The 115,343-nt window shown below is 31.8% G+C and carries 112 protein-coding genes (2 of these 112 cut by a window edge); 40 read left to right on the top strand and 72 right to left on the bottom strand.

Translation table 11 applies throughout. From position 1 onward, the window contains the following. The 6 genes from G4D72_RS03685 to G4D72_RS03660 all read right to left on the bottom strand — a co-directional run. Positions 1-1,119, bottom strand: the 5' portion of a protein-coding gene (locus G4D72_RS03685; RefSeq protein ID WP_166076265.1) for a family 16 glycosylhydrolase. It extends 531 nt beyond the left edge of the window; only the first 1,119 of its 1,650 coding nucleotides appear in the window; it begins with the start codon at positions 1,117-1,119; its stop codon lies beyond the left edge, outside the window. A gap of 12 nt (positions 1,120-1,131) precedes the next feature. Further along, on the bottom strand, positions 1,132-2,682 hold the full coding sequence (locus G4D72_RS03680; protein WP_166076264.1) for a carbohydrate binding domain-containing protein: 1,551 nt from the start codon (positions 2,680-2,682) through the stop codon (positions 1,132-1,134). Between the two features lie 12 nt (positions 2,683-2,694). Then, positions 2,695-4,164: a RagB/SusD family nutrient uptake outer membrane protein gene (locus G4D72_RS03675; RefSeq protein WP_166076263.1), complete on the bottom strand. Its 1,470-nt coding sequence runs from the start codon at positions 4,162-4,164 to the stop codon at positions 2,695-2,697. 10 nt (positions 4,165-4,174) lie between these two features. Next, positions 4,175-7,213: a SusC/RagA family TonB-linked outer membrane protein gene (locus G4D72_RS03670; protein ID WP_166076262.1), complete on the bottom strand. Its 3,039-nt coding sequence runs from the start codon at positions 7,211-7,213 to the stop codon at positions 4,175-4,177. Between the two features lie 254 nt (positions 7,214-7,467). Then, complete coding sequence (locus G4D72_RS03665) at positions 7,468-10,275, bottom strand: triple tyrosine motif-containing protein (RefSeq protein WP_166076261.1); 2,808 nt, start codon at positions 10,273-10,275, stop codon at positions 7,468-7,470. Between the two features lie 121 nt (positions 10,276-10,396). Beyond that, the gene (locus G4D72_RS03660) at positions 10,397-11,761 is read right to left on the bottom strand and encodes a T9SS type A sorting domain-containing protein (RefSeq protein WP_166076260.1); all 1,365 of its coding nucleotides are present in this window, start codon (positions 11,759-11,761) and stop codon (positions 10,397-10,399) included. Between the two features lie 347 nt (positions 11,762-12,108). Here G4D72_RS03660 and uvrA point away from each other — a divergent pair, with 347 nt between their 5' ends. The 21 genes from uvrA (at position 12,109) to G4D72_RS03555 (ending at position 32,630) form a co-directional block, all read left to right on the top strand. Beyond that, a complete protein-coding gene (gene uvrA, locus G4D72_RS03655) occupies positions 12,109-14,916 on the top strand; it encodes an excinuclease ABC subunit UvrA (protein ID WP_166076259.1) in 2,808 nt (935 codons plus the stop codon). 3 nt (positions 14,917-14,919) lie between these two features. Next, positions 14,920-16,128, top strand: coding sequence for an acyloxyacyl hydrolase (locus tag G4D72_RS03650; protein WP_166076258.1), 1,209 nt, complete (start codon positions 14,920-14,922; stop codon positions 16,126-16,128). A gap of 135 nt (positions 16,129-16,263) precedes the next feature. Continuing rightward, positions 16,264-16,626, top strand: coding sequence for a four helix bundle protein (locus G4D72_RS03645; RefSeq protein WP_166076257.1), 363 nt, complete (start codon positions 16,264-16,266; stop codon positions 16,624-16,626). Between the two features lie 90 nt (positions 16,627-16,716). Next, complete coding sequence (uvrB, locus tag G4D72_RS03640) at positions 16,717-18,705, top strand: excinuclease ABC subunit UvrB (protein WP_207784853.1); 1,989 nt, start codon at positions 16,717-16,719, stop codon at positions 18,703-18,705. Between the two features lie 380 nt (positions 18,706-19,085). Further along, entirely contained in the window at positions 19,086-19,937 is an 852-nt protein-coding gene (locus tag G4D72_RS03635) for a helix-turn-helix domain-containing protein (RefSeq protein WP_166076256.1), read from the top strand. 88 nt (positions 19,938-20,025) lie between these two features. After that, on the top strand, positions 20,026-20,574 hold the full coding sequence (locus tag G4D72_RS03630) for a YbhB/YbcL family Raf kinase inhibitor-like protein (RefSeq protein ID WP_166076255.1): 549 nt from the start codon (positions 20,026-20,028) through the stop codon (positions 20,572-20,574). Positions 20,575-20,687: 113 nt separating this feature from the next. After that, the gene (ahr, locus tag G4D72_RS03625; RefSeq protein ID WP_235922444.1) at positions 20,688-21,710 is read left to right on the top strand and encodes an NADPH-dependent aldehyde reductase Ahr; all 1,023 of its coding nucleotides are present in this window, start codon (positions 20,688-20,690) and stop codon (positions 21,708-21,710) included. Between the two features lie 102 nt (positions 21,711-21,812). After that, complete coding sequence (locus G4D72_RS03620; RefSeq protein WP_166076254.1) at positions 21,813-22,256, top strand: OsmC family protein; 444 nt, start codon at positions 21,813-21,815, stop codon at positions 22,254-22,256. Positions 22,257-22,272: 16 nt separating this feature from the next. Further along, entirely contained in the window at positions 22,273-22,674 is a 402-nt protein-coding gene (locus G4D72_RS03615) for a GlcG/HbpS family heme-binding protein (protein ID WP_166076253.1), read from the top strand. A gap of 143 nt (positions 22,675-22,817) precedes the next feature. After that, positions 22,818-23,168 carry a DUF2200 domain-containing protein gene (locus G4D72_RS03610; protein ID WP_166076252.1) on the top strand — a complete coding sequence of 117 codons (351 nt, stop codon included), beginning with the start codon at positions 22,818-22,820 and terminating at the stop codon, positions 23,166-23,168. Positions 23,169-23,179: 11 nt separating this feature from the next. After that, on the top strand, positions 23,180-23,494 hold the full coding sequence (locus G4D72_RS03605) for a hypothetical protein (RefSeq protein ID WP_166076251.1): 315 nt from the start codon (positions 23,180-23,182) through the stop codon (positions 23,492-23,494). Between the two features lie 111 nt (positions 23,495-23,605). After that, a complete protein-coding gene (locus tag G4D72_RS03600) occupies positions 23,606-23,875 on the top strand; it encodes a hypothetical protein (RefSeq protein WP_166076250.1) in 270 nt (89 codons plus the stop codon). 35 nt (positions 23,876-23,910) lie between these two features. Then, on the top strand, positions 23,911-24,366 hold the full coding sequence (locus G4D72_RS03595) for a DMP19 family protein (protein WP_166076249.1): 456 nt from the start codon (positions 23,911-23,913) through the stop codon (positions 24,364-24,366). 56 nt (positions 24,367-24,422) lie between these two features. Continuing rightward, entirely contained in the window at positions 24,423-25,316 is an 894-nt protein-coding gene (locus G4D72_RS03590; protein WP_166076248.1) for an ABC transporter ATP-binding protein, read from the top strand. Positions 25,317-25,499: 183 nt separating this feature from the next. Then, positions 25,500-26,348, top strand: a complete 849-nt coding sequence (locus G4D72_RS03585; protein WP_166076247.1) for an ABC transporter permease — start codon at positions 25,500-25,502, stop codon at positions 26,346-26,348. Between the two features lie 16 nt (positions 26,349-26,364). Then, positions 26,365-28,356: a T9SS type B sorting domain-containing protein gene (locus G4D72_RS03580; RefSeq protein ID WP_166076246.1), complete on the top strand. Its 1,992-nt coding sequence runs from the start codon at positions 26,365-26,367 to the stop codon at positions 28,354-28,356. After that, positions 28,353-28,724: a fluoride efflux transporter CrcB gene (gene crcB, locus G4D72_RS03575; RefSeq protein WP_207784852.1), complete on the top strand. Its 372-nt coding sequence runs from the start codon at positions 28,353-28,355 to the stop codon at positions 28,722-28,724. The genes G4D72_RS03580 and crcB overlap by 4 nt, the downstream gene beginning before the upstream one ends. Continuing rightward, entirely contained in the window at positions 28,724-29,746 is a 1,023-nt protein-coding gene (locus tag G4D72_RS03570) for a DHH family phosphoesterase (RefSeq protein WP_166076245.1), read from the top strand. The genes crcB and G4D72_RS03570 overlap by 1 nt, the downstream gene beginning before the upstream one ends. Before the next feature lie 11 nt (positions 29,747-29,757). Beyond that, a complete protein-coding gene (gldI, locus tag G4D72_RS03565) occupies positions 29,758-30,306 on the top strand; it encodes a gliding motility-associated peptidyl-prolyl isomerase GldI (RefSeq protein WP_166076243.1) in 549 nt (182 codons plus the stop codon). Positions 30,307-30,317: 11 nt separating this feature from the next. Next, positions 30,318-31,394 (top strand): peptidylprolyl isomerase, encoded by a 1,077-nt coding sequence (locus G4D72_RS03560; RefSeq protein ID WP_166076242.1) that lies wholly within the window; start codon positions 30,318-30,320, stop codon positions 31,392-31,394. 24 nt (positions 31,395-31,418) lie between these two features. Then, a complete protein-coding gene (locus tag G4D72_RS03555; RefSeq protein WP_166076241.1) occupies positions 31,419-32,630 on the top strand; it encodes a peptidylprolyl isomerase in 1,212 nt (403 codons plus the stop codon). A 108-nt stretch (positions 32,631-32,738) separates the two neighbouring features. Here the strand turns inward: G4D72_RS03555 and G4D72_RS03550 are convergent, their stop codons facing one another. After that, positions 32,739-33,182: a gliding motility lipoprotein GldH gene (locus tag G4D72_RS03550; protein ID WP_166076240.1), complete on the bottom strand. Its 444-nt coding sequence runs from the start codon at positions 33,180-33,182 to the stop codon at positions 32,739-32,741. Positions 33,183-33,258: 76 nt separating this feature from the next. On the opposite strand from G4D72_RS03550, the gene ruvX reads away from it, so the two are divergent. Continuing rightward, positions 33,259-33,672 (top strand): Holliday junction resolvase RuvX, encoded by a 414-nt coding sequence (ruvX, locus tag G4D72_RS03545; RefSeq protein ID WP_166076239.1) that lies wholly within the window; start codon positions 33,259-33,261, stop codon positions 33,670-33,672. A gap of 80 nt (positions 33,673-33,752) precedes the next feature. After that, positions 33,753-34,145, top strand: coding sequence for an SRPBCC family protein (locus G4D72_RS03540; protein ID WP_166076238.1), 393 nt, complete (start codon positions 33,753-33,755; stop codon positions 34,143-34,145). 63 nt (positions 34,146-34,208) lie between these two features. Here G4D72_RS03540 and G4D72_RS03535 read toward each other — a convergent pair whose 3' ends face one another. The 8 genes from G4D72_RS03535 to G4D72_RS03500 all read right to left on the bottom strand — a co-directional run bounded on the left by G4D72_RS03535 (position 34,209) and on the right by G4D72_RS03500 (position 40,839). Next, positions 34,209-34,736 (bottom strand): CIA30 family protein, encoded by a 528-nt coding sequence (locus G4D72_RS03535; RefSeq protein ID WP_235922443.1) that lies wholly within the window; start codon positions 34,734-34,736, stop codon positions 34,209-34,211. A 156-nt stretch (positions 34,737-34,892) separates the two neighbouring features. Then, positions 34,893-35,930: an o-succinylbenzoate synthase gene (locus G4D72_RS03530; protein WP_166076237.1), complete on the bottom strand. Its 1,038-nt coding sequence runs from the start codon at positions 35,928-35,930 to the stop codon at positions 34,893-34,895. 48 nt (positions 35,931-35,978) lie between these two features. Then, positions 35,979-37,169: a tetratricopeptide repeat protein gene (locus G4D72_RS03525; protein WP_166076236.1), complete on the bottom strand. Its 1,191-nt coding sequence runs from the start codon at positions 37,167-37,169 to the stop codon at positions 35,979-35,981. A gap of 215 nt (positions 37,170-37,384) precedes the next feature. Next, positions 37,385-38,062, bottom strand: a complete 678-nt coding sequence (locus G4D72_RS03520; protein WP_166076235.1) for a metal-dependent hydrolase — start codon at positions 38,060-38,062, stop codon at positions 37,385-37,387. Between the two features lie 25 nt (positions 38,063-38,087). Further along, positions 38,088-38,993, bottom strand: coding sequence for a 1,4-dihydroxy-2-naphthoate octaprenyltransferase (gene menA / locus G4D72_RS03515; protein WP_166076234.1), 906 nt, complete (start codon positions 38,991-38,993; stop codon positions 38,088-38,090). 1 nt (position 38,994) lies between these two features. Continuing rightward, a complete protein-coding gene (locus tag G4D72_RS03510; protein ID WP_166076233.1) occupies positions 38,995-39,381 on the bottom strand; it encodes a hypothetical protein in 387 nt (128 codons plus the stop codon). A 5-nt stretch (positions 39,382-39,386) separates the two neighbouring features. Next, positions 39,387-39,998 (bottom strand): outer membrane beta-barrel protein, encoded by a 612-nt coding sequence (locus tag G4D72_RS03505; RefSeq protein ID WP_166076232.1) that lies wholly within the window; start codon positions 39,996-39,998, stop codon positions 39,387-39,389. Position 39,999: 1 nt separating this feature from the next. Next, a complete protein-coding gene (locus tag G4D72_RS03500; RefSeq protein ID WP_166076231.1) occupies positions 40,000-40,839 on the bottom strand; it encodes a 1,4-dihydroxy-2-naphthoyl-CoA synthase in 840 nt (279 codons plus the stop codon). Between the two features lie 66 nt (positions 40,840-40,905). Between G4D72_RS03500 and G4D72_RS03495 the strand changes: the two genes are divergently transcribed. The 7 genes from G4D72_RS03495 to G4D72_RS03465 all read left to right on the top strand — a co-directional run bounded on the left by G4D72_RS03495 (position 40,906) and on the right by G4D72_RS03465 (position 46,725). Then, complete coding sequence (locus tag G4D72_RS03495) at positions 40,906-41,334, top strand: PH domain-containing protein (protein ID WP_166076230.1); 429 nt, start codon at positions 40,906-40,908, stop codon at positions 41,332-41,334. After that, positions 41,334-42,521: a serine hydrolase domain-containing protein gene (locus G4D72_RS03490; protein ID WP_166076229.1), complete on the top strand. Its 1,188-nt coding sequence runs from the start codon at positions 41,334-41,336 to the stop codon at positions 42,519-42,521. Before G4D72_RS03495 ends, G4D72_RS03490 begins: the two co-directional genes overlap by 1 nt. Positions 42,522-42,651: 130 nt before the next feature. Beyond that, positions 42,652-43,308 (top strand): hypothetical protein, encoded by a 657-nt coding sequence (locus G4D72_RS03485; protein WP_166076228.1) that lies wholly within the window; start codon positions 42,652-42,654, stop codon positions 43,306-43,308. 58 nt (positions 43,309-43,366) lie between these two features. Then, positions 43,367-43,954, top strand: a complete 588-nt coding sequence (def, locus tag G4D72_RS03480) for a peptide deformylase (protein ID WP_166076227.1) — start codon at positions 43,367-43,369, stop codon at positions 43,952-43,954. A gap of 73 nt (positions 43,955-44,027) precedes the next feature. Further along, complete coding sequence (locus G4D72_RS03475) at positions 44,028-44,453, top strand: DUF5606 family protein (RefSeq protein WP_166076226.1); 426 nt, start codon at positions 44,028-44,030, stop codon at positions 44,451-44,453. 266 nt (positions 44,454-44,719) lie between these two features. Next, complete coding sequence (gene mazG / locus G4D72_RS03470; protein ID WP_166076225.1) at positions 44,720-45,493, top strand: nucleoside triphosphate pyrophosphohydrolase; 774 nt, start codon at positions 44,720-44,722, stop codon at positions 45,491-45,493. 164 nt (positions 45,494-45,657) lie between these two features. Next, complete coding sequence (locus G4D72_RS03465) at positions 45,658-46,725, top strand: serine hydrolase domain-containing protein (RefSeq protein ID WP_166076224.1); 1,068 nt, start codon at positions 45,658-45,660, stop codon at positions 46,723-46,725. Between the two features lie 44 nt (positions 46,726-46,769). Here the strand turns inward: G4D72_RS03465 and G4D72_RS03460 are convergent, their stop codons facing one another. The 7 genes from G4D72_RS03460 to hisS all read right to left on the bottom strand — a co-directional run bounded on the left by G4D72_RS03460 (position 46,770) and on the right by hisS (position 53,958). Next, the gene (locus tag G4D72_RS03460; protein ID WP_166076223.1) at positions 46,770-47,324 is read right to left on the bottom strand and encodes a DUF4494 domain-containing protein; all 555 of its coding nucleotides are present in this window, start codon (positions 47,322-47,324) and stop codon (positions 46,770-46,772) included. A 187-nt stretch (positions 47,325-47,511) separates the two neighbouring features. Further along, positions 47,512-48,666, bottom strand: coding sequence for an FtsX-like permease family protein (locus tag G4D72_RS03455; RefSeq protein WP_166076222.1), 1,155 nt, complete (start codon positions 48,664-48,666; stop codon positions 47,512-47,514). Beyond that, positions 48,666-49,316, bottom strand: a complete 651-nt coding sequence (locus G4D72_RS03450; protein ID WP_166076221.1) for an ATP-binding cassette domain-containing protein — start codon at positions 49,314-49,316, stop codon at positions 48,666-48,668. Before G4D72_RS03450 ends, G4D72_RS03455 begins: the two co-directional genes overlap by 1 nt. After that, on the bottom strand, positions 49,309-50,793 hold the full coding sequence (locus G4D72_RS03445) for a hypothetical protein (RefSeq protein ID WP_166076220.1): 1,485 nt from the start codon (positions 50,791-50,793) through the stop codon (positions 49,309-49,311). The genes G4D72_RS03450 and G4D72_RS03445 overlap by 8 nt, the downstream gene beginning before the upstream one ends. A 52-nt stretch (positions 50,794-50,845) precedes the next feature. Then, positions 50,846-51,076 (bottom strand): hypothetical protein, encoded by a 231-nt coding sequence (locus tag G4D72_RS03440; protein WP_166076219.1) that lies wholly within the window; start codon positions 51,074-51,076, stop codon positions 50,846-50,848. A 58-nt stretch (positions 51,077-51,134) separates the two neighbouring features. Further along, on the bottom strand, positions 51,135-52,493 hold the full coding sequence (locus tag G4D72_RS03435; protein ID WP_166076218.1) for an MATE family efflux transporter: 1,359 nt from the start codon (positions 52,491-52,493) through the stop codon (positions 51,135-51,137). 94 nt (positions 52,494-52,587) lie between these two features. Beyond that, a complete protein-coding gene (gene hisS, locus G4D72_RS03430) occupies positions 52,588-53,958 on the bottom strand; it encodes a histidine--tRNA ligase (RefSeq protein WP_166076217.1) in 1,371 nt (456 codons plus the stop codon). Positions 53,959-54,197: 239 nt separating this feature from the next. On the opposite strand from hisS, the gene G4D72_RS03425 reads away from it, so the two are divergent. Both G4D72_RS03425 and G4D72_RS03420 read left to right on the top strand, forming a co-directional pair. Beyond that, on the top strand, positions 54,198-55,439 hold the full coding sequence (locus G4D72_RS03425; protein ID WP_166076215.1) for an ABC transporter permease: 1,242 nt from the start codon (positions 54,198-54,200) through the stop codon (positions 55,437-55,439). A 105-nt stretch (positions 55,440-55,544) separates the two neighbouring features. Further along, entirely contained in the window at positions 55,545-56,234 is a 690-nt protein-coding gene (locus G4D72_RS03420) for a DUF3667 domain-containing protein (protein WP_166076214.1), read from the top strand. 3 nt (positions 56,235-56,237) lie between these two features. Here G4D72_RS03420 and prmC read toward each other — a convergent pair whose 3' ends face one another. Both prmC and G4D72_RS03410 read right to left on the bottom strand, forming a co-directional pair. After that, entirely contained in the window at positions 56,238-57,119 is an 882-nt protein-coding gene (gene prmC / locus G4D72_RS03415; RefSeq protein ID WP_166076212.1) for a peptide chain release factor N(5)-glutamine methyltransferase, read from the bottom strand. Beyond that, positions 57,119-57,601: a GNAT family N-acetyltransferase gene (locus tag G4D72_RS03410; RefSeq protein ID WP_166076211.1), complete on the bottom strand. Its 483-nt coding sequence runs from the start codon at positions 57,599-57,601 to the stop codon at positions 57,119-57,121. Before G4D72_RS03410 ends, prmC begins: the two co-directional genes overlap by 1 nt. A gap of 37 nt (positions 57,602-57,638) precedes the next feature. Between G4D72_RS03410 and ribD the strand changes: the two genes are divergently transcribed. Genes ribD through G4D72_RS03395 form a run of 3 tightly spaced genes read left to right on the top strand, consistent with a single transcriptional unit; the run spans position 57,639 to position 59,903 of the window. Further along, a complete protein-coding gene (gene ribD, locus G4D72_RS03405; RefSeq protein WP_166076210.1) occupies positions 57,639-58,682 on the top strand; it encodes a bifunctional diaminohydroxyphosphoribosylaminopyrimidine deaminase/5-amino-6-(5-phosphoribosylamino)uracil reductase RibD in 1,044 nt (347 codons plus the stop codon). Further along, the gene (locus G4D72_RS03400; protein WP_166076209.1) at positions 58,675-59,277 is read left to right on the top strand and encodes an HAD family hydrolase; all 603 of its coding nucleotides are present in this window, start codon (positions 58,675-58,677) and stop codon (positions 59,275-59,277) included. Before ribD ends, G4D72_RS03400 begins: the two co-directional genes overlap by 8 nt. 2 nt (positions 59,278-59,279) lie before the next feature. After that, positions 59,280-59,903 (top strand): IMPACT family protein, encoded by a 624-nt coding sequence (locus G4D72_RS03395; protein WP_166076208.1) that lies wholly within the window; start codon positions 59,280-59,282, stop codon positions 59,901-59,903. Between the two features lie 16 nt (positions 59,904-59,919). On the opposite strand, the gene G4D72_RS03390 is transcribed toward G4D72_RS03395, so the two are convergent. Then, entirely contained in the window at positions 59,920-60,324 is a 405-nt protein-coding gene (locus G4D72_RS03390; RefSeq protein ID WP_166076207.1) for an acyl-CoA thioesterase, read from the bottom strand. A gap of 227 nt (positions 60,325-60,551) precedes the next feature. Here G4D72_RS03390 and dnaA point away from each other — a divergent pair, with 227 nt between their 5' ends. The 3 genes from dnaA to G4D72_RS03375 are packed head-to-tail and all read left to right on the top strand — an operon-like array spanning position 60,552 to position 63,196. Further along, complete coding sequence (gene dnaA, locus G4D72_RS03385; RefSeq protein WP_166076206.1) at positions 60,552-61,982, top strand: chromosomal replication initiator protein DnaA; 1,431 nt, start codon at positions 60,552-60,554, stop codon at positions 61,980-61,982. A gap of 2 nt (positions 61,983-61,984) precedes the next feature. Next, on the top strand, positions 61,985-62,440 hold the full coding sequence (locus tag G4D72_RS03380) for a low molecular weight protein-tyrosine-phosphatase (RefSeq protein WP_166076204.1): 456 nt from the start codon (positions 61,985-61,987) through the stop codon (positions 62,438-62,440). Between the two features lie 18 nt (positions 62,441-62,458). Next, positions 62,459-63,196 carry an SAM-dependent methyltransferase gene (locus G4D72_RS03375; protein WP_166076203.1) on the top strand — a complete coding sequence of 246 codons (738 nt, stop codon included), beginning with the start codon at positions 62,459-62,461 and terminating at the stop codon, positions 63,194-63,196. On the opposite strand, the gene G4D72_RS03370 is transcribed toward G4D72_RS03375, so the two are convergent. The 35 genes from G4D72_RS03370 to G4D72_RS03200 form a co-directional block, all read right to left on the bottom strand. Further along, positions 63,193-63,831 (bottom strand): peptidoglycan-binding protein LysM, encoded by a 639-nt coding sequence (locus G4D72_RS03370; protein ID WP_166076202.1) that lies wholly within the window; start codon positions 63,829-63,831, stop codon positions 63,193-63,195. The genes G4D72_RS03375 and G4D72_RS03370 overlap by 4 nt on opposite strands. A 287-nt stretch (positions 63,832-64,118) precedes the next feature. Continuing rightward, positions 64,119-65,501, bottom strand: coding sequence for a sugar transferase (locus G4D72_RS03365; RefSeq protein WP_166076201.1), 1,383 nt, complete (start codon positions 65,499-65,501; stop codon positions 64,119-64,121). A 62-nt stretch (positions 65,502-65,563) separates the two neighbouring features. Then, the gene (locus G4D72_RS03360; RefSeq protein WP_166076200.1) at positions 65,564-66,568 is read right to left on the bottom strand and encodes a glycosyltransferase family 4 protein; all 1,005 of its coding nucleotides are present in this window, start codon (positions 66,566-66,568) and stop codon (positions 65,564-65,566) included. Further along, on the bottom strand, positions 66,543-67,904 hold the full coding sequence (locus G4D72_RS03355; protein WP_166076199.1) for an O-antigen ligase family protein: 1,362 nt from the start codon (positions 67,902-67,904) through the stop codon (positions 66,543-66,545). Before G4D72_RS03355 ends, G4D72_RS03360 begins: the two co-directional genes overlap by 26 nt. Beyond that, positions 67,905-68,966, bottom strand: coding sequence for a glycosyltransferase (locus G4D72_RS03350; RefSeq protein ID WP_166076198.1), 1,062 nt, complete (start codon positions 68,964-68,966; stop codon positions 67,905-67,907). It abuts the gene before it with no gap. A gap of 2 nt (positions 68,967-68,968) precedes the next feature. Continuing rightward, complete coding sequence (locus tag G4D72_RS03345) at positions 68,969-70,084, bottom strand: glycosyltransferase family 4 protein (protein ID WP_166076197.1); 1,116 nt, start codon at positions 70,082-70,084, stop codon at positions 68,969-68,971. Positions 70,085-70,105: 21 nt separating this feature from the next. Further along, positions 70,106-71,107: a glycosyltransferase family 2 protein gene (locus G4D72_RS03340; protein WP_166076196.1), complete on the bottom strand. Its 1,002-nt coding sequence runs from the start codon at positions 71,105-71,107 to the stop codon at positions 70,106-70,108. Then, positions 71,097-72,116, bottom strand: a complete 1,020-nt coding sequence (locus G4D72_RS03335) for an exostosin domain-containing protein (RefSeq protein WP_166076195.1) — start codon at positions 72,114-72,116, stop codon at positions 71,097-71,099. The genes G4D72_RS03340 and G4D72_RS03335 overlap by 11 nt, the downstream gene beginning before the upstream one ends. Further along, on the bottom strand, positions 72,116-73,279 hold the full coding sequence (locus G4D72_RS03330) for a DegT/DnrJ/EryC1/StrS family aminotransferase (protein WP_166076194.1): 1,164 nt from the start codon (positions 73,277-73,279) through the stop codon (positions 72,116-72,118). Before G4D72_RS03330 ends, G4D72_RS03335 begins: the two co-directional genes overlap by 1 nt. Beyond that, a complete protein-coding gene (locus G4D72_RS03325; RefSeq protein WP_166076193.1) occupies positions 73,272-74,198 on the bottom strand; it encodes a GDP-L-fucose synthase family protein in 927 nt (308 codons plus the stop codon). The genes G4D72_RS03330 and G4D72_RS03325 overlap by 8 nt, the downstream gene beginning before the upstream one ends. A gap of 3 nt (positions 74,199-74,201) precedes the next feature. Next, on the bottom strand, positions 74,202-75,287 hold the full coding sequence (gene gmd, locus G4D72_RS03320; protein ID WP_207784851.1) for a GDP-mannose 4,6-dehydratase: 1,086 nt from the start codon (positions 75,285-75,287) through the stop codon (positions 74,202-74,204). 57 nt (positions 75,288-75,344) lie between these two features. After that, entirely contained in the window at positions 75,345-76,865 is a 1,521-nt protein-coding gene (locus tag G4D72_RS03315) for a glycosyltransferase family 2 protein (protein WP_166076192.1), read from the bottom strand. 2 nt (positions 76,866-76,867) lie between these two features. Next, complete coding sequence (locus G4D72_RS03310) at positions 76,868-77,791, bottom strand: hypothetical protein (protein WP_166076191.1); 924 nt, start codon at positions 77,789-77,791, stop codon at positions 76,868-76,870. A 7-nt stretch (positions 77,792-77,798) separates the two neighbouring features. Then, positions 77,799-78,956, bottom strand: coding sequence for a glycosyltransferase family 4 protein (locus G4D72_RS03305; RefSeq protein ID WP_166076736.1), 1,158 nt, complete (start codon positions 78,954-78,956; stop codon positions 77,799-77,801). Beyond that, positions 78,956-79,831 (bottom strand): hypothetical protein, encoded by an 876-nt coding sequence (locus G4D72_RS03300; RefSeq protein WP_166076190.1) that lies wholly within the window; start codon positions 79,829-79,831, stop codon positions 78,956-78,958. The genes G4D72_RS03305 and G4D72_RS03300 overlap by 1 nt, the downstream gene beginning before the upstream one ends. After that, positions 79,832-80,617, bottom strand: coding sequence for a hypothetical protein (locus G4D72_RS03295; RefSeq protein ID WP_166076189.1), 786 nt, complete (start codon positions 80,615-80,617; stop codon positions 79,832-79,834). Positions 80,618-80,719: 102 nt separating this feature from the next. Beyond that, a complete protein-coding gene (locus G4D72_RS03290) occupies positions 80,720-82,153 on the bottom strand; it encodes an MBOAT family O-acyltransferase (protein ID WP_166076188.1) in 1,434 nt (477 codons plus the stop codon). Between the two features lie 3 nt (positions 82,154-82,156). Beyond that, on the bottom strand, positions 82,157-83,551 hold the full coding sequence (locus G4D72_RS03285) for a glycosyltransferase family protein (RefSeq protein ID WP_166076187.1): 1,395 nt from the start codon (positions 83,549-83,551) through the stop codon (positions 82,157-82,159). Between the two features lie 143 nt (positions 83,552-83,694). Then, positions 83,695-84,570: an N-acetylneuraminate synthase family protein gene (locus G4D72_RS03280; protein ID WP_166076186.1), complete on the bottom strand. Its 876-nt coding sequence runs from the start codon at positions 84,568-84,570 to the stop codon at positions 83,695-83,697. Positions 84,571-84,704: 134 nt separating this feature from the next. Further along, positions 84,705-85,874 carry an acylneuraminate cytidylyltransferase gene (locus G4D72_RS03275; RefSeq protein ID WP_166076185.1) on the bottom strand — a complete coding sequence of 390 codons (1,170 nt, stop codon included), beginning with the start codon at positions 85,872-85,874 and terminating at the stop codon, positions 84,705-84,707. Positions 85,875-85,893: 19 nt separating this feature from the next. Beyond that, positions 85,894-86,775: a glycosyltransferase family 2 protein gene (locus tag G4D72_RS03270; protein ID WP_166076184.1), complete on the bottom strand. Its 882-nt coding sequence runs from the start codon at positions 86,773-86,775 to the stop codon at positions 85,894-85,896. Between the two features lie 4 nt (positions 86,776-86,779). Continuing rightward, positions 86,780-87,919, bottom strand: a complete 1,140-nt coding sequence (locus G4D72_RS03265; RefSeq protein WP_166076183.1) for a glycosyltransferase — start codon at positions 87,917-87,919, stop codon at positions 86,780-86,782. Positions 87,920-87,922: 3 nt separating this feature from the next. Beyond that, entirely contained in the window at positions 87,923-88,870 is a 948-nt protein-coding gene (locus G4D72_RS03260; protein WP_166076182.1) for a glycosyltransferase family 2 protein, read from the bottom strand. Continuing rightward, positions 88,870-89,760 carry an FkbM family methyltransferase gene (locus tag G4D72_RS03255; protein ID WP_166076181.1) on the bottom strand — a complete coding sequence of 297 codons (891 nt, stop codon included), beginning with the start codon at positions 89,758-89,760 and terminating at the stop codon, positions 88,870-88,872. The genes G4D72_RS03260 and G4D72_RS03255 overlap by 1 nt, the downstream gene beginning before the upstream one ends. 4 nt (positions 89,761-89,764) lie before the next feature. Further along, positions 89,765-90,790 (bottom strand): glycosyltransferase family protein, encoded by a 1,026-nt coding sequence (locus G4D72_RS03250; RefSeq protein ID WP_166076180.1) that lies wholly within the window; start codon positions 90,788-90,790, stop codon positions 89,765-89,767. Positions 90,791-90,800: 10 nt separating this feature from the next. Further along, positions 90,801-91,460: an FkbM family methyltransferase gene (locus G4D72_RS03245; RefSeq protein ID WP_166076179.1), complete on the bottom strand. Its 660-nt coding sequence runs from the start codon at positions 91,458-91,460 to the stop codon at positions 90,801-90,803. Between the two features lie 32 nt (positions 91,461-91,492). Further along, positions 91,493-92,278 (bottom strand): glycosyltransferase, encoded by a 786-nt coding sequence (locus G4D72_RS03240; RefSeq protein ID WP_166076178.1) that lies wholly within the window; start codon positions 92,276-92,278, stop codon positions 91,493-91,495. Beyond that, positions 92,275-93,078: a glycosyltransferase family 2 protein gene (locus tag G4D72_RS03235; RefSeq protein WP_166076177.1), complete on the bottom strand. Its 804-nt coding sequence runs from the start codon at positions 93,076-93,078 to the stop codon at positions 92,275-92,277. Before G4D72_RS03235 ends, G4D72_RS03240 begins: the two co-directional genes overlap by 4 nt. 10 nt (positions 93,079-93,088) lie before the next feature. Continuing rightward, positions 93,089-93,928, bottom strand: coding sequence for a glycosyltransferase family 2 protein (locus G4D72_RS03230; protein ID WP_166076176.1), 840 nt, complete (start codon positions 93,926-93,928; stop codon positions 93,089-93,091). 5 nt (positions 93,929-93,933) lie between these two features. Further along, positions 93,934-94,920: a glycosyltransferase family 2 protein gene (locus tag G4D72_RS03225; protein WP_207784870.1), complete on the bottom strand. Its 987-nt coding sequence runs from the start codon at positions 94,918-94,920 to the stop codon at positions 93,934-93,936. 8 nt (positions 94,921-94,928) lie between these two features. After that, positions 94,929-95,750 carry an alpha-1,2-fucosyltransferase gene (locus tag G4D72_RS03220; protein WP_166076174.1) on the bottom strand — a complete coding sequence of 274 codons (822 nt, stop codon included), beginning with the start codon at positions 95,748-95,750 and terminating at the stop codon, positions 94,929-94,931. Between the two features lie 6 nt (positions 95,751-95,756). After that, positions 95,757-96,440: an FkbM family methyltransferase gene (locus G4D72_RS03215; RefSeq protein WP_166076173.1), complete on the bottom strand. Its 684-nt coding sequence runs from the start codon at positions 96,438-96,440 to the stop codon at positions 95,757-95,759. After that, on the bottom strand, positions 96,437-97,390 hold the full coding sequence (locus tag G4D72_RS03210; protein WP_166076172.1) for a glycosyltransferase family 10 domain-containing protein: 954 nt from the start codon (positions 97,388-97,390) through the stop codon (positions 96,437-96,439). The genes G4D72_RS03215 and G4D72_RS03210 overlap by 4 nt, the downstream gene beginning before the upstream one ends. Positions 97,391-97,393: 3 nt before the next feature. After that, complete coding sequence (locus G4D72_RS03205) at positions 97,394-98,680, bottom strand: ABC transporter ATP-binding protein (protein ID WP_166076170.1); 1,287 nt, start codon at positions 98,678-98,680, stop codon at positions 97,394-97,396. Positions 98,681-98,736: 56 nt separating this feature from the next. After that, on the bottom strand, positions 98,737-99,606 hold the full coding sequence (locus G4D72_RS03200; protein WP_166076169.1) for an ABC transporter permease: 870 nt from the start codon (positions 99,604-99,606) through the stop codon (positions 98,737-98,739). Positions 99,607-100,363: 757 nt separating this feature from the next. Here G4D72_RS03200 and G4D72_RS03195 point away from each other — a divergent pair. Together G4D72_RS03195 and G4D72_RS03190 are read left to right on the top strand one after the other, a co-directional pair. After that, positions 100,364-101,137 carry a hypothetical protein gene (locus tag G4D72_RS03195; protein ID WP_166076168.1) on the top strand — a complete coding sequence of 258 codons (774 nt, stop codon included), beginning with the start codon at positions 100,364-100,366 and terminating at the stop codon, positions 101,135-101,137. Positions 101,138-101,204: 67 nt separating this feature from the next. Continuing rightward, positions 101,205-101,939, top strand: coding sequence for a tyrosine-protein phosphatase (locus tag G4D72_RS03190; RefSeq protein WP_166076166.1), 735 nt, complete (start codon positions 101,205-101,207; stop codon positions 101,937-101,939). 24 nt (positions 101,940-101,963) lie between these two features. On the opposite strand, the gene G4D72_RS03185 is transcribed toward G4D72_RS03190, so the two are convergent. The 12 genes from G4D72_RS03185 to G4D72_RS03130 all read right to left on the bottom strand — a co-directional run. Beyond that, positions 101,964-104,333 (bottom strand): GumC family protein, encoded by a 2,370-nt coding sequence (locus G4D72_RS03185; protein ID WP_166076165.1) that lies wholly within the window; start codon positions 104,331-104,333, stop codon positions 101,964-101,966. Positions 104,334-104,336: 3 nt separating this feature from the next. Further along, the gene (locus G4D72_RS03180; RefSeq protein WP_166076164.1) at positions 104,337-105,098 is read right to left on the bottom strand and encodes a polysaccharide biosynthesis/export family protein; all 762 of its coding nucleotides are present in this window, start codon (positions 105,096-105,098) and stop codon (positions 104,337-104,339) included. Between the two features lie 53 nt (positions 105,099-105,151). Then, positions 105,152-107,095, bottom strand: a complete 1,944-nt coding sequence (locus G4D72_RS03175) for a polysaccharide biosynthesis protein (protein WP_166076163.1) — start codon at positions 107,093-107,095, stop codon at positions 105,152-105,154. Between the two features lie 50 nt (positions 107,096-107,145). Then, positions 107,146-108,276, bottom strand: coding sequence for a DegT/DnrJ/EryC1/StrS family aminotransferase (locus tag G4D72_RS03170; protein ID WP_166076162.1), 1,131 nt, complete (start codon positions 108,274-108,276; stop codon positions 107,146-107,148). After that, positions 108,276-108,920 (bottom strand): acetyltransferase, encoded by a 645-nt coding sequence (locus G4D72_RS03165; protein WP_166076161.1) that lies wholly within the window; start codon positions 108,918-108,920, stop codon positions 108,276-108,278. Before G4D72_RS03165 ends, G4D72_RS03170 begins: the two co-directional genes overlap by 1 nt. Positions 108,921-108,929: 9 nt before the next feature. Beyond that, positions 108,930-109,535 carry a sugar transferase gene (locus G4D72_RS03160; RefSeq protein ID WP_166076160.1) on the bottom strand — a complete coding sequence of 202 codons (606 nt, stop codon included), beginning with the start codon at positions 109,533-109,535 and terminating at the stop codon, positions 108,930-108,932. 203 nt (positions 109,536-109,738) lie between these two features. After that, entirely contained in the window at positions 109,739-110,956 is a 1,218-nt protein-coding gene (locus tag G4D72_RS03155) for a glycosyltransferase family 4 protein (RefSeq protein WP_166076158.1), read from the bottom strand. 110 nt (positions 110,957-111,066) lie between these two features. Further along, positions 111,067-111,510, bottom strand: coding sequence for a four helix bundle protein (locus G4D72_RS03150; RefSeq protein WP_317165223.1), 444 nt, complete (start codon positions 111,508-111,510; stop codon positions 111,067-111,069). Positions 111,511-111,608: 98 nt separating this feature from the next. After that, positions 111,609-112,745 carry a non-hydrolyzing UDP-N-acetylglucosamine 2-epimerase gene (gene wecB / locus G4D72_RS03145; RefSeq protein WP_166076157.1) on the bottom strand — a complete coding sequence of 379 codons (1,137 nt, stop codon included), beginning with the start codon at positions 112,743-112,745 and terminating at the stop codon, positions 111,609-111,611. Positions 112,746-113,045: 300 nt separating this feature from the next. Continuing rightward, a complete protein-coding gene (locus tag G4D72_RS03140) occupies positions 113,046-114,164 on the bottom strand; it encodes a polysaccharide biosynthesis C-terminal domain-containing protein (RefSeq protein WP_166076734.1) in 1,119 nt (372 codons plus the stop codon). A 65-nt stretch (positions 114,165-114,229) separates the two neighbouring features. Beyond that, the gene (locus tag G4D72_RS03135; RefSeq protein WP_166076156.1) at positions 114,230-114,577 is read right to left on the bottom strand and encodes a four helix bundle protein; all 348 of its coding nucleotides are present in this window, start codon (positions 114,575-114,577) and stop codon (positions 114,230-114,232) included. Between the two features lie 222 nt (positions 114,578-114,799). Next, positions 114,800-115,343, bottom strand: partial view of a polysaccharide biosynthesis protein gene (locus tag G4D72_RS03130; protein ID WP_166076155.1) — the 3' portion only. 500 nt of this gene lie beyond the right edge of the window; only the last 544 of its 1,044 coding nucleotides appear in the window; the start codon falls outside the window, past its right edge; it ends in the stop codon at positions 114,800-114,802.

Raw genomic sequence — 115,343 nt, 5'->3', positions numbered from 1 at the left:
TTTTAAATTTCCACCTTGAACGATAACATTATTAGCACTGTTAGTATAATGTTGTGCTTCACCATTTCCCCAGCCGCCAGCACCTAAATCGTAACCCCATTTTGAAGAATCTGGAGCACCATCAGTGTTAAATTCATCAGACCAAACCAAGTTAGTATAATCTGTTACTGGATCTTGAACAGGTTGAACTGTGGTAAATGTATGATACCAAGCTAATGCTGGATTGCCACCCATAACTGCTCTAACTACCATACGATTTGCAGTAATTGAGATTATTTCATAAGAACTTTGACCGATATAATATCCCATGAATCCATTGTCAGAGAAATTTAACATGGTTCCACGAGTTTGATTTGGTACATTATTAGCAACTACAACAGATTCTGAAGGAGAAAGCGTAACAGTTTTTATTCCAGAAGTATCATAAGCATAACATCCATCACTTGAAGAAGTAGCACCTACCACACTATTAAAAGCGGCGTTAAAAAATGTATTTCCACCATTATTTAACTGATATTTTAGCTGTCCGCCATCTAAAGAGAATTTTAAAACATTGTTGTACAAACAACTACTATCTGGACTTCCTGCCTTTTCAAAAGGTGCTGCTTGGTAATAAAAACCGTAATAATTTTGAGTGGCATCTGAACTGTTTGGACCTACTCCAAGATGTCCTGGTTCAGATGCTGCCCAATACCAGTTCTTTTGAGTACCATTTGTTAAAAACTGAACTGCTTCATCATCAGTAAAATCACTTCTCACCTCTATATTTAAAGTTGTAGTTGTACTCACTCCTCCTTTTCCTGAAGCCGTAACGGTAACCGTGTATTCATTAATTCCAGGCTGAGTAAAACGTTTTTGATATACTCCTGATGGGGCATTGGCAGAAGTTCCATCGCTAAATACATACTTATAAGAGATGGCGTTGGTAGCTTTTGCTTCAAAATTTACAATTCCTGAACCATCTCCATTAGGATTTGTAGGATTTTGCCCCTGAATAATAGCTTCAACTGTTAAATTTGTGGGTGCCGATAAATCGCCAAATAAATTATCTTCTTCCTGACAACTCGATACTAACAATAATGTTAGCATGATTAGTAAATTTTTCAATATTGTTTTCATGTTAAAGTATTTTTAGTTAGATAATAAAATATCATCAAAATAATAGTTTGCTCCTGTTCCTGGGTTTCCAAAATCGAAAAATACTACTACTCTTTGATAATTATTTGCATTATTTATTCCTGTAAAATTATAAGTTAATTCTTCCCATCCATTTGCTACAGTGGTGGTTGCATCTAACTCTGTATTAATATTGTTATTGGCTAAATTTTCTAATTTTAATTTCACAACAATTCCTGCTTGAGGCGACCAAACTTTCATTTTAATTTTTTGCATGGTTGCGAAATTAATTGGACTTCCTAATTCAATAAAAGAACCCGCCCAAATTTGTGAACCATTTGTTTTTGTTAATCGTCCTACTTTTGATGATGTATTGATTCCGCCAGAAACTGGATTGTCAATTACTGTTGTATCAGAACCACCAAAATTAGTAAATGAATACGTTAAAGTACTTGATTGAAAATTAAGAGGTAAGCTTACAGTTGGTGCACCAGAAGTAAGTTCAATATCGTCAAAATAGTAATTTAATCCCGTACCACTGTTTCCGAAGTTAAAAAATATAACTACACGTTGGTAATTATTTCCGTTGTTAACGCCTGTAAAATCAAACGTTAATTCTTCCCAAGCATTAGCGGTTGTATTCGTAACATCAACCTCGGTATTGATATTTGGATTCGCTAAATTTTCTAATTTCATTTTTACCACTATTCCTGCTTGAGGAGACCATGCTTTAATTCTTATTTTCTGTAAAGTTGAGAAATCAATTGGTGCGCCTAGCTCGATGAAAGAACCTGCCCAAACTTCAGAACCGTTATTTTTAGTTAAACGTGCTACTTTTGAACTTCCATTTCCAGCACTAACATTCGGATTAGCCACTACAGTGGTATTAGCTCCACCAAAATTAGTAAACGCATAATTTAATGTAGTAGATTCAAAATTAACTGGCATTAAAACTGGGTTAGAAATCGTTACATTTTGCTCTGACTGAGTAGTTGCTACTCCACCACTTAAAGCAACTACTTTAACAGTGTACGTTCCAACGTTTGCATAGGTGTGAGTGATAGATTGACCTTCCATAAAATTTTCTGGAACTTGGTTTGGATCTTCTCCCCAATATACTTGAAAGAAAGTTTCTAAATCCGCTGTTGCTTGTACAGAAATTGCCATATTGTTACCCGGAACCGGAGCAATTGAAGCCACTAAATTAGTAGGTGCCAAAAAAGAAACCGTTAAAGGTTGAATAGATTCTGTTTTTTGACCATCAATACCCATTGCGACAATTCGAACTGGGAAAGTTCCTTCTGGGTACACATGCTGAACAGAACCACCAGGATTTGCAAATGCCGGAGAAACAGTTCCATCTCCAAAATAAACTTCAAACTGTGTCACACCTTCACCTTTAGGAATAATGGTTACTTTTCCTGAGTTATCTTGTTTAATTGTCATTAAAGCCGATACATTAGCCGGCTTGTCTACACCTTCCAAAGTAGTTGTACTTTCATCGTCTGAACAACCTATAAATAAGGTTAGTATCAGCATGCTAAAAATTAATTTTATCTTTTTCATTTTGAATAATTATTAGTAGTTAGGATTTTGTTGCCAATTACCATTTGAAAATTGAATTTCCTCAAGAGGAATTGGAAAGACTTCGTGTTTTCCTGTGATGAATCCAGTAATTGTACTTGCGGCACGATTAGTTCTTACTAAATCGAAGAAACGATGACCTTCACCAATTAATTCTAATTTTCTTTCAGCCCAAATAAAATCTGTTAGAGCTGCTCCAGAAGCTGAAATATCATGGTTAGTATCTCCGAAAGCTCTTCTTCTTACTAAATTTAAATATTCTCTTCCTTTAGCATCGTTTCCACTTCTATTAAATGCTTCTGCGGCCATTAATAATACATCTGCATAACGTATCGCTCTGTAATTATTTGGATTCGTTAAATTCTGATCTCCTGTATTTAAATCACCTTTTCTCGGTAAATATTTTCTATTGAAAAAACCGGTATGTTTGTAACCTGTTCCATAAGTTGCATTATTTGCAGCCGCCCAAGTTACAATGTTTAAAATAGCCACATCGCGTCTATTGTCTCCCACTTCATAAGCATCGTAAGAAGCTTGTGTTGGAATATTAAAACTGAACCCAGAATCGAAAGCTGGACCGCTATAATTTCTAATACCATTGAAACCTACTGCTACATTTCCTTCACTACATTGTAAACAATCGAAACCAGCACCTTGCGCATCAGAGTATTGAACTTCAAAAACAGATTCGATATTATTTTCATTTGTGTTTTCAAAAATATTATTATAATTGGTTACTAAATTATAACCTCCAGTAGTAATAACTTGTTCTAAAACAGTAGCTGCTTGCGTAAATTTATTTTGATACAAATAGGCTTTACCCAAAAGCGCTTGAGCTGCTCCTTTAGTTGCTCTTCCGGTTTGAGAAGCTGTAGGACTCAAATTATCAATTGCGAAAAGTAAATCTGCTTCAATAGAGGCATAAACATCTGCAACTGGAGATCTTGGAATTGTTTTCTCATCTCCTACTTTAAATCTCTTATCTCCATTTAAAGGAATTCCACCAAACCACTTAACTAATTCAAAATGATAATAAGCTCTTAAGAAACGAGTTTCTGCAATAACCTGATTTTTATTAGGAAAATCGGTTTTATCTTTAAATTCTAAAATGTAATTACAACGTTGTACTCCTGCAAACATCCAATCCCAAATGTTTTTAAGATTTGTATTTACGGGTGAATGATTCATTTCATCAATTTGTTGAATTCCTACTACATCGTTAGCACTTTCTCCGCCAGAAAGTGTGTTATCGGAAGCAATTTCTCCGACTAAAACATTCATAAAACTGGCGTGAAGTAAATCGTAAGCTCCAACCAAGGCATCTTGATAATCTTGTTCCGAATTAAAATAATTTTCAGAATCGATTGAATATTGTGCTTCTCTATCCACAAAATCATCTGAACAAGATAAAATTGCAAAGACACTTAGCAAAAATACGGATGATACTACTATATATTTTTTCATGATAATAAAATTAAAAATTAAGATTTAAACCAAACATGTAAATTCTTGGTGTAGGATAAAAACCATAGTCAATTCCACCTCCAATTGGTGCACCGTTTGTAGCAGCTGGATCAAAACCTCTGTATTTAGTAAACGTATAAACATTATTTACAGCGGCATAAAATCGCAAGCGTGTAATACCAAAGTTTTTAATTACTTTCTCTCCTAAAGAATAACCCAACTGAATATTTTGAATTCTAAAGAAAGAAGCATCTTCTACAAAATAGCTTGAAAATAAATTATTATTTGTAGCGCCAGTAGTAACTCTTGGAACCGTATTACTCGTGCCTTCACCTGTCCAACGATCTAAAACATAATCTAACTTATTTAAGTCTGATAATGTTCTCTCGTAATTTCTTACCATATCATTTCCTATTGACGCATAAGAATAAGCTGCAAAATCAACATTTTTGTATTTAATATTGGTATTGAAACCTAAAGTAAATTCTGGTAATGGGCTTCCAATTTTAGTTCTATCATTTAAATTGATAATACCGTCACCATTTACATCTTTAAAACGAATGTCTCCAGGAGCAGAGGCCGCGCCTAAAGCAGCTTGTGAGGGATGTGCATCAACTTCAGCTTGATTTTGGAAAATTCCATCAGCTTGTAAACCATAGAAATACCCTATAGATTGACCTCGTTCCATTCTTGCAATTAATGGCTGTCCCACTCCGAAATTACCTCCTTCAATAATACCTCTACTATCACTAACTTCTGTAACTACATTATCAATGGTAGTTAAATTAGAATTAACACTAAAAGATAAATTGTCGTTAATTTTTTTATTATATCCGATTGAAAATTCAAAACCTTTGTTTTCTGTAGAACCTGCATTTACTGTTGGCGCACCACCACCAGGAGCGGCAGCACCAACAATACCAGTTACTGGTAAACCTGGAATTAATAAGTTACTTCTTGTTTCGATAAAATAATCTGTAGTAATATCTAATTGGTTTTTAAATAATTTTAAATCTAAACCAACATCAAATTTTCTGGCAGTTTCCCACTGTAAACCAGGATTAGCTAGCTGTCCGATTGTAACTCCATTAACTAAAGCATTATCAAAAACATAAGTAGCTTCACCATTTAAAAAACCAACATACCCATTACTTGGAATTTTATCGTTACCCAAAGTTCCGTAACTTGCTCTAAATTTCATTAAATTGATACTTTCTACATTCGATAAAAAACTTTCTTTTGAAACTACCCATCCTGCAGTTGCAGAATAAAAATAAGCTACAGAATTATCAGGACCAAAACGTGTAGAAGAATCTCTACGTGCTAAACCAGAAAGTAAATATTTTCCATCATAATCATACTGCAAGCGTGCGAAATACGAATTCAATCTATCATCATAAACATAAGAGCCTACATTTTTAGAAGTTGGTAAACCGTTAGCTAAACTAATATCAGCAAAATCCCATGAATTATTTGGCACATCAAATCCAGTTGCGAATAAACCATTACCCCAATCTTTAGTATTAGAAGTTCCTATTGTACCTGTGAAAGTATGATTGTTAAAAGCTTTTTTGTAATTCAAATACAAATCGAATACATAATTATTGAAGTTTTGTCCGTCTTGAGAAACACTACTTCTTTGTACATCAAACACTTTTCCTCCATAATTAACAATTTTTGAAAAAGATTTTCCTTCAGAATTTGCAGTATTAAATCCTACTTTAGAAGACAAGACTAAATCTGGCAGAATAGAATAATCCAAACCGAAAGCACCACTAAGTCTTTTGATGTTATAATCATTATATGTATTATTTATTTGCGCCAGTGGATTAATTACTTCAATTCCGAATCCAGGTGTACTTGGAATTAAACTATAATCACCATTAGAAGCAAAAGGAGAAATAGTTGAGGGTGTATTAATGGCATTAAACAATACCGAACCCAAACCGTTTTCACTTAAAGATCTTCTTGTTAAGAACGTATAATTTAAATTAGTTTGAAATTTTAATTTTTTAGTTAAATCTACACCAAGAGAAATGGCTGCAGTATTTCTTCTAAAATCAGATTTACCCAAACCAACAATTCCTTCTTGTTCTAAATGAGAACCACTTACGGCATAAGTAATTTTATCTGAACCTCCAGAAACATTGATATCATGACTAATAATTGATGCATTATCACTAAATACTTCATTTTGCCAATCAGTACCTCTTCCTAAATTTGATACATTCGGATAAGGCAATGCTTGACCTCCATTAGCATAACTTTCATTTAGAAGTAATGCATATTCCGTAGCATTTAATAAATTTAGTTTTTTAGTGGTTTCTTGTTGCCCAAGATATGAATTATATGAAAAGGTAGTTTTTGTATTCTTTTTACCTGTTTTTGTTTTAATAATAACTACCCCGTTTGCACCACGAACACCATAAATGGCTGCTTGCGCATCTTTTAAAACAGTAAACGATTCGATATCACTTGGATTTAAGATACTTGGATCAGAAATATTTCCATCTACAATGTATAAAGGTGCATTATCACCATTACTTTGAATACCTCTTATCAAAACACTAAAGCCAGAACCCGGTGCTCCTGAACCTGAAGTTACGGTAACACCCGCAACAGTTCCTTGCAAGGCTTGTTCAATTTTAATGGGCTTAAGTTGTTCAATAGTTTTGCTTCCTACATATCCAACTGCTCCCGTTACATCTTTTTTCTTTTGTGTACCATAACCAATTACTACAACTTCCTCAATGGCTTTGTTGTCTTGAGTTAATGAAATAGAAACAGTTTCTTCTTTAGTTACTTCAAAATCCTTTGAAAAATATCCATAAAAAGAAATGGTAAGCGTTGTACCTACTTTGATGTTAGATACTGTAAAACTTCCATCTGAAGTTGTTGTTGCGAGTCCAGCATTTTTAACAGAAACAGTTGCTCCATTTAAAGGAGAATTTGTACTGGAATCAAAAACTTTTCCTGATACAGTAACAGATTGAGAAAAACCAATTGCTGTAAATAAAAGAAAAGCTAATTGCCATAATTTAGATTTCATAAATAGTTTGTTTTTTAGTTACTCGTAAAATTAACCTTAACTTTAAATAAAAATCATTTTACAACCACTACAAAAAACATACACTTTAAAAAAAAGGTTTATTTTTTACATTATCCTTAAAAAAAGGCTTGTATTTTAAGCACATTAAGACTTTTTTCAATTTGTTAATTTTATGAAATTTTTAAAAAAAAAGAGCTTTCGAAAACGTTATTGTTGTGGTTTTGTATAGGTAAAAACACTAAATTGATGTAGTACTAGAAAGATAGAATATACTCGACCAATCCTTTTTCGTGTGGTAAATCCATTTTTTTACGCAAACGATATCTTTTGATTTCTACGCTTCGAACAGAGATGTTTAATAAAGGAGCAATTTCTTTAGAAGAAAGGTTTAATCTTAGGTAAGCACATAACCTTAAATCGTTAGGAGTTAATGAAGCGTGTGCTTGTTTTACTTTCTTTAAGAAGTTGTTATCGGCATTATCAAAAGCTTCCTTAAAAACCGTCCAGGTATCTTCTTCGTTAATATTTTTATTAATAGTTGAAATTACCGATTTAATACTTTTACTGCCTTCATCGGTATTGTTTTTCAAATCTTCTTTAATTAAAGACAATAATTCATTCTTTTTCAATAAACTCATTGTAGAAACCGCTAATTCTTTATTCTTACTGTCTACATCTTGAGACAATTGTTCATTTTTCAAACGCATTAACTGCTGATTGTTTTCCAAAGCCGCTATTTCTAATAACAAATTATTTTCTTCAATAAGTTTTTGTTCTTTTTCTCTGTAATATTTTTTATACGTTTTATGAATATAAATGGCAGAAATACATCCTAAAACACAATATAAAAAAACTGCTAAATTGGTTGCATACCATGGTTTGTTAATCGTAAACGTGTAAACAGCAATATTTTCTGGTTTTGAATTGGCAATTTTTGCTCGAACTTTAAACACATAAGTTCCTGATGGTAAATTTTTAAAATTTGTTGATGTTTTGGCACTCCATTCACTCCATTGATCCTGTAGCCCTTCTAAAACATATTGGTACTCGGCATTAATATACTTGTTATATTCAGGAACGGTATAGCTAAACGTAACATTATTTTCACTGTGACTAAAATCTCCTTCCAAACTAATCGGATGATTTGAAATTTTCTCATCTAATTTATTTACCGAAACGGCAGTAATTGAAACCCGATAATTTTTAAAACGCAAATCATTTAAATTAATCGTGTAAAATCCGTCTGTTGTTCCAATCAAATAAGTTGCGTTAGAAAGTTGTGTTATGTTTTCATAACCAAGCATAGAGTTAGTTAAAGAAGCCGGAATTGGAATGATGTTTTCCTTCAACTGATTGCTTAGCTTACTTAATGAAAAATAATGAATATAGTTTTTAGAAAACAACCACAATTTATTCGAATTATCTACAATTAACTTTCCAGAAGTGTATTCGTCCTTTTCGAAAACTGCGCTTAATGTTTTGTCTTTTTCAAATTGTTTTGTCTTAATATTTAACTTAAAGATGCCTTCTTTATTCGCATAATAAATATCCGAATTAAACTTAGTCAAACTTGCATTTTTACCTTTTGTTGGTGTTTTATAAGCAAAAATTTGCATAGCTTTGGAGAAAGAGTTATCCAGTTGAAATCGAAAAACACCTTTATATTCGTGACTTACATATACTTCAGATGAAGTATTAATTTCAAAATATTTAGAGGAATAATCAAAACCCGATATTTTATTTTTAAACTGCCATTGATTGCCTATTTTCTGTAACACTGATATTCCATAATAGTTTCCTTGTAATAACAAATTTGGCTGATTTGGAATGGTTTCAAACTTCCAAGTTCCAGAATTTGAAAAAATAAGCTGAGCGGTGGTATTAGTAATGACAAAAGTTCCAGAATCATGACCACAGAATAAAGTAGCATCATGTTCGAAAATAGACCAAACTTGACCTTTTGTACCTTTTATAAACTGAAAAGGATTTTCACTTGATGCTTTTTTAAAAAACAACCCTTGATTAGTTCCTACATATAAATTATCTTTGTACAACAAAGAAGTATAAACAGTCCCAAGCATTCCAGTATCATCTGAAAAACTTTTAATAGGCGATTGTAAATTGATACAATTAATACCATTATCTAAACCAATCCATAAATTTTCATCTACATCTTCAAATAAAGATAAAGCTGTATTGTTACTCAATCCTTTATTTTGAGTAAGGTGATATTTCTTCTTACCGTCTTCAGAAAGTATGAAAACTCCATTAGAAACGGTACCAATAGCAAAACCTCGATTAGAAAGTCGAATACTACTATACACACTACTTGAAGCAATTTCAGCATCAACTTCAGTGGTAAACTTACTTAAATTCCCTGAACTCAACTTATAGAATCCATTGAATTGTGTTTGCAGCAACAATCCTTCATCAGTAGAAAAAACTGAAACAATCTTATTGGTTTTAAATACAGGATGATTAGATATTAGTTTTTGTTTTCCATTTTCAATTTCAAATAATCCTTCATTAACCAGCTGAAAATAAATAGAATTGTTAGCCTCAAAAGCTTTTAATATTCCGTTTTTAGAAGGGATTATTCTAATTTTTTGGGTTTTAGAATCGTAAATATATATTTGATGAAGCGATTGAAAAATGACCCATTGCTCGTACTGCAAAATATTCCAAAATTGTTCGTCATCAATAATTTGATTTTTTATCTTGGCACTTAAAGAAGTATATTTTAAACTTTTATTAGCTTCTCTCGTCCAAAAACCAAACTCCATATAACAACCGGTATAAATCTTATCACCAACCACTTTAACTGAACGTATAATGGTTTCATTTGGAGATTTATACAACGTCCAATTCGAACCGTTAAATTCTAACAAACCATCATTATTTGCAAAAAACAAAAATTGATTTTTATCTTGAGAAATCATCCAGTTTTGGTTCCCAGCATTATAAATACTGGAAGAATACTTAACTATCGGTGGCAATTGTTGAGCAGTACTAAAAAAAGATATTATGAAGATGAAGAAGATAAGTGTTACGTTTCTATGCATTAACATTGGAAATATTTTTTTTGGTTCATAAATGTATAGATAATATTCAGAAAAATAAAATGTATCATCATAAAAAAAGCACGCCTCTAAAGAAACGTGCTTTTGATTACAACTAACTAATTTACTCTTTTATAAACTTCGAAGAACTAATTTTACCTGCAGAAATTGTTTTTACGATATACAAACCCTTTTGAAAACTTGAAACATCAAGTACTGCATTTGAATCGTTTACTTTTAAATTCATAACTTCTTGACCAATTACATTATAAATGGAAATAGCTTCTATATTTTCTAATGAACTTATAAACAATGTTGATGTGGCTGGATTAGGATACATACTTATTTTTGCTTCTTCAAAACTTTGATTAGACAAAGGAGCTGCATAACTTACACTGTCAAAATAATACGTTTTTTCACCTGCAGTAGCACCATCTGTACCAAAATTAAAAAATATCGACATTAAGTTAAAATTGAATGCCGGATTAAATACCGCCGTTCCTGAGGCTTGATTATTAAAATCAAATTCCATCATTTGCCAACCTACAACAGTAGTATTGGTTTGTGTTTCACAAGATTGAGTTGGAGTTCCCACTACTTCAACTTTTAATCGTACCGGAATTCCGGCATCTGGTGACCAAACTCTAACATAAACTTTTCTATTTGACGCCGTAAACGGAATGGCTGAACTAAATCCTGATGGAGTACTCATCGTTGTTCCAGCCCATAATGCTGCACCAGTAGTCTTAATAGTTCTAATTACAGTATTTGAAGGATTGGTAGGATCTGCTAATAAAGTAGATGCTGTACCACCAAAATCGGTTACCGTGTAATTTGTAGTGGTGCCCTCAAAGTTAATTGGCAAATTTATTTGAGCTAAACAAGCTGAACAAGAACCTCCACAATCTACTCCAGTTTCTGTCCCATTTTGAATCCCATCTGTACATGTTGGTGCAACACCTTGTTTCGCTAAAATATAGCGCCACCAACCACCATTAATTTGTATGTCTAAAGTCATCAAACTTGTGGTTAATGAAGTAATTTTGTAAGTTATACTAGCAGGCGCTGCAGTTGGAGTACTTAATTCACCCCCATTATATGCTTTAGCTAAACCTAAATATGCACCCACACCTGTTAGTGTAAGCGTATTGTTTGTGGTGTTCTGCGACCAAGTAGCAGCATTTGTTCCATTATGAGGAGCAACTGGAGTACCGCAAGCATCTGAACCACCTTGCCAGCCTTCAATCCAACTTTGAGCACCTAAAACATTACTAAATGAACCATCAGCATTAAATACATACAAATCATCAAAGAAACAAGCTCTTGTTGTAACGTCTGCCAAACTATTCGCAAACCATGACGTATCGCCTTGGTTAGGACCTACCCCAAATGCTCCAGCTTGTGGACTCATTTTCCAGGTTCCCGTTAAAGATTGTGCATTTCCAATGGAAATTAACAAAAGAAGAATAAAAAAGGTAATTTTTTTCATATTATTTATTTTTTTGGGTTAATAATTATTAAATGTAAATTTATACGATACTTTTATTAAATAATTGATTTTATTGCTATACAAACTATACAACATTTACTTTTTAAAAATTGCAGCAAAATCCAATAAATCAAAGGGAAAAAGAGTTAAATCAAAGAATCTTTTCATCGAATAAGAAATACTTTACTTAAAATTGTATAGCTTATGTATAGTTATTTTAGACTGTTTTGAGTTACGAAAACGTTACCTTAAAAACTTATTTTGACAAAAAAACGCTAAAAATCAAACTAACTATCAAATTAGGATAACAATTCATATCTTTGCAAATCTTAAATAAAAACACAACGATGCAACCTGATTTTTCTACTTTAGAACCCAAAAAATTCATATTGATAAAAGGTGCGCAATTGCACAATTTAAAAAATATAGATGTTGCCATTCCGAGAAATCAAATGGTGGTCATAACAGGGCTTTCTGGTTCTGGAAAATCGAGTTTAGCCTTTGACACCTTATATGCCGAAGGACAACGTCGATATGTAGAAAGTTTATCTTCGTATGCCCGTCAATTTTTAGGAAAATTAGACAAACCGAAAGTGGAATACATCAAAGGAATTGCTCCTGCGATAGCCATCGAACAAAAAGTAAACACAACAAACGCACGTTCTACCGTAGGAACTTCAACAGAAATTTACGATTACTTAAAATTATTATATGCCAGAATCGGAAGAACATTTTCTCCAATATCAGGTGAAGAAGTAAAAAAACATACGGTTTCAGATGTCGTTAAACACATTCAATCACTAGAATTAGAATCTAAATGGCTATTGTTGGCGCCAATTCTTTTAGAAGAAGGCAGAAAACTTCACGACAAACTAAAAGTATTATTACAACAAGGTTTCGCTCGTGTTTTAGTGGATAATCAAACCGTACGTTTAGACGATTTTGTTGCTACGTTAGAAATGATAGACGAAAACACAATGGCAGATAAAGAAATTTTATTAGTCATTGATAGAATTGTTGTCAAATCAGATGAAGAATTTTTAAACCGAATTGCCGATGCTTTACAAATCGCATTTTATGAAGGCAAAGGCGAATTATATTTACAAGAACCTGATACTAACAAACGTGCTATTTTTAATTCGAATTTTCAATTAGATGGTTTAGATTTCTTAGAACCTAACATCCATTTATTCAGTTTCAACAATCCTTACGGCGCTTGCCCAACTTGTGAAGGCTACGGAAGTGTTATTGGAATTGATCACGAATTAGTAGTTCCTAATACTGCTCTTTCAGTATATGAAAATGCCATTTATCCATGGCGTGGTGAAAGTATGGGTTGGTACAGAGATCAATTGGTAAATAACTCACATCATTTTGACTTTCCTATTCACAAACCTTATTTCGAATTATCAGAAGAACAAAAATCTTTAATTTGGACAGGTAACAAATATTTCACGGGCTTAAACGACTTTTTCGCCGATTTGGAAGCGAATAATTACAAAATTCAAAATCGTGTGATGCTTTCTCGCTATAGAGGAAAAACAAAATGCCATGTTTGTCACGGAAAGCGTTTACGACCTGAAACGAATAATATAAAAGTAGCTGGAAAAACCATTTCTGATTTAGTCGACTTGCCAATTATCAAATTAATACCGTTTTTCAATTCCATTGAATTATCGGAATATGATTTAAAAGTAGCGAAACGTTTATTGCTAGAAATCAAAAATAGATTAGCGTTTTTAGATAATGTAGGCTTAAATTATTTGAGTTTAAACCGACAATCAGCCACACTTTCAGGTGGAGAGTCGCAACGTATTAATTTGGCGACTTCTTTGGGAAGTTCATTAGTAGGTTCGATGTACATTTTAGACGAACCAAGTATCGGTTTACACCCAAAAGATACCGAAAAACTGATTGAAGTGTTACTAAATTTAAAAAAATTAGGAAATACTGTAATCATCGTTGAGCACGATGAAGATATCATGAAAGCAGCTGATATGATTATTGATATCGGACCAGAAGCAGGAACTTTAGGTGGAAATTTAGTCGCACAAGGCACTTATGAAGAAATTTTAAAATCCGATTCTTTAACCTCAAGATATTTGAATGGAAAAGAGGAAATAGCCGTTCCAAAAACTAGAAGAAAATTCAAAAATCACATCGAAATTATTGGAGCGCGTGAAAACAATCTAAAAAACATTGATGTAACCTTTCCTTTAGATTGTTTAACTGTAATAACAGGAGTTTCTGGTAGTGGAAAAAGTACATTGGTAAAGAAAATTCTGTTCCCAGCCATGCAAAAAAAGCTAACAGGTTTAGGAGACAAAGCCGGTCAATTCACAGATTTAGAAGGCAGTTTTTCACACATTAAAAATATCGAATACGTTGACCAAAATCCAATCGGTAGAAGTTCTCGTTCGAATCCGGTGACGTATATTAAAGCCTACGATGATATCCGTGAATTATATGCCAAACAAACGACTTCTAAATTACGAAATTACCAAGCCAAACATTTTTCTTTCAATGTAGATGGTGGAAGATGTGAAACTTGTAAAGGTGATGGAGAAGTTACCATTGAAATGCAATTCATGGCCGATGTGCATTTGGAATGTGAAACGTGTAACGGAAAACGCTTCAAAAAAGAAGTTTTGGAAGTGAATTTTGAAGGTAAAAACATCGATGACATCTTAAAAATGACCATCGATGACGCAGTGACGTTTTTCGAAACTCATGGTCAAACTAAAATCACTCAAAAACTTCAACCGCTAAAAGATGTTGGTTTAGGATATGTACAATTAGGACAATCTTCTTCTACACTTTCAGGTGGTGAAGCACAACGTATCAAATTGGCGTCATTTTTAGTGAAAGGAGCCACTAAAGAAAAAATGCTATTCGTTTTTGATGAACCAACAACTGGATTACATTTTCACGATATCAAAAAGTTATTAAAATCGTTTGAAGCTTTAATCGATAGAGGACATTCAATCATCGTAATTGAACACAATTTAGAACTAATAAAATGTGCCGATTATATTATTGATATCGGTCCAGAAGGTGGCGAAAATGGCGGACAATTAGTTGCTTTCGGAACACCAGAAGAAGTAGCGAAAAACAAAAAATCATTGACGGGTAAGTATTTAGCTGAAAAATTATAATCAATGAAGAAAAGCATCTTCTTATTTTTATTAGGTCTTACCAGTATCTCTGCACAAAAAAAACAGCTTTTCGCCGAATATTCTATTGGTGAAACTTCATCAGCTGATAATACGTTTATCAGTTTAAAGGCAAGTCAAACCATAGGAATTGGTTTCGGAATACAACACAACGATTCGTTAAATTGGGTCAAACAACTCAGAAATCCGTATACAGGTGTAATTCTACAAGTCGCCAATCATGGAAATACAGAAAAAATTGGACATACAATTTCACTTCTTCCTTATATTGAAAAGCCTATTTTCTTAAAAAACGAAAAACTAAAATTATTAGGTGCTTTAGGTGTAGCTTATCATACTAAAAAACATACTATAGAAAACTGGCAAAACAAAGCCATTTCAACAGATTTTACTTATGCTTTCCGACTAGGTTTATATTATGATATCTTTCAAAAAAACAATCTCCAAACACGATTAAACCTAAACTATTTACATTATTCTAACGGCCATATTCAATGGCCTAATAACGGAATTAACACATTAGCCATTGGCGTAAACTTTTCCTACAATGGTTTTAAAAAAGAAGGGAATACCACTGATCAATTCACTACATCTAAAGAAATTAAAAAAAGTAACCAATCGTTCTTTTCCATTCAAACCGGAATTGGCGAACATGCCTTATATCGCTTTTATAATTACAGAAGAAACGTGTATTCATTCGATTTCATGTATGGAAAAATCTACAACAAAATACATAAAGTAGGTATAGGCATTTACATGAGAAACTATCAAAACAATTACAAATACATCAAGGAAGGCAATAATTTAGTTTCAGAAGACTATCCAAAACTTCAAAACAATCCTTTTTTAAATGCTAGTAGCGCTGGAATTGCTTTAAATTACGAATTCTTAATGCAACATATAGCAATAGAAACAGAACTGGGTATTACTTTATTTCGACCTTTTTTCCCAGCCGAATATCGTTTAGATGCCACATTAATCAATAAACAAACCCAACAATATGAAATGGGTAAAGCAGAAGGAAGCACATACACTTTAAAACGCTTTATATCAGGTAAATTAGGATTAAAATATTATCTTATTAACACTTACAAACAACCTAAAAACAATTTCTACATAGGCGGTCATATCGTTTCCAGATTAGGACAAGCCGATTATAGCGAATTTTCTATGGGTTATATTCATACTTTTTAATTTGGAATTTACGAATTGGGATTTACGAACCTAAATAATGATTTACAATTTTGGAGTTACGATTTACGAACTTAAATTCTGATTTATAAATTTATTTTACGATTTTTGCTTTTGTATAAGCCAAATAAAAAAATCATGAAAGAAATAATGAAACAAAGAACAAAAAAGTTCGCATTAGATTGTTGGATTTTATGCTCTAAACTACCAAAATCAAGAGAATTTAATGCCTATGTTTCTCAATTAATTAGGTGTTCCAGTTCTGTAGGAGCGAATTATAGAGCACTCCAAAGAGCAAAATCAAATGCAGATTTTATTAATAAATTAAAAATTGTCGAAGAAGAAGCAGATGAAAGTCATTTCTTTTTAGAATTATTAAATGATGTTTCTAAATTGGAAAATCTACAATTAGAAAAACAATTCTTACCTTTAATCCAAGAAGCAAATGAAATTACAGCAATAATCGTTTCAACATTAAAAACGGTAAGAAATAAATCATAAATTAACTCTAAAATCGTAAATTCGTAAATTGTAAATCTTAAATTCGCAAATCGTAAATCGTAAATCGTAAATCATTCCTCGTAAATCAAAATGAAATTCCAAGTCGTATCCGATTATGTGCCAACAGGAGATCAACCGCAAGCCATTGAAAAATTAGCTAAGGGAATTCTTGCAGGCGAAAAATACCAAACTTTATTAGGAGTAACCGGTTCAGGAAAAACTTTTACTGTGGCGAATGTGGTGCAAGAAGTTCAAAAACCAACTTTAATCTTAGCACATAACAAAACCTTAGCGGCGCAATTGTACTCGGAATTCAAGCAATTTTTTCCGAATAATTCGGTGCAGTATTTTGTTTCGTATTACGATTATTACCAACCAGAAGCCTTTATTCCAGTAACTGGAACATATATTGAAAAAGATTTATCGATTAACGAAGAATTAGAAAAACTTCGATTAAGTACTACTTCTGCCCTACTTTCAGGTCGTAGAGATATTATTGTAATTTCCTCTGTTTCTTGTTTGTATGGTATTGGAAATCCTGTTGAATTTCAAAAAAATGTCATCAATTTAGAAAACGGTCAAGCCATTTCGCGTACCAAATTATTGCATCAATTGGTGCAAAGTTTATACGCCAGAACAGAAATGGAATTCACACCCGGAACCTTCCGAATTAAAGGCGATACGGTTGAAGTTTTCCCAAGTTATGGCGACGAACCGTTCCGTATTCACTTTTTTGGAGATGAAATTGAAGAAATTGAAGCCTTTGATGCACGAACTTCACAAGTGTTAGAAAAATACGACAAATTAAGTATTTATCCAGCCAATATGTTTGTAACATCACCAGATATTTTACAAAAAGCCATTTGGGAAATCCAACAAGACATGGTGAAACAAGTGGAATATTTCCGAGAAATCGGCAAACATTTAGAAGCCAAACGACTAGAAGAACGCACCAATTTCGACTTAGAAATGATTCGCGAATTAGGCTATTGTTCTGGAATTGAAAATTATTCGCGTTACCTTGATGGTCGTGAACCTGGAACCCGACCTTTCTGTTTATTAGATTATTTCCCAGACGATTATTTGATGGTTGTCGATGAGAGTCACGTTACTATTTCACAAGTCCACGCAATGTATGGCGGCGACAGAAGTCGAAAAGAAAACTTAGTTGAATACGGTTTCCGATTACCAGCTGCGATGGACAACCGTCCGTTAAAATTTGAAGAATTTGAAGCCTTACAAAATCAAGTTGTTTACGTTTCTGCCACACCTGCCGATTACGAAATGCAAAAATCGGAAGGGATTTATGTAGAACAAATTATTCGTCCAACTGGATTATTAGACCCAATCATAGAAATCCGTCCAAGTGCCAATCAAATTGACGATTTAATTGAAGAAATTCAAATCCGTTGTGAAGCTGATGAGCGAGTTTTAGTCACCACGTTAACCAAACGTATGGCGGAAGAATTATCAAAATATTTAACCAAAGTTTCTATTCGTTGTCGTTATATTCATTCCGATGTAGATACTTTGGAACGGGTGGAAATCATGCAGGATTTACGTAAAGGTATTTTTGATGTCTTAATTGGTGTCAATTTATTACGTGAAGGATTAGATTTACCTGAAGTATCGTTAGTAGCCATTTTAGATGCCGATAAAGAAGGATTTTTACGAAGCAAACGCTCTTTAACTCAAACCGTCGGAAGAGCCGCCAGAAACGTGAATGGAAAAGCCATTATGTATGCCGACAAAATTACTGCCAGCATGCAACACACCATAGACGAAACCATTTACCGTAGGGAAAAACAAACAGCTTACAATACGTTACATGGAAAATCTCCACAAGCCTTAAATAAAAGTTTAGGTAATGCTTTTAGCGCCAATTCGGTTTCGACACAATATTACGAAAACCAAGCTTACAAAGCCGCCGAACCTGAAAGTGAATACTTAAGCAAACCAGAAATCGAAAAGAAAATCCGAGATACTCGAAAACTCATGGAAAAAGCCGCAAAAGAATTAGATTTCATGCAAGCGGCTAAGTTTAGAGATGAAATTAAGGAATTGCAAGAGAAGTTGTAAAAATTATGTTCACGCAAAGCCGCAGAGTCACAAAAAACACATCTAAAACTTTGCAAATCTGAAACATTGCGTGATTTTTTTATTTAGGAGCAAGAAAAACCCGTTTTCAAAACACCAACTCACGCGTGTTCCACTATATCTTTTGTTGTATTGCTTTTTTTAACAAAGCAACAAAACAAAAGGATGCCGTTCCACCCACGGCTAGAAAACAACAATAGCTTTTCAAATGAAAAATTGCAGAAAAGCAATAAATCAACGACTATCTTAAAAAATGCGATTTTCATTAATTTTTTATTTAAATTTGTGAAGCTATTTACTTGTAAAACATTGGAAAGTAGTAGCTAAAATAAATAGTCAAGTCCGAAATTAATGCAGTTGTCATGAACGAAAAAGTAGCCATTCAAACCTTACCTCAAGAAATTCAAAACATCAATCAAGGCGAAGTACAATTACATGAGTACTTAATTTCAAAAAGTGTAACAAAGAACAAAGTACAACTTAATAAAAATGTATTTAGTTTTTTATTAGACGGAACAAAGGAGCTAATTACGCACAATAAAACAACACTAATTGAAAGTGACAAATTTCTATTAATAAAATCGGGGAATTGCTTAATGAGTGAAAACATTTCTTTAAGTAATAATTACAGAAGTATGCTGCTTTTCTTTCCCGACCAAGCAATAGAAAACTTTCTAACAAAATATAAATTCGACAAAAAATCGAATGCAAACGATGCCCCTTTTTTAATTTTTAAATATGATACGATAACTACGAACATCGTAGAAAATTTAGTACACTTAAAAAACCATCCTAAAGCCTTTTTAGATACAATTTTACCTTTAAAATTAGAAGAAATTTTAATGCATTTGGTACAAAAAAACGGTGTCGATTTTTTATATAACTTTTTACATCAAACTAACGACAGCAATAAATCGTTTATTGAAACCATTCAAAAAAACGCCTTAATTAATTTAAGCATTCAAGAACTTTCCTTCTTGTGTAACATGAGTGTTTCTACATTCAAAAGAAAATTTGAAAAAGAATTTCAAACTAGCCCCAAAAAATGGTTTCAAGAAAAGAGACTGGAACATTCCGACTACTTACTAAAAACCAAAAAAATGCGACCAGCAGATATTTATGAAGATGTAGGCTTCGAGAATTTCTCTAGTTTTGTGCAAGCGTATAAACATAAATTCGGAATTACTCCGAAACAATCACAATTAAACAGTTGAACTTTTAGCAACATTTTTTGAGCCTTTCTAATAAAAAGAATAGTAACAAAAAAGATAAATTTGTGAATCAATTTTAAAATTTATAAAAATGCGTAAAACAATTTTATTTTTTTCAGTATTCGTTTTATTTTGTAGCACATTATTGGCACAAAAAACATTCACATTAACGAGTAAAGATTTAGGAGGTTCATTTACAAAAACCAACGAATTCAATGGTTTTGGATGTAATGGAGATAATGCTTCTCCACAACTAAGCTGGACAAATGTTCCAGAAGGCACTAAAAGTTTTGCTATTACGTGTTATGATCCAGATGCGCCAACTGGTGCAGGTTGGTGGCATTGGGTAGTTTTCGATATTCCAGTAAATAACTTAGAGATGGTCGCAAAAGCTGGTAATCCAAGTTTAAACTTAGCGCCTAAAGGTGCTATTCAAAGTATGACGAGTTTTGGCGCAACAGGTTTTGGCGGACCATGTCCACCTGAAGGCCACGGAATCCATACTTACATTTTTACCGTATATGCTTTGAAGACGGATAAATTAGGATTAGATGCCAATTCAAATCCAGAATTAGTAGGGTATTATTTATGGGCCAATACCTTAGCTAAGGCAAGTATAGTTACCTATTACCAACGATAACAGTAACAATCTTCAACTTTAATTACCATACAATTATGTATAAAGTTTAAGCTAATTAAAAATTAAAGTTGTATCATTTCTAACTAAAAAAAACAATCTAATCCAACTACATTATGAGTACAATCGTAAAAGCCATGGCGGCACATCAAGCATCTGGTGTATTAGAGCCTTTCGAATATGAATTACCAGAAATCAGCAGTGAAGAAGTTGAAATTGCAATTGAACATTGCGGTTTATGCCATTCCGACTTGTCCATGTTAAATAACGAATGGGGAATCACATCGTTTCCTTTCGTACCTGGACATGAAATTGTTGGAAAAATAGTAAGTCTTGGTAATGTAGCTGCATCAAAAAATTTAACTATCGGTCAAACTGTAGGTGTGGGTTGGAATGCAAGTTGTTGTCAACACTGTGAATCATGTATCAACGGACAACAACAAATGTGTTCAAACGGACAAGCAACTATTGTGGGTAATCATGGAGGATTTGCTAACAAAATTAGAGTCAATTGGATGTGGGCCATTCCAATCCCTGAAAATATTGATTTTGCAGAAGTAGGACCTCTTTTGTGTGGTGGAATTACCGTTTTTTCTCCTTTATTACAACACAATATTTTACCAACCGCACGAGTTGGAGTTTTTGGAATTGGTGGATTGGGTCATATGGCACTTAAGTTTTTAAAAGCTTGGGGCGTAAACCTTACCGCTTTCACCTCGTCATTGGATAAAACAGAGGAACTTAAAGCCTTTGGCGCGCAACATGTTGTATCGAGTGTAGATACAGATGCTTTAACTAAGTTACAAGGAACTTTCGACTTACTAATTATTACAGCTAATGTAAAATTAGATTGGGACAGCATTACGGCCTTATTGGCTAACAATGGAAAATTACATTTCGTAGGCGCTATTCTAGAACCTATTCCGGTAAATATTTTCCCACTTTTATTAGCTAAAAAAAGTATTAACGCGTCTCCAACTGGTTCACGTGCTGAAATTGACACCATGTTGAAATTTGCCGCACAACACAACATTACACCACAAACTGAACATTTTCCATTATCAAAGGCCAATGAAGCGATGGCACACTTACACAGTGGTAAAGCAAAATACAGAATTGTATTAGATATGGATTTGTAATTTAAATTAATTATCAAAAGCAATACAAATAGTAACATCAAAAAAATATTTGTATTTGAATGCAACAAAAAACATCAAATTATTAACTATAAAAAAGTTATTATGGCAACAACTAGAAGAGCAACAGCCGTTTGGAACGGAACAGGATTAGAAGGCACAGGAAGCTTAAATTCCTCTAACAAATTTTTTGATAACACACCTTACAGTTTTAAATCTCGTTTCGAAAACGAAGACGGAAAACTTGGTACAAACCCAGAAGAATTAATTGCAGCAGCTCACTCAGGTTGTTATGCAATGGCTTTAAGTTTCGCCATCAGTCAAGCTGGATTTACACCTGAAGAATTAAAAGTAGAGGCCAAAGTAATTCTTGATGCCGTTGAAGAAGGCTTCGCAATAACCAACATCGAATTACATTTAGTTGGCAAAGTTAGTGGCATGGAAGAATCGCAATTTAACGAATTGGCAGATGCAGCTAAAGTGGGATGTCCAATTAGTAAGGCATTAAGTGCTACACCTATCACTTTAAACAAACAATTTATTAAATAACTTAAAAAGTAAAAATATGAACATAACCTTAGAACAAGCAGAAGCAGTTATTGCAGCAGCTAAATTAAAAGCTACAGAAATTGATACAAAAATGGACATCTGTGTAGTAGATGCTGGTTCCAACTTAGTTGCCTTTGCACGTATGGACGGCGCTTGGATTGGATCCATTGACATTTCGTTCAAAAAAGCAAAAACTGCAGCATGGTTTACTATGGATACGGCAACTTTAACACCTTTAGTAAAACCAGATGCACCTTTATTTAATATCGAGCACAGTAATGGTGGACTGATAACTTTCCCAGGTGGTGTTATCATTAAAAACGCTGAAGGAACAGTAATTGGAGCTATTGGCGTAAGCGGAAGTAGTGTAGAAAACGACCATATTGTAGCTGAAGCTGGCGCAAAAGTGATAGCATAATCAGAATAAACTCCCCATTTTATTCAACTAAAGCCTTTCAAACTCATTGTTTTGTTAGGCTTTTTTTATTGTAAAATAACTTATTCATTACTTTAAGCATTTAATCTTTAAATTTGTATCTCAAACTATAAATCATATAGTGAATGGACAACAACAGAATATATCGATTACTTTTTTCAAGCGTTTACCCATTATACCTTCAAAAAGTGGAGAAAAAAGGCCGAACTAAAGCCGAATTAAATGAAGTAATCTTTTGGCTAACAGGTTACAACGAGGAAACTTTACAACAACAAATTGATGGAAAGAATGACTTCGAAACATTTTTTGTGCAAGCCCCACAAATCCATTCAAACGCTCATAAAATCACAGGCGTTATTTGCGGCTATCGCGTTGAAGACATTGAAGATAAAGTGGTTCAACAAATTCGCTATTTAGACAAATTGGTAGACGAATTAGCGAAAGGCAGAAAAATGGAAAAAATTTTGAGAATTTAAAATTTATAAAAATGATTTTAAAAGAAGACATTTATAAAAGAATAGAAACTGACTTTGGTACAGAATCAAACAAAGCAATTGAAATTCTTTGTCACGCAATTGAAAAAACAGACTATCTCAATACGGATAGAATAATTCGTTGTATCGTTTTTCTGTCTAAAGGAAATTTAAACGATTTACAAAAATACATTATTGCTGCCGCAAATGATCCAAGAGATATCATACTATGGGCAGAATATGAAAAATTATCAGACGATTTTAACTACAAAAGATTAAGAGATTTCAATATTTCTTTTGAAGTAAGTAAAATTAATGTGCGTGTTTAATCCAAAAATCTTTGTCGTCACAATCGTCAATAAGCATGATATTCAACAGGCTCTAATGAAAAAACTAAAAATAATAAAGTTACATCTGACAATTCGTAGCTAAAAATGATAATGAATATCAAAAAATACAAACTTACATTTTTATCGGTAATTTCAATTGTAGGAATACTAATTGGAATTCCATTAGACTTTTATGGTATGACGTTAACTGGTGGTGCAAGTTTAGCAGGAGTAGTTATTTTTGGCGTGGTAATAGGATTAGTAGTTTTATTGATTGTAGATAGAGTTTTGGTTTCAATATTTGATCCAAAAAAAATATCAATTATTGAATTAGGTATTTTCGTGATTCTACTAACCATCTTTTTGATTAGAATTGATTAAAATATTCTACTTTTGTCTAAAATAAAACAATCATCATGCAAACTATTGAAACAGTATTAGAATCAAACGACGAAATTGCCATTATTGAAGCAGTAGGGACTCACATTTGGGCGAAAAAACAAACTGGCGATTTAAATCATTTCGAACTCACTTTTGTTTATGTTGATATTTTCGAAGCAGCTATGAATGAAGGTGGTTTACACTACTTTTTCAATACAGAGAGTGGTGACTTCGCTAAAGAAATCATTCAAGCATATAAAGATATTAATGCCACAAAAACAGCAACTTTGCTTACTAAAGCCTTTCAATTATTTACAGTAAAATACACTTCAAATACAGAAGACAGAAAAAAGGTAATTGAAAAAATGGACGAAAAAAGTATCTCTGGCTGGGAAGATTTAGATGAATTGTTCTTTTCTGAAGAAGAGGAAGATGTGGTTAATTTAATTGTTGACTATATTCGAAACAACAAAAGTAAGTTTATGAACTAAGGCTGTAACAAGTTTTCATTTCTTTCGTCTTACATGTAAATTTAATACGAAAAACTTTGGAAACTATATTAAAGATTACCAACCTACATAAAAAATATCGCAAAGTACATGCGGTAAATAACGTTTCAGTCGAAATTAAAAAAGGAAACGTATACGGAATTTTAGGACCAAATGGTTCTGGAAAATCAACTACTTTAGGAATTGTGTTGAATGTTGTAAATAAAACTTCAGGAGAATTCCAATGGTTTGATGGAAAATATTCTACTCATGATGCCTTAAAAAAAGTAGGTGCCATTATTGAGCGACCTAATTTTTATCCTTACATGACGGCTGAAGACAATTTAAAATTAGTCTGCAAAATTAAAAACATCCCTTTTACTAAAGTTTACGAAAAATTAGAACTAGTAGGACTTTTAGAAAGAAAAGACAGTAAATTTAAAACGTTTTCTTTAGGGATGAAACAACGTTTAGCTATAGCTTCTGCCCTACTAAACGATCCAGAAATTCTAATTCTAGACGAACCCACAAACGGTTTAGATCCACAAGGAATTAGACAAATTAGAGATTTAATCCGAATTATCGCCAATCAAGGCACCACTATACTTTTAGCTTCTCACTTGTTAGATGAAGTAGAAAAAGTATGTTCTCACGTAATTGTAATCAGAAATGGAGTAACCTTATACCAAGGAACTGTAGATGGCATTACAGCTAACGAAGGTTTCTTCGAATTAGAATCTGAGAATCTAGAAAATCTGAAATTAGCTTTACAACATTTTTCTCAAATTGAAAAAATTGAAAAAGAAGAGAATAAATTAGTAGTCTATTTAAAATCTAATTTAGAACCCGCTGAATTAAATTCTTATTTATTCCAACAAAACATCACCTTAACCCATTTGGTAAAACGAAAGCACAGTTTAGAAGAACAATTTTTAGAATTAACGAAACATTAATTTAAAATTCAAGTTCATAAATCAATTTTAAATAGTGTAACATCACAGATTTGAGAAATTTTATTAATTTATATAATCTGTTCAATCTGTGTTCCAATACAAATATTCAATTTTATAACCAACTCAATGTCAAGTTTAATTTTCACAATGCCTTTAAACTTTATAAACCTTTAAATAAAAAAAATGAAAAGATTACTCGCGATAGAATTACAAAAAATTTGGCAAAATAAAGCCAGTAAAATATTAACAATTACATATTTCATTACGCTTGGATTAGTTTCCTTAATTGCTTCTATTGAATTTGAACTTGGACCACTAAAATTTGAAGCCGCAAAAAGTGGACTGTTCAATTTCCCATACATTTGGCATTTCGGAACGTATTTTGCTGCCTGGTTAAAATTATTTTTAGCAGTGGTAATTGTCTCTATGATTGCCAACGAATACAGTTACGGAACTTTAAAACAAAACTTAATTGACGGAATGAGCAAAAAAGAATTTATACTTTCAAAATTCTTAACCATTTGTTTATTTGCCTTAGTATCAACAGTATTTATCTTTTGTATATCATTAATTTTAGGTTTAAAATTTTCATCATACACAGAAGCTGGAATTATTTTCTCTGATTTAGAGTATTTTTTAGCTTATTTTATAAAATTATTAGGCTTCTTTTCTTTCTGTTTATTTTTAGGCGTCTTAATTAAACGCTCTGCTTTCGCTCTTGGCTTTTTATTTATCTGGTGGATTTCCGAAAACGTAAGTATTGGAATCTTAAAATATGAAATTTTCAACTATAAACGAGGTGATGATACAATTTTTGATACCATAAAACAATATTTTCCTTTAGAATCAATGTCGAATCTTATAGTAGAACCTGTTACTCGATTGAATTTTGTAAAATCTGTAGGAAATACTGTTGGCGCCGATTTCTCCAAAGATTATAGCGTACATCCTGAACAATTAGCAATTGTAATAGCGTGGATTTTTATTTTTATGTTTTTATCCTTCAAAATTCTTAAAAAACGAGATTTATAGTATCTTTGCAGATGCTATGAAAAAAATAATATCAATACTTTTTACACTTTCATTTACGGTTAGCTTTTCGCAAAATATAACTGTAAATGAAAGTTTTACACCACAACAATTAATTGAAAACATACTCGTAAATAGCGGTTGTGTTTCGGTCTCTAATTTTTCTGCAAGCGGTGGAAATTTTGGTACTGGCGAATTAAGTTACGGTTATTTTAATGCCAACGGCTCTTCTTTTCCTTTTCAGGAAGGAATTCTTTTAACTACGGGAAAATTAAATTCAGCCATTGGGCCAAATGCTAACTTCTCTGATGATGGCAATGGATTAACTTGGAATGGCGATACAGATTTAAATAACGCTTTAGGGTTATCCAACACATTTAATGCCACTGTTTTAGAATTTGATTTCATCCCAAATGCAAATAATATAAGTTTTGAATATATCTTTTCCTCAGAACAATATTTATTAAATCCAACTTCTAATCAATGTAATTTTACTGATGGTTTTGCTTTTCTTTTGAAAGAAGCAACAGCCACGACTTACCAAAATTTAGCATTAATTCCAGGAACTACCACGCCTGTTCGAGTGAATACCGTTCGTGGAAACGGAACAATTTGTCCGTCAGCAAATGAAGCCTATTTTGATGCTTTTAATACTGGAAATTATCCAACAACTTTTGAGGGTCAAACCAAAATATTAACAGCACAAGCTGTAGTTACTCCAGGAACTTTATACCACATTAAACTAGTTATTGCCGATGAAGGAAACGGCCGTTTCGATTCTGGAATTTTCTTAAGAGCTGGAAGTTTTATTTCAGAAAAAAATTTAGGGGTTGATCGATTACTTGCAACTGGAAATCCGTTGTGTGCGGGTGAAAATATCACACTTAATGCAACTCAAACTGGCGCAACTAACTACCAATGGTTTCAAAACGGAAATCCAATTTTTGGCGAAAACAACGCTACTTATAACGTAACAACTGCAGGAAACTATGCTGTAGAAATTGACATCAACACAAGTTGTACTTTAACTGGAAAAATTGAGATTGAATATGCTCCAAATTTAACTATTGCGAATACCAATTTTGAAGTTTGTGATACGAATATTGATGGTTTGGCTCCATTTGATTTAGCTACCATTCAGACACAAATTTTTAGTAGTTTGCCAACCAATTTCACTGTGGCACTTTTTGATTCGACAACTTCCACAACACCATTACCTTCAAGTTATACGAATACTAATGATTTTCAACAGATCATTTATGCTAGAATAACCAATATTGCAAATTGCTACGGAAATATTCCAATAACCTTAAATGTGAATGTTTTTCCTCAAATATTTACAGATGAAACCATAGGAATTTGTAATAACACACCAACAAACATTAGTGCTCCAAGCGGTTACACTTACAGTTGGAATACAGCTACGACACAAACTTCACAAACTATTACAGTCGCTAATGCAGGAACTTATACCGTAACCATTACAAATGCTAACAATTGTAGTAAAACAAAAACATTTACGGTTGTAAATTCTGAAATTGCAACAATCACAAATATAGAAGTAAACGATTTTAACGAAAATCTAACCGCAACCATAACTGTTACAGGAAACGGAGATTATGAATATTCTTTAGACGGTATTACTTATCAAAGTAGTCCAGTTTTTAATGTATTAGATGCAGGAGAATATACTATATATGTAAATGATAAAAACAATTGTGGAATCGCTTCTGAAACATTTTACGCCCTAAGTTATCCAAAGTTTTTCACGCCAAATGGCGATAATTACAACGATACTTGGCAAATTGAAAATTTAGATAAAAAAGGATTAGAAAATAGCAAAATTTATATTTTTGATAGGTTTGGAAAACTTATAAAACAAATTAGTGGAATGGGTTCAGGTTGGAATGGTAATTTTAATGGAAATCCGGTTTCATCTTCTGATTATTGGTTTGTTTTAGAATTAAACAATGGAAAAACCATCAAAGGACATTTTACTTTAAAACGATGATCAAGAACCTACTTTTAGTTTTAATTGGTGGAGGATTTGGCAGTGTAGCCAGATATTTACTGAGTTATTTTTTCACTAAAAACAATGCTACACATTTTCCTTGGGCAACATTTACTGCTAATCTGTTGGGATGTTTACTAATTGGCTTACTTTTTGGTTACATTCAGAAAAATAATTTGCAAAACGAAACTCTAAAACTTTTATTAATAACAGGATATTGCGGAGGCTTTACAACCTTTTCAACCTTTAGTATAGAAAACATTCAATTTATTCAAAATCAAAATTATTACTTAGCCATATTGTATACGTTAACTTCAATTTTTATGGGGTTTTTAGCGGTTATCTTAGGTTTTAAAATTTTTAATTAATGACACATTTAAACACGACTCAAATTACCGAGTTACAACAACTTTTATCGAATCCGAAAAAAATCGCTATTATTCCACATAGAAATGTAGATGGAGATGCCATGGGTTCTACTTTGGGTTTGTATCATATTTTAAAACAACTGAATCATTCGATTACTGTTGTGGTACCAAATGAGATTCCAGACTATTTACAATGGATTCCAGGAACAAAAGAAGCAACTATAATTTATGAAGGCGCCAACGTTGGTGAAGCTATCCAAAAATTAAAAGATGCTGAACTCGTTTTTACCTTAGATTTCAATGCTTTTCATCGGGCTGGTGAACAAATGGAAAGTGTTTTAAAAACCTTAGAAGCTACTTTTATCATGATTGACCATCATGAAAAACCAGAGGATTATGCCAAATACCTATTTTCAGATATTGCGTACAGTTCCACTTGCCAAATGGTATACGATTTTGCACAACAGTTACAAATGAATCACCTCATAAATTTAGACGCTGCTACATGTTTGTATACTGGAATTGCAACTGATTCCGGCGGATTTCGCTTTCCTAGAACAACAGGAAATCTTCACAGAATTGTAGCTGATTTAATTGACAAAGGGGTTGATAATTCGCAAATTCATATCAATTTATATGATAATGGCGATTATAACCGATTACAAATTTTAGGAAAAGCCCTAACCAATTTAAAAGTTTTACCCGAATATAAAACAAGTTACATTACACTTTCGCAAGAAGAACAAAATGCTTTACAAGTTAAAAAAGGCGATACAGAAGGTATTGTGAATTACGGATTAACTATTAAAGACATCGATTTTACAGCTTTTTTCACAGAAGTAAAAGAAGAAAATATGATTAAAATTTCTTTCCGTTCGCAAGGAAATTTCGATGTAAATCAGTTTGCTAGAAATCATTTTAATGGTGGCGGACATAAAAATGCTGCTGGAGGAAAATCTTTTGACAGTTTAGAAGATACAATAACTAAATTTATTGCTATTTTAGCAATCGAAAAAAAATAAATTTCATTCGTATGAAAATTTTCAAACACTTAGTTCTTATTGCGATAGCCACTTTTCTAACTTCTTGTTCAGAAAAACAAGCTCGTAAACCCATTTCGCATTCGTCCGGTTCTTTTATGAAAGAATCGATTGATAGAAATAAAAAATTGAATGCTGAAGAAAAAGTAGCCATCACAAAAATTATTCAGAAAGATACTTCTCATATTTATAACATCTCTGAAAAAGGATTTTGGTATGCGTATCAAACAAAAAGTACCGAAAATGTATTTCCTAAAAAAGGTGACGTGGTAACTTTCGATTATGAAGTAACAGATTTGTATGGTAATTCTATATATACTTTAGAAGAATTAAAAAGACAAACCTATTATGTAGACAAACAAAACATCATGAATGGTCTACGAAACGGCATAAAATTGATGCATCAAGGTGATAAAGTTAAATTTATTTTCCCTTCACAATCGGCATACGGATATCATGGAGACGATAATAAAATTGGTACAAATCAACCGATAATTTGTATCGTCACTTTAAAAGAAATTAAATCTGAAACTACTGAATAACAACATTTAAAATGAAAAGAGTATTAATCACATTACTTTCCATAACTACACTTTTGTTTTCCTGCAAAAATGAAGGGACAAAAAACGAACTTTCAGAAGGTTTATATGCTTTTGTGGAAACTTCAAAAGGAGATATAACCATAAAGTTAGAATTTGAAAAAACACCTTTTACTGTTGCCAATTTCGTAACACTTGCAGAAGGTAAAAACAACTATGTAAGTCCAAATTTCAAAGGTATTCATTTTTATGACGGCTTAACTTTTCACCGAGTGGAATCTAATCCACCAATGTGTCAGGGAGGAGATCCAACTGCAACAGGACAAGGTGGACCAGGTTATAAATTTAAAGATGAATTCCATCCAGAATTAAATCATGGAAAAGCAGGAATTTTATCTATGGCTAATTCTGGACCAAACACAAATGGTTCACAATTTTTCATTACTACGCAAGCTACACCTTTTCTAGATGGAAAACATACTGTTTTTGGAGAAGTCGTAGAAGGATTAGATATCGTTAATACAATTTCAGTTGGCGATCCAATCAATACCATTAAAATCCTAAGAATTGGACAAGCTGCCAAAAAGTTTGACGCGGTAAAAGTATTTAAAGAATATTTTGAGAAACAGGCCGAACTACAAAAACAATTAGAATCCGTTAAAGCCAAAAAAGTATCTTTTTTTAATGATATAAAAGCGACAGGAACAAAAACAAAATCTGGATTAATTTACAAAATAGTTCAAAAAGGTTCAGGAAAAAAACCAAATAATGGTCAGAATGTTTTTGTAAATTATGCAGGATTTCAAGAAGATGGAACATTGTTTGACACCAGCTATGCTGATGTAGCAGAAGAAAACGGAGTATTAGATAAAGCTCGAAAAGATGCAGATGGTTATGCACCATTCCCTTTTAGTTATGGTGCAAAAACAGGATTAATTCAAGGATTTATTGAAGGTTTAGAAAAAATAAATTTCGGAGATAAAATCGTCTTAATTCTTCCAAGTCATCTAGGATATGGAGCTCAAGGAGCAGGACCAATTCCGCCGAATGCCACAATTATCTTTGAAGTTGAAATATTAGAAAAAAAATAAAGATCAAAATAAAATAAATTTAAAATGAAAAAATTAGTACTACTACTTTGCGCCTTAACGTTAACTGTTTCGGTAGCGCAAACCAAAAAAGCAAAAGATAAGTCAAAAAAGGTTCCTGTTAATGAAATCATTGCAGAAATCTATACGAGTAAAGGTAAAATTGCATTGCAATTAGAATATGTAAAAACACCCATCACGGTTGCTAACTTCATTACTTTAGCAGAAGGTACGAATACTTTCGTAACCAACGACAGAAAAGGAAAACCTTACTATAACGGATTAAAATTTCATAGAGTTATTGCAAATTTTATGATACAAGGTGGATGCCAATTAGGAAATGGGTCTAGTGATCCTGGTTATAAATTTCAAGATGAATTTGATGCGAGTTTAAGACATGATAAAGCTGGGATTTTATCTATGGCAAATTCAGGACCAGCTACTAACGGTTCACAATTTTTTATTACTCACAAAGAAACACCTTGGTTAAATGACAAACACAGTATTTTTGGGCATGTAATTGAAGGACAAGCTGTTGTAGATGCAATTGCGCAAGATGATGTAATTGAAAAAGTCGTAATAATAAGAAAAGGTAAATTGGCAAAGAAATTTGATGCGGTTAAAGTATTTGCTGACTATATGAAAATTAAACCTGAGCTTGATAAAAAAGCGGCAGAAGAAGCTAAGATTAAAGCAGAAGCCGCAGCAAAATTAGAAGCAGAAAGAAGACAAAAAGAAGCGGAAGCAAAAGCTATTGCTGATGCTGAATTAAAAGCAAAACTAGGAACTATTTTAGCGGCAAAAGTAGCTGAATTTAAAATGCTAAAAGCAAAAACTATTACAACGCCTAGCGGATTACAGTACAGTATATTGAAAAAAGGTTCTGGAGTAAAACCTACAGAAGGTAAAGACATTTATGTACATTATGCAGGCTATTTAGAAGATGGAACATTGTTTGACAGTAGCTACGAAAGTATTAATAAATTGTACGGAAAATTTGACCAAAATAGAGCCAATCAGAACGGTTACCAACCTTTCCCGTTTAAGTATGGAAACAAAGGTGGATTAATACCAGGGTTTTTAGAAGGTATAAACAATATGAATTTTAATGATAAAGCTATTTTCTTTATTCCTGCTAATTTAGGATATGGTGCCAAAGGCGCTGGAAACGTAATTCCGCCAAATAGCAACATTATTTTTGAAGTTGAAATTTTAGAAAGTTTGCCAACTACAAAATAAGTAATATCATTTTAAAACAAAAGCTGTCTAAAACTTTACTTTGTCAATCTGAACTCGTTTCAGACTCTGGAATAAATTCAGGACGACAAAAGTATTTAGACAGTTTTTTTATTCTTTAATAACAACACTTAAACCTACACCAATAATGTTAGGTACAAATCCGTATTTCGATTTTGGAGAAAATTGAACTGTATATTTCCCTTTTTTGAGCGCGATTTTTTCTTTCATTAAAAACTTAACGTCACAAATATCTCCTAAGCATTCCCCATTTTTAAAATCAACTACAACTTCACCTTTTTCAATAGAACCGTCAGGCTTTGTCACTTCAAAACTTATAGGAAATTCATTCATTTCTGAACCAAACACATGACTAATTTCAATGAAAACGGAGTAGTTTTTTCCGTCTTCTAAAATTTCAAAGGTATGTGTTTTTACATCTTTTTCCTTCCAACGTTGTGCTTCAATATTGTTTTCAAATTCACGATACACTTGTGTTCTGTCGCAAGAAAGTGAAACAAATAGCATAAACAAGACGAAAATTATTTTTTTCATATAATATAGCTTAAAGTTTCTACTAAAATAAGAAAAAGGCATTGTAATTGCTTACTTTTGCATATAATTTAAAAAAATGGCTAGAATTTTATCTATAGATTACGGATTAAAACGAACTGGATTAGCAGTTACAGACGATTTTCAAATTATTGCAAGCGGCTTAACAACTATTCCATCTGTGGAATTGATTTCGTTTTTAAAAACCTACTTTACTAAAGAAAATGTAGCCACAGTAATTATCGGCGAACCCAAACAAATGAATGGTTTACCAAGTGAAAGCACTGAGATTATTGAAAAATTTATCATTCAATTCCAAACCGAATTTCCATCGATGAAACTGGAACGAGTTGATGAACGTTTTACCTCAAAAATGGCTTTTCAAACGATGATTGATAGCGGATTAAAGAAAAAACAACGCCAAAATAAAGGCTTAATTGACGAAATTGCCGCTACAATTCTCCTACAAGATTATTTGAATTACAAGAAATAAATAGTAAATTTGAATTTAAGATTTACGAGTTTAGAAATACGAAACTTGAAGCTTGAAACCTAAAACAAAAAAATAACAAAATGAATTTAGAAAGTCCAAAAACAAACGTAGCACAATCTGCTGAATATATTTTTAATGCATTAACAGATATTAAAAATTTTGAAAAATTAATGCCCGAAAACATCGCCAAGTTTGAAGTAATTGATGAAAATTGTTTCGAATTTGGTTTAAAAGGTATGCCAGAAATTAAATTGGTTAAAAAAGAAGCAACTCCAAATTCAAAAGTTATTTTAGGTGCTGCATCAAGTAAATTACCATTTACATTAACAGCAAACATTACTGCTATTTCTGAAAGTTCAACTGATGTTCAATTATTTTTCGAAGGTGAATTTAATGCCATGATGGCAATGATGGTTAAAGGACCAATTACTAAGTTTATTGAAACATTAGCAGGAAATATGAATAAATTGTAATTTTTATTTAAGATTTACGAATTTATCATTTAAAAAAGCGGCTATTTATTGGCCGCTTTTTTTCTATTGTATTTCTATCTTGTCAATTTTCAATTGAAAAGCTTCATTTTTTTTATTACCGATTAAAAAAACCAATTCTTCAAAAGCAGGACTATTGTAATTAGGCAAATTTAAATCGCGACCCCTAAATGAGGGATACATATCCTTCATGTTTACGGTAATGGTTTGCCATTCTCCATTGGTTTGAAACGTGGTGATATAAGAATAATAAGTAGCTATTTTATCTTTAATTCGCAGTTGGTAGGCTTTGCCATCTCCTTTCAAACGCACTACAAGCTTACTATCTGAGTCAGTTGGTATTTTATCAAATTGATACCTCACCGAAGAAAAACCTCCATAATTTTCAGTAGAAACGGCGCCAGAAAACACTCCGTTTCCCGCTTCATCTAAAGTAAATTTACCTTCAGATCGTCCGCCCATAACTACATCGTCAACAATCACCCAATCTGAGATAGAAGCATTTTTAGTAAAATCGAAAACCAATTGAGTATTCATAGAAAAAAAGAGAACTATTAAAAATAAAAATTTCATAATCAAAACAGTTAATATGAAACACAAAACTAATCATAAACTACCCAGAATCATTTAAATTACAAATACTTTAATATCTGTTTAAGCAAAAATGAATTAGAGATAGAATAAATTAATAAGCTATTTTTTTATTGTTGTTCCGAAAACAAAATCGTTTTAGTATAAGTTAAAATTCCAATTTAAGTCTGAATTATAAATCAACTTTCCTTTTACAATTTCTAACGGACACTCAAAATTATTGGTATACAAACCACCAGTTCCTAAACCTTGTGGCATTTTACTATTTAAAGTATAAGTAAATTGTGCGATAGCATTTAAACCTACATTGCTTTCTAAAGCAGAAGTAATCCACCAACCAATGTTAAGTTTTTCAGCTATTTCTATCCATTCCAAGCTACCTTTTATTCCACCAATAAAACTAGGTTTCAAAATAATATATTGTGGTTGTAGGGTTGCTAAAAGTTTGACTTTATCTTCATAAGCAAAAACACCGATTAATTCCTCGTCTAACGCAATTGGGAAAGGTGTTTGTTGACAAAGTTGTTGCATGGCATCAAACTGACCCGCTTTAATAGGTTGTTCGATACTATGTAAATGATATTGTGAAAGTAATTGGAGTTTTTCCAAAGCTTCATCTGGAGAAAAAGCACCATTTGCATCTACACGAATTTCAATCGTATCAGCATCAAAATGATTTCTGATAAAAGCTAACAAAGCTAATTCTTGTTGAAAATCGATAGCGCCTATTTTTAGTTTTATGCAAGTAAAACCTTCGGCTAATTTCTCTTCAATTTGTTGTTTCATATAGGCTTCGTTGCCCATCCAAACCAAACCGTTTATCACAATTGCTTCATTTCCTTTAGTAAAATCAGAAGGAAATAATTCGAAAGTCGATTCCGCTTGCAACGACAAAAACGCCATTTCAACTCCAAATTGTAGGGATGGAAATTCAATTAATTCATTCCAAAGTTGGTCTTTTCCTAAATGAATATGTTCACAAACCCATTGCAGTTTTGCTTCATAATCTGGTCTATCATCAATAGACAAACCACGCAACAAACCGCACTCTCCTACTCCGATTTTTCCCTTATCTTCTAATAGCAAAAACCAAGTTTCTTTTTCTGTTAGTATCCCACGAGATGTACCACTTGGGCGTTTAAAGTTAAGGATGTATTTTTGGTAAGTTGCTTTCATAAGTTAATGAGACAATAAGTCAATTTTCAAGGTGCCAATTATTAAATTTTATTCTAAAATTCTTAAAATCTTTTTAAAATTATCCGTTGGAAAACCTCTTTTTTCGAAATCCTCAAAATCGAATTTGGTTTGTGCAAGCCAACTTTTACTTGATGAAACATTATTGTCTTTGTACAATTTATGAATGGCTTTGGCTTCAGCAATTTTACCTGAAAACAGATAAACGTGTGCTAGTTTCAATTGATATAATAATTCCGAAGAATTTTTATCAATTGCTTTTTTGTATTGTTCTTCTGCTTTAACAAATTGTTTATGGTATAGATATATATCGCCTAAAGCACTATAATCGTTATCCTTAGCATATTTTTTTTCAATAATTTCCTTTTGAATGATAGCTATAGCTTCATCCGATTTCCCTTTTTTAAATAAATCAAAAGAAGTGGTTCTAATTTTATCTAAATAATTTTGTAATTCTCCTGATTGTGTTAAACTTTCTATTGCAAGGCTTTGCATAATATTTGTTTTTTCAATCGCCAACAATTGTTTGTATTCGCTGTATTTGTATTTAGCAGCAAATACTTTTAAAAAAGTAGCTAGATAATTACTTTTATTGGACACCATTTTAACAGTAGCTAATTTCTCTGCTTCTGCTAAAAGTTCTTTTTTTGTAGCCGCATTCCAACCTCTACTGGCATTATAGTCGACCCATGAAACTACTTCTAACACAATTTTGGTACTCATTACCCAATTTTTATTTTCGAAAGCAAACCAAACATTTGGTGCATTATCAAAGCATTTAGTGTTTTTTATTGAAATAACTTTACTGTCTTTGTTCACTGCTTCTTTAACAAAATAACAAGCATTTTCTAATTTTCCATCTTTTAAAAACTGATTTCCAGCTTTTTCAGAAGTATAAATTCCATAAACACAAGTATCGTCTCCAGAAAGAGAATTCGTTAATGTAATTGCTCCGGCTGTTCCTTGGCTAATTCCTGTCGGATCGGGTATCGCTTTTAAGATTGAAGCTAAGCTTGTGGTAATTTTTCCATTTTCATCAATTAAAGAAATTCGAAATACAAATTCGGAAGCACCTTCTGGTAAATCATCAATTTTTACTAAAGTACGATTACCTGATGCGAGTTTAATTTCTTTAGTGAAAGCGCGTTCTTTATCCCAAAAACCATCTTTTTGTGCGAAAGAAAATTGTGTGACAAGTAATAATAAGAGTATTTTTTTCATTTTCTGATAGGTGCGCAGAAGTTGCGGATTTTTAGAATTTATTTTTTTGAAACACATAGGCACATAAGTTTTTCTGTTTAAGATTAAGACGCTTTGCTTTAAATAGTTTACATTAGAAGAACTTAAAGCTTTTCTAATGTTTTCTTTTTCAAACAATGCAACAAAAAATCTATGTGCCTGTGTGTTTCAACAGCTAACAATTTTTATACCAAACTTTACAAATCGATACTTTGACCGATTTCTAACAACATTAAATCTTTTCCTTTTTCGAAGAATTTGCGTTTCGCATCTTCATGATTGATTTCGATATAACCGAAAGTGTCATAATGATAACCTAAAACTTTGTCACAATTAACAAAATCTGAAGCAATAATGGCATCTTCCACATCCATCGTAAAATTACTTCCTATAGGTAAAATCGCTAAATCTAAATTTGTTCGCATCGGAATTAACTTCATATCCATAGATAAAGCGGTATCTCCAGCGATATAAATGTTTTTATGTTCGCCTTCAATTACGAATCCACCAGGTTGTCCGCCATAACTTCCATCTGGAAAAGAAGAAGTATGAACAGCATTTACATATTTTACATTTCCGAATTCGAAATCCCAACTTCCTCCATGATTCATCGGATGAAATTGAAAACCTTTGTTTCCGTAGTGTGACGCAATTTCGTAATTTGAAACGATAACAGCATCTGTTCTTTTGGCTATAGTTTCTACATCTAAAATATGATCTTGATGCGCGTGTGTTAACAAAATATAATCGGCTTCAATTTCATCTATGTTAATGTGTGACGCTTTTGCATTTCCTGAAATAAAAGGATCTACTAAAATGTGAATGTCGTTGATTTGAATGCCTAAACAAGCATGTCCGTAAAAGGTAATTTTCATAATTTAATATTTATGTGGTTAAAATTTATCCTGAAATTAATTTTAATGATATTAAAATGGCGTACAAAAAAGTAGATAAAGCAACCTTTTTCAGATGCGGATCAAATTCATTTGGAGTAGCCATTGCAACAATTTTAGTTATAGTTGTATTGTGTGATATAGCTAAATAGAAAAATAAAATAGAAAACCCAAGATTACCATTTTTAAAATCAAATAAAAATAGTAGGTAAAGTATAACTGGTACAAAAATTAAAATTCTTTGATACCATAACCCAAATTTCAACCCAAACTTAACAACCAAAGTATTTTTATTTGCAATTCTATCATTTTCGATATCGCGCATGTTGTTCAAATTTAGAACTGCTGTGCTTAACATTCCAATTGCAATGGCTGGTAAAAACAATTTAATATCGATACTTTTTGAATATAAAAAGTTACTTCCAACAACAGCAACTAATCCGAAAAAAATAAAAACGAAAACATCTCCAAAACCGCTATATCCGTAAGCGTTATTCCCAACAGTATATTTTATGGCTGCAGCAATAGAAGCGATTCCTAACACTAAAAAAGTAATCGAATACACAAAATTTTCTTGTCCAAAAGCGAAATAAATCAAAGCCACTGCTAACACAAAAGCAATAATTCCGTTGATGATAATTGCTTTTTTCATTTGTTCTGAAGTAATTTCTCCAGATGCTACTAAACGTTTTTCACCAATTCTGTTGGCGTCTGTACCTTTAATTCCGTCACCATAATCATTTGCAAAATTGGATAAAATTTGAAAAGACAAAGTAGTTAACAAAGCCAAAACAAAAATAATCCATTCAAATTTATTTTGGTAATAAGCATAAGCACTTCCTACCAAAATTCCAGAAATGGAAAGTGGTAAAGTTCGTAAACGTGCGGCTTGAATCCATGATTTTGTGTTCATATTATAAAAGTACATAAATCAATAATCCTCCAAAAAAAACAGAAAAAGGAGCGGATAATTTTAAATAAATTGGCTCCAAGGCTTCTGCTGCTTTCTTTGAAAATTTATTGTGGGTTTTAATTGGCAACATCATAAGTAATACTGCCGAAATTATTAAAAAATAACCTATTACACTTAAATAAAACTGATACATATTTTCTTTAGAAACTATAATAAAGCACAGACCAATTATTAACCTAATTGATAATTCGGCATAATTTATAAAATAAGTGCTTCCCGCTTTAGCAATTGTATTTCTCACTTTTTCTGGATTAAAAAACATTTGTAGTCCAGCGTAAATTAGAAAAATTCCAAAAATAAAAAGCGAAAAAAACGCAACATTTTCCATATTTATTATAATTTAATTCCTAATCCTAAATTAAAAAAATGAACATTGAAATTCTTTTCAATTGGAAGATATTTATACGAGGTTTCTATGTAAAAAGCCTTTTTAAAATAAAATCTTGCTCCAGGCTGAAGTGAAATTGTTTGATTGGATTGATTTACTTTGAATTCCTGAGTATTAAAAGTATAATCCTGAGGATCAAAAGAACCAAAATTACTTTTATAAATCGTATATTTATAGTTAAGAAATGTGTATCCCAGATTAAAAAAAGGCTTAAAACCAGAATTTTCAACATTAAATTCGATACCTAAATTTGGATTAAAAAACCAGGCATCATTGTATACTATACTAGATTTTTTTCTAAAATCTCTACCATTTAAATAATCTACAGATAAGCCTGCTTGAACATTTATGACTTCAGTAGAAAATAACAAATATCTTGCATCCAATCCTGCTATTCCATTATACGAATCAGAAATTACATTAGCATTTCTAAAATTGCCTGTATAATGCAATCCAACAGAAAATGATTTTTTTTCTGTAGCAATTGTTTCTTCTTGAGCCTGAGCTAAACTAAAACCAAATAACAATAAGAAACTACACTTTTTTAAAATCTTCATTTTAAGGTAAATATTTCTTTTCAAAATTAGGTTTACGTTTTTCTAAGAATGCGTCTCTACCCTCTTTTGCTTCATCTGTCATGTAAGCTAAACGTGTGGCTTCACCTGCAAAAACTTGTTGTCCTACCATTCCGTCATCTGTTAAATTCATGGCGAATTTTAGCATTTTAATAGACGTTGGTGATTTGGCTAAAATTTCTTGTGCCCATTCGTAAGCCGTATCTTCTAACTCGGCATGTGGTATTACAGCATTAACCATTCCCATTTCAAAAGCGTCTTGAGCGGAATAATTTCTTCCTAAAAAGAAAATTTCTCTAGCTTTTTTCTGACCTACCATTTTGGCTAAATAAGCGGAACCATAACCGCCATCAAAACTCGTTACATCGGCATCCGTTTGTTTGAAAATAGCATGTTCTTTACTCGCTAAAGTTAAATCGCAAACTACGTGTAAACTGTGTCCGCCACCAACAGCCCAACCTGGAACTACACAAATTACAGCTTTTGGCATGAAACGAATCATACGTTGAACTTCTAAAATGTTTAATCTGTGGTAACCGTCTTCACCCACATAACCTTGGTGTCCGCGTGCTTTTTGATCGCCACCGCTACAAAAACTCCAAATGCCATCTTTAGAACTTGGTCCTTCTGCAGATAGTAAAACTACTCCAATGGAAGTATCTTCTTGCGCGTCATAAAATGCATCAATTAATTCTTTTGTTGTTTTTGGTCTGAAAGCATTGCGTACATCAGGTCTGTTAAAAGCAATTCTGGCTACACCATCACATTTTTTATACGTTATATCTTCGTATTCTTTTACGATTTTCCAGTTGATATTTGACATTTTGAATATTTTTTTATCAAAAATACTTCAAAAATACTTTAATTTGCAAAAGCTGTACATATTTTTATGAAATTCAAATCCGCTTTTAGCACTTACAATATTATAATACTTTTACTACCAGCACTTTTGGTGCTACTTATTGGTATTTTTACAGAAGAGGACAGCCAATTAATAATTTTCCCACCATTAGGAATTTTTGCGCTTTTATTAGTAATATTTACACTTTTGTACTTTACTACTAACTATGAAATACAGAAAGATATTTTAATAATTTCAATGTTTTTTTATAAAACAAAGATTAAAATATCAGAAATTAACGTACTTAAACATTCCAATTCTATTATAAAAACCAACTTATACAAACCTGGTTTCCATCATAAAGGAATAGAAATTTTGTACCACAAATACGATGATATTTTTATCTCACCAGAAAACAGAGACCAATTTATTGCCCAATTACTAGAAATCAATCCCAACATTGAAATAAAAAAATAATGAAAATTCGCATACTACTAGCAATTACTTTTTTAACCTTAGCCTGTAAAGACAAAACCAACGATTTTTCAAATAAAAATGGCACACAAAAAAATCAAGGTGAATTTTTTGTAGCGTTTAACGAATTAAGTGCCGATTATTGTAATAAAAAACAAGCTGACATTGCCTTTCAATACAACAAACTAATCAATAAAAATGAATTTTACGGCCAATTTTTAGTGGCTAAAAATGGTAAAATTTTGTTTGAAGATTATCAAGGGTTTGCTTACAAAGAAAAAGAGGATAAAAACAGAAAAAACAAACCTTTACATATTGCATCTGTTAGTAAAGTATTAACTGCAGCTGTAATTTTACGAATGGTAGATCAAGGAAAGATTGGTCTAGATGATAAAGTTTCAAAATATTTAAAAGACTTTTTCCATGAAGACATTACGGTAAGAATGTTGTTAAATCACCGTAGTGGCTTGCGTCATTATGGCTATTTTATTGAACGCGATGTGAAATGGGACAAAAAAAAACGCATTACTAACCAAGATATTTTAGATTTAATCAATTCTGGAAAAATTCATTTAGAAAGTAAACCTGGAACGCGTTTCGCTTATTGCAATACCAATTATTCGTTACTAGCTTTAATTATTGAAAAAGTATCCGGAATGCGTTATCATAAGGCGATGGACAAATTACTTTTCAAACCATTAGGCATGAAAAATAGTTTTGTTTTTGATTACGAAAAACATCATGATACGGTAAGTCAAACGTATAAAGCAAGTAAATTACGATTGGCATTTGACCATTTAGATTTGGTGTATGGCGATAAAAACATATATTCAACTGCACGAGATTTACTGAAATTTGATTTAGCCACTTATTCAGATAAATTCTTCAGCAAAAAAATTAAAAAAGAAATTTTTAAAGGATACAGCTACGAAGCTAAGGGTGAAAAAAATTATGGTTTAGGAATTCGCTTGCGTGAATGGAAAGAAGCCCCAACTTTAACCTATCATAACGGTTGGTGGCATGGAAACACTTCGTCATACATCACTCAAAAAACGGACACTTTAACCATTATTGCCTTGTCGAATAAAATGACGCACAAAACCTATCAAACTAAAAAATTTATTGCGTTATTTAATGCTAAATATCCCGTAAAATTAGATGCTAGTGATGTGGGTGGCGCAAATGAATAAGTAGCATTTACGATTTAAGAATTACGATTTAAGAATTACGATTTAAGAATTACGATTTTGGTTTTTCTAAAGTTTGCTGTTTTATGACGCAATAATTGCATATTATTTTCGTTACATTTAAAAAAACAAAATGCTAGTAAAATCGGCCCTTTCTTTAGTATCAATTTTGCTTATTAATTACGCGTATATAAAAAGCACTATTCAATCAAATAGAAAACAAGCAGCGCAATCCTATAAAAATGCTGCAAATAAATCGGAATCCTTAAATCAGATTCGAAAACAATTCACTAACCATTTAGTTACGGATATCATTCCGCAATGGTATGGCACAAAATGGTCATTTGACGGTTACTCTGAAATTCCAAAATCTGGCAGTATTGCTTGTGGTTATTTCGTTTCTACAACGCTTCGAGATGTTGGACTAAACGTAAATCGCTATAAACTCGCACAAAAAGCACCTTATCATGAAGCTAAAGTCATTGCTTGTGGCTCAGCGATTGAAACGCTTCAAAACAAAACCAAAGAGGAACTAAAAACATATTTTTTAACTTATAAAAAAGACGGTTTGTATTTCATAGGATTAGATTTTCATGTCGGTTTTATTTTAAAAGAAAGCCAAAACGTTTACTTTATTCATTCCAATTATTTTAATAATTCCGGACCAACCAAAGAAAAAATTGAAGATTCAAAGGTCATGAATAGCAAGGTGTATCATTTTTGCAACATCACACACAACGATGTTTTACTTAAAAAATGGTTAAATAATGAAGTGATTGCTACAAATTAAAGAAGCAAAATAGTAACCGTAGCAGAAAATTTCCTAATTTTGCAAAAAATTTCGAATCATGATTTTACCAATATACGGATATGGCGAAGCAGTTTTAAGAAAAGTTTGCGAAGACATTCCACAAGATTATCCAAATTTATCGGAAACCTTAAACAACATGTACGAAACCATGTACAATGCGTATGGTGTAGGATTAGCAGCACCTCAGGTAGGCTTACCGATCCGATTATTTGTGATTGACACAACTCCATTTGCTGATAGTGATGACGTTTCCAAAGAAGAAGCAGAACAATTAAAAGGTTTCAAACAAACGTTTATCAACGCGAAAATTCTTAAAGAAGAAGGTGAAATTTGGGGATTTAACGAAGGTTGCTTGAGTATTCCTGATGTTCGTGAAGATGTTTTCAGACATGACACCATTACTATTGAATTCTTAGACGAAAATTTCGTTAAAAAAACAGAAACTTATAACGGCCTGATTGCCAGAGTTATTCAACATGAATACGATCATATTGAAGGCATTTTATTCACCGATCACCTTTCAATGTTAAAGAAAAAATTAGTGGGTAAAAAACTGCAAAACATCATGGAAGGCAAAGCCAGACCTGATTACCGAATGAAATTTGCCAATTTAAAAATTAAGTAAAAATTAAGGATTTCAAGTTTGTTTTTGAAATATTAAAATATATATTTGCCATCCTTTTAAAAATTATAAAACTATGAGTTTTCAAAAAATATTAGCCATTTCTGGTAAACCAGGATTATACGAATTAAAAGTACAAACACGTTCTGGTTTTGTAGCTGAAGCTTTGTTAGACGGTAAAAAAATTACTGTTGGTTTAAGAAGTAATGTAAGTTTATTATCAGAAATTGCAGTTTATACCTATAACGAAGAAGTAAAATTAATCGAAATCTTCAAAACTATTGCTGCTAAAGAAAATGGTGAACCAACAATTTCTCACAAAGAAAGTGACGACAAATTAAGAAGTTATTTCAGAGAAATTTTACCTGAATTTGACGAAGACAGAGTGTATACTTCTGACATCAAAAAAATATTCAATTGGTACAACATTTTACAACCAAAAGGATATGTTTCGGTAGAAGCTTTAAATACTGAAGCAAAAGAAGAAACTCCAGCCGAGTAATTAGTTCCGTTCAAAAATTATACAAAATCCCATTCTTAATTTAGTTTGGGATTTTTTTTGTAGCAGAAAAATCCATTACAAATCACATTCAGTCGTGTCTTCCGCTATATCTTTTATAAATTCTGAAAAAAATTAATAAAAGGATGCCGCTACAACCACGGCTAGTTTACACGTGCATTTTTTCAAATCATATTTTATCCGTATTTTTAACAACAAGAAATCTGAAACTTGAAACCAGTAACCTTAAATCTGAAACAATTTTATAAATGAACACACGCCAGCAACAAATACAAGCCTTTGAAAGATTACTAGACATCATGGACGATTTACGTGAAAAATGTCCTTGGGATAAAAAACAAACCTTAGAAAGTTTACGTCATTTAACCATAGAAGAAACTTACGAATTAGGTGATGCCATATTAGACAACGATTTACCAGAAATTAAAAAAGAATTAGGAGATTTATTACTTCACATTGTTTTTTACGCCAAAATTGGTGCTGAAAAAAAAGCTTTTGATATTGCCGATGTTGCCAATAGCATTTGTGATAAGTTAATTGACCGCCATCCGCATATTTATGGCGATGTGGTAGTGGAAAACGAAGAACAAGTCAAACAAAATTGGGAAAAACTGAAGTTAAAAGAAGGCAGAACTTCTGTCTTAGAAGGTGTTCCAAAAAGCTTACCTGCTTTAGTTAAAGCCAGCAGAATTCAAGATAAAGTAAAAGGTGTGGGATTTGATTGGGAAGAATCGCATCAAGTTTGGGAAAAAGTACAAGAAGAAATTGCCGAACTACAAATAGAAATCGCCGCAAACAACCCAGACAAAATAGAAGCTGAATTTGGAGACGTATTATTTTCTATGATAAATTATGCCCGATTTTTAAAAGTGAATCCAGAAGACGCGTTAGAACGTACCAATAAAAAATTCATAAAACGCTTCATGTATTTAGAAAGCAAAGCAGCCGATTTAGGAAAATCATTATCTGAAATGACTTTAGCCGAAATGGACGTGTTTTGGGAAGAAGCAAAGAAAATGTAATTATAATTTATCAGTACACAGATTATAGAAATAATATTAATAGTTAAAATTTTTTAGTTTGTTTTACAAATGATTAAAAATCGAATCGTTGTTAAACCTTTTCTACTTTGATTAGTCTAACTGATAAATTAACTTGATATTAGCAACCATAAAAAATCAAAAATATGAAATTCAGACTCCTACTAATTTGCTTTGTTTCTTTATTTATTTCTTGTGCTAGTGACGACACACCTGAAACAACACCGACCGAAGAAGCGATGTATTTTCCGCCAATTACGGGTAACACTTGGGAAACTAAAACTCCAGAAAGTTTAGGATGGAATACTGCAAACATAGCGGCATTAAACACTTATTTAAGTGACAAAAACACTAAAAGTTTTATTATTTTACACAATGGAAAAATTGTGATGGAACAATATTATAACGGTCATACAAGCGCCTCTCCATGGTATTGGGCTAGTGCTGGAAAAACATTAACAACAGCTGTAACTGGAATTGCAGAGCAAGAAGGATTTTTAAATATCAACAATAAAGTATCCGATTATTTAGGGACAGGTTGGACTAGCGCACCATTAGCAAAGGAAAACTTAATTACCTGTAAAAATTTATTGTGCATGAATTCTGGATTAAATGATGCCTTAGGAGACGACGTGTCTCCAGCAAATTTACAATATGTAGCAGACGCAGGTACGCGTTGGGCCTATCATAACGTATTTGTTAAATTACAAAATGTTGTGGCTCAATCTACTGGTCAGACTTGGACAAATTATTTCAACACCAAATTAAGAGATAAATTAGGGATGTCTGGCACATGGATTCAAGATGGCAGCTTAAATGTGTATTGGAGTAACACCAGAAGTATGGCTCGTTTTGGATTACTAACTTTAGCAAATGGCAATTGGGACGGTACACAAATAATCAATTCTACCTTTCTAAACAACGCTACAACTACTTCACAAACTATTAATCAAGCATATGGTTATTTGTGGTGGTTAAACGGCAAATCATCTTATCATTTACCACAAACACAATTGCAATTTAACGGTTCGTTAATACCAAGTGCACCTGCTGACATGTATTGCGCTTTAGGAAAAAACGACCAAAAAATATATGTAGTACCTAGTAAAAAAATAGTAATTATAAGAATGGGTGAAGCGGCTGATGATTCAAGTTTTGGTTTATCTGATTTTGATAATGTACTTTGGCAAAAAATTAATGCAGTGATTAATTAAAAAATAAAAGCCCAATTTGAAATATCAAATTGGGCTTTTATTTTTTAAGCTCTTTCTTCAAGAAGTGCTACATCAAACTCCATATCATCTAAAATTTCTTCTGAAATCTCAGGCTTAGATAATTTTACTAAATTAAATTTTTCAAATTGCTCTAAATTGTCATCATCTCCGTCAAAATAAGGGAAAACATCGATTATTGGAGACTCTGATATCATAGGTATTGTATACTCACCCATAGTTCCATTCATTACAGTAACTGTATTATCAAAAGCTTCTTTAACATCATTAGCTTGTATCAAAAGATACATATTCGATTTTTTTTCTTTACCGCTTTCTTCATCATAAGCTAAAAGCGAAACTTTTGATTTAAACCACCGATCAGCTTTTTCAAAAGGATGAATTTCAGCATAATTTGCCATTTTAATATTCGAAATCTTAAACTCTTCACTAATGTAAGCCGACATTTCTTGCGTTAAGCGTGCTTCAGCTTCAGTATACGATAAGGCATCAATAAGATACGGTTCTGTTACTATTTTCTGTACTCCATTATCGTCTGTTTTTCTATATTTTACTTTACATTCAAACCAAATTGCACTCATATTTTTATTTCATAAATTAAGAGGGCAAAGATAATTTTCTAATAAAAAAAAAGCAGGTTTTGTTTGAAGAGATATTCACAATAAGCTAATTTATACTAATTTTGAATAAAGAAAAAAACCGATAATTTTTCAAATATCGGTTTTAGGTATTTTTTTAAATGTGAAGTGTAGAATAGTATTTTAAGAACTAAAATTTCCATGATTTTAACAACCAATGATAAATTAGTTTACTTACTAATAAATAAATAAAAACTGGAATAATAATTACAAAACTCCATAAATAGTATTCGATGTGCTGTGGCAATAAACCATTTGAAATTTCAGATTTTGAAAAATAATACTGAGCGATAGCTAGCAATAGTAAACTTATAAAAATAAGTAACGCTATGTTAATGCTAAAAAACCTACTAATAGAATTGACCATCTTTTTTGGAGAATAACCCAAAGAATATTTTATAGAAACCTCTTCATGTTTTTCTAAAAATTGCATTTTAATGACGTTAACAATCATGAAAATACAAAGCAAAAATATAAAAACACCAATTAATGCTATGGTTCTCAATACTAAAAATAATTTTCCTTTAATTTTAGCGGATCGTAAGGATTCTTGATTAGACTCATATCCCTTTTCAGTCATTTTAGCAATTAAATCTTGGTCAGACACATCGTTAACTTTCACTAAAATTCTGGTATTAATATCTTTATGATTTTTCGTATAAGTCTGCGTCGCATTTAAAGAATCTAAAAACTTTTTTGGCACCAATACGGAATGAATTCTATCAGACAATCCGATTAATCTCCCTTTGTACTTTAAATTTTTATCTTTTAAAGTAATATTGATATTCACTTCAATTTTTTTAGCAAATTCTTCTGTAATTTGAGGTAAACCCTGATTTAAGGCAAATCCGTAGTTATATAAATTCAAATATTCTCTAGAAATGATGATGGGAATGGTAGTGTCTTTCACTTCAAACTCTGACAAATCTTTAATGTCGATGGCTTCATTATCAACAGCTTCTAAATACATATCTGTATAAAAAGGAATAAAACTTCCTCCATCTGCCGATACTTTAAAATCGTTAGAAACAACAGGATAAATGTCTTTTACTTCTTTCCATTTTTTTAATTCGGTGAGGTCAGCAGGATTAAAACCGATCAATTCTTTTCTACCGATATTGGTGGGATTGATTGTTTTAGAAAGGGTAATCCAATAGTTAGAATCGGTGCTTTTTTTTCCAAACAAAGCATTGGCATTACTGTATAATTGAATACAACTTAAAACCAAAATGAAGGATAAAAGCAGTCCCACATATAAAAATGCAGATTTAACAAAATGTTTCATTACAAGTTTAATTGGTTATAATCATGACTAAAAGGAAAGTCATTTAATTCGAAAAATAGCACCGCACTTCCTTCTTCAATTGCCACTTTATTGATAAGTTGAAATGCTTTTTCTTTATTTTCAACATCTAAATGACTAAAGCATTCATCATAAATTAAAAATTCGGCAGGATGAATTAAACTTCTTACAATGGCAGCACGTTGTCTTTCTCCATAAGAACAATTTTTAGCCTTCTTTTCTAACAAATGACTAATCCCTAAATGTTGTGCATAGGCTAATAGTTTTGTTTCGAATAAATCATTTTTCTTATTGAAAACTCGTAATGCTATATTTTCTCTAATTGTTAAATCGTTAATTAATCTAATATCTTGAAAAAGAAGTTGAACCTCATTTTTTCTGTAGTTGACAATTTGTTCGATCGATAAAGATTTTAAATCCAAATTATCATATAAAATAGAACCCTCGTACTCAAAATGATTGCCTAAAACGGCATTGGCTAAAGTCGATTTACCACTTCCTGAAGGCGCTATAATAATATAAAAATGTCCTTTTTTAAAAGTGGATACTTTTTTCCAAATAGACTGGCTATTGTCTAGTGTTTTTGGAATAAAAAACTTAGGAATAACATGATGTAAAGTTATACTATTCATATCCCATCATGTAGTGTAGAATGTTTTTATCTTTCTTTTCAAAAGTTATGTTTACTTCAGAAACTGCATTTCCGTCATCAATTTTTGAAGTAGAAATCATTTCTACAATATTATTTTTAAGGTTTGACTTCAACGCAGCATTAAATTCTTTACTATTACCATAAGAATAGCTTGTGACATCCGTAACCTTATTTAATTTTGTGTTTTTGGCTTTCTTATTGGTTTTAAACAAATTAAAATTATTGGGCACCATTGAAAAGGCAATAACTTTATCGTTAATGTAAAAGTTATCTCCTAAATTTAAAAACGGCTCATTTAATAAGTTCATCACTTTTTGAGATTTTTCTTTAGTAACGCCTAACACAAGTAAAGAATTCGGAACTTTATAATCGTAAGAAATTCCATCATATGCGATTTTGTTTAGGGAAGTTTCTTTATAATTTACAAATGCATATTGTCCGTTAAAAGTTTTAAAAATATCCTCTAAAGTGATATCTTTTGATTCTAAAAATTTGTTAGCTGTAGCTTCGAAACCGGCTTCTTTAATAAAATATTTCACAAAATCTGTACTAAAATATCCTATATTGAAAAGATTAGCAGAATCCAATTCAACATGATCTACAATATCATAATTAATATCTTTATCTTCGTAGTATTTTTCAACTATCTTGGTCATGTCTTCATTAAAAAATGATTCGCCTTTACATGCAATATTTCCTTCACCAAAATTTAAATTAAATCCGAAACCAGAGCCAATTAATAATTTATTGATGGCTAAAGTTTCAATATAACCTTTAGATGCATTTGAAATGATTCCATGCAAATTGACCCAAATACTTGCGTCGGTATCTTCTTTTAAAGCGGTATCAATAGTTTCTAAAATGGCATCATCTTCTAATGCTTTTCTAGTAAAGAAATTTTTATAAAAAGCTTCACTTACGAAAATGTCTTCTTCTTCATATTCATCATAATAATAATCGTATTGTCTTGCTCTACTTGTTAAAGGATCGATAGATTTTTTTGACATTACAAAAATACCATCTTTAAATGCGCCTACTGCTTTTTTATTCTCGTAAACTAAATTTTTATCATAATCAATAGTTAAATCAGTAGCATAAATTTCTTTAAACTTTCTTAAAAATAAAAGTTCATCGTCTAAAGAAAAAATATAAGAGGTAATAAATTTATCTTTTTCAGCTTCCGTTGTAATATAAAAAGGTTCATCGGTATCTATTCCTAATTCATCAGCTCTAACAAACAATCTAAATTCTTTATCAGAATTAGAAAATTTATTTACTGTATCGGCTAAAATTTTTTCTTTAGGTAATTTTTGTATGATGTCATCCAGGTTAACTTTTACAATTCCTAATGTTTTTTCATTAGTCAATTTTAAAATTTCTTTGTTGTCATTACCAGTACAAGAAGTTAATAGCAAAGCTAATCCAACTATAAAAGGTGCAAAAGATTTTAATTTCATATGTTTTTCAAAATAATTTATAAATGGGTTTAAGCTTTTCTATAACTGCAAATTAAGCCTGTTCGTAGCGTTCCATTTCACGGTCATAAAACTCACCTGCTAGCGTAATTAAATATTCCATCTCTGCTTCTAGTTCAGTTTGATCTTCTTCTTCAATATCTTCTAAAAACTCCACTGAATCGTCTTTCAGATTAATAAAAAATCTAGGATATTCTAAGTGGATGACAAAAATATCATCTGGAAAATCAGTGTTATCGCCCGTTACAAATTTTGGTAATTCCATATTTTATAGTGTAAATGTATTAGTGTTAATGGTATTTTGATTTGTAAATATACAAATTTTATCTATGGTGCTTCAATAGAAATCGGAATCGTAAATACAACATAATAGCTGCTGCTGTTAAGCCTGCTAATAAACCTATCCAAACGCCTTCTGCTTTTAAGTTTGTATACAATCCTAAATAAATGGAAATTGGAAAACCAATAACCCAATAGGCTATGAAGGTTAAATACATCGGAACTTTTACATCTTGCAAACCTCGTAAAGCGCCTAAAACGACGACTTGAATTCCGTCTGAAATTTGGAAAAAAGCAGCTACGATTAATAATTTTGAAGAAATTGAAAGTACCTCTTTTATCTCTGAAGCATTTAAAGTCATTTCTGAATTCACAAAAAATGCTGGAAAAAACTGACAGCCTAACATAAAAATAATTGCAAAAACAATTTCTAAAATGATGGCCATTAAGAAAATGGAATGTGCAACAGTATTTAACTTTTTATATTCATTTAAACCTTTATGATTGGCTACTCGAATCATCGCCGTAACACTTAATCCCATAGCAAACATGAACGTTAGCGAAGCTAAACTCAACGCAATTTGATTCGCAGCCTGACTGGTAGTGCCTATCATGCCACAAAGCCAAATGGCTCCAGTGAATAACGCTACTTCAAAAAACATTTGCATAGAAGACGGAATTCCTAACTTAATTATTTTATCCGACATACTTTTTTGAAAAGCCTGCCATCCGAAATCTTTGAAAAACGATTTAAATTTTTCATTTCTAGACAAAATAAAATGCATGTACACGACCATAAAAATTCGAGCTACTAAGGTTCCGATAGCTGAGCCTACGATTCCCATTTTAGGAAACATAAACAAACCAAAAACCAATAAAGCATTAATTACTACATTAATAACATTACCATAAATTGTGGCATACATAGAATATTTAGTTTCACTCATTCCATCAGCAAATTGTTTGTAAGCTTGAAAAATAACAAGTGGAACTAATGAAAAACCAACGATATCTAAAAACGGTTTCGCTAATTTCACAACATCGGCAGGTTGGTTCATGTAAGACAATAAGGGTTTCGCACAAAACAACAAAAAGAACAATCCGAAACCTAAAATAGTACATAAAATTAGTCCGTTTTGAAAAGCACTTCGGCCGCCTTCTCTATCTTTTGTACTGTCAAATTCTGCAATGATTGGTGTGATTGCTGTTGAAAAACCAATTCCGATAGACATTCCAATAAAAATGAAACTATTTCCTAAAGAAACTGCCGCTAATTCTGTGGAACCTAATTGGCCAACGAAAATATTATCTACTACTCCAACTAAAGTGTGCCCAACCATACCCAAAATTACAGGTAAAGCCAAGTTGAAGTTGTATCTGAATTCTTGGAAATATTTTTTCATATTTTGTCACTAAGACGCAAAGGCGCAAAGTTTTTTTAAAAGATTGATACAAATTGAAAAATCGAGATTCAATCTGTAAAATCTGTGTGGCTATTTACTTTAATTTTTCTATTAATTCCGCTATAGAAACGGTTTGTTGTTCTCCAGAAACTAAATCTTTGACTTTATACTGGTTTTGTTTGATTTCTTCTTCACCTACTAAAACCGCAAATGGAATACCTTTTTTCTCAGCAAATTGAAATTGTTTTCCCATTTTTGCGGCATCGGGATACATTTCTACTTTAATTCCGTTTTGTCTTAAATGCGAAATGGCTTTTAAAGAAAATAACGTTTCTGCTTCTCCGAAATTGATGAATACTGCTTTTGATGTGGTTGCTACTGTTTCAGGAAATAATCCTAATTCTTCCAAAACCAAATAAATGCGATCTAAACCGAAAGAAATCCCCACACCACTCATGTTTTTCAATCCGAAGATTCCAGTCAAATCGTCATAACGACCACCGCCTCCAATTGAACCCATCGCTACACCTTTTGGCGCACCTACTTCATAAATCGCACCAGTATAATAATTCAATCCACGTGCTAACGTGACATCTAAATCTAAATTGGCGGTTTGCAAACCTAATTCGTCAATCGCATCACAAATGAATTTCAATTCTGCTACTCCCTTTAAACCTTCAGTTGAAGCTGCTAAAAGTGTAGCTAATTTTTCAATTTTCTCATTAATTGTTCCTGTAAAATTGAAAAGCGGTTGTACTTTTTCTATTGCTGATTCAGAAATTCCTTTTTCAAGCATTTCTTTTTTCACACCGTCTTCACCAATTTTATCTAATTTATCTAAAGCAACGGTAAAATCAATTAATTTGTCAGAAGCACCAATAACTTCCGCAATTCCAGATAATATTTTACGGTTGTTAATTTTTATGTTGACACCTTTTAAACCTAAAGCAGTAAAAATCGTATCGTACAATTGTACAAATTCCACTTCTTGCCAAAGCGAATGACTTCCCACCACATCGGCATCACATTGAAAAAACTCTCTAAAACGACCTTTTTGTGGTCTGTCCGCTCTCCAAACAGGTTGAATTTGGTAGCGTTTAAATGGAAATTCTAATTCGTTTTGGTGTTGCACTACATATCGAGCGAATGGAACGGTTAAGTCGTAACGCAAAGCTTTTTCTGAGATTTTAGGCGTAATTGCTTTTTCTTGTTTATTTTCTAAAATTTCTGTAGGCACATCTTTTAAATAATCTCCAGAATTCAATATCTTAAAAATCAAACGATCTCCTTCTTCGCCATATTTCCCCATTAAAGTATCGGAATTTTCAAAAGAAGGTGTTTCAATAGGTTGAAAACCAAACTGTTCAAAATTAGATTTAATGATAGAAAATATGTAGTTTCTTTTTGCTACTTCTGTAGATGAAAAATCGCGAGTTCCTTTAGGAATACTTGGTTTTTGAGCCATAATAGTAATACGTCAATGTGGCAATTTGCCAATTATCAATTATTGAGGTGCAAATATCTTACTTTTATATGACAATTGGAAAAAGAGCCAAGGAAAAAGTTGAAAGAAACAAGTAAAAAGTGTGAACAAAAAACAATTCTAAATTAAATTGACAACCAAAACTTTTTCCTTTTTACTTTTTCCTTGGCTCTTTTTAAAAAAAACCTGTAACATTTTAAACAAAACATAGTCATATAGTCATGGTTGGATTATTTAAAGAAAATACAAAAATTGCTATCGACTCTATTAGAAGTCAGGCTTTACGTACGTTTTTAACAGTATTTATTATTGTTATAGGAATTACTTTTTTGGTAGGAATTTTAACCTTAACCAAAGCGTTAGAAAATAATTTATTCGGAAATTTTGCTTCTATGGGAGCGAATACCTTTTCGATAAGTCAATACGATTATTCTGAACAAATTAATCGAAATGATGGAGAACAAAAAGTCAATCCAATCATTAGTTATCCGCAAGCTAAAAGTTTCAAAGACAAATTTGAATTTCCTTTAACATCCACTTCGCTATCTTTTACAGCTTCTGCCAATGCGGAAGTAAAGTTTGATAACAAAAAAACTGATCCCGAAATTACTATTTTAGGTGCCGATGAAAATTTTATTCCTAATAATGGTTTTGAACTAGAAACGGGAAGAAATTTTAATTCTTTTGACATAGACAACAACAACTACACCTGTGTGGTAGGTGCCAATTTTAAAGAAGGTTTATTTGAAGGTGTGAGTCCGATAGATAAAACAATTTCAATACGAGGTGCAAAATTTAAAGTTATAGGTTTATTGAAAGAAAAAGGAGCTACTTTTGGAAACAATCAAGATTTACGAGTGATTATTCCAATTCAAATTGCGCGTTCTATTTTTTCACAAGCCAACATTAACTATGAAATTGATATAAAAATCAACAACAAACAACTGCTAAATGACGGTGTAGACAACGCAACTTTAACCATGCGTAGAGTGAGAAAACTAAATCCTGTTGAGAAAGATAATTTTGGAATCAAACGCAGCGACGATTTAATTCAGAAACTTGGCGAAAACATTGCAGTAATTAATATTGCAGCTGTGGCTATTGGTGCGATTACCATTTTTGGATCTACAATTGCTTTAATGAATATCATGTTGGTTTCTGTTTCAGAAAGAACTCGAGAAATTGGTATCCGTAAAGCTCTTGGTGCTAAAAGAGGAACAATAGCTTGGCAATTTTTTACAGAAACATTTTTAATCAGTCAAATTGGCGGAATAATCGGAATCATTTTAGGCTTATTGTTAGGTTCTTTAATTGCTTCACTTGCTGGTTTTGAATTCGTAACGCCTTGGGCAGCCATAGTAATTGCATTTGCAACAACATTTATTGTAACCATTATTTCTGGTCTGTATCCAGCTATCAAAGCTTCAAAATTAGACCCAGTAGAAGCGTTACGTTACGAATAAAAGCTGATTTAGATATAAATCTTTTTAAATGTTATGATTCATTGTAAAAATTGTGAAATAAATTTTAACAGCAATTATTGCCCCAATTGTGGACAAAAAAATTCAGTGGGAAACTTAACTTTACATGAAGTTATACACGAATTTTGGCACGGCATTACTCACACGGATAAAGGAATTTTAAATCTATTAAAAAGTTTATTTTTTACGCCAAAAGAAGTTTATTTCGGATATTTTTCTGGTCAAAGAAAAAAATATTTTAGTCCTGTTACCTTTTTTCTAATTGCTACAACTATATATATCTTCTTAAAAATTAGAATTTTTGATTTTCAAGATTATTTATTCAATTATGGTGATGAAATGGGTAGACTTTTGATAGAAACCACCAAATTTAAGTCTATTTATCTCATTCCTTTAGAAGTACTAATTACTTGGTTAGCATTCAGAAACAAAAGCAATTTGGCCAAAATTATTGTGTTTTGGCTTTTTTTAAATGGCTTCATCTTTTGCATTGAAATCCTAGCAACTCCAATTTTCTTTGCTTTAATCAACTACAAAATCGTCATTGATAAACTCTTTTATTTAATTTGCCTAGGGATAATCTTTTGGCATTTAAAACTAGTTTTCAGTTCAAACAAATGGCACGACTATTTAAAATTGTTTATAATTGTAAATATAGTTTTTTTGTTGGATTACTTAATTTCAGGCTATCTCCTTTTTGGGGAAAAAATATGGTTTTATACAAAATCTGAAAACCTTTTTCAACTCCTACTAAACGGATACAAATCGATCATTTAGCCTTTAAATCTGGCAACAAATCATTCTATCATTTCCAACAAAATCTTTACGCAATTCGATATTACTGAAACCTAAATTTTCTAATAATTGAAGCGTTTCTTGACCTAAATATTGATTGATTTCAAAAAACAATTTACCATTTGGAGCTAAACTTGTTAAAGCCAATTGTGCAATTTTTCTATAAAACAACAAAGCATCAGTATCTTCTACAAACAATGCCAAATGCGGCTCATAATCCAAAACATTCTTTTTGATTTCTTGTTTTTCTAAATTTCGAACATAAGGCGGATTGGAAACGATAATATCGAATGGAGTGGAAAATTGTTTCAAATCATCAATCTCTAAAATATTTTGAAGGATAAAATGGACTTCAACTTCATTAGCAACCGCGTTTTTACTCGCCGTTTCTAAAGCTTTTTCAGAAACATCAATCGCTGAAACCCTAGCATTCGGAATTTCCTTTTTAAGTGAAATCGGAATACAACCTGAACCGGTTCCAATATCTAGAATACTTAAATGGTTAGATTGTTGGATTGTTAAATTTTCAGTTTTTGACTTTTGACTTTCTATAATCCATGCTACCAATTCTTCTGTTTCTGGTCTCGGAATTAAAGTATTTTCGTTAACTTCAAATCGATACCCATAAAACCAAGCTTCACCTGTAATATATTGAATGGGTTTTTCGGTTTTTAGTTCTGAAATTATGGTGTTCCATTTTTCTAAATCTGTTTCTGAAACTTCAAAATCGGGGTTTAATGATATGTCAATTCGTTTTAAATTATGGATATATTCCGTCAAAATAAAAAAGAAACTTTCTATTTCTGTGGCTTCCTGAATGGTTTGTAATTCAGAGAAAAAATACGTTTTTAAGCTTTTAATTTTCATTACAAATCTTTAATCATAAATACGTCACAAGCATTATGTCCCGTTGAACCCATAGGTCCATCTATATAAGTAAATCCTGATTTAACATACAATTTTTGAGCATCCTTCATAAAAGGTAATGTTTCAATATAACATTTATCGTAACCCGCTTGTTTGGCAAATTCTAAACAGTTTTGCATTAATTCTTGAGCAATTCCTTTTCCTCTTGCTTCTTTTGCTAAATACATTTTTTGTAGTTCGCAAATTTTAAATTCGGCATCAATCAACTGTCCAATGCCACAACCACCAAGGATAATTCCAGCTTCTTCTACTACAAAATAAATTTCATTTCCTGCTTGGTAAACTTCAGACAAAGTATCTAAATGCGGATCTGCATAAGCGGTTCCGACTTTTGGCGCGTCTAATTCTTCAAAAATAGTTCGGATAACAGTAGCGATTTTTAAGTTATCTTTTGGTTCAATTTTTCGTATTGTATAGTTCATGTGTAAATATAAAATGTAAAAGTACTAAATTTGTAAGATGATTGAACATGAAATTTACATGAAACGCTGTTTGCAGCTGGCAAAAAATGGTTTGGGCACAACTTATCCTAATCCGTTAGTAGGAAGTGTGATTGTACACAACGGAAAAATAATTGGTGAAGGTTGGCACAAAAAAGCGGGCGAACCACATGCGGAAGTAAATGCAATAAACGCAGTAAAAAATAAAGCATTACTTTCGGAAAGTACCATTTATGTGAATTTAGAACCGTGCAGTCATTTTGGAAAAACACCACCATGTGCCAATTTAATTATCGAACATAAAATTCCGAAAGTCGTTATTGGTTGCATCGATAGTTATTCTGAAGTGGCCGGAAAAGGTATCGAAAAATTAACCAATGCGGGTTGTGAAGTAATTTTAAACGTTTTAGAAAAAGAATGTTTAGATATCAACAAACGATTTTTTACATTTCATAACAAAAAAAGACCTTATATCATTTTGAAATGGGCAGAAACAGCAGACGGCTTTATTGCCCCTTTAGAAAATACATCCAAAAAATCCACTAACATATCAAACCAATATTCTAGACAACTGGTACATAAATATCGTACGGATGAACAAGGAATTTTAGTGGGTACAACAACTGTTTTAAAAGACAATCCGAGTTTAGATGCCAGAGATTGGTACGGAAATAATCCAGCTCGAATTATTTTAGATAAAACAAATAAAATCTCATCAGAATTTCAGATAAAGAACAAAAAAAATCCTACATTAATTTTTACAGAAGAAGAAAATTATGTAAATTCGGAAAATTGTATGTATGAATGCATTTCATTTGATAGTTTAGTCATTCCGAATATTTTAACAGATTTGTATAAAAAGAACATTCAATCTGTACTTATCGAAGGGGGAACATTTACGTTACAACAATTTATAAATAATAATTTTTGGGACGAAGCTCGTGTTTTTATTTCAGAAAACAACAGCTTAAAAGGCATAAAAAAACCTGATTTTAATTGGAAACCCATTCACGAAATTAAAATCAAAAATAACCAATTAAAAATATTCATTAATTATGATTGAAGCCATTATTTTTGATTTAGGAGATGTGTTTTTAAACTTGAATCATCAAGCTAGTATTGCTGCATTCGAAAAATTAGGATTAAAAGAATGGACAGCAGATTTAAAAACAAATGCGCTTTTATTTGAAACTGGAAAACTAGACGAACTTCAATTTTTAGAAGCTATTCAGAAAGAAATTCCAACGGCTGAATTATCAGAAATTAGAAACGCTTGGAATGCTGTAATTGGAGATTTTCCTCTGGAAAGATTAGAGTTTTTAGAAAAACTTCAAAACCAATACGATATCTTTTTGTTAAGCAATACAAATCCAACGCATATTGACAAATTTGAACACAGAGTGGGATTAACTTTTGCGAGAGAATTTTATGCGCACTTTAAAAAAATTTATTTTTCTTACGAAACGAAAGTCAGAAAACCAGAAACCGCCATTTTTAATTTAATCTTGCAACAAAACAATTTAAAACCCAACAAAACGCTTTTTGTTGACGATACTTTAGAGAATATTGAAGCGGCGAAGCAATTAGGCATTAATACTTGGCAAATTATTGTGGGTAAAGACGATGTCACCAATTTATTTGACAAAAAAATACTGTAAAATTGCAAGATTTAGAAATAAAAGACACGTATCATACGATTGAAAATGCTGTTGAGAATATTTTATTTAAAGAAAAAAACAGCAAATTTATAGGGTACGCCTTTCCGATTACTTCAGAAAATGAAGTAAAAACTCACATTGAAAACTTAAAAAAGGAACATTTTTCGGCACGCCATTGGTGTTATGCCTATCAAATTGGCACGGAAACTTTTAAATTCAGAGCTAATGACGATGGCGAACCCAATAATTCTGCAGGCATGCCTATTTACGGACAAATTCAATCTTTTGAAGTTACAAATATCTTAGTGGTTGTAGTTCGCTATTTTGGCGGTATAAAATTAGGAGTTGGAGGATTAATTGCTGCATATAAAACTACTGCACAACTCACTTTAGAAGAAGCCAACATTATTGAAAAAACAATTGACAAACATTTCAAAATTACTTTTGATTATAAAAGTATGAATAAAGTGATGCGAGTAATAAAAGAAAAAAATCTCGACATTGTAAATCAGAAAATGGAATGGAATTGTGAAATTGAAATTGCCACAAGAAAAAAAAATGCCAAACAAATAGTTGACATTTTTTCTAATTTATTTGAAATTGAAATTTCGGAAATCGAGGAATAATTCTAAAAAAATAAACCTACAAAACCTGTTCAATTTTTTCTGAAACATAAGAAGGAGGAAGCATCGGTCTGCCCGATTTCATATCGACAAAAACCAACATGGAATAACCAGTTGTTAACAAGTGATTTTCCTCATTATATATTTCATAATCAAATTCTATCTTCACAGAAGTCTGACTTTTTAAGATCGTTTTTACGCGTAATAAATCGTCATATCGTGCAGGTTTTTTATAGTCCATTTGTAAGGAAACTACCGGAAGCATTACGCCATTTTCTTCCATCCATTTGTAAGAAACTCCAAGATTTCTTAACCACTCAACCCTACCCATTTCGAAGTATTGCGCGTAATTTCCGTGATACACCACGCCCATTTGATCGGTTTCTGCGTACCGAACCCGTACCGTAAATTCATGCTCTTTCATACCATTTTTTTTTATTTATAAATCGTTAAATTTAATGTTAAGAAAATATTAAACAAGTCTTAATTTTGTTTACAACAATATTTTTTAAATTACAATAGCAAATTGTTTTTTTTTACAGAAAATTGTTCACATATTTGCCTTCCTATTATGAAAGACTTATCAACATAATTATTGCTAAGTTTTTTATTCTGAATTAGACTACAAAAACTATAAAAAAACAATAAACTATGACTAAAGCAGCAAAATCTGTTTGGAATAATTGTCTGTCCTTTATAAAGGACAACATTCAGGAACAAGCCTACAAAACTTGGTTTGAACCGATTGTGGCAATTAACCTAACAGAAGACAATGCTTTACACATTCAAGTGCCTAGTAAGTTTTTTTACGAGTGGCTTGAAGAGCATTATGTAATCATTTTAAAAACAGCATTAACTAAAGAACTTGGAAACCAGGCAAAGCTAGTGTATAAAATTAAAATGGAAAACACATATGGGAATAAACTTCCATTTACAGAGCAAATTCCTAGTACGCAACGTAGTTCAGTTAAAACGCAAGAAATAGACGTACCAGTTGTTAACAAAAATCCGGAATTAAAAAATCCGTTTATCATTCCTGGTATCCGAAATGTAAAAATTGAATCTCAATTAAATGCTAATTATAGTTTTGATAATTTCTTAGAAGGTGATTCTAACAGATTGTCAAGAAGTGCTGGTATGGCTGTTGCCAATAAGCCAGGTGGTACATCTTTTAACCCGTTATTAATTTTCGGTGGGGTGGGATTAGGTAAAACACATTTGGCGCACGCAATTGGAGTAGAAATAAAAGATAAATTTCCAGAAAAAACAGTCTTGTATATTTCTGCTGAAATTTTCACACAACAATACATCGAATCCGTAAAGAAAAACACGAGAAATGATTTCATTCACTTCTATCAACTAATTGACGTATTAATTATTGATGACGTACAATTTTTATCTGGAAAAGCAGGAACACAAGATGTATTTTTTCACATTTTCAACTACTTACATCAAAACGGCAAGCAAGTAATCTTAACTTCTGACAAAGCTCCTGTTGACATGCAAGATATTGAACAGCGTTTGTTATCTCGTTTCAAATGGGGATTATCAGCAGAATTACACCAACCAGATTACGAAACAAGAATTTCCATCTTAAGAAATATTTTGTACAGAGATGGTGTAGAAATGCCAGAAGAAATCTTAGAATACGTAGCCAAACACATAAAATCAAATGTTAGAGAATTAGAAGGGGCTATTATTTCATTAATTGCACAATCTTCTTTCAACAAACGTGAAGTAAACTTAGAATTAGCCAAACAAGTTGTAGAAAAGTTTGTAAAAAATATCAAACGCGAAATTTCTATCGATTACATTCAAAAAGTAGTTTCAGACTATTTTCAATTGGATACAGAAACATTAAAATCGAAAACAAGAAAGCGTCATATAGTACAAGCACGTCAATTGGCCATGTATTTTTCTAAGAAATTTACGAAAGCATCTTTAGCTAATATTGGCTCGCAAATTGGCGATAGAGATCATGCTACGGTTTTACATGCTGTAAAAACGGTAGACAACTTAGTAGCTACAGACAAACAATTCAAAAAGTTTGTAGAAGACATCAACAAAAAGCTAAGCATTTAAACATGTCTGTGAAAGTTTTAATGGTTTGTTTAGGCAACATTTGTCGCTCTCCATTAGCAGAAGGTATTTTAAAAGCAAAACTTCCTAATAATTATATTGTAGATAGTGCCGGAACGGCTAATTATCATGTGGGTTCAGCTCCAGACAAACGTTCCATAGCAGTGGCAAAAAAATTTGGCGTAGACATTAGTCAACAAAAATGCCGGCAAATCACTACATCAGATTTCGAAACTTTCGATTATATTTATGTAATGGATACGTCTAACTACAAAAATGTAATGGCAATAGCACCAAATGAAGAAGCCAAACAAAAAGTAAAAGTAATTTTAAACGAATTACATCCTAATAAAAATTTAGAAGTTCCAGATCCCTATTATGGTGAAATGGATGGTTTTGAACACGTTTACAAATTATTAGACGAAGTTTGTGAAGCAATTGCAGCTAAAATAAAAGCATAAAATTTATACAACACAACAATGAGCACATCCGCAAAACTAGGAACATTATATTTAATTCCTTGTACTTTATCTAATCCTGGAGAAATTACAATAAATCCATTTGACGTAATTCCTGCTCAAGTAAAAAATTGTGTGGATGCAATAGACCATTATATAGTGGAGCATGGTAAAACAGCCCGAAAGTTTATAAAAAGCATAGCACCTGAGAAAATTCAAGCAACTTTAACACTTTTTGAATTAAACAAGCATACCGAAGTTAGTGAGCATTACGAAATGATAAAGCCCTTGTTAAACGGAATTAATGTAGGGTTAATGAGCGAAGCTGGATGTCCTGGAGTTGCAGATCCTGGTGCGGTAATTGTAAAACTTGCGCATGAAAAAGGAATTAAAGTAGTACCTTTAGTTGGACCGAGTTCTATATTATTAGCTTTAATGGCTAGCGGTATGAACGGACAAAGTTTTGCTTTTACTGGTTATTTGCCAATTGATAAAAACGAAAAGAAAAGTGCCTTGCGAAATTTAGAAAAATGGTCGCAAGAGAAAAATCAGGCACAAATTTTCATGGAAACCCCTTATAGAAACAATAAATTTTTAGAAGATATCTTAGGAACACTCCATCCACAAACAAATTTATGTGTCGCTTGTGACATCACATTACCAACAGAATTTATTAAAACCAAAACGGTTAACGACTGGAAAAAACAAAAGGTCGATTTACACAACCGACCTTGTATTTTTGTAATTCAAAAAAATTAAAGAGTAACTTTTGCGAATCTGTTGGGATAAATAGTTGAAGTATCGTAACCATTAAATCTTTTAATGTACGACTTCAAAGAAGTTCCAAAACCATCTTTAAAACCGTTTTTACCATTACTTCGCAAATACGTTTTTACTGAACTTGCTCCTGCTAAATGTGCTGCAGCTAATAAACCTGATTCTGTAATTTTGATACCGTTTATTACGCGTCCAGAGTAATTTCTAATTTCTTTTCTTAATTCCCATTTATTGATGCTAAGTAATGCTTCAATAGCTTCTTCTTGTAAAGCTGGATTTTTAAGGAAATTTTTAAAATCGTAAACACCTACATTTCTCAATGTGCTTCTTCCGAATTGGTATTTACCCATGTAACCGTAAGCATTAACTAAATCATAAATCCCTGCAGATTCTTTTACTGCTAATGCTTGCTTGAATCCGATTAAAGTTTTTCCGGTATAAGGAATGGTAAAACTTAATTTTTCAGATTCGTCTTTTGAAGGAACTCGATAATCATAAACTTCTGTTTCTTCTAAATGAAACCCATCTACTGAATCTTCTTTCAATGCACTAAAACCTGAACTAATTACGGCAATAAATGCAATGGCTACTCCAAAATAAAAAATGTCTTTTCTCATGTAAATTTATTTCTCAATTGGGTAAAAAAAGAATTTTTAACAACGTGTTTGATTGACATAAATCAGACAACTCCAATTGAATTAACGGTGCAAAGATACATCAATTTTTTATTATTTTTCTGAAAACCAAGTTGTTAACATTTTATTAAGAAGAACAAAACAAGTAGAAACAAGCACAATAGCATTGACTAACAACTCTTTATAAAAATAAAAATGTTGATAATTATTTTTAAATATCAGTTGAAAAACACTCAAAAATCGATAAAAAGAGAGACGAAAAAAGAAACTTATTGTCCTTTCATGTACAAAATAGTGCCAAAAGTTTTTACGGCAATGTTAATATCTAGAAAAATAGTTCTATGCTTTATATAATACAAATCGTATTCCAACTTCATTAAACTATCATCTAAAGTTTCACCATACGGATAGTTAATTTGTGCCCAACCCGTTAATCCAGGTTTTACAATATGTCGGGTATGATAAAGAGGAATTTCATTAGCTATCTGATCTACAAAAACTTTTCTTTCCGGACGGGGACCAATAATTGACATCTCCCCTTTTAGCACATTAATAAATTGAGGAAATTCATCAATCCTTGTTTTTCGTAATAACTTACCAAAAGGTGTAATTCTACTATCATTAGCAGTCGCAAATACAGCACCATTTTGCTCGGCATTTACAATCATTGTTCGCAATTTGTAAATTTGAAAGGGCACTTCTTTTCTCCCAATACGCTCTTGGTGGAACAAAAATGGACCTTTATTCCAAACTAAATTAAAAAACCAAATCAAAGGTGAAATGAAAAGCAATACCGTAAGTCCGAGTAAAGAAACCAAAACATCAATAATACGCACTAAAATCAAATAGAGGCGATTTTGTTTTTTGGAAAAAGGAAAGAATTTGTATAACGATTTGTCTTTCAAATGAAGGGGAATTCGGTTCGTTAACTCTTCATAAACATCTTCATATTGAGTAATGGGAATACCGTTTTCCGCTATTTCTAAAAGTTTATTATAAATTTCTATGGATGTATTTTTAGAATCGTTGGCAATAACAATTTCCGAAACAAAATTTTCAGCTAAAAAACCATCAATTTCATTCAGACTTAGCTGAGATAGTTGTGAATCACTAATTTGATTATTATAATCGACATCAATATATTTTACAATTCGAATGTGAGGATCGTTAATAATTAATTCTCTTGATAATTTCAGAAAATCTTTACTTCTACAAACTAAAACAATGGGTTTGTAAAATCTTCTTGAAGCTAACAAATAAATATAAATTAATCTCCAAAAGGTTAAAGCAGTTAAAATAATTAGAAAAAGTAAAAACAATTCTATTCTTTTTTTTGGAAAAGAAGGCGTTATAATTGGTGTAAAAATGAAAAATAGCGTGGTAAAAAAAGAAGTTAACAACAAGCCTTTAGTAATTTTGTTAGCAAAACTAACAATTACTAAATTATACATTTCGAAAACAGTTCCTAATAAGTTAATATATACAGCTAGTACAGCAATCCAATAATAAGAAAGAGATAATTCAGAAAAATATTTTAAATCTGTACCAACATGAGTTAAAAACAGGAAGCCTACAACAAAAAACACATCAAAGAAACGCAAAAGTACTTTACGTTCAGAAATTTCGAAATGTTTTTTATAAGGTTTAGGCATTGCTTCAATTTGGAAATTAAATGTACTAATTAAATAGAGAAAAACAAATATATTTTACGAAACTATCTTAATATATCCATCCATTCATTTTTCACAACTTTCCAATCAAATAATCCTACAAAAGTTTTAGCATTGTGTACCACTTCCATTGTTTTTACGGGAAACAAAATACTATTTTCAATTTGTTTAGCCATTTCATTAGCGTCAGAATCAGGAACTAAAAACCCATTTTTTTGGTGCGAAATTAAAAAAGGAATTCCGCCAACATTGGTTGAAAAAACAGGCAAACCCAAAGCCATGGCTTCAATTACACTAACCGGCGTGTTATCAAAATGCGTTGTATTGATAAAAAAATCGTGTGCTTGAGCTAAAGCTGTCCATTCAGATTTTGATAATTTCCCAGTAAAGTTTACCGTTAAATTTAGTGTGGCTGCATAGTTTTTGGTTTCAAGTAAACTTCCGTCTTTATCCGGACCAACCATTGTTAATGTAGCCTCTGGAAATTTTTTTTGTAGAAGATTCAAAACATCAATCGCCATTTTAGGATTATAAATGGTTGAAAAAGCGCGAACCCACAATAATTTCGGACTAAAATTTGATCTTTCTAAATAGTGATAATCCATTAAATTTACACTATTTGGGATGCAAATTACATTAGTTACTCCGAAAGCATCAAAATGATGTTTTAAATAGGTTGAAGGCGAAACATTTTTATAAGCATTTTTAAAGATCAACTTACAAAATTTAGGATGAGAAAGTAATCTTTGTGGTAAATTTCCTCCATGTAGAATTGGAATGTAGCTAATTTTTAAAACTCTTGCGAGTTGACTACAAAAAAAAGCAAACCAAAAAGCCGATGTACTGTAAGTATCTATGAGAATGTAACTAGCATTTTTATGTTTTAAAATCCCGTAAAACATATGCAACATTCTTATGAAACTATTTTTTATGGAAGAATACGAAACAACATGAAAACCAGCTTGTGTCAAATTAGTACCTAACGTTTCAATAGTGGTTAAATTAACACCATGTTGCGATAGTTTATTGCCCAGATACAGAATCTTCATCTTCTTCGTTTTTAATATAAACATTTAATAAAGTTAAAGCATATAGTACACCAGGTGCCACAATTCGGGTAGCGGCATGATTAATGGTTAATCCCCAAAAAATTAAAAATGGAAAAAAATAAATATGATGAAACAACCTATATCTAAAGTATTTTAAAATGGGTACAAAGACTAATAATATCAAAATGATTAAACCAAGTGAGCCGTGTTCAGCTAAAAGTCGTGTAGGTTCACTATGTGCTTGTGCCCCATAAATACCTTCATCTTCACGTAAAATTCCACTAATTCCTGGGCCAACACCAAAAACCGGATTTTCATAAAAAAATTTCAAATCCGTTTCCATAATATCTTCTCTACCTGAAAGTCGCGACGTTTTAAATCTTCCAGCAGCATCCTGATTGTTGTATCTTTTATCAATCATTCCACCCGTTTGATAAGAAGTAAATAACCAAGCAACTACAGATAAAACAAATAATACTGAAAAAACACCTAAAAATTTAGACCTTGCCGGTTTGTTCAAAAGGTTATAAACCACATAACAAAAAACAAGAATCATAGCAAGAGAAGTTAAAACGCCTCCTCTAGAAAAAGTTATTAATCCGCGATAAGCGAACAAAAAGAATAAGAATAAAGAAACATAGGAAAAAAGCTTCTCTTTTCTATTAAAAAAAAACTGGATAAAAAACAAAAAAGCACCTAATCCCAAAATAACAGATATTTGATTAGGACCAAAACCACCAGAAGTAGCAAAATTGGAAGAAGTATTTTCAAAAACCTCTTTAGTATTTGAAGGAGTATAAATTATTACAGCAGAAAGAATACTAATCAAAGGACCTCCCATAACGAATAACAACTCATTCAAACGATTTAAAGTTAAGGTTTTGTTGTAGGTATAAAGAGAGGCAAAAATTAATGAAAAAGGACCTAACAAATTAAACATGATTTTTTTCCTAACATCTATTTCAAAAAAAAAGGTGTTTACAGTTAAGATAATTCCGGGTATAAATAAGATAAGAATAAAAAAGTAGGGCCAAGCTTTTAAACTAATTCTTTTAAAACTAAATCCAAGAATACAAAAATAGATTATAGAATATTTACCTATATCATACATCGAACCGGAAGATTTCATTCTAAACAAGACTTCCAAAATAACAATATAAAGCAATAAAGTAAGAACTTGAAAATCTTTATCATTATTTTTAACTACCCAATAAGTTCCTAGCACTAAGAAAACTGCATAATAAATAAAAACAAAAGAATTAAAAAAATGAATAATGACTCCTAAAAGCAAATGAATTAAGAGATAATTAAGTTTATTTATTTTAAAAAAATTCAATTATAAGAGTTTTAAATAGTGGTTAATGATGGCATCTTTTGAATAATTTTTTTGAATATGAACATATAATTCATTCGCAAAATTAGCACAAATTTGAGGATTTTCTATCAGATAAGTTAATTTGTTTACAAAAGATAATGTATCGTTACTTTCAATTAAAAATCCTGTTTTATAAGGAATAATAACTTCTCTAATTTCTCCAACATTTGTAGCAATAACGGGTAATTTAGACAAACCATATTCTAACAAAGAAACAGGAAGTCCCTCCGAACTGGAAGTTAAAATACCAATAGAACTTTGTTTTAAAACATTTGAAACATCATTTTTAGAACCATATAAAAACACTCGATTTTCTAATTGATAGCTGGCTATTAAAAGTGTAATTTTTTCTAAGTAAGAATCATGAAATTTTTTTCCAACTATATGAAACGTCCATTCTGGATGCAATTTTGATAGTTGATTGGCAACTTCAACCAACATTTCTAAATTTTTCTGCGGTCGAACATTTGCTAAACATACGATTCTTTTTCCTGCTTCACCATTCAATTTTGTAGTACCATTTACGGTTTCTATTTCAGGGAAATTTCGCAAATAACTCACCTTTTTACAAAACATTTTTTTAAGATTCCATTCTAAAAGTAATTGATTTACAACCACTATGCTATCAAAAAACAGAGAACATATTTTCAATACAAAAAATTTTCTTTCTTGAAGAAATTCACTGTTCCCATAATGATCATGCCAAATGATTTTGATTCTAGGCAACGTTAATTTTACTAAAACGGCTAAAAAAAAGGAAGAAGAATGCGCATGAATAAAACCAATATTATGTTGCACACAATATTTTCTAAATGAAAAAATCGCAGCAATATCAAACACTCCTTTTTTATTGAGGAACAAATAGTTGGCTTTATTTTTTATTTTATCCAACAACAAACCTTCTTTTCGAGTGGCTACAATTCCAGAAAATGCAATTTTGTTAGAAAGTGCATTAGCATAAGTAACCGCCATTCGTTCTGCTCCACCAGTATCTAAACTATCTATCAATTGAACAATTCTCATAGTTATCGTACTAATTTTACAATTTCATTTTCAAAATATTCTGTAGTAAATTGTTGAGACCAATTTCGTGCTTCAATACACATTTTCATATATAAAGCCTCATTTTCAATTAATTCGCAAACCAATTGTACATCTTCCTCCAGATTCAAATTTAACAAGCGCCCTCTTTTTTCATTTCCAATCATGTAATTGACACAAGAAACAGGAGTTGTTAATGGTAAACAGGACCAAAACATAGCTTCTGCAACTACTTTTGGCCAACCCTCAGATTTTGAAGGTAAAATTAAAAAATGACTTTCTTTTAAAGCCATTTCAACTTCATCTTTATCTCTATTACCTTTCAGAAAAACAAAGGCCTCAAGATGATTAGAAGCAATATAACGCTCTAATTCTGAATACAAAATACCATTTCCAAAAATACTTAATTGGACATCTACTCCTATTTTTTTTAAATTTTCTACTAGTTGAATCGCATACAAAGGTCGTTTTCCAACGGACAAAGTGCCTATAAAAACAAAATGAATTGTCTGATGCAAACTTCTTGGCTGTATAATTTCCTTTTTACTATCAGAGTAAGTAGCTGTAAAAAAAGGTTTTATATTTTTTGAAGAATTTTCCCATTCACCATAAACCAAAACTTGCATATTTTGGGTTAAAAAGGTGTGATTTAAAATCCATTTTTGAATTTTATAGGACAAAGGTTGCTTGGCATTTGGATCCCAATTTCCGGCATATTTAGCAGTTTTTGGTGTATTCGGAAAGAAAATTTGAACCAAACAACCCAACAAGCCCATATTACCTGGACAACGTAAATGAATATGATCTGCATCTTTCATAGCCACAAAAATGCGCCATAAAATATAAGGCAATTTTAAAAGTGTGACTATCGAATTAAAAAAAGTAGTGGTATCAAAACTAGGAACGGCTTTAAAAGTCAAATTTTCATGTTGATAATTTAAATCAAGAGTATCTAATTTCGAATTTTCAATTGGGGCTACAACAGTTACTTGATCTACATATTTTAACCAAATGTTCATTTCTCGAACATAAGGTGCATATCCATAATAATTAGAACCTTGTTTAATGTGTGGTACATGGGTTATGACTACGAAATTCATTATATCTTTTAATAAGTAAAATTAATGAATAACTTTAGGTCGGTTGATAACAATTGATAACCAGCCGGTGATACGACCTAAACTCTCGGTGAAAGCTTCTTTTCTTTTAGAGGTTGTGACAACATTTGTCAATCGTATTAAAACTAACAAAATTGAAATACTATGCCACTTAAGTTGGTGTATAAATTTAGGTGAAGGATTTTTTGTTCTCCAAACGTACCAACCGTTAATCACAACCATTCTACCATAACAATATTGGTTCGGGCGACCAGAAGCATCGTGATGATGTGCTAATTTTGCTCTGGTATTGATATATAATTGTCCGAATTTAGAGACTCGTATTGAAAATTCTGCATCTTCGTATAAGCCATAACCTTCAAAATAGGTAGAAAATTGATGTTTCGCTAAAACTTCTCTTTTAAAGGAAGAAACTCCACCCATCACCTGCTCTACTTTATATATCTTATTTGAAGGAGGTAAAAAACTTACACTTCGTCCGTGAGAAAACATTGGCGAATATCCGGGTAACACATCAGAATCTAAACCTAACATTTTTCTTAATCTAAATCTTTTGTCTTCGATTCTATGATAACCATCAAAACTAAATTCATCTACCTTTTGGGTATAATCTGGTAGATTTTTTTCCCAGCTCACTTCGTTGGTAATAAAACCACCAACACCATATGCGTCAGGATGTATTTCGTAAGCAGCACAAATTTCAGCAAAATAAGTAGGTTCTAAAATAGTATCATCATCTAAAAAACAAACAATTTCTGAAGTGGCATTCACTTTTGAAATACCGAAATTCCTTTGTTTGGTTAAACCTCTTACCGTTTGATCTATCAAAAAGTACTCTAAATTTTTAAAATTGGTAGTTTCAAAATACAACTTAGTGTCCTCAGTTAACGACCCATCCACAATAATAATTTGATTCGGATATACCGTTTGATTAGCAATAGAATTCATGAGGTTTTCTATGGCCTTTCGTCGATTATAAGTACAAATTATTAAACTAAAATTCATTTTTAAAGGTATAAAATGCTTTGAAATAATTTACTCTTTGAAACATCCCTAGCATTAGTTTTCTGTTTTCTTGCTGAATGAAAAGTAACCTTTCTTCAGAATGAGTGTTATGAAACGTTACGATATCATTTACTAGATTTTTGGCATCTGTAAAAACAACATGATTTTTCCAATTTATGTATTCTTCTAAGGGCAATTTCATATCAGAATTAATAATTATTGGAATTCTTCCCATCATTAATGTTTCATACAAACGTACTGAAAAATTTCCAGCCCCACGAATGCAAACGGTATATAAATTAGTTTCTATATTTTTAAAAAACTCGAAAGTTGTATGCTGTTTTTCATCTTCCGTTTTTACGCCAGCTCGGTATAATTTTCTCAAAATAAAGTTAGTAGAAATCTGATCTGAATCTTGTAACTTTTTAAGAATTTGATATCTTTTAAAACTTGAGGGATAAAAAGATTGTGAATCTCCTAAACTAACATTAAAAAGTTTTAAAAAACTCAGTTTAATATGCAAAACAAACTCTTTAATCAGTTTAAAAATGCTTTTGTTAGCCTGACCCACAAAACCAATTTGCGGTGTAATACTTTTAGCAACTGGCTCCCATTGATGGGAAAAGAGGGTGGTATAAACATCCGTAACAAAAGAAGGCAAAATGGCTTCATTTTTGGTTAATTTGGATGCAAAGCCACCTAATCTAAAAACGGTCACATCTTTTCGGAATGTGATACCATAATCGCCAGCCGTATACACCCAAACTTTTTTGTTTTTGGCTAAAGCAGAATCAATAAACTGATGTAATGCTGCTTTTTTTTTGCTTTTATAATAATAATTTACAGCTACTGGTAAAATAACTACATCGCATGTTTCTATTGTTTCAACAAGTAGAAAATGGTCTAATGCTAAGGCAGATTTCGTAAAATGAACATCCAATAAAAGTGGAAATATAATTTTACGAAATTCTGGCTTTAAGTAATTAGTATCTGTATAAATTTTAATCATTAAAACGTTAATACCTCAAATAAATGGTGAATTTCTTGAGTTAAATCTACTTGATGATTTCCAACAAAGAATCCTTTTTTATCTAAATACTGTGCGTTTTTCATTTCTCCAAAAATTTCGTAATCGAAATGTTTTAACACTTCATTTTTAGTAAAATCGCCAGTAACAATAGGGCGGCAATCGATATGATTCGCTTCTAATTTCTTAACAATTTCTGCTCTATCTAAAGTAGATTCTGGTTTGATAATAAAACTAAATCCGAACCAGCTACTAGTATCGATATCTTTTTGAATGTAAAAATCTTTATGATTTTCAAATAAAGAGACAAATAATTCGGCATTCTTTCTTCGGTAATCTAAAAATGAAGGCAACTTTTTTAATTGTTCTACACCAATTACACCACTCATTTCAACTGGTCGCACATTATAACCTGGTAAAATAAATCGGAATGATTCTTCAAAAGCATTATCACTTTTATTAGAAACATGATTTTCTTTTGGCAAATGGCGTGTCCAACCATGAGCACGTAAACAAATCATTACATGATACATTTCTTCATCATCAGTAACAATTAAACCACCTTCCATAGTGGCCATGTGGTGCGAATAAAAAGTAGAAAATGTTCCTACTAAACCAAAAGTTCCGGCTTGTTTACCTTTAAATTCAGCGCCCATAGATTCGCAATTATCTTCCATTAAGATAATGTCTTTATCTCCAATGATTGCGTTAATCGCATCAAAATCATTAGGATTTCCTAACAAATTTACTGCTAAAATCATTTTTGTTTGCTCAGAAACCGCGTTCTTCAATTGCTCTAAATCGAAATTTAACGTGTGTAAATCTACATCTACAAATTTCAATTTTAAACCATATTGCGCCAAAGGATAATAGGTGGTAGACCAAGAAACCGCTGGTACAATTACCTCATCGCCTCTTTTAAGCTTTGGGTTTTTGGTAAAAAACATAGCGGCAACAGCAATTAAATTTGCTGAAGAACCAGAATTCACCATTACAGCGTATTTAGAGTTCACATAAGTGGCAAAATTTTCTTCAAACTGTTTCACGCCTTCACCCATGGTGTACATGTCTTTGGCAATTACTCCATTGATGGCTTCTATTTCTTTTTCGTCCCAAGTTGACGAGGCTAACGGATACTTAATCATGTAAAACTTCTTTTTTAAAATAGTCTAATGTCTTTTTTATTCCTTCTTGTAAGCTAGTTTGAGGTGCCCAACCGAATTGTTTCAATTTGCTATCATCAATCAGTTTTTGTTTCATTCCTATTGGTTTGGATAAATCATGAACAAATTTTCCAGTAAAACCTACAGCATCAGCAATAGCTTGATAATATTCATTAATAGTATAATCGAAACCTAATCCTACATTTATGTTTTGTGGTAGGGTATCGAAATGATCTAGCGCATAAAATACAAAATCGGCCAAATCGCCCGTATACATAAATTCTCTTCTTGCCAAACCATCGCCCCAAATATCAATTTCTGTAGCATTATTTTGTTGGGCTTCATATATTTTTTTAATTACCGCCGGAACCATATGAGAATGTTCTGGCGAAAATTTATCGTATTTCCCATATAAATTACAAGGAATAACGGTTTTATATTGTAAGGTTGGATTTTCTTTTACGATATATTCACACAAACGAGTCGCTACTACTTTTGCAATAGCATAGCCTTCATTTGTAGGTTCTAGTTCGCCTTTTAAAATCAATTCTTCTTGTAACGGATTTTGAGCTTCACGCGGATACATACAAGAACTTGCCATATTTAAGAAATACTTCACGCCATTTTCTTTAGCTGCCAGGATGATATTTCTTCCCATATCTAAATTGTAAACCAAAAAATCTACTGGACGCGCCATATTGGCCTGAATGCCACCAACTAAACCAGCCGCATGAATGATAATATCAGGCTTATTTTGTGCGACATAATGGGCAACAGAATCGAAATCTCGAAGGTTTAATTCGGAACTTGAGGGCGCAAAAATTTCATAATTGGCAGCTTTTGGGTGCTCCAAAATATTCTTACCAACCATTCCGTTTCCACCTGTAATAAGAATTCGCATTCGTTATTCGTATTTAGTTAATGAATCTCTATCTTTAAAACGAACTACGTATTTCAAATCGTGTTCCATCATGATACGAACTAACTCTTCAATAGAAGTTTTGCTCGGATTCCAACCCAATTGCGTTTTAGCTTTTGTAGGATCGCCTAATAAACTTTCCACTTCTGCTGGACGGTAATAATTCGGATCTACTTCAATAATAGTTCTTCCTGTTGCTTTGCAAACGCCAATTTCGTTTTCATGTTCACCTTTCCATTCTAATTCAATGCCCGCTTCACGGAAAGCCAATTCGCAAAAATAACGAACCGAATATTGTACACCTGTTCCAATTACATAATCTTCAGGTGTATCTTGTTGTAGCATCAACCACATACATTCTACATAATCTTTAGCATAACCCCAATCACGTAACGAATCTAAATTTCCTAAATACAATTTATCTTGAATACCATGTTTGATTCTTGAAGCAGATAAAGTAATTTTTCTAGTCACGAAAGTTTCTCCTCTACGTTCTGATTCGTGGTTGAATAAAATCCCGTTTACGGCATACATTCCGTATGACTCACGGTAATTTTTTGTAATCCAATACGCATATAATTTAGCCACTCCGTATGGAGAACGTGGATAAAAAGGCGTAGTTTCTTTTTGAGGAACTTCTTGTACTTTTCCGTATAATTCAGAGGTAGATGCTTGGTAAATACGAGTTTTCGTTTCTAATCCGCAAATTCTGATGGCTTCAAGTAAACGTAAAGTTCCAACTCCATCCGTTTCAGCAGTATATTCTGGCATATCAAATGAAACTTTAACATGAGATTGTGCTGCTAAATTGTAAATTTCGTCTGGACGAATTTCTTGAACCAAGCGAATTAAACTGGTAGAATCCGTCATATCGCCATAATGCAAGTTGATTTTTTTATCTTTATGTAAATCTTTTAAAAGTGATTCTATATATAAATGCTCAATACGTTCTGTATTAAAAGTCGAACTACGACGAATAATTCCGTGAACCTCGTATCCTTTTTCTAATAGTAATTCTGCTAAATACGAACCATCTTGCCCGTTAATACCTGTAATTAATGCTATTTTCATTATATTTTAACTTCTAGAATTGAAAGTCCAAATATAACATTATCTATGTAATTGGCATTACATATTTTCTAATTTATTTGCCCAAAATAAACTAGATTTCCAATGTGCTTGATTTTCTTTAATAGATTGAATTGGTTGTTTCCAATTTAAAGATTTCATAAAATAAACCATTTTGTAACCTTTTTGTTGTTCAGGGGTAGCGTATCGTAATAAATTTAAAAGTATAGTCGGACTAGGTTTGGGTTGAATAACAGCCTCAGACCATAAATATTTTGGAGGGGTTCTAAAACCTCCAATTGGCGCTTTAATATGTAAAATTTCAGGCTGTGGCAAATAAATGACATCGGTTCCTAAATGTTTTAATTTCATACCATAATCGGTGTCTTCTCCAAAACAAAACTCATATTTGGTATCAAAGTTAATTTTTGATGCGAATTCGGCTTTTACCATCGTACAACCCGAACCAAAAACTGCTGTTTGATGCGGAAGTAAGAAAGTGGCTTTTTGATTTTTTAACAAACAAGAAAAAAGAACCGCATTAGCTTCCAAACATTTAATTTTTTGAACCGCCTTTTTTAAAAAATCTGGTGCGATTCTAATATCATCATCGGAAAAGAAAACCCATTCTGAACTAATTTCTTGCAAGGCTAAATTGCGAGCATGACACGCTCCTGTTTGAGAAATAAATTGATGAATTATTTTGAACGGCCAAGTTTCATTGCTGAGATAACTTAATTCAGACTCAGCTGTTACATTAGGATTTTGCTCTACAATAATGACACTATTAGGAAGTACTTCTTGCTGTTTTAAATCGACAAGAAAATCTTTCAAATAAGAGGCTCTTCCGATTGTTGGAATCACAACATCTATAGAACAATTGGAAATTGTTACATTTTTTTCAAAAACTTCAGAAATAAAATCCTCTTTTATAATGGGTTTTCTTTTATAAAAAAGCGCCTGTAAAAAAGGAAGTAAAAGTATTTTTCTTTCAAACAAGAATACAGAAAAGAACAACAAAAAAAACCATTTTAAGTTATAATGCTGTTTTACAAATTTAAACAGTTCTTTATCCGTTGAAGAAGCGGAAGTGTTAAGAGCCAAATTATTTAATAATTGAGGTTCGGAATAACACAACACCCCATTCATAAACGTTCGATTGGCAATAGCATTTAAAAAATAATTAAAATTGGTAGTATCGGTATCGTGTTTTTCTATTTTAAGTAATAAATCGGAGGAGATGATTCCTACACTTTCATGCATCTGCCAAGTTTGAAACCTTACTTTTTTATTCACCTTCAAAATCGAATTCTGATCAATATACCCTAATTTAGAATTAAGGTAATTATTCAGATAAGGATTATAAGATAAAATAGTAGGATTTGATAGAGATAGTGCTGCGATAAAATTGTAATTTAAATCAGGCTCAAAATCTATATGACACCAAACAATGTGTTCCTTTTTGTGTTTTTTTGCAAGTAAGAATAAAGCATTGACCACTTCCATTTTTTCAAAGGAAATTTCAAGATAATTTTGAGTTACCTTCACTACTTTATTATTTTTATGAAAAACAAAAATCATACTTATTCTATAATTGTGAAAGGTTTATTACCAATAATTGCGGCATATTTTGAAAAACCACTACTATACATTTGATCTATTTTCAGTAAAAAAACTTGTTCGCTTTTAGAAATGAAATAAAAATCGGTAAACGTTTTTAAATGTTCTTCAAAACTAGAAAAAGTACTTTTTACATCAACATGTTTTGGAGTACCAGAAAGGGTATTGAAATTTGTGGTTGCTTTTATGGCATCTAAAAAAACAAGACTATCAGACAAAACATAAATGGGAAGATTGGAATGTTGTTGCTGAATATTGTTTATTTTTTCAATTATTTTTTGAACTAAATTTTCTTTTTCTGATGCATTCAAAATTACTGAAGTAGTATCAGCAAAATCGCCCATTAAACTAGTAAATCGAGTATGACAAACTATATTTTTTTCTTGCGGCAATTTAAAAATCGCTTCTTTTAAAATGGGTGATTCTGTAAACAATTGGTTATAATTGGTGCGCCAAGTTTCCTGAATGGTAGCATCAGAAAAATCCTGATGCATGTTTTTTAAATAATCGATATTACAGTAAATAAAATATTTTTTATTTTTTTTGGCATCAATTAAGGCTAACGGATTAACACTAAAGTTATTCATCAAATATAAAACCTCATCTTGAAATGGGTTAAACTGTAGTGTTTCTAACTTCCAATTTACGGCATTGGGTTGCAAAAAATCGGAGAGTTGAAACGGATGATTAAAATAGATTTTAAAATCGATTTGTTTAATTTTAGCTACTTCATAGAAAGAAATCACACCTTTCAATCGATCTAGCAAACCGCCATGAGAAACTGATCCATCAAAACAAACTATAATTGTGGTTTGTTCAGATCGACTAACGCTAAAAGATTGTAAAAGTTGCCAATAAATTTTTAGAAAACTTATAAAACGACTCAAAAAGATTTTAATTTTTTTCACTTTCTAGTATGCTTGAATAAAACGAAATATTTTCCCTAACTTTTTTATCAATATCAAAAACAGCCGCTACTCTTTTATTGGCAAGTTGACCCATTTTTGAACACAAAGCACGATCCGAAAAAAGTGTTACAATTTTTTCTGCAAATAAAGTATGATCGCTCGGATGAACCAAAAAACCACTTTCTCCATCTATTAGCAATTCATTCGCCCAACCAATATTACTATTTACAACAGGTTTTTGTAAAGCCATGGCTTCAATTGTAACCATTCCTAAGGTTTCAGCATAAGTGGGAAACAAACAAACATGTGCTTTTTTTATATAGTTTTGAACTTCTTCATAGGGTTTCTTTCCTAAAAATGTAACAAAAGGAAGCGCTTCTTTAGCAAATAACTTTTCAACTAACGACCAAGTCGATTGCGAACCTGTTTGAATATCTGGAGCATCATTCCCAATTATAATTAATTTGGCTTTTGGAAATTGTTTTCTCACTTCATTAAAAATAGTGGGCAATTCAAATACCCCTTTTTTCCTTATGACAGTTCCTAAATACAATAGGGTTTCGGTTTCAAATTGTTCGGGAGTAGTATTTACGAAGTTACTTAAAGTTAAACCATAATGAATTGTAGTTACTTTTTCAGCAGGAATGGAAAACAATTTCGCAGATACTTCTCCAGCAAATTGTGTTGGAGCGATAAAAGCAGTTGCGTTTTGGACCGCTAATTTTTCAAACCAAAAATTTTTGCGTTTTTGTGGTCTTTGCTCTAAATGACAAAAGTACGTATCACTTCCATGAAAACGAATGACTAGTGGAATTTTAAACTTCATAAACGCGGTAATTCCTGTCCAATCTGCTGCTTCTAAAAGATCTATTTTTTGGGTTTCAACTACTTTGTTAATATACTTTTGTATGTATTTTCTATAAAAAAACCATTTGGCAAAACGATAGTTCTGATTCGGAATAAAATGAAAAGTAACCCCATTCTCTTTAAAAAACTCAGCATTTTGTTGTCCATAAACAAAAACAGTAACCTCAATACGTTGCGATACCAAAGCCGCTACCAAATTTTTGATACTCGTTCCTAAACCACCCGAATTTTTAATTTTCGGATGCGGATATTCTGGGGTAATGAAAGCAATGTGCATCAATTAAAAAATGTTTTGAGAATATGATTGGTATAAATTATAGCACCTTCATTGTTTAAATGCCCACAAGAAGCGAAATAAGCATCATCTGTAACTACATTTTCAAAGTTATGAATTTCTGGATATTGCTGTTGTACTTTATCAAAATAATTTAATCCTTTGGTATTTTCACACATTGGCGTCATTACTACGATAAGATTAATTTTATGTTCTTTACAAATTTGTTTGATTTCTTCATAGTATTTATTTCGAATCACTTTTAATGACGAGATATCGTTTTTCATGTTCCCTTTTTTATTCGAAATCAACGGATAATAGCCTTTGTTATGTAAGGTATTCGTAGTTTTTTTTGAGGTTACATCTGCTACTTCTCTGAAACCTATTTTAGCAGTAAACTTCACATATCTGTAAAAAGGCAAATAATAAATCGAATTAAAATCGGCTTCATCCTTATAATGTTCTTTAATAATAGCATTCTGATGGATGTAAGGCATGAAACGAGCGGTTGTTCCTTCATCGCGCTTTTCATTACAAATACTTAAATCGGCTTCTAAAATTATATTTTTTATATCGTACTGATTCGCAACCATTAATTTTAAAAGCAAAGAGGTTTCAAGTAAATGCGAACCACTAATGCCAAAATTAAACGCTTTCAATCCTTTTTTTTCAAATAATGAAGTCACAAAATGATTATTAGCACGAGAAGTTCCCATAATTACAACGTCGAATTTTTTATTTTTCGAATGAATAATATGTTCTACTTTGTTACGAGTAGAAGAACTAGAAAGAATAGTAGTGTAAATGACATCTAAGAGTACAGAACCTAGTAAGAGCACCAATAGAAACCATAAAAATTGCTTAAAAAAACGTTTCATTTATAAATTTAGTTTTTCAATTAGTAGTGTGGTAAAAGCTACAGCACCAGTATGATTTAAGTGATTATTATTTTGAAAATAAGCATCGTTTTGTAATTCGTTTGAAAAATTTTTCAGGTTAGGAATTTTTGTTTCTAATTTTTGAATGTAATTTGAACTTTGATTTACAAATCGGAAGGGAGCAGTAAAAAAAACAACTGATTTACGATGTGTGGTAGCATAAGAAACAATTTCATTATAAAATTTATTTGTTGAAGCTACTTTTTTTGGCAACATAAATTTTCCATTTACAAAATTACCGCTTAATGGTGCATAACCTAGTTGATCAAATGCAGCAGATTTTTTTTTGATCGTTTTAGAAACCACTTCACGTATTCCGTTTTTTTGTGAAGTACGACAATATCTGTAAAATGGCAGGTATTTATTACACCAAAAATTTTCAGGATCGTGAAACAAACACTGTTTCGAAATGGCTTCATTCTCATGAATAAAAGGCAAAATTTCGTAACTCAAGATATTAGAACTCCCACCTTCCATGTTAAAGATATAATCTATTTGAATGAATACTTTTTTGTAGGAAATGTGATACGCGTCTAACAATTGCAAAATCAGATAAACATCAGATAATTTGGAAGCTTGAAATCCTAAATTAACCGATGATTTCCCAGTTTTATTTTTAATTATTTCAGGTGAAATGCCGTTTTCAACTCTAGAAGAACCTAAAAACACATAATCGAAACGTTGATTTTTTAACGCTTTAAAATGTTGAAATTTTGTTTTTGGCACAAAACTAGTGTGAATTTGGGTATAAATGAAGTCGAAACAATAGCTGCAAAGCACAACCATAACTACTAACTTTAGTATATATGTAGCTAAATTTCGCATCAATTAAAACTGAAAATAAATAAATTCTTTATAATCTGAAAATACACCTAAAGCTAAAATAGCCATGATACAAAGTAACAATTTGATGTTTTCGTATTTTCCTGAAATAGGTTCTGTTTTGTATTTATGAAACCATTCAAACAACACAAAAACGCCAATTAGCAAAAGTAATTCTGGTGCATATCGTTCGTTATTTAAGTATTGAATGTCAAAATTTAAATTGGTAAACATATTTTTTAGGTACAACAACGCGTCAGAAATAGATTTTGCTCTGAAAAAAATCCAAGCAAATGTCGTGATAGTAAAAGTGAATAAAATATTCAAAATAGTTTGCATTCCTTGAGCATTCCATTTGAAAGCAATATCTTCTAAATTACTTCTGTTTTTATTTAATAACAGCAACGGTAAAAAATAAATAGCATTGATTAATCCCCAGGCAATGAAAGTCCAATTGGCGCCATGCCAAAAACCGCTGACTAAAAAAATGATAAAAGTATTACGTACTTGCATCCATTTCCCACCTTTACTTCCGCCTAATGGAATGTACAAATAATCTCTAAACCAAGACGATAAGGAAATGTGCCAACGGCGCCAAAATTCGGCAATATCTCTTGAAAAATAAGGAAAATTGAAGTTCTTTAATAAATCTATTCCAAATAATTTTGAGGTTCCCAATGCGATATCGGAATACCCTGAAAAATCACCATAAATTTGAAAAGCAAAGTAAATGGCTCCTAAAACTAAAGACAAAGAATTCATTTGCTCCGTATGATTGAAGACTTCATTAGCATACATAGCACAAGAATCGGCAATCACCACTTTTTTTACTAATCCCCAAATAATTTGATGAATGCCTTCTTTCGCTTTTTCGAAGTTAAATTCTCGTTTCACTTTTACTTGTGGTAGTAAATGTGTGGCACGTTCAATAGGTCCGGCTACTAGTAAAGGAAAATAACTAACAAAAAGGGAATAATCGATAAAGTTAGTTTCTGCCTTAATGCGTTTGTAGTAAATATCAATAACGTAAGACAAACCGTGAAAGGTATAAAAAGAAATTCCGACAGGTAAAATTACTTCTATCAAAGTTGGATGGACTTTAAACCCAAATCCGGTTAATAATTCGGTGAAAGAAGTCGCGAAAAAATTATAATATTTAAAAACGCCTAAAAAACCTAAATTGATGCTAATACTTAACCAAAACCAAAATTTCCTTTTAGAGGCAGTTTCGTTTTTCTCAATCATAATTCCCGTGAAATAATCTAAAAATGTAGAAAACACGAGTAAAAACAAGAAGTGCCAATCCCAACAAGCATAAAAATAATAGCTAGCTACGATTAAAAGACTATTTTGCCATGATTTGTTTTTATTAAAAACGAACCAATACAAAATAAAAACAATTGGAAGAAAAGCCGCGAAATGTAGTGAGTTAAAAAACATAGTTTATTTTACAATTTTTTTGATTTCCTTCCAAATACTTTCAGAAGCTTGAGTTGGATTTTTACCTACAATAGTTTCAAACCAAAGTTGTCCTTCTGGAACATTGGATAGCTTTCCATCAATGATATCTTGAACGGTTTGAGTCAATTCTAACTTATTAAAAGACCACAAAGCTGCGTTCTTGCTAGGCATAGATCGGAAATGGATATAATGATAATTTTGTCCGATATCGCGAATTCCTTTTTTAAGTTGCGGTTGTTCGTAATCGAAAAACAAACATGATTTTTGGTGAGCCACAAAATCGAAAACCATGGAAGATGCTACATTGGCAACAAACTCAGTATGTTCGCAAATGTTGGCTTGCAGCGCAAAATCTTCTTTAGAAGGCATAATTTCATTCCAACTGGTTCCAACTGGTCGCCATAATGGGTCAATATTTACAATGACATCGCTATATTTTTCTAAAATTGGCTGATATCTTTCGGTAAAATCTACAGGACATTTTCTATAAATTATCCCTAAATTATACCCTTTTTTATTTAATTCTCTTACGGAAAGGGCTAAATCTTCTACATAAAACTGATCTAACGGCGAGGTAACAATATCATCACCTGAATAGCAAATGTACTTTTTATTGATGTCTAAATTATGTTGTGCAAAAAAGGCTTCTTTCGTTAAAAGCAAACTTGTATCGAAGTGACTTTCAAATTGTGGCGTTCCTGTAACCAAAATCTTATCTGCTGGTACATACGGACAATACATTAAAACTTCTTTTTTCATGTGTTCGCTCCACACAAAGTAATAATCGGTTTCTACTAAAGTGGTGGCTTTTGGTAAATTGTCCCAAGAAAAAATAAATGTTGCAGTTGGAATTCCTAAATCTTGAGCAGCCAAAATTGGAGCAATAGCTTGACTAGGACGTTGATTGGTACAAAAAATAAAATCGGGTTTTTCTTGTGCCAGTTGTGTTTTACTATAGGCATATTTTGGACTCTTTCGTTCTAATTTTTTTATTTGTTTACGAATGAAAGACACACCTTTTGCATGCGAACAAGTAGCAACTAAAACGTCAACCATACAACTTTTAACAGCCTCTTTTAGCGAGCCATACGATTGCGGAAAGTTGTAGGTATTATATACTTTTTCGTTGAATTTTTTATCGAACCAATTTAATTCGGCTCTTTTACGAGCTCTTGTAAAAATTGTGGTTAACGGATTATTTTTGTTGTTTTCGAGTTTAATTTCTTTAAAACCGATTTCTTTTTCAATAGAAAAGGGTGTATTGTTCCAATACGTAATATCGAAATTATTGGCTTCTCCAATTTGTTTAAAATTAGTTAGAGCAAAGTTTCTAAGACCAACACCATCGGGTAAAAATATGAATATTTTTTTCTTCATTTGTATGTATTAAATGCCTGCAAATATAGTATTTATTATTTTCCTTTTCAAAGCCAAAAAAGTTTGAAAAAACTAATCTCAAACCCAAAACCCAAAACCCACAACATAAAAAATCCCTCGTAAAAGGGATTTTTCTATACAATTTAAACTTTTTGATTTTTAAGCTTATCTCTTTGAACTTGTTCAATGGGTAAGATATCTTGACTTTTAAAAGTTAGAGCTTTATGTACGGCACGAACATCTCTACATAATTTACGTAAACCTTCTGGTTCTAAAGAAGCGGCATGATCTGTACCTTTCCAAGTTCTGTCGATAGTATAATGTCTTTCAATAATATTTGCACCTAGGGTAAAAGCCGCTATGTCGACAGCAATTCCTAAATGATGACCTGAAAATCCGATATGTTTTACTTTATCGCTATATTTTTCAATTAATAAATTGATATCTAACAAGCAAACATCTTCAAAAGGAACGGGGTAACCAGAAGTACAATTATAAAGAACTAAATCTTTATTTCTTCCTTTTTCAGTAAAGAAAGTTACTAGTTCGTCTGTTTCATTTTTGGTAGTCATACCAGTGGAAATATGAATTTCGCCTTTGTAATTTTCGCACAACCAAGTTAGCATGTCGAAATTATTATTACAAGCAGATGGAATTTTAATAAATTCTGGGTTTAAAGAAGTAATCTCTTTAGCAGAAGTGGTATCCCAAACTGAAGTAGAATAGGTAATTCCGATTTCTTCACAATACGCTTTTAATTCGGCATGTTGATGCACGTCAAATTCTAAAAATTCTCTGTGTGCACCATACGTTTCACCATAAGAATTAGAAGGATTCGGATGTGGCGCATTATATTGTGCTTCAGTTAATAATTCGATATTATTCCTTTTCTGAAATTTTACAGCATCTGCATTAGAAAAAATTTTGGCAATTTTAATTAATTCTTTAGCAATATTCATGTCGCCTTTGTGGTTACAACCAATTTCGGCAATTACATAAGGTTTTTTGTAGGTGTTCATTTTCATTTTATTAGAAAGGCAAAAGTAGGAAAAATTTATTTAATTTTAGTGGTGCTGTTGATTATGAAATAATTAAAATAAAAATATTTTCGAGTAGGTTTCAACTTTAATTCACATACTTATAAACAGTAGAATTATTTAACGTTTACATACCTAGAATTATATTTCATAAGCCATTCGCAAACTTCTCTTATGGCGCCATTGGCAGAATTATTATTTAAAACGACATCTACATTATGTTTTACAACAGTTGTGGCATTATTAGGAGCAAACGACCAACCCACAGTACATAAACCGGCCAAATCATTTACATCATCACCCACATAGGCCAAATGAGACCAAGTTGTTTTTTGTTCGTTAATGAAGTTTTGAAGAAAAGAAAATTTATCCTTAACCCCCAAAAAGGCATGTTTAATTTGTAATTTCTGCATACGTTTGGCTACCAATTCGGAATTTTCAGAAGTAATAACAACGACTTCAACGCTATGCTGACGTAAAATTTCTAAGCCCATTCCGTCTCGCATATCAAATTTTTTCATCAACTCGCCTTCTGAGCCGTAATACACGCAACCGTCGGTAAAAACACCATCTACATCTAAAACTAAATACTTAATTGGCTCTTGTTTTTTTTGCTGTTTTTGTCTGTTGGCTAATAAATTTTCAATGATTGTCCAATCGGAAAGCGAATCTATTTCGTGTAAGGTTTCTTCGGGCATTTCTATTAAACCAATTTTACCACTAACTCTGTTTTTAGATGATACAAATGCTTCTTTTGTAGTCAGATATATGGCTCCATTTTCCATTAACAACCCATTAAAATCCTGACGACGTGGCCTGTTGAATACATCATAATTTTGTGGTGTGCCATCTTCATTCCAAGTAAAACGATGTGTTTTTACTACAGATAAAACAGAAACCGTATCAGAAACATACATCTTTGCAATTGCTTCATTGATGTTGGCAGTAGTTGTCATAGGAGAAGTGGCTTGTAGCAAGCAAAGCATGTCAAAATCGTAGTTTATCTTTTCAGCAAATTCTAGCATTGTGCTTTCTGTTGAAGCCGTATCATTGGCGTTTTCAGCTGCACGAAGTAAGCCTTTTACTTTGGGCGACCATGCGTATTCCTTTTCTATAAAAGCTAGTATTTCGGCATCATCTGTAAAAACATAAACGGCATCTAAATCAGAAAAAATGGCTGCTCCTAAAACCCATGAAAACAAAGGACGTCCTAGCATTTTCTTTTTATTTTTTCCCGGAATTCCTTTGGAACCTTTTCTTAACGGTATAATGGCTACTTTTTTCATAATTCGTGTAATAAATGTATTAATACTTCAGAGCTTGTAAGTTTTTAATTTTTTGCAAAGTACTGTTATTTAAAGGTTTTCTATATTTTAAAACGCTAAAAAAATGAAAAACCACTTCAAACATCGCACGCCAAAACAAGCTAAAATAAGTAAAATCTTTTAAAGCATATTTTTTAAAATTATGCAATATGGTTTTAACGATGGGCCAGAATGGATTTTTACGATACACTAAAAAAAAGAAGATGGTATTTTTCAACTGCTTTTGAAATCTAAAATAATATTTTCCTTGTGCCACACGTTGCTGTTTGTCTACTCTATGATTTACGAGTATAGAATTGTCATAAACAATATCATATCCTGCATTGAGCACTTCATAAGCTACACAAGTTTCCTCGCCGTAAATATCCATCCACAAAGGGAAACCATTGGTTTTTTGATATACTTCATTTTTAATGGCAAATCCACAACCTACAAAATCATTGGTTGTATAAAAAATGGGTTGTTGTTCTGCTTGCAATAGCGCCTCAGCATCGGAAGCAAACAATCCTCTAACTTCTTGGAAAGCAATAATACCTAAGTTGGGATGATTTTCGAATACGGACTTACATTTTTCAATACAAGTCAAAGTTAAGGGATGAGCATCATCATCTAAACCAATTAAAATCGATCCGACTGCGTTTTGATACAACCGATTTCTTGCTGGTGAAGCACCAATGCTTTTTGCAACTCCATACCACTTTACCCAGGGAAAATCGGATTGTATGGCTTGAGTTGCAGCGCAGCCATCAACAAAAACAAGAACTTCATGTTTAGAAGGCTCTAATAGTAATCGGATTTTCTCCAAAGTAAAAGCCAAAGCTTCTGCCCTATTTTTAGTGACTATAACAAAAGAAACTTCCATGTACTTATTTTATATTTTTATACAAAGAAACAATTTTATCTTTTAAAATATGGCGGTCACAATTGTTTTTCACAAAGTTAACATTTATCGTTCTAGCTTCTTTTCTAAGTTGCTCATCATGAATTGCTTTTGAAATTAACGTAGAAATTTCAGTAAGATTTAAAGGATTTTGAATTAAAAACCCATTTATGCCATCCTTAATAATTTCGGCAGTAACATTTCCCGGATTAGATTGAATAGGAAATGCGCCCATTCCCATAGCTTCAATTAACGAATTGGGCATACCGTCTGAAATACTATTTCCAATGTAAATACTACTTTCACCCATAATTTGAAGCAATTTATCATTGGGAAAATAACTTGTTCTTGCAAGAATTCGCACCTCTAATTTTTGAAAATAGTCAGAAGAATTAACGAAATCTTCAACATTTTTATCGGCACTAAAAATTACCAAATCAAACTTTTGGAGTTGTGCAATAGGAAGTTGAGTGAGTGCTTTACAAACTTCGAGCGCTTTACCCACGCCATCATCATATCCTTTAATAATTATTTTGTTTCTTTTCTCAATTTCTAAATTATAATTTGAATCGATGGTAACCCCACCATTTCCTGGATACACACCTAAATAGGTATGGGCATAACCCAATTCATTTAAAATTGAAAAATCTCTTTGGCAATCTGTAATTAAATAATTTACTCTTTTTAAACAATTTCTAACCTCTTCGATTTTCATTCCTAAATAAGAATAATTAAAAACATCACTGCCCCAGGAAGAGTAAATCCACGGAATTGTATTTTTTTCCATTACAGATAAAATAGGCCACACCGCAAGTTGCATTTCAAAACTATGCACGATATCGGGTTGAATTTCATGAAGCATTTTTTCGAAAACAGCCGTTACTTTTCGTTCATTATAATTTTGTACGAATTTGTAAAACGTTGGGAAATAATGTTTCAACCTACTTCTGAAAGGAAAATTCCATTTTAGTTTCCAACCGTTACTTTGTTTTACCCATTTTATTTTATCAGAAAATCCGGCACCATCTGTAATATCAAACCAGTGTACTTCATAGCCAGCGTGTTCCAATTGGTTAACCCATTGAAAAAAATGATGATTAGGAATGGCTACCATGAGTATTTTCATACGTTATACTTTTAGATAAGGTTTTAGAAAAAAATCGCCTCTTTTTACAATCTTTATCAAATTAAATAAGACTCTAATTCGAATTAATTTTGTTTGTAAAGCAAGATTAAAAGCTAATTTATTTTTGGAAATGAAGGTCAAACATTTTTTGGCTTCTTGATATTGTTTTGCGGCTAAACCCAATCTGAAATATCCTAAAACTTGTTTTAAAATAATCAGTTTAATGGTTTCCGAATTTTTCAAATTTAGAACCGTTTGTTTGGCAGCTAAATAAGAATTTAAACCCGAAGAAATATTCTTAAAAAAGGTGTTGGTTAAGGCATCATGACCTTTTCTATAAAAAATCAAATACTCGTTAATGATTTCAATTTTAGGATTTTCATACAAGGCTCTGGCATATAATTCATGATCTTCTAACATATTTAAATGCGTAAGAATAGGCAAATGCTTGTGAATGAAATCTTTTTTCCATAATGGAGCCACCATCATCATTTCAAATTTTCCTGAAACAAAATCATCGAATGCCGAATGTGTAATTACCAAGTGATTGGAATCTGAAAATTGAAATAATTGATTTTCAAACTGATTAGAAAACTGTTTTAATTTACAAACAACAACATCTGCATTTGCTATTTTATTACTTTTTGCTAACAAATGATTGGGATGCATAATATCATCACTATCAAAAAACTGAATGTATTGCCCTTTTGAGACTTCATACGCATAATTTCTACAAGCACTTGGTCCTTTTGGAAGGTATTCGGGTCTTTTTAAAAAGATAAATCTGGAATCTTTTTCAATAAATGCTTCCACCACTTCTGCCGTTTGATCTGTGCTTCCATCGTCGACAATGATACATTCCCAATCTACAAAAGACTGGTTAACAATAGATTCTAGGGTTTCAATGATTAGCGTTTCTCTGTTATAAACAGGCATTAAGATGGAAATCATTATTTTACGGTATTATAAGCGTAAAGCATACCCGAATTTACGGCTAATTTTCTGGAAAAAACGACAAAATGATTTTCAACAAGAATTTTTTCTAACATTTCGCTACCTTCATCATGCCATTCTATCATGTAAATCTTTGCTTCTTTGATAAGATTGGTTGCATTTAATTTTTCGAAAATTTCATATTCTGCTCCTTCACAGTCAATTTTTACTATAAAGTTTGCTTTTTCATTCTCTTTTTGAATGGATTGAAAAACTTCTGATACAGCTTCAATTTGTACTTCACGTGTTTCTTTAGATTTAGAAATTTGATAACTGGCACTTTTTTTACCTCGTACACCCGTATTTCCTTTCCAATTCGAATCGAATAAAAATGTTTCTTTTCGTGAATTTTTTCCTAAACCAATGTTTTTTGCAATAATTTTGTTTTTATACTTCGGATTCAAATTAAAATTATACAACGCATTTTCATACGTATCAGGAACCGGTTCGAAACCATATACCTTGCTTACGGAATGCATTTTTGAAAAAAACAGACTGGCAATTCCGATATTCATTCCAATATCTAAAACTACGACTTCTTCATTTAGTAAAAAATTATAATCGTAATCGATAAAAATTTCTGCAATAATAAAAAATTCTTCAAAAGATTCTACTTCAATTTCTAAGCCATCAATGGCAACACAAATTCCATTATTTGCATCTTTAAAATGAATCGTTGGGAAGTATTTTTCTAACTTAACCACATATTCGTAGGCTTCTAAAAACAACTCTTTGTGTTGTATCACAGGATATTTCGCTAAGTATTCCAATCGTTTTTTAAACATTTTATTTCTGTTTATCAATCGGAAACCGGCTTTTTTTAATAAGTTATGTACTAGTTGTTTCATAAATTTAATACCAAAAAGTTTTTAATTGTTGTTTTGTTAATCCTTTACGTAAAAGTAACATGTTATATATTTTAGTATTGGATAGTGCTTTTACCAATAGTTTTTCAATTATTTTTTTTACAAATGATTTACCAGGCTTAAAGTTTGAAATTGCTGGAAACGGAATTTTTTCAGTTTCAGATAAAGCGCTATAATATTCTTTTTGCCACAATTCGGTTTTATTACCTAAATGATACGCGTAATTATCATATGTCGCTAAACGATACCCGTCTAAATCAAATGGTGGTTTGTCTAAATATTTCCCTTCACTATTCCCTCCTAATTTAAAAATACTGTTTTCTTTCGGAATATTTTTAAGATATTCTTTTTTATAGGTGGCAACAAAATGGGTAGCACTTACAACGGCTAAAGTATCATTTTCTGCTTTTAATGTAACAATCACATCTTTAAATCGCGGTTCAAGGGAATCCCAACCAATACTTTTGGCAAATTTTTCTAAGGCATCTGGATTTTTAACAGGTTGAAAAGCTAACTTTTTAGAAAAAAAATAGTCTACCCAAATATTAGCCGTATAACTCAATTGATTTCTAAAAACCGGTACTGGAGATACCACTGCAGCTTTTGGAAAAGAGGAGAATACATGAAATACTTCTTTATCCCAATCATTTACAAATAAAACATCTGCATCGGTAATGGTTACAAATTCTTCATCAACCGTACGCAACACTTTTAAAATTGCATTTAACTTTCCAATATTTTGAGTTTGGATAACTAACTCATCAATTAACTTTTTCTCTTTTAATTCTAAAAGTTTATAATTGATAGAATCACAACAATGATCGCTAATCACAGAAACTAAATTAGGATAAGTTGAAGTTTTGTGAAGAGACATTAAAGTCATTTCGAAAATCTCAAAAGCTTCACTGTAATACTCATCTGTATGGGGTATATATAAAGGAATGATTACACGATGGTTTACTTCTCGTTTCGAAATGGTTTGCTCTTTTGAAGTATTTGTTCCTTTTCTCATGTTGTAAATTTTAATTTGGAATAAAAATTAAATTTCCCAAATCATTACTTATAATTGTCTTTCCAATAAATTTATAATTTTTACTTTCCAAATAAGAAGTGAGTTCCGATATAATATCATCTTTTAGAGATAAATCAGATTCTATTAAAATAACTTTAGGCCTGTATTTCTCCCAATCATTTGTTTGTAAAACCTGTAAATCTAAACCTTCTACATCAATATCAAAAAAGTCTAATCTGTCATGAGGTTGTAAACGTTCGTCTAAAATCTCTTTAATGGAGAGTAAGGGAACTTTTATAGTTTTTTTTATTTTATCTTGTAATTGATTCGCATGAATAAATGCATCACTAAATGTATTCATCGAACTATTTTGAAACATGTAATAATTTAAATTCGAGTCGGACGGGCCAATTCCTGCATTAATAAAAATGTCTTTTGGTCGGTATTTTTTAAATAATGAAGTAAGTTCTGGATTGGGATCGATACAAATTCCTTTCCAGTTTCTTAGATAAAAAAAATAAGTATTAGAGGCCTTTATTGGATGCCAAGAACCAATATCTAAATAAACACCTGGACTGGCGCTATTTAATAATTTGTATACTTGTAAATCATCTCCAGAACGAGCAAAACTAATGGGAAAGTATTTTCCAATTAATTTTGTAATAAACATTTTAACCGATTGTTTTAAGGAATAATAAGTCATTAATAATCGAATTTTTTGGGTTTATTGAATTGAAAAGAAATTTGATAGAAAAATCTCTTAAAACTGTAAAACACATCTACAAAAAATAGTTTTGTAAGACGCAAAACAGAGAAAAACAAACCAGCAAAACAATTTTTCAAACTATAATCTTGATGCCAAATTTGGTAATTACCAACGATATCGTTTTTAAAACGGAAAAATTCTTGCGCTTTAGTACGTTTGATTTCATAATTAAAAACAACTGGAGCGAATTCTATATCAAAACCTGCTTTTAAAACCCTTTTGGTCCAATCTTTGTCTTCAAAAGTAGGAACATGTTCATTAAATGGAATTTTTTCCCAAACCTTTTTACGAAATGCAGAACCCGAAAAGATCAAACCTGATTTATTCGGATCTACTGTTGCAGAAATATCATTTATGTAGTTTTTATAGTCGTTAGTGGTATGCAAACATCTGGTTCCGGCTAGGTTCGGATTCGCGTCAAATTTTTGTTGAATCACTTTAAAAAAATCGGGACTAACGGGATAAGAATGTGCACTAAAAATAACTACAATATCGTTTTTCGCTTTTTGAGCAGCAAAATTAGCACTTCCTCCGTAACTGAATGTTGAAATCGTTTCAAATCTAGCTTGATATTTAGTCGCAACTGCTTCAGACGTATCAGTAGATAAATTATCGATCACCACAATTTCATCGATATCAGCAGCATATCTATTTCTTAGATTAGAAAGGAGAAATTCTAAGGCTTTTGCTTGATTTTTAGCTCTAATTACAACAGATATCATAAAATTTTCTTTAGTTTTTCATACATTTTAAAAACAAATGTATTTTTTATTTTTGAATTAAACTGTTTTAACAATTGATTTTCATGAAAAGCCAAAATAGGATTGCCATAATGTACATCATAAATAGCTTTATTCTTGGTATAAATATAATCATATAAACTGTAATAGTAACCCGGTTCATTTTTGAAACGATTGGTTAAACTTTCTTTTTCGTGTTTTCTATAATGGAATAGCACTTTAGAAATTTTAACTACTACAGCATCTAAAGTTAAACTGCGAATCCAAAAATCCCAATCTTCAAAAGATTTTAAATTTTCGTCGTAGCCACCGCATTTTTCCCAAATGGATTTATTAAATACGGTGCAGGCCACAAAACAATTTTGTATCAATAAAGTGGTATAGGTATAATTAGGTAATTTATTTAAACCGGTTTTACTACCAAAAAATTCAGTATCAAAATGTATAACTGCAGCTTCTGGATTTTTATCTATGGTTTTTGAAACTTCCAACAAACAATCGGAAGTAATTAAATCATCGGCATCTAAGGGAAAAATAAATGGTTTTGTGGCTTTTCTTATCCCAAAATTCCTAGCACTTGCAAGGCCTCCATTTTCCTTTTTATAGTAAGTAAATCTATTATCTTTTGCTGTAAATGCTAACAGGATTTCCTCAGAAGCATCTGTACTACCATCGTTAACTAAAATACACTCCCAATCCTGAAAAGATTGTGCTACAATGCTATTTAAGGTTTCCGCAACAAAAGCAGCTTGATTATATACGGGTACAACAATAGAAATCATAAGAGAAGAATCAGTTTAATTTTTTAAGAAAACGAAAAGGATAAAGTAAAATTTTACCTAGTTGGTATTCTAATGAGTTTTTATATTTGAATATAGTATTCCTATGTAAAGAATTCATTCGAATCATTTCTGAAGTGTAATAATCAAAATTTTCCATAAAAACGTCTTGATGTTTTTTGAATATATACTGTCTCAAAGGCACATCATGTTCGGTAAGTGCGGTTTTATCTCTGGATGTTTTTTTAATACGATAATGTGATAAAACTTCTGGAACAATCTCCATGGTCCAATTCTTTTTCAAAATAGCGAGCCAAAATTCCCAATCTTCATATCCTGCTTTCATGTTTTCATCAAAACCACCTACTTGCTCCCAGCAAACTTTTCGGAACATGGCATTAGAATTCCCGTTATTTTTCAAAAGAAAATTAGTGACTTTACCGCCAGTGGGTTGAATCACTTCTTTTTTTCCAGTAGCTTCATTAAAATTTAATCGATAAGAACTTACTATACCAACTTCAGACTGAGATAGAAGTACTTGTTTTGTTTTCTCCAAAAAAGTAGGTGCCATAAAATCATCAGCATCTAGAGTAACGATAAAGTCTGTGGTGGCCTTTTTAATTGCATTATTTCTTGCTATACTTACACCTTGGTTGGTTTGATAAATAATTTCTAAATTTTCAACTTGCAATTGGTGTAAAACCTGAATCGTTTCTTCTTTGGAACCGTCATCTACAAGTATAATCTTATCTGCTTTAAGTGTTTGCTTCACAACAGAGTCAACTGCTTGTTGAATATAAGCGCCATCGTTATAACAAGGAATAATTACGGTAATGTGGGATGAAACAGACATTGTTACTATTTTTTAAAATACTTTTTTAAATAAAAACGAATCATGTAATAAAAAATTTTGGGGCGAGTCATTAACAATTGAACTAATGGTACAAACACTAAATTATTTTTGTGTTTAACCATTTTACATATTCTATATTTTTCCTCTTCAAGTAAAGAATTGAAATGCGTTGTGGCATAAATTTCAGATTTTGTATTTACCAACTCTAATAAAACTATCGTATCATAGGCTTCCCTAATTGCTGAAATACTTGCTACCAAATCATCTTTAAATAAAATAGAATTGATATTTAAGGGTACCGAAAGCCTACACAACATAGTAAACTTTATCCGATTAGAAATTTTTCTTTGTTCTAAAAACCGTGTGGTACTCACTTGATTCGTATGTCTTCGATAGTGCAACAAAACAGTATCTAAGTTAACCATTTTCCCCATAAAAATTAACCGAGTCCACAAGTCATAATCTTCAGCTGGTTCTTTTTGAATATCGTAAAAAATATTATTTTCTCTAAAAAAAGAAGTACGAAAACAAACTGAAGGATGTAAAATACATGAAGCTGTAATCAATTTTACTTTCAACTCTTCATAAGAAAGGGGCTGTTTACTTGTCCAATTCGAACCAATAAACTGAAATTGCGTACCGCATAAAAGTACATCAGGATGCGCGTCCAAATAAGCGATTTGCTGTTCAAAACGTGTGGGCAAACTAATATCGTCACTGTCCATTCTTGCTATAAATTCTCCCTTTGCAATAGCTAAACCCATATTTAAACTTTGGGTATAACCTGTATTTTCGGGTTTTTGAATCAAATGTATTCTAGAATCTTTATAAGATTGAATAATGGCTACAGATAGGTCGGTAGAAGCATCATCGATAATTAGTAATTCAAAATCGGAAAACGTCTGATTTAAAATACTATCTACCGCTTCCCTTAGATACAATTCTGAATTGTATACCGGCATTAAAACAGATATTTTTGGTGTTGTATTCAAAATTGTAATTATAAAGTTATCCAAGTTTCTGGAAGGATGTCACGAGTATCAATAGTAGCATCTGTAAACCATATTTTTGGTGCAACCACTATTTTTTCCGAAGATGCATTGAGCCAAGCACCCCACCAACTAAAACTACTATTTGCAATAATATGATGGTTACAACTCGACATCAAATGTAAGTCTTCGAAATTATGTAACGCATCATTGAAATCAACATAATGTGTTTCAAAATTTGTTGAAAAATTTTCTTTTACCCATGGCATATCATCAGAAAATATAAAATAAACAGGATGTGGAACTCTTTTTTCTATATAACGCATGGCAGCTTGATAATATAAGGAAGTATCCGTTTCATGTTTCGGATTACCAATATAATCTCCCCTACGAATATGAATAGAAACAGCAGTAACTGTTCGCATATAAGCGATGGTTTCTAATGTTTTTGCTTGTAATGGAGTGATAATTTTAAACGCATCTCTTATTTCATTTTCATACGCTATAAAATATTTTTGCGATTGAAAGTAACCAACTACATGAAGTTCATCCGCTTTTATTTTAAAAACTTCAGGATTGTATGCAAAACTTTCTTCTTGATAATAAACAATTTTTTTATACAATCGTTTCAGTCTTCTAATCCATATATTTAAAGCAGGTTGAAATGAAGGCTGAATATTGAAATGATGTAAACCATAACGATGTAAAGTATACCATTCAAAATTAGAAATATCTAATTTCAACTTTTGTTTCGTTTGTAAGGCAAAAGCTTTAGCAAAGGCATATTGAAACATTTGATTTCCCAAACCATCTTTTATTTTTACAACAATCATGGTAAATTATTTTAATTTCCAATTTTCCCAAACAAATTCGTACTGATAAGTTAAAACATGAGTTTCTTGTAATCTAGCTTGAATAGCTTGCATGCGTTCTTTGGCATTTTCAAATAAAAAATCATGAAATTGTACTTGAATATTTTCAAAAATACCTATCAAATTAGCATCTAATAAAGATTCTAATACTTCATACTCGCCACCTTCAATATTAATTTTGATTAAATCTACTTTGGTAATAGCGTTAGATTGGATGAAATTTACAATAGATTTCAATTGAATAGTTTCCGTTTCTGCAGTTTTTAAAAACACTGAAGAAGAATTATCAGACATACTAATTGGAATAGAACAATCTTTTCCTGCTAAACCATATTGAAATGGAATAACTTTTGGAGTAGTAGCAAATTTATTTTGAATAATTGTATAAAAAGCGAATATAGGCTCAAAAACATAAATTGTAGGCTGGTATCGGTTGTATATTACTTCCGTAAATTCACCTTTATAACCTCCTAAATCAAAAACAACAGAATTTTGATCTAACGGATAATTTAAACGTAACGTTTCGTCACCCTTTGCTTTTATCCAAGGTTTTACCCTTTGGTATTGTAGTGCATCATTACCACGTAACGATTTTCCGTAAGCATCATATCGAATCAGTCTTTTTATAATTTTCTTCAATTGTGTAATCATGATAGTTTCTTCAATTTATTATAAACTAGTTTTAATATTTTTTTTATGGGATGGTAAGGTAAGTAATTTAGTTGTAATTGAAACTTTTTCTTTTCTAAGTTCGGATTCATTTCTTGTAAAAAGGAAACAATCCAAGGAAAAAATTGATCTTCTTCTAAACTCTTTACTTTTTGATTTTGAAGACTTTCCTTTCTTTTTTCATAGGCATCGTTCGCAATGGCCTGTTCTATAATTTGAATCGCTTCATCAAAGTTACCAATATCAATTCGAATAAAAGAAGCTTCAGAAACAATTTCTTCTAAATTCGGACAACCGTAATAAAAAGGAAGCGTATTGGCGTAAATACAATCAAAATATTTTTCTGTAACCCAATCCTCGCAAAAATCATTTTCTATCGCAATGGTATATTTATAATCAGCTAACACCTCCCATTTATCATCAAAATCAACAATCCCTCTTCCAAAAACATCTAATTGGTCACCAAAATGTTGTTTAAGTTGTTGGACAAACTCGAGTCGCTTTCTATGCCCTACCGTAAAAGCTTTGTTCGAAGAAACAACAGAGAGTAATTTCGTTTTTTTAGGTAAAGTATTGGCACATAATTCATCGTAAGATTTTCCCACAAACCAAGGGTTGGCATTATGAGAATACAAAATATTACGATGTTTTAACTCTCTTTGAACTGTTATGACCAAGCCGAACTGATCTAAAAAAGGTTGTGTAAATTTCGGACTCGTAGCATAACATTCACCCGGAATAAAGATTATATTTTCAGGATTACATGTTACAGTTTCTACTTGTAAATTATAATCGGTATAAATGATCCAAAAATCACATTCCTTCAAATTATCATCCACTACAAACTTATAATCTCCCCAAATCTGAGAAAAACTGGACGTTTGTCGGAACAAAGGAAAATCATAATTAAAAGTAAGTTTTACTATAATCATAACTTAGATTTTTTTCCATTCCGGATTCATAAAAAACAGACCCGCAGCACGTGGTAAATTTCTTGAAGTATATGCTCCTCCATCTATAATTTCAAAAGTTAAGGCGTTTTGAATACAATCAAACACCTGATGTCCAGTAGTGCTAGCAGAAGTGAGCGTTATATAATACAACCCAGGAAAAAGTCTAATGTCTTTTAACTGAATTTGAAATTCTTCTATTTCATTTTCATGATGAATTTCAAAATTAGAATCTCGAGGCATCATATGAAAAACAGGCATTTCTTCTGTAGTGAAAATTTGAATGCCCATTTCACTTCTTTTTTCAGTTGAATTATTTTTAATTTGAAGTTTGATAATCAAATCATCTCCAATGGAAAATTCTTGAGTGTTTTTTTGATGTTGATTGAAAATTTCAATAGATTGAAACTGTATATTTTTACTTCCACTTCTGCTTGTTTCGTCGTCAAAAACTACTTTAAACTCAGTTGATTTATTAATATCAGAATATACATCAAGTGCTTCATTTACAGTACCATCAAACTTTAATCTTCCGTTTTCTAAAACGATTCCGCGAGTACACAAACTCTTTACTGCTGCCATATTGTGACTCACAAATAAAACGGTTCTACCTTCCGATTTAGAAATGTCTTGCATTTTACCTATCGCTTTTTTCTGAAACTCGGCATCACCAACAGCTAAAACTTCATCTACAACTAAAATTTCAGGTTCTAAAAAAGCGGCAACAGCGAAGGCCAAACGAACGGTCATACCACTACTGTATCTTTTTGTAGGGGTATCGATGTAGCGTTCACAACCTGAAAAAGCAATGATCTCATCTAATTTAGACGTGATTTCTTTTTTGGTCATTCCTAAAATAGCACCGTTTAAATAGATGTTTTCTCTACCAGTTAATTCTGGATTAAAACCTGTTCCTACTTCTAATAAAGAGGCAATTCTTCCTTTTGTTTTAATTACTCCAGTTGTGGGTGCGGTAACTTTTGATAATATTTTTAATAAAGTAGATTTTCCGGCACCATTTTTTCCAATAATACCTACAACTTCACCCGCATTAATTTCGAAATTAATATCTTGTAAAGCCCAAACATATTGGCTAGTACCTTTTGAGCTTCTGTCGTTCACTTCACCTACCTTTAAATACGGATCTTCTTTACCACGTATGGTATGCCAAAATCGATTTAAATCGTGACTTAAAGTTCCAGTCCCAACCGTACCTAAACGATATTGTTTAGAAATATTTTCTGCTTTTAATATGACTCTATTTGGATGCATTTATTTTTTTATTTTACGAATTGGCATATTGATAAATTGATAAATAGGCTGATGGATTAAACCGTATCAATAAAATTTTTCTCGGTTTTATTAAAAATCAATAATCCTATAAAAAACAACAAAATAGTGATTCCAAGGGTATAAAGAACTCCAAACATAGAAACTTCACCTTCTGCCAATAACAAATAACGCGAGGTTTCAATAATATAAGCCAACGGATTGTAACGAACTAACCAAGCATAATCAGGTAATTTTTCTTGAAGTAATGCAATTGGATACATTACGGCAGATACATACATTAGCAATTGCACACCAAATCCGATAAGAAAAGACAAATCGCGATATTTGGTCACTAAAGAGGAAATAATCATCCCTAAACCTAAACCTAAAACCCCCATTATTATTACCAAAACTGGAAATAAAAACACAAACGGACTACATGATAAAGCTACACCAGCCAAACTGTAATACACATAAAAACCTATAAAAATAAGTAACTGTATAGACAATTTTAATAAATTAGATACCACTATAGAAAGCGGCATAATTAATCGAGGAAAATAAACTTTCCCAAAAATACCCGCATTTTTTTTAAAGGTATCAGAAGTTTCGTTCAAACAGGTAGTAAAATAATTCCAAACAATAATTCCTGCTAAATTATATAAAAAAGGAGGTGTTACTCCGGTTTCAATTCCTGCTACACTATTAAAAATAATAGTAAAGGTAACCGCTGTAAACAAAGGTTGAATTAAATACCAAAGTGGTCCTAAAATAGTTTGTTTATAAACCGTAACCACATCTCTTCTTACGAAAAGAAAAAGCAAATCTCTATAATTCCAAATTTCTTGTAAATGCAACGAAAAAAAGTTGTCTTTAGGTTTGATTTCATACAACCAATCGTCTTCCGGAATTTTATCTGTATTCATGTATATACTAGCATTAATTAGTGTCCAAAAATAATCTTTTTATATACACCAACAAAATGAAACCCAGCAACATTATTTTTTTTATAGTTTATTTAAAATAAGATAACATGTCACAACAAGATAAAATGACAAATCAAACTTCACACTTCCAAACCTCGTACTTCTCACTTCGTACTTTTCACTTCTCACTTCGTACTTCTAACCTCGTACTTCGTACTTCTCACTTCGTACTTCTCACCTCGTACTTCCAACCTCGTACCTCGTACTTCTCACCTCGTACTTCCAACTTCGTATTTCGTACTTCTCACCTCGTACCTCGTACTTCCAACCTCGTACTTCGTACTTCTCACTTCGTAATTCCAACCTCGTACCTCGTACTTCTCACCTCGTACCTCGTACTTCTCACTTCGTACTTCTCACTTCGTACTTCTCACCTCGTACTTCTCACCTCGTACTTCTAACTTCTAATTTCGTACTTCTCACCTCGTACTTCGTACTTCTCACCTCGTACTTCTCACCTCGTACTTCCAACTTCGTATTTCGTACTTCTCACCTCGTACCTCGTACTTCCAACCTCGTACTTCCAACCTCGTACTTCCAACCTCGTACTTCTAACCTCGTACTTCTCACTTCGTACTTCTCACCTCGTACTTCCAAAGTCCTAAATCGTACCATTTGTCTCAAACAGTACCATTTGTCTCTTGACAAGGCTAAAAAAGAACTGTAGTTTTGCTTTCAAATAAAATATAAGAAACCAATGGCAAAAATAGAGGCGCCTTTTCAAATTAAAGGCACACTAGATGAGTTGAATTTTTATGTCCAATCTGGTGAAAATTATGTCCGTCTAAAAGGGAAATCCGGAATTACAAAAGAGCAATTTGCAACGAATCCAATATTCGATAGAATCAAACAGCACAGTTCTGAATTTCGAACTTGTGTAAAAAAATCATCGGTATTTCGTACTCTAGCTAAAACATTTTTCGATCAAGCCAAAGAAGTATCTTTTGCAGGAAGAGTCAATAAATTATTATTTGAAATTTTAAGTGAAGATACCGAAAACCAAATAGGAAGCAGAACTATAGAAAAAGGGTTACAATCTGAACACCTAGAGGAAATCATCATAGGTTTTGAAGCCAACAAAATGAGACCTTTAAAAAAAGTACTTCCAAAAAACATCCTTTTTATTTGGGAGCAAAACAAGTTAAATTTACAAGAAATCAATCCAGAACAAGATTTCTATTGGCCTGAAGAAGAAGCCAATCAAGTACACCTACAACTTGCAATTGCAAATTGGAATAGCAAAGAAGATCTTTGTGAAAATCAATACAGCAATGAAATCATATTAGAAAAAACAAATACCACCTCAAAAATCGACTTCACCGTAAAGTCATTATCATCAAAAGAAATAGTGATAGCCTTTCTATTCATTGGTTTTTCAATTAAAAAAAGAAACAAAACCAAACTGTTACATAGAAAATGGAATACAACTACCATTATAGGAATTCAAAATCACCTGTCACCCAAATTGTAATTCGTAATTCGTGCTTTGTAATTCGCGAAAAACAAAAACATCAACTATCTTTGTAAAAAAATATAACATGTTATCTCTTTTCAAATCTAAGCCTACTTTAGCCACACTAATTCCTGCAGATTATACCGACATTCATTCCCATGTTTTACCAGGAATTGATGATGGTGCTAAGAACATAAAAGACACTAAATTTTTATTAGAAGCAATGGTAAGTTTAGGTTTTAAAAATTGCATTACAACGCCACATACCATGGCAAATGTGTACAACAACACCATTGAAACCATAAATAAAGCAAAAGAAACGGTATCCAATGATTGGCCTGATTTGGCAAATAAACTAAATTTAAAAGCCGCTTCAGAATATTTTATTGATGAAAATTTTATTGAAAATTTTAAATCAAATCCCTTATTAACCCTCAAAGACAATTATGTTTTGGTGGAAATGTCATTTTTAAATCCGCCTATACAGTTGCACGAATATTTATTTGAATTGCAATTGGCCGGTTATCAACCCATATTGGCTCATCCAGAAAGATACATGTATTATCATTCAAATTTTAAGGAATTTGAAAGACTAAAAAAAATGGGATTGAAATTTCAGATAAATTTATTGTCAGCTGTTGGTTATTATGGCGAAGAAGTCATGAAATCCGCTAACAAATTACTTCAAAATCAGTACATAGACTTTGTGGGCTCCGACATACATCATAAACAACACGTAGATTCGTTTCAACGAAAAGTGGTAATAAAAGAAATTAAAGCCCTCGAAACCGCCATGGAAAACAACCAGTTTTTCAAGTAAAAACTAAAACCCAAATTCGTTAAATTATTTCTTTGTAAATAGAGTTTTCCACCAAGATTTAGTTTCAACTTCTACGCCATAGCCATAGCCGTAGCCATAGCCGTAGCCATAACCCTTTTGAGAATCGGTATCATTTATTAAAATAGACATATTTGGCAACTTAGATTCATCATACAATTGTTGAGGCAATTTCAGCATGCGTTTATCTAAATAATTGGCTCTGGTAACATAAACAAATGCATCGGCTAAATACCCTATAATCAGCGTGTCTGTAACTAAACTTACTGGTGCAGTATCTACAACTATGTAATCGAATTTAGTTTTCAACTCTTCAAATAATAGTGCTACTTTCTTATCCATCAATAATTCAGCTGGATTGGGTGGAATAATTCCGGCAGGAAGCACATAAAAGTTGGAATAATTATCAATTTTAACAATTAATTCATCTATGGAACTGTATTTATTTGAAGATAAATAATTCGTTAAACCTACAGTTGGAACTTGTAAATACGTATCAATTTTTGGGTTTCTTATATCCAATCCTATCAATAAAACCTTTTTATCCGATAAAGCTATTGTAGAAGCCAAATTTACAGAAACAAATGTTTTTCCTTCTTTAGGAAAAGTAGACGTTACAAAAATAGTTTTGGCTAAGCCTTCTTTTACATCTTTTAGAATAAATTCGAGGTTAGTTCTAATGATACGAATAGCTTCTGCTGTATTGGTTCTACTATTTAACTGAATAATTTCATTTGGATTTTCAGCTTTTGGCACATCTCCAATAAATGGAATGGTTGTATTTCTTTCAATATCTAATCTTGATTTGACTTTATTATCAAAGAAATTTATCAAATAGAATACACCAAAAGGAACTAAAAGTCCTAATGCTAAAGCAATAATATAAATGACATTTCTATTAGGAGAAACTGGAGTAGCCGATGAAGTAGCATCATCAATCACTTTAGCATTTGGCTCAGTTACTGCCAGTGAAATAGCTGTTTCTTCCCTTTTCTCTAACAAATACAAATACAAGGCTTCTTTCACTTGTTGTTGACGAGCGATAATCCTAAATTCTTTTTCTTGTGTAGGAATTTGAGAAATTCGACCTTCAACAATGGCATTTTGACGGGCTAAATCGTTCTTTTTAATTTGTAAAGACGATTTTAATTGTTGCAAACTAGCACCTACAGTATAACGTAGAGAAGCAATTTTTTTATCTAGTGCTAAAACCACAGCATTTTTTTCACCTGCCGTTTTTAACAGACGATTGCGTTCCAAAACTAACGTATTGTATTGATTAATAACATCGGAAGCATCAACATCAGCGGTTAATATATTAGCTGGAATTAAATCTTCCGATTTATTGGCTTTTAAATAATCAATTAATGTAGTAACAACTTTTAATTGGGTTTCCGTTTCAATTTCTCGTTTTTCAAATTCACTGGCATTTTCTAAAAACAAACCAGCCTCCGAGGTGATATCGGTTACTTTATTAGACTTTTTAAATTGTTCAGCATCTTTTTCTACCCCTTCCAATTCGTTATAAATCAAACGCAATCGTTGCTCTATGAATTTAGATGTGTTTTCACCTATAAAATTTTTATCTTCTATAGCGTCTTGATTGTAATTTTTTACCAATGCATTTAAAAAGTCTTTGGCTCTTAAATGAATCGGATCAACAAAATTTAATTCTATAACACTCGTATTTTTACTTAATGTCATTACTTTCAAACGACTTCTGTAATTATCTGCCAAACCTTCAATAGGAAGTACCTCCACACGAATTGAAAATTCTTTTAACGAATTTTCGGAATTAAATTTATCTTTAACAACAGAAAAATCGCCGGTTAAATAACGAATCGATTGTCCGTATTTAAAAGTTCCGAAAAGTCTTGAATTAATAAAAACCTCAAAAGTATCAGAAGTTTGGGAAACTACTTTAAACTGATGAAACTCATTATAAAAATTTGGACTTTGGTTATAAAATATAATTTTTATCGGGCAATTATTGTAAATTTCGCCATCTTTTATTCGTCCTTCGTTGATATAACTGATATTAAAACCTAATTCGTTAAGGGTTTTTTTAATTAACTTTCTAGATTTTATAACCTCAATTTCGTTGTCAACATTACTCTTGGCTCCTTTTAGCATTCCTAAATCGGAAAAAGCAGAAAGCTCCGAAGCCAAACCACCTTTTCTATCATCTTTCACTAAAATAGTAGAGGTGGCATTATACAATGGAACTGTATATCGCAAATATAAAAAGGCAATTAGTAAAGAAACGGTCACACCGATTACAAACCATTTCCAATGTATAAGGTACTTTTCGAATTGCTCTCTAAAGTTGATATTCTGATCTAAATCATCTTCATGATGTACACGATATGGCTGCATAGTTTATTTTATAGTTAAAGCTAAGATAGTAACCACTAAGGAAAGTGCTGAAATTCCAACAGTTAAATTAGGTCCAATTACAGATGAATTGACACGTGTTTTATTGGGTTCTACATAAACTACGTCATTTTGAGTTAGGTAATAGTTGGGCGAGTTTATGAAATCTGTTTTGGTAATGTCTATTTTTTCATAGGTTTTTACCCCATTTTTCTCCCTAATTAATAAGATACTATTTCTTTTTCCGTAAATGGTTAAATCGCCTGCTAAAGCAAGGGCTTCAACAAGTGTTACCCTTTCTCCTGAAATAGGAAAAACCCCTGGATTGGCTACTTCTCCTAAAACTGATACTTTAAAATTCAGCAATCTCACATTAACAATTGGATCAGATAAATGACCATTTTTTAATAAATCTTTAATTTTATTTGTAGCTTCAATTCGTGTTAAACCACCAACTTTAATGGTGCCTAACATTGGAAATTCAATATTTCCATCTTGATCAACAACATACGCTTGATTTCTCTCTTGAGCTAAAATATTTTCTGAGTTACCTTGAAAAGCAACTGTTTTCAAATTATAAGGCGAAGCGGCTTCAGCATTTTCAGAAGAAACAATAATTAGCAATTGATCGTCTGGTTGTAAAGTGGTTTCAAATTTCACGTTAGCATCTAACTTTCCTGTACTACTTAAATACACCATTTTTGAAGGTGAAGTACAAGATGCCATGGTTACTAAAATTAAAAAAAAACGAAATATATGCTTGTTCATTAGACCTATTTTTTACAAAGATAATTTTTTTACTGATAAATGCTCTATTTCAATCAATTATCGAACTTTTCAAATTTTGAATTTAAACTTATGAATTCAGGAACAATGTGTTTCATTTTAATCACTAACGAATCTAACTTATTCGCATTAGCCAAATCAATTAACGCTAAAACCTCTTCATTCAAAGAAATATAATGATCTGTATCATCTTTAGCAATCATAATTTTATGATGATATGTTGGCAAAGTTGTAGAAGCATCAGTTAATAATTCTTCAAATAATTTTTCTCCAGGACGCAAACCTACAACTTCGATTTTAATTTCTTCTTCAGGTATAAATCCAGCTAATTTGATCATTTTATAAGCTAAATCAATAATTCTTACCGGTTCACCCATATCAAAAATAAAAATCTCACTTCCATTACCCATAGCTCCAGCTTCCAAAACCAATTGACAAGCTTCTGGAATAGTCATAAAATACCTGATAATATCTGGATGAGTAATAGTAATTGGCCCACCTGAATTAATTTGTTTCGTAAATAGTGGAACAACAGAACCATTTGATCCCAATACATTTCCAAAACGTGTGGTAATAAACTTAGTAGAAGATTCACCCATTTGATCTAAATAAATGGAGAGCGATTGTACGTATTTTTCTGCAATGCGTTTACTTGCTCCCATGATATTACTCGGGTTTACAGCTTTATCAGTTGAGATTAAAACGAATCGTTCTACCTTATATTTCACGGCTAAATCTGCTAAATTTTTTGACCCTAGTATATTCGTAAAAACTGCTTGACTTGGATTTTTTTCCATCAAAGGAACATGTTTGTAAGCAGCTGCATGAAATACAAATTCAGGTTTGTATTGTTCAAATAAATTCTCTAATTGTTCCTTATTTCTAACATCTGCAATTACTGGAATTATTTCTACAAACACATGACTTAATTCTAAGGCCAACTGATGCAAAGGTGTTTCAGCTTGATCCAATAAAAGTATTCTTGCCGGAGAAAAACAGATAATTTGCCTTACAATTTCACTACCTATTGAACCGGCAGCACCCGTTATTAAAACGGTTTTATGAGATACTTTATTTGAAATATTTTCAGTATTTAAAACAATTTCATCTCGATTTAATAAATCTTGAATTTCAAAAGTTTTGATTTTCTTTGAAATATTTTTTTGTAAATTCCAATCAGATATTACAGGAATGGTTAATAACTTAACATTATCCTCTAAACATTCATCCACTAAAGCTAATTGTTCATTTTTTGTTAACACATGATTAGAAACAATCAGAACTTTTGCATTTAAGTCTTTTAAAATGGATGCCACATTTTGGTTGTAGTGGTAAATAGGCAATCCTAAAATTTGTTTGGTAACATTTTTATTAGAACTATCAATAAAACCAACCAATTTGTATCTTTTCGGGTATTCTGCTTGGATGGCATTTGCTAATGAAATTGCATTCGAATCGGTACCGTAAATAGCTACATGCTCTAAATCTTTTTGACTGCCTGCATCTAAATAAACTTGATACACTATTTTAACAACTATTCTAAAAAATAAAAGAAAAATAAAAGAAAATAGGAACGTAAGAAGTAAAGCTGGCATTAAAAAAATTTTTGCTCCTGCTTTGTAAAAATGCGCATAGTTTAAAAACGACAAAGCGATAAAAGAACTAAAGGTAGCTTTGAATAAATTATAACCATCATTCAATGTAGAATGTCTAATTATTCCAGCATAGGTTTTGAAAACAAAAAAGAAAAAAGATTGAGTCGCTAAAATAATTATTGTTCTTCCTGTTAAATCAAGAGTATTATAATATTTGAACGTTAACTGAGAAATTAAAAAATAAGTAACAATATTAGCAAAAATGACGATACATATATCTATAGAAAAAATGATCCATCTTGGCAAATAACCAAAATGTAAGATTTTATCTTTTGAGAATAAGTCTGAAAAGGTCGATTTATTTGATAATTTATTACTTTTCACTTTTAAAATTTGGCTTACAAATGTAACAAAATTTGCTTATGAAACCTGATTTATAAGGTAAAGAAATCTTTGATAACTTTTTCTATCCTTAAACGTTCTGCAGCTTTTAAATTAGATCCAGATGGCAAACACAAACCTTTTTCAAATAAACTTTCAGAAACAGTTGCCCCATAAAAAGGGGAATTTTCAAAAACAGGTTGCAAATGCATCGGTTTCCACAAAGGTCTTGTTTCTATATTTTCAACTTCAAAAGCCAATCGTAACGCTTCTCTTTGTTCAAAAGAAGTTAACAAAATAGCCGATAACCAATGATTCGAATAAAAGTCAGAGGAAGGTTCTGTCAATACTGTAACGTCAGAAATCTCAGCAAATAATTCTTTATAAAACTGATGATTGGCTCTTCTTAGAGCGACATGCGCATCTAAAACTTCCATTTGTCCACGACCAATTCCTGCACAAATGTTACTCATTCTATAATTATAACCAATTTCAGAATGTTGGTAATGTGGCGCATTATCACGAGCTTGAGTAGATAAAAAAACGGCTTTATCCTTTAATGCTTTAGTATGCGTTACCATAGCACCTCCACCAGAAGTGGTAATGATTTTATTTCCATTAAAAGACAAAGCTGCGATTGCTCCAAAAGTACCACATTTCTGACCCTTATATGCGCTTCCTAAAGCTTCTGCACTGTCTTCTAAAATTGGAATTTCATATTGTTTAGCCACTGCGCTAATTTCATCCATTTTTGCTGGCATCCCATATAAATGTACAGGAACAATTGCTTTTGGTTTTTTACCTTTAGCCATTCTGTCTTTAATGGCTTCCTCCAAAGCAACCGGACACATATTCCAAGTATCATATTCACTATCAATAAAAACTGGAGTAGCGCCTAAATAAGCAATAGGATTGGCGGAAGCTGAAAAAGTCATGGATTGACAAATTACCTCATCACCAGGTTTTACATCTAACATAATTAATCCTAGATGTAAAGCCGCAGTTCCAGAACTAAGAGCGCCCACATAAACATCCTGATTTAAATAACGTTCAATATCCGTTTCAAAATTATTAACATTTGGTCCTAAAGGTGCTACCCAATTAGTAGCAAAAGCTTCTTGTACATATTTTTGTTCGGTTCCACCCATATGAGGGGAAGACAACCATATTTTTTCTTGTGTCATTACGAATGAAATTTGATAGGTTTGGCTGGAATTCCAACTGCTGTACAATTTTCAGGAAGCGATTTAGAAACCACTGCTCCTGCTCCAATTGTAGTATTTTTCCCAATTGTTAATTGATTAATAATTTTGGCGCCTGTGCCTACATAAACGGCTTCTTCCAACACCACTTCACCTGAAACATTTACCGCTGGCATTAACGATACAAAATTCTCTAAAACGGTATCATGACCAATAGTACAAGCTAAATTTAACGTTACATAATCCTGTATTGCAATATTACACGTTAAGATATTTCCTGCGCAAATTATTGTGCCTTTACCAATTGTAACTTCATCTATTCCTATTAATACAGTTGGATGAATTAAAGTTTCAAAAATTACATTTACATTGTCAATTAATGTCACCACCTTTTTTTTATACTCAGGATTTCCCAAAGCAAGCGCCACAGATAAAACTTCTGTCACAGCATTTAAGTCGGAAACTTTTCCTAATACAGGTAATCCATTAATTAATGTACCTTTTTCTTTTCCATCATCAAAATATCCGATGCATTCGTACTTTTTTTCAACCGCATTGATTTGGTCGATAAGCATTTTTACTTCTCTACCAAAACCACCAGCGCCAATTATTGCAATTTTTTTCATATTTGGGGGTTAATATTGTCCTTGAAAAGGTTCTATTGTAGCCGCATTTTCTGCCGAAATCCCTTCTCTAATTATTACTTTTTTCAGGGTCATGAGTAAAATTTTCACATCTAAAACCAATGAAATATGATGTACATAAAAAACATCTAATTCGAATTTTTTTTCCCAAGAAATCGCATTTCTCCCATTCACTTGAGCCCAACCAGTAATGCCTGGTTTAACTGTATGTCGTTGATTTTGGTATTCGTTATACAAATGTACATAATCAGTTAATAAGGGTCTAGGACCAATAATACTCATATCCCCTTTTATGACATTCAACAATTGTGGAATTTCATCTAAAGAGGTTTTTCTAACAAACTTACCAACAGCCGTTAAGCGCTCCGAATCGTGTAATAATTTTCCTGAAGCATCTTTTCTATCATTCATGGTTTTGAATTTGATAATTGAAAATACTTCACAGTTTTTTCCAGGACGACGTTGAATAAAAAACGGTTTTCCCTGATTCGCAAAAAACAACAAAACAGTCACCAATAGAAATACTGGCAAAAGGATAATAAATCCCATCACAGCAAGTAGAAAATCTAAAATTGGTTTTACTATTTTTGAATACATATTGCTTAACTCTTTTTACTTTTTACTTGGCTCTTTTAACTTGGCTCTTGCTCCTTTTTACTTGGCTCTTTTTACTTTTTACTTGGCTCTTTTAACCTGGCTCTTGATCCTTTCTACTTGGCTCTTTCCACTTGGCTCTTGATCCTTTTTACTTGGCTCTTTTAACTTTTTACTTGGCTCTTTTAACTTTTTACTTGGCTCTTTTAACTTTTTACTTGGCTCTTTCCACTTCCCACTTGCCTCTTTATAATCTCATAACTATGTTTAGGTGTCACATTATTGATAAAATACTGATACCCATTTTCTCCCATTTGTTTACAAAGTTGCGGATTTGAACGCAATAAATCAATTTTTTCTTTGATTAGATTGGGTTGGTTGGAAGGTGCCCAAACTCCAGCTTTTACTTCATCTTGAATAATGGTTCCGTAATCTGTATTTTCATCAATGGCTGCTAAAACGGGAATTTTAGCATTGAAATAACTCAACGATTTGGATGGAATATTCGGAATGGTAAAATTTTCATGTAAAGCAATCAAACCACAATTGGCTACTGAAATAATATTTTGATAATCTTCACGAGGTAAAGAATTCTTAATGACAATGTTTTTAAGGTTTTTTTCTTTTATTAATTTTTCAATTTTCGCTTTCTCCGTTCCTTGACCTACGATAAAAAACAAGACTTTATCTTCAGGTTGAAACAATTCGGCAACTGCTAATATATTTTCTAACTTTTGAGGCAAACCAATATTTCCACCAAAAATAATCACGAAATTATCATCAAAACTGTATTTGGTTCTTAAAGCAATTACATCATCAGAAAATTGTGGAATTTCTTTTTGCCAATTCGGTAATAAATGTAATTTTTCAGTGGAAACATTTGCATTATGGTGAATTACATATTCGATATTTCCTTGCGACATACAGCCAATTTCATCAGCCACTTCGTATAATAAATGTTCTTTTTTTCGAAAGAAATTGTATAACATTCCACCTTTCTTCATCATACCTAAATCGACAGCATTTTGTGGAAAAATATCTCTTAAAATCAAATACAATTTCGATTGATAGTTCTTTTTTAACCAACTCGCCACATCAACTAAACTTATTGGTGGCGTTGGCATAAGTATCAAATCTAAAGCTTCAGATTTGAAATATTTTTTAATCGCTTTTTTATATTGAAAAGGCAACAACACATTCGCAATTCCTTTTTGAATTGGATTTACGTTTAATAACGGAAGTGTTTTTACACGAATAACCTGAATACCCTCTTCCTGAATCAAGCCAACTTCATTATCACTTACAGCTGGTGCCACCACAAAAACGTCATGACCTTGATCGCGAAATGCTTCCATCAAATCGGTATATAAATTACTCGAACTAGGAATTTTAGGATAAGCTAAAGCAAGGAAAATAAGTTTCATATTATGAAGAGCCAAGTAAAAAGTAAAAAGAGCCAAGTTTTTGAAAAGTAAAAAGAGCCAAGTTTTTGACAAGTAAAAAGATACTTGTTTTCCATGTTTTGTTTCATAAGTTATTTTTTATTTGAATGATTTACAATTGCGCTTAAAATATTTTTTATCTCTTTACTTTCTTGAATTAAAATTTCAAGTTGAATATCTTTATTTTCAGTTAATTCCTTTAAAATTCTTAACCAATAATTAGATTCTCTAGCTTCTCTTAAAGAAATTTTTACTTTGTTTATAAAATCAGCTTTTGAAGAACCTGCTTGAGACGCTTCGTAATTTGCACCAATTGAAGTACATGATTTCCCTAATTGAAATCTCACCAAATTATTCTCAGGATTTGTTTCTAATTTTCTCAAATATTTCAAACAGTCAACCCCAAAATTAAATGTTCTTTTTAATAAATCGTTTTCTTTCATTGCTTGGCAAATATTTATAGTACTTGGCTCTTTTAACTTGGCTCTTTTAACTTGGCTCTTCACACTTTTTACTTGGCTCTTTTCACTTTTCACTTAGCTCTTTTCACTTTTCACTTAGCTCTTTTCACTTTTTACTTGGCTCTTTTCACTTGGCTCTTCACACTTTTCACTTGGCTCTTTTTACTTGGCTCTTACTTCTTACTCCACACCACTCGGTTCACATAATCCGTATAACTCAAAATGATACGAACCATTTTTTCAGAAACATTAGGCATCGAATAATCGGCTACTGGGCGGAAATTTCGTTCTGAACCTGTTTTTTGCGATTGCAATTGTACTAAGCCTTGCATGATTCTTTCAGGCGAAAGTCCGACCATCATGACAGATGCTTCTTCCATCGCTTCAGGTCGTTCGTGTGCTTGACGAATATTTAAGGCTGGAAAATTCAAGATCGAAGATTCTTCTGAAATCGTTCCACTATCTGACAATACGGCAAAAGCGTGCATTTGTAAGGCATTGTAATCGTTGAATCCCATGGGTTTTAAAAACTGAATTTGTTCACGAACTTTAACCTTTTCACTTTCAATTTTATTACGAGTTCGTGGATGCGTGCTTACGATAATTGGCAACTTATAGTTCTCGGCAATTTGATTTAAACTTTCAATTAGACCATTAAAATTTTCTGGATTATTGATATTTTCTTCACGATGCGAAGACACAACAAAATACTTTCCTTTTTCTAGATTTAAAGTAGATAAAATTTCAGATGCTTGAATATTTGGTAAATAATGATTCAAAACTTCAAACATGGGCGAACCAGTTTTGATAATTCTATCAGCAGGCAAACCTTCACGAAGTAAATATTCACGAGCGATATCGCTGTACGTTAAATTCACATCAGAAATATGATCAACAATTTTACGATTCGTTTCTTCAGGCACTCGCTGATCAAAACAACGATTTCCAGCTTCCATGTGGAAAATCGGAATTTGACGTTTCTTTGCAGGTATCGCACACAAACAACTATTCGTATCACCTAATACCAAAAAAGCATCCGGTTGAATTTCGTCTAAAAGCGGATCGATTGTAATTAAAATTTGCCCAACTGTTTCCGTAGCTGTTTTTCCAGCAGCATTTAAAAAATAATCGGGTTTACGAATCCCTAAATCGTCAAAAAAGATTTGATTTAATTCGTAATCGTAATTTTGTCCGGTATGCACCAAAATATGCTCAATCGCTTCAGAAGCATCCAAAGCCGCCATTACTCGCGACAAACGAATGATTTCTGGTCGCGTTCCTACTACTGTTACTAGTTTTAGTTTTTTCATATATCTTTTTTTAAGCTCCAAGGCAAAAGTTAAAAGTAAAAAGTTTCGTTTATAATAACTACACTTTTATTATTTTATCACTTTTTACTTAGCTCTTTGTACTTGATTCTTTTTACTTGACTCTTTTCACTTGGCTCTTGGCTCTTTTAACTTGACTCTTTTCACTTGGCTCTTTCTACTTGGCTCTTGGCTCTTGGCTCTTGGCTCTTTCTACTTGGCTCTTTCCACTTGGCTCTTTCCACTTGGCTCTTTCCACTTGGCTCTTTCTACTTGGCTCTTGGCTCTTTTCACTTGGCTCTTTTAAACCACTTCAAAATACGTATCAGCATCATTTGGATTGAAAAATTCATTGATCCAAAAGTTCGTATATAACATATCATCACCGATATTTTTGATATTATGTGTGTACCAAATGGGCATATCCACATAAGCCGGTTCGTCTCCATTTAATTCAAAGTTTAAAACCTCATCCGTTCCAATTTTTCTCAATTGAATTAGAGCTTTTCCTTTAATTACGGCGAAACGTTCAATTTTTCTGGTATGAAAATGATTGCCTCTTGTTATTCCTGGAACAGTGGTGGAAAAGGACACTTGTCCGCCCACTTCCAACCGAATAATTTCTACAAAACTTCCCCTGCTATCGGTGTGTTGCGTTAATTTTACTGGAAAATGAGTGGCAATATCCATATAACATCTGTACGTATTGAATAAATTTAATTCGAAAGTTGATGTTAAAGTGGGAATACTTCCTTTGTCTTGATATTCCGTTTTATACTGTTGTAATAAAGCTAAAATCTCAGAAACTTTCTTTTCAGAAGTATGAGAAATTTCTAGTTTTGACTGATGCTTTTGGGTTCTGATTTGTTGGATGATTTCTTCTACTAATTCGCCTACATAAATCAATTTTAAATCGCCATCTATAGCAATCTTCGGAGTTTCATGGTGAGAAACTTGATAACAAAATGTGGCTACAACCGAATTATAGAAAGGTTTCCCGAAAGGTCCGAAAACATTTGGAATTACTAAACCTGTAAAAACAGCTTCATTTTTATTAGCCCAATTGGCAAGTAGTTCTCTGCCTTCTTTTTTTGATTTTCCGTATAAATTATCACGTTCTTCCTGACTAGAAGAAGAAACTAAAACATGTGGTTTCGAATTTGTTCTTTCTAAAGAAGCCACTAATTTTTGAACCAAATTCACATTCGTTTCATAAATTACTTCCTGACTTTCGTGACGATTCATAGCCGCTAAATGGACAATTACATCACATTGTGAAACAAATTGATCCAAATCACTTTCCGATTCGAAAAAATTACGTTGAAATTCGACACGTTGAAATTCATCTGGAAATAATCCTAATGTATGGTATAAATGTTTGCCTACGAAACCGTCTTGGCCTGTGATTCCTATTTTCATAATTATAAAGAGTCAAGTAAAAAGTAAAAAGAAACAAGTTCTCGAAAAGTAATGAGTTGCTTCATTTATTATTTGTTTGAATGGTTTACGATTGCTCCTAATATTTTTTTCAATTCTTGACTTTCTTGTAATAAATTGTTTAATTCTATATTTTCTTTCTCGATTAATGCCTTAATAATTCTTAACCAATAATTTGATTCTCTAGCTTCTCTTAATGAAATTTTAACTTTATTAAGGAAATCTGCTTTTGATGAACCTGCTTGAGATTCTTCATAATTCGCTCGAACTGAAGTACACGATTTTCCAAGTTGATATCTGATAAGATTACTTTCAGGTAAACTTTCAATGGTTCTTAAAAATTTTAAAACTGCAACTGCAAAATTAAAAGTTCTGTCTAACAAATCATTTTGTCTCATTTTCAATACATTTTATATGGCTTATATTTAACTTTTACTTGACTCTTGGCTCTTTTCACTTGGCTCTTTTCACTTTTTACTTGGCTCTTGGCTCTTGGCTCTTTCTACTTGGCTCTTGGCTCTTGGCTCTTTTCACTTGGCTCTTGGCTCTTGGCTCTTTTCACTTGGCTCTTTCTACTTGGCTCTTGGCTCTTTCCACTTGGCTCTTTCCACTTAGTTCTTCTACAAATCAAAATATTTATTAATTTCTTCTCCGTAAATATCTTTTCTGATTAAAGGTAATTTCAACAATAATTGTTTCATTTCTTCCACGTTTAAAATAGCTGTATTATGAGAATGATATTCTTCTAATTCTGTTACTTGCACATCACCTTCAGAAAAATATTGTTCGTAATTTAAATCTCTATTATCTGCAGGAATTCTGAAATAATTACCACAATCTTCCGCTTTAACCATATCTTCTCGATTCACTAAAGTTTCGAATAATTTTTCCCCATGACGTGTACCGATTATTTTAATTTCTGTGTTAGCATTATAAAGTGATTTTAAAGCTTTTGCTAAAACTTCAATGGTACAAGCTGGAGATTTTTGCACGAATAAATCGCCTTGATTACCATTTTCAAAAGCGTAAAGCACCAAATCTACTGCGTCTTCCAAAGTCATCATAAAACGTGTCATATTTGGATCGGTAATCGTAATGGGTTTACCTGCTTTCATTTGGTCTACAAACAAAGGAATCACTGAACCACGAGATGCCATAACATTT

The organism is Flavobacterium difficile, from assembly GCF_011392115.1.
GTDB classification, from domain to species: Bacteria; Bacteroidota; Bacteroidia; order Flavobacteriales; family Flavobacteriaceae; genus Flavobacterium; species Flavobacterium difficile.
The sequence above is the reverse complement of the archived record's forward strand: the minus strand, read 5'-3'. Positions and strand labels throughout refer to the sequence as shown.

Bases quoted from the DNA above. Each gene is read 5' to 3' on its own strand.
- G4D72_RS03680 (WP_166076264.1), bottom strand. From the start codon at position 2,682: ATGAAAAAGATAAAATTAATTTTTAGCATGCTGATACTAACCTTATTT.
- G4D72_RS03675 (WP_166076263.1), bottom strand. From the start codon at position 4,164: ATGAAAAAATATATAGTAGTATCATCCGTATTTTTGCTAAGTGTCTTT.
- G4D72_RS03670 (WP_166076262.1), bottom strand. From the start codon at position 7,213: ATGAAATCTAAATTATGGCAATTAGCTTTTCTTTTATTTACAGCAATT.
- G4D72_RS03665 (WP_166076261.1), bottom strand. From the start codon at position 10,275: ATGCATAGAAACGTAACACTTATCTTCTTCATCTTCATAATATCTTTT.
- G4D72_RS03660 (WP_166076260.1), bottom strand. From the start codon at position 11,761: ATGAAAAAAATTACCTTTTTTATTCTTCTTTTGTTAATTTCCATTGGA.
- uvrA (WP_166076259.1), top strand. From the start codon at position 12,109: ATGCAACCTGATTTTTCTACTTTAGAACCCAAAAAATTCATATTGATA.
- G4D72_RS03650 (WP_166076258.1), top strand. From the start codon at position 14,920: ATGAAGAAAAGCATCTTCTTATTTTTATTAGGTCTTACCAGTATCTCT.
- G4D72_RS03645 (WP_166076257.1), top strand. From the start codon at position 16,264: ATGAAAGAAATAATGAAACAAAGAACAAAAAAGTTCGCATTAGATTGT.
- uvrB (WP_207784853.1), top strand. From the start codon at position 16,717: ATGAAATTCCAAGTCGTATCCGATTATGTGCCAACAGGAGATCAACCG.
- G4D72_RS03635 (WP_166076256.1), top strand. From the start codon at position 19,086: ATGAACGAAAAAGTAGCCATTCAAACCTTACCTCAAGAAATTCAAAAC.
- G4D72_RS03630 (WP_166076255.1), top strand. From the start codon at position 20,026: ATGCGTAAAACAATTTTATTTTTTTCAGTATTCGTTTTATTTTGTAGC.
- ahr (WP_235922444.1), top strand. From the start codon at position 20,688: ATGAGTACAATCGTAAAAGCCATGGCGGCACATCAAGCATCTGGTGTA.
- G4D72_RS03620 (WP_166076254.1), top strand. From the start codon at position 21,813: ATGGCAACAACTAGAAGAGCAACAGCCGTTTGGAACGGAACAGGATTA.
- G4D72_RS03615 (WP_166076253.1), top strand. From the start codon at position 22,273: ATGAACATAACCTTAGAACAAGCAGAAGCAGTTATTGCAGCAGCTAAA.
- G4D72_RS03610 (WP_166076252.1), top strand. From the start codon at position 22,818: ATGGACAACAACAGAATATATCGATTACTTTTTTCAAGCGTTTACCCA.
- G4D72_RS03605 (WP_166076251.1), top strand. From the start codon at position 23,180: ATGATTTTAAAAGAAGACATTTATAAAAGAATAGAAACTGACTTTGGT.
- G4D72_RS03600 (WP_166076250.1), top strand. From the start codon at position 23,606: ATGAATATCAAAAAATACAAACTTACATTTTTATCGGTAATTTCAATT.
- G4D72_RS03595 (WP_166076249.1), top strand. From the start codon at position 23,911: ATGCAAACTATTGAAACAGTATTAGAATCAAACGACGAAATTGCCATT.
- G4D72_RS03585 (WP_166076247.1), top strand. From the start codon at position 25,500: ATGAAAAGATTACTCGCGATAGAATTACAAAAAATTTGGCAAAATAAA.
- G4D72_RS03580 (WP_166076246.1), top strand. From the start codon at position 26,365: ATGAAAAAAATAATATCAATACTTTTTACACTTTCATTTACGGTTAGC.
- crcB (WP_207784852.1), top strand. From the start codon at position 28,353: ATGATCAAGAACCTACTTTTAGTTTTAATTGGTGGAGGATTTGGCAGT.
- G4D72_RS03570 (WP_166076245.1), top strand. From the start codon at position 28,724: ATGACACATTTAAACACGACTCAAATTACCGAGTTACAACAACTTTTA.
- gldI (WP_166076243.1), top strand. From the start codon at position 29,758: ATGAAAATTTTCAAACACTTAGTTCTTATTGCGATAGCCACTTTTCTA.
- G4D72_RS03560 (WP_166076242.1), top strand. From the start codon at position 30,318: ATGAAAAGAGTATTAATCACATTACTTTCCATAACTACACTTTTGTTT.
- G4D72_RS03555 (WP_166076241.1), top strand. From the start codon at position 31,419: ATGAAAAAATTAGTACTACTACTTTGCGCCTTAACGTTAACTGTTTCG.
- G4D72_RS03550 (WP_166076240.1), bottom strand. From the start codon at position 33,182: ATGAAAAAAATAATTTTCGTCTTGTTTATGCTATTTGTTTCACTTTCT.
- ruvX (WP_166076239.1), top strand. From the start codon at position 33,259: ATGGCTAGAATTTTATCTATAGATTACGGATTAAAACGAACTGGATTA.
- G4D72_RS03540 (WP_166076238.1), top strand. From the start codon at position 33,753: ATGAATTTAGAAAGTCCAAAAACAAACGTAGCACAATCTGCTGAATAT.
- G4D72_RS03535 (WP_235922443.1), bottom strand. From the start codon at position 34,736: ATGAAATTTTTATTTTTAATAGTTCTCTTTTTTTCTATGAATACTCAA.
- G4D72_RS03530 (WP_166076237.1), bottom strand. From the start codon at position 35,930: ATGAAAGCAACTTACCAAAAATACATCCTTAACTTTAAACGCCCAAGT.
- G4D72_RS03525 (WP_166076236.1), bottom strand. From the start codon at position 37,169: ATGAAAAAAATACTCTTATTATTACTTGTCACACAATTTTCTTTCGCA.
- G4D72_RS03520 (WP_166076235.1), bottom strand. From the start codon at position 38,062: ATGAAAATTACCTTTTACGGACATGCTTGTTTAGGCATTCAAATCAAC.
- menA (WP_166076234.1), bottom strand. From the start codon at position 38,993: ATGAACACAAAATCATGGATTCAAGCCGCACGTTTACGAACTTTACCA.
- G4D72_RS03510 (WP_166076233.1), bottom strand. From the start codon at position 39,381: ATGGAAAATGTTGCGTTTTTTTCGCTTTTTATTTTTGGAATTTTTCTA.
- G4D72_RS03505 (WP_166076232.1), bottom strand. From the start codon at position 39,998: ATGAAGATTTTAAAAAAGTGTAGTTTCTTATTGTTATTTGGTTTTAGT.
- G4D72_RS03500 (WP_166076231.1), bottom strand. From the start codon at position 40,839: ATGTCAAATATCAACTGGAAAATCGTAAAAGAATACGAAGATATAACG.
- G4D72_RS03495 (WP_166076230.1), top strand. From the start codon at position 40,906: ATGAAATTCAAATCCGCTTTTAGCACTTACAATATTATAATACTTTTA.
- G4D72_RS03490 (WP_166076229.1), top strand. From the start codon at position 41,334: ATGAAAATTCGCATACTACTAGCAATTACTTTTTTAACCTTAGCCTGT.
- G4D72_RS03485 (WP_166076228.1), top strand. From the start codon at position 42,652: ATGCTAGTAAAATCGGCCCTTTCTTTAGTATCAATTTTGCTTATTAAT.
- def (WP_166076227.1), top strand. From the start codon at position 43,367: ATGATTTTACCAATATACGGATATGGCGAAGCAGTTTTAAGAAAAGTT.
- G4D72_RS03475 (WP_166076226.1), top strand. From the start codon at position 44,028: ATGAGTTTTCAAAAAATATTAGCCATTTCTGGTAAACCAGGATTATAC.
- mazG (WP_166076225.1), top strand. From the start codon at position 44,720: ATGAACACACGCCAGCAACAAATACAAGCCTTTGAAAGATTACTAGAC.
- G4D72_RS03465 (WP_166076224.1), top strand. From the start codon at position 45,658: ATGAAATTCAGACTCCTACTAATTTGCTTTGTTTCTTTATTTATTTCT.
- G4D72_RS03460 (WP_166076223.1), bottom strand. From the start codon at position 47,324: ATGAGTGCAATTTGGTTTGAATGTAAAGTAAAATATAGAAAAACAGAC.
- G4D72_RS03455 (WP_166076222.1), bottom strand. From the start codon at position 48,666: ATGAAACATTTTGTTAAATCTGCATTTTTATATGTGGGACTGCTTTTA.
- G4D72_RS03450 (WP_166076221.1), bottom strand. From the start codon at position 49,316: ATGAATAGTATAACTTTACATCATGTTATTCCTAAGTTTTTTATTCCA.
- G4D72_RS03445 (WP_166076220.1), bottom strand. From the start codon at position 50,793: ATGAAATTAAAATCTTTTGCACCTTTTATAGTTGGATTAGCTTTGCTA.
- G4D72_RS03440 (WP_166076219.1), bottom strand. From the start codon at position 51,076: ATGGAATTACCAAAATTTGTAACGGGCGATAACACTGATTTTCCAGAT.
- G4D72_RS03435 (WP_166076218.1), bottom strand. From the start codon at position 52,493: ATGAAAAAATATTTCCAAGAATTCAGATACAACTTCAACTTGGCTTTA.
- hisS (WP_166076217.1), bottom strand. From the start codon at position 53,958: ATGGCTCAAAAACCAAGTATTCCTAAAGGAACTCGCGATTTTTCATCT.
- G4D72_RS03425 (WP_166076215.1), top strand. From the start codon at position 54,198: ATGGTTGGATTATTTAAAGAAAATACAAAAATTGCTATCGACTCTATT.
- prmC (WP_166076212.1), bottom strand. From the start codon at position 57,119: ATGAAAATTAAAAGCTTAAAAACGTATTTTTTCTCTGAATTACAAACC.
- G4D72_RS03410 (WP_166076211.1), bottom strand. From the start codon at position 57,601: ATGAACTATACAATACGAAAAATTGAACCAAAAGATAACTTAAAAATC.
- ribD (WP_166076210.1), top strand. From the start codon at position 57,639: ATGATTGAACATGAAATTTACATGAAACGCTGTTTGCAGCTGGCAAAA.
- G4D72_RS03400 (WP_166076209.1), top strand. From the start codon at position 58,675: ATGATTGAAGCCATTATTTTTGATTTAGGAGATGTGTTTTTAAACTTG.
- G4D72_RS03390 (WP_166076207.1), bottom strand. From the start codon at position 60,324: ATGAAAGAGCATGAATTTACGGTACGGGTTCGGTACGCAGAAACCGAT.
- dnaA (WP_166076206.1), top strand. From the start codon at position 60,552: ATGACTAAAGCAGCAAAATCTGTTTGGAATAATTGTCTGTCCTTTATA.
- G4D72_RS03380 (WP_166076204.1), top strand. From the start codon at position 61,985: ATGTCTGTGAAAGTTTTAATGGTTTGTTTAGGCAACATTTGTCGCTCT.
- G4D72_RS03375 (WP_166076203.1), top strand. From the start codon at position 62,459: ATGAGCACATCCGCAAAACTAGGAACATTATATTTAATTCCTTGTACT.
- G4D72_RS03370 (WP_166076202.1), bottom strand. From the start codon at position 63,831: ATGAGAAAAGACATTTTTTATTTTGGAGTAGCCATTGCATTTATTGCC.
- G4D72_RS03365 (WP_166076201.1), bottom strand. From the start codon at position 65,501: ATGCCTAAACCTTATAAAAAACATTTCGAAATTTCTGAACGTAAAGTA.
- G4D72_RS03360 (WP_166076200.1), bottom strand. From the start codon at position 66,568: ATGAAGATTCTGTATCTGGGCAATAAACTATCGCAACATGGTGTTAAT.
- G4D72_RS03350 (WP_166076198.1), bottom strand. From the start codon at position 68,966: ATGAGAATTGTTCAATTGATAGATAGTTTAGATACTGGTGGAGCAGAA.
- G4D72_RS03345 (WP_166076197.1), bottom strand. From the start codon at position 70,084: ATGAATTTCGTAGTCATAACCCATGTACCACACATTAAACAAGGTTCT.
- G4D72_RS03340 (WP_166076196.1), bottom strand. From the start codon at position 71,107: ATGAATTTTAGTTTAATAATTTGTACTTATAATCGACGAAAGGCCATA.
- G4D72_RS03335 (WP_166076195.1), bottom strand. From the start codon at position 72,116: ATGATTAAAATTTATACAGATACTAATTACTTAAAGCCAGAATTTCGT.
- G4D72_RS03330 (WP_166076194.1), bottom strand. From the start codon at position 73,279: ATGATTAAGTATCCGTTAGCCTCGTCAACTTGGGACGAAAAAGAAATA.
- G4D72_RS03325 (WP_166076193.1), bottom strand. From the start codon at position 74,198: ATGCGAATTCTTATTACAGGTGGAAACGGAATGGTTGGTAAGAATATT.
- gmd (WP_207784851.1), bottom strand. From the start codon at position 75,287: ATGAAAATAGCATTAATTACAGGTATTAACGGGCAAGATGGTTCGTAT.
- G4D72_RS03315 (WP_166076192.1), bottom strand. From the start codon at position 76,865: ATGATTTTTGTTTTTCATAAAAATAATAAAGTAGTGAAGGTAACTCAA.
- G4D72_RS03305 (WP_166076736.1), bottom strand. From the start codon at position 78,956: ATGCACATTGCTTTCATTACCCCAGAATATCCGCATCCGAAAATTAAA.
- G4D72_RS03300 (WP_166076190.1), bottom strand. From the start codon at position 79,831: ATGAAACGTTTTTTTAAGCAATTTTTATGGTTTCTATTGGTGCTCTTA.
- G4D72_RS03290 (WP_166076188.1), bottom strand. From the start codon at position 82,153: ATGTTTTTTAACTCACTACATTTCGCGGCTTTTCTTCCAATTGTTTTT.
- G4D72_RS03285 (WP_166076187.1), bottom strand. From the start codon at position 83,551: ATGAAGAAAAAAATATTCATATTTTTACCCGATGGTGTTGGTCTTAGA.
- G4D72_RS03280 (WP_166076186.1), bottom strand. From the start codon at position 84,570: ATGAACACCTACAAAAAACCTTATGTAATTGCCGAAATTGGTTGTAAC.
- G4D72_RS03275 (WP_166076185.1), bottom strand. From the start codon at position 85,874: ATGAAAAAAGTAGCCATTATACCGTTAAGAAAAGGTTCCAAAGGAATT.
- G4D72_RS03270 (WP_166076184.1), bottom strand. From the start codon at position 86,775: ATGGAAGTTTCTTTTGTTATAGTCACTAAAAATAGGGCAGAAGCTTTG.
- G4D72_RS03265 (WP_166076183.1), bottom strand. From the start codon at position 87,919: ATGAAAATACTCATGGTAGCCATTCCTAATCATCATTTTTTTCAATGG.
- G4D72_RS03260 (WP_166076182.1), bottom strand. From the start codon at position 88,870: ATGATTTCCATCTTAATGCCTGTTTATAACAGAGAAACGCTAATCATT.
- G4D72_RS03255 (WP_166076181.1), bottom strand. From the start codon at position 89,760: ATGAAACAACTAGTACATAACTTATTAAAAAAAGCCGGTTTCCGATTG.
- G4D72_RS03250 (WP_166076180.1), bottom strand. From the start codon at position 90,790: ATGAGAAAAGGAACAAATACTTCAAAAGAGCAAACCATTTCGAAACGA.
- G4D72_RS03245 (WP_166076179.1), bottom strand. From the start codon at position 91,460: ATGTTTATTACAAAATTAATTGGAAAATACTTTCCCATTAGTTTTGCT.
- G4D72_RS03240 (WP_166076178.1), bottom strand. From the start codon at position 92,278: ATGATATCTGTTGTAATTAGAGCTAAAAATCAAGCAAAAGCCTTAGAA.
- G4D72_RS03235 (WP_166076177.1), bottom strand. From the start codon at position 93,078: ATGATTTCTATTGTTGTACCCGTATATAATCAAGCTGCTTTTGTTGCG.
- G4D72_RS03230 (WP_166076176.1), bottom strand. From the start codon at position 93,928: ATGTCTGTTTCATCCCACATTACCGTAATTATTCCTTGTTATAACGAT.
- G4D72_RS03220 (WP_166076174.1), bottom strand. From the start codon at position 95,750: ATGATTGTTGTAAAAATAAAAGATGGTTTGGGAAATCAAATGTTTCAA.
- G4D72_RS03215 (WP_166076173.1), bottom strand. From the start codon at position 96,440: ATGATTACACAATTGAAGAAAATTATAAAAAGACTGATTCGATATGAT.
- G4D72_RS03210 (WP_166076172.1), bottom strand. From the start codon at position 97,390: ATGATTATAGTAAAACTTACTTTTAATTATGATTTTCCTTTGTTCCGA.
- G4D72_RS03205 (WP_166076170.1), bottom strand. From the start codon at position 98,680: ATGCATCCAAATAGAGTCATATTAAAAGCAGAAAATATTTCTAAACAA.
- G4D72_RS03200 (WP_166076169.1), bottom strand. From the start codon at position 99,606: ATGAATACAGATAAAATTCCGGAAGACGATTGGTTGTATGAAATCAAA.
- G4D72_RS03195 (WP_166076168.1), top strand. From the start codon at position 100,364: ATGGCAAAAATAGAGGCGCCTTTTCAAATTAAAGGCACACTAGATGAG.
- G4D72_RS03190 (WP_166076166.1), top strand. From the start codon at position 101,205: ATGTTATCTCTTTTCAAATCTAAGCCTACTTTAGCCACACTAATTCCT.
- G4D72_RS03185 (WP_166076165.1), bottom strand. From the start codon at position 104,333: ATGCAGCCATATCGTGTACATCATGAAGATGATTTAGATCAGAATATC.
- G4D72_RS03180 (WP_166076164.1), bottom strand. From the start codon at position 105,098: ATGAACAAGCATATATTTCGTTTTTTTTTAATTTTAGTAACCATGGCA.
- G4D72_RS03170 (WP_166076162.1), bottom strand. From the start codon at position 108,276: ATGACACAAGAAAAAATATGGTTGTCTTCCCCTCATATGGGTGGAACC.
- G4D72_RS03165 (WP_166076161.1), bottom strand. From the start codon at position 108,920: ATGAAAAAAATTGCAATAATTGGCGCTGGTGGTTTTGGTAGAGAAGTA.
- G4D72_RS03160 (WP_166076160.1), bottom strand. From the start codon at position 109,535: ATGTATTCAAAAATAGTAAAACCAATTTTAGATTTTCTACTTGCTGTG.
- G4D72_RS03155 (WP_166076158.1), bottom strand. From the start codon at position 110,956: ATGAAACTTATTTTCCTTGCTTTAGCTTATCCTAAAATTCCTAGTTCG.
- wecB (WP_166076157.1), bottom strand. From the start codon at position 112,745: ATGAAAAAACTAAAACTAGTAACAGTAGTAGGAACGCGACCAGAAATC.
- G4D72_RS03135 (WP_166076156.1), bottom strand. From the start codon at position 114,577: ATGAGACAAAATGATTTGTTAGACAGAACTTTTAATTTTGCAGTTGCA.